Source organism: Sphingomonas baiyangensis, assembly GCF_005144715.1.
Lineage (GTDB): Bacteria > Pseudomonadota > Alphaproteobacteria > Sphingomonadales > Sphingomonadaceae > Sphingomonas > Sphingomonas baiyangensis.
In genome coordinates, this window is sequence record NZ_SWKR01000002.1 from 2,110,906 (window position 1) to 2,224,812 (window position 113,907).

98 protein-coding genes and 1 tRNA gene (1 of these 99 only partly in view) are annotated in these 113,907 nt (G+C 68.3%); 37 read left to right on the plus strand and 62 right to left on the minus strand.

All coding sequences use genetic code 11. From position 1 onward, the window contains the following. Positions 1-126: 126 nt before the first annotated feature. Positions 127-2,232 carry a TonB-dependent receptor gene (locus tag FBR43_RS13550; protein WP_136943603.1) on the plus strand — a complete coding sequence of 702 codons (2,106 nt, stop codon included), beginning with the start codon at positions 127-129 and terminating at the stop codon, positions 2,230-2,232. On the opposite strand, the gene FBR43_RS13555 is transcribed toward FBR43_RS13550, so the two are convergent. From FBR43_RS13555 to FBR43_RS13570, 4 genes are all read right to left on the minus strand, one after another. After that, positions 2,229-2,756: a PepSY domain-containing protein gene (locus FBR43_RS13555; RefSeq protein ID WP_136943604.1), complete on the minus strand. Its 528-nt coding sequence runs from the start codon at positions 2,754-2,756 to the stop codon at positions 2,229-2,231. The two genes, FBR43_RS13550 and FBR43_RS13555, sit on opposite strands and share 4 nt — an antisense overlap. A gap of 50 nt (positions 2,757-2,806) precedes the next feature. Further along, positions 2,807-4,183 carry an aminopeptidase P N-terminal domain-containing protein gene (locus tag FBR43_RS13560; RefSeq protein ID WP_169542615.1) on the minus strand — a complete coding sequence of 459 codons (1,377 nt, stop codon included), beginning with the start codon at positions 4,181-4,183 and terminating at the stop codon, positions 2,807-2,809. A gap of 100 nt (positions 4,184-4,283) precedes the next feature. Next, entirely contained in the window at positions 4,284-7,448 is a 3,165-nt protein-coding gene (locus FBR43_RS13565) for a glycosyl hydrolase (protein WP_136943606.1), read from the minus strand. A gap of 680 nt (positions 7,449-8,128) precedes the next feature. Then, on the minus strand, positions 8,129-11,152 hold the full coding sequence (locus FBR43_RS13570; RefSeq protein WP_169542616.1) for a TonB-dependent receptor domain-containing protein: 3,024 nt from the start codon (positions 11,150-11,152) through the stop codon (positions 8,129-8,131). A gap of 224 nt (positions 11,153-11,376) precedes the next feature. Between FBR43_RS13570 and FBR43_RS13575 the strand changes: the two genes are divergently transcribed. Then, the gene (locus tag FBR43_RS13575) at positions 11,377-11,904 is read left to right on the plus strand and encodes a hypothetical protein (protein WP_169542617.1); all 528 of its coding nucleotides are present in this window, start codon (positions 11,377-11,379) and stop codon (positions 11,902-11,904) included. Positions 11,905-11,947: 43 nt separating this feature from the next. Here FBR43_RS13575 and FBR43_RS13580 read toward each other — a convergent pair whose 3' ends face one another. From FBR43_RS13580 to FBR43_RS13590, 3 genes are all read right to left on the minus strand, one after another. Further along, positions 11,948-12,661 carry a 2OG-Fe(II) oxygenase gene (locus FBR43_RS13580; RefSeq protein WP_249276599.1) on the minus strand — a complete coding sequence of 238 codons (714 nt, stop codon included), beginning with the start codon at positions 12,659-12,661 and terminating at the stop codon, positions 11,948-11,950. 56 nt (positions 12,662-12,717) lie between these two features. Continuing rightward, positions 12,718-15,978 carry a glycosyl hydrolase gene (locus FBR43_RS13585; RefSeq protein ID WP_169542618.1) on the minus strand — a complete coding sequence of 1,087 codons (3,261 nt, stop codon included), beginning with the start codon at positions 15,976-15,978 and terminating at the stop codon, positions 12,718-12,720. A gap of 357 nt (positions 15,979-16,335) precedes the next feature. Next, the gene (locus tag FBR43_RS13590; RefSeq protein ID WP_136943610.1) at positions 16,336-18,207 is read right to left on the minus strand and encodes a gamma-glutamyltransferase family protein; all 1,872 of its coding nucleotides are present in this window, start codon (positions 18,205-18,207) and stop codon (positions 16,336-16,338) included. A gap of 235 nt (positions 18,208-18,442) precedes the next feature. On the opposite strand from FBR43_RS13590, the gene FBR43_RS13595 reads away from it, so the two are divergent. Next, a complete protein-coding gene (locus FBR43_RS13595) occupies positions 18,443-20,113 on the plus strand; it encodes a DUF885 family protein (protein ID WP_169542619.1) in 1,671 nt (556 codons plus the stop codon). Positions 20,114-20,246: 133 nt separating this feature from the next. Here the strand turns inward: FBR43_RS13595 and FBR43_RS13600 are convergent. Beyond that, positions 20,247-20,333 (minus strand) — tRNA-Leu (locus FBR43_RS13600). A 130-nt stretch (positions 20,334-20,463) separates the two neighbouring features. Here FBR43_RS13600 and FBR43_RS13605 point away from each other — a divergent pair. Beyond that, complete coding sequence (locus tag FBR43_RS13605) at positions 20,464-21,813, plus strand: MATE family efflux transporter (protein ID WP_249276600.1); 1,350 nt, start codon at positions 20,464-20,466, stop codon at positions 21,811-21,813. Here FBR43_RS13605 and FBR43_RS13610 read toward each other — a convergent pair. Next, positions 21,785-22,558: an MJ0042-type zinc finger domain-containing protein gene (locus FBR43_RS13610; protein WP_136943612.1), complete on the minus strand. Its 774-nt coding sequence runs from the start codon at positions 22,556-22,558 to the stop codon at positions 21,785-21,787. The two genes, FBR43_RS13605 and FBR43_RS13610, sit on opposite strands and share 29 nt — an antisense overlap. A 187-nt stretch (positions 22,559-22,745) precedes the next feature. Here FBR43_RS13610 and ftsE point away from each other — a divergent pair, with 187 nt between their 5' ends. Genes ftsE through FBR43_RS13630 form a run of 4 tightly spaced genes read left to right on the plus strand, consistent with a single transcriptional unit; the run spans position 22,746 to position 25,616 of the window. Next, positions 22,746-23,459 carry a cell division ATP-binding protein FtsE gene (gene ftsE, locus FBR43_RS13615; protein ID WP_136943613.1) on the plus strand — a complete coding sequence of 238 codons (714 nt, stop codon included), beginning with the start codon at positions 22,746-22,748 and terminating at the stop codon, positions 23,457-23,459. Beyond that, positions 23,456-24,340, plus strand: a complete 885-nt coding sequence (locus FBR43_RS13620) for a cell division protein FtsX (protein ID WP_136943614.1) — start codon at positions 23,456-23,458, stop codon at positions 24,338-24,340. Before ftsE ends, FBR43_RS13620 begins: the two co-directional genes overlap by 4 nt. Next, positions 24,337-24,873: a YdcF family protein gene (locus FBR43_RS13625; protein WP_249276601.1), complete on the plus strand. Its 537-nt coding sequence runs from the start codon at positions 24,337-24,339 to the stop codon at positions 24,871-24,873. Before FBR43_RS13620 ends, FBR43_RS13625 begins: the two co-directional genes overlap by 4 nt. Beyond that, a complete protein-coding gene (locus tag FBR43_RS13630) occupies positions 24,870-25,616 on the plus strand; it encodes a lysophospholipid acyltransferase family protein (protein ID WP_169542620.1) in 747 nt (248 codons plus the stop codon). Before FBR43_RS13625 ends, FBR43_RS13630 begins: the two co-directional genes overlap by 4 nt. Here the strand turns inward: FBR43_RS13630 and FBR43_RS13635 are convergent. The 3 genes from FBR43_RS13635 to FBR43_RS13645 are packed head-to-tail and all read right to left on the minus strand — an operon-like array spanning position 25,537 to position 29,272. Continuing rightward, positions 25,537-26,565 carry a glycosyltransferase family 4 protein gene (locus FBR43_RS13635; protein ID WP_136943616.1) on the minus strand — a complete coding sequence of 343 codons (1,029 nt, stop codon included), beginning with the start codon at positions 26,563-26,565 and terminating at the stop codon, positions 25,537-25,539. The genes FBR43_RS13630 and FBR43_RS13635 overlap by 80 nt on opposite strands. Then, entirely contained in the window at positions 26,562-28,136 is a 1,575-nt protein-coding gene (locus tag FBR43_RS13640; protein WP_136943617.1) for an alpha-amylase family glycosyl hydrolase, read from the minus strand. The genes FBR43_RS13635 and FBR43_RS13640 overlap by 4 nt, the downstream gene beginning before the upstream one ends. Then, positions 28,133-29,272 carry a glycoside hydrolase family 130 protein gene (locus FBR43_RS13645; protein WP_136943618.1) on the minus strand — a complete coding sequence of 380 codons (1,140 nt, stop codon included), beginning with the start codon at positions 29,270-29,272 and terminating at the stop codon, positions 28,133-28,135. The genes FBR43_RS13640 and FBR43_RS13645 overlap by 4 nt, the downstream gene beginning before the upstream one ends. 67 nt (positions 29,273-29,339) lie before the next feature. On the opposite strand from FBR43_RS13645, the gene FBR43_RS13650 reads away from it, so the two are divergent. Then, on the plus strand, positions 29,340-30,113 hold the full coding sequence (locus FBR43_RS13650) for an SDR family NAD(P)-dependent oxidoreductase (RefSeq protein WP_249276602.1): 774 nt from the start codon (positions 29,340-29,342) through the stop codon (positions 30,111-30,113). Between the two features lie 9 nt (positions 30,114-30,122). Here the strand turns inward: FBR43_RS13650 and FBR43_RS13655 are convergent, their stop codons facing one another. The 3 genes from FBR43_RS13655 to gpmA all read right to left on the minus strand — a co-directional run bounded on the left by FBR43_RS13655 (position 30,123) and on the right by gpmA (position 33,731). Then, complete coding sequence (locus tag FBR43_RS13655; RefSeq protein WP_136943620.1) at positions 30,123-31,223, minus strand: serine hydrolase; 1,101 nt, start codon at positions 31,221-31,223, stop codon at positions 30,123-30,125. Between the two features lie 192 nt (positions 31,224-31,415). Next, on the minus strand, positions 31,416-33,008 hold the full coding sequence (gene nadB, locus FBR43_RS13660) for an L-aspartate oxidase (RefSeq protein ID WP_136943621.1): 1,593 nt from the start codon (positions 33,006-33,008) through the stop codon (positions 31,416-31,418). A gap of 12 nt (positions 33,009-33,020) precedes the next feature. Next, the gene (gene gpmA / locus FBR43_RS13665; protein WP_136943622.1) at positions 33,021-33,731 is read right to left on the minus strand and encodes a 2,3-diphosphoglycerate-dependent phosphoglycerate mutase; all 711 of its coding nucleotides are present in this window, start codon (positions 33,729-33,731) and stop codon (positions 33,021-33,023) included. A gap of 124 nt (positions 33,732-33,855) precedes the next feature. Between gpmA and ruvB the strand changes: the two genes are divergently transcribed. From ruvB to pal, 7 genes are all read left to right on the plus strand, one after another. Continuing rightward, positions 33,856-34,848: a Holliday junction branch migration DNA helicase RuvB gene (ruvB, locus tag FBR43_RS13670; RefSeq protein ID WP_394344054.1), complete on the plus strand. Its 993-nt coding sequence runs from the start codon at positions 33,856-33,858 to the stop codon at positions 34,846-34,848. 183 nt (positions 34,849-35,031) lie between these two features. After that, positions 35,032-35,481 (plus strand): tol-pal system-associated acyl-CoA thioesterase, encoded by a 450-nt coding sequence (gene ybgC, locus FBR43_RS13675; protein ID WP_136943624.1) that lies wholly within the window; start codon positions 35,032-35,034, stop codon positions 35,479-35,481. 19 nt (positions 35,482-35,500) lie between these two features. Next, complete coding sequence (gene tolQ / locus FBR43_RS13680) at positions 35,501-36,190, plus strand: protein TolQ (RefSeq protein ID WP_136943625.1); 690 nt, start codon at positions 35,501-35,503, stop codon at positions 36,188-36,190. Next, positions 36,190-36,627, plus strand: coding sequence for a protein TolR (tolR, locus tag FBR43_RS13685; protein WP_136943626.1), 438 nt, complete (start codon positions 36,190-36,192; stop codon positions 36,625-36,627). The genes tolQ and tolR overlap by 1 nt, the downstream gene beginning before the upstream one ends. 4 nt (positions 36,628-36,631) lie before the next feature. After that, positions 36,632-37,582 carry a cell envelope biogenesis protein TolA gene (locus tag FBR43_RS13690; RefSeq protein WP_136943627.1) on the plus strand — a complete coding sequence of 317 codons (951 nt, stop codon included), beginning with the start codon at positions 36,632-36,634 and terminating at the stop codon, positions 37,580-37,582. Positions 37,583-37,611: 29 nt separating this feature from the next. After that, entirely contained in the window at positions 37,612-38,997 is a 1,386-nt protein-coding gene (gene tolB, locus FBR43_RS13695; RefSeq protein ID WP_136943628.1) for a Tol-Pal system beta propeller repeat protein TolB, read from the plus strand. An 86-nt stretch (positions 38,998-39,083) separates the two neighbouring features. After that, the gene (pal, locus tag FBR43_RS13700; RefSeq protein WP_136943629.1) at positions 39,084-39,605 is read left to right on the plus strand and encodes a peptidoglycan-associated lipoprotein Pal; all 522 of its coding nucleotides are present in this window, start codon (positions 39,084-39,086) and stop codon (positions 39,603-39,605) included. Between the two features lie 21 nt (positions 39,606-39,626). On the opposite strand, the gene FBR43_RS13705 is transcribed toward pal, so the two are convergent. The 9 genes from FBR43_RS13705 to map all read right to left on the minus strand — a co-directional run bounded on the left by FBR43_RS13705 (position 39,627) and on the right by map (position 48,438). Then, complete coding sequence (locus FBR43_RS13705; RefSeq protein ID WP_136943630.1) at positions 39,627-40,514, minus strand: S1/P1 nuclease; 888 nt, start codon at positions 40,512-40,514, stop codon at positions 39,627-39,629. Between the two features lie 118 nt (positions 40,515-40,632). Beyond that, positions 40,633-41,574 (minus strand): isoaspartyl peptidase/L-asparaginase family protein, encoded by a 942-nt coding sequence (locus tag FBR43_RS13710; RefSeq protein ID WP_136943631.1) that lies wholly within the window; start codon positions 41,572-41,574, stop codon positions 40,633-40,635. 23 nt (positions 41,575-41,597) lie between these two features. Next, the gene (locus FBR43_RS13715; protein WP_136944232.1) at positions 41,598-42,860 is read right to left on the minus strand and encodes a NupC/NupG family nucleoside CNT transporter; all 1,263 of its coding nucleotides are present in this window, start codon (positions 42,858-42,860) and stop codon (positions 41,598-41,600) included. 161 nt (positions 42,861-43,021) lie between these two features. Next, on the minus strand, positions 43,022-43,624 hold the full coding sequence (locus tag FBR43_RS13720) for a flavodoxin family protein (RefSeq protein WP_136943632.1): 603 nt from the start codon (positions 43,622-43,624) through the stop codon (positions 43,022-43,024). Positions 43,625-43,660: 36 nt separating this feature from the next. After that, a complete protein-coding gene (locus FBR43_RS13725; RefSeq protein ID WP_136943633.1) occupies positions 43,661-44,959 on the minus strand; it encodes a M20/M25/M40 family metallo-hydrolase in 1,299 nt (432 codons plus the stop codon). A gap of 53 nt (positions 44,960-45,012) precedes the next feature. Continuing rightward, on the minus strand, positions 45,013-45,474 hold the full coding sequence (locus tag FBR43_RS13730; protein WP_136943634.1) for a hypothetical protein: 462 nt from the start codon (positions 45,472-45,474) through the stop codon (positions 45,013-45,015). A gap of 128 nt (positions 45,475-45,602) precedes the next feature. Continuing rightward, the gene (gene glnA / locus FBR43_RS13735; RefSeq protein WP_136943635.1) at positions 45,603-47,015 is read right to left on the minus strand and encodes a type I glutamate--ammonia ligase; all 1,413 of its coding nucleotides are present in this window, start codon (positions 47,013-47,015) and stop codon (positions 45,603-45,605) included. A 95-nt stretch (positions 47,016-47,110) separates the two neighbouring features. Further along, the gene (locus FBR43_RS13740; RefSeq protein WP_136943636.1) at positions 47,111-47,449 is read right to left on the minus strand and encodes a P-II family nitrogen regulator; all 339 of its coding nucleotides are present in this window, start codon (positions 47,447-47,449) and stop codon (positions 47,111-47,113) included. Positions 47,450-47,610: 161 nt separating this feature from the next. Then, on the minus strand, positions 47,611-48,438 hold the full coding sequence (gene map, locus FBR43_RS13745; RefSeq protein ID WP_136943637.1) for a type I methionyl aminopeptidase: 828 nt from the start codon (positions 48,436-48,438) through the stop codon (positions 47,611-47,613). A 65-nt stretch (positions 48,439-48,503) separates the two neighbouring features. Between map and FBR43_RS13750 the strand changes: the two genes are divergently transcribed. Then, the gene (locus FBR43_RS13750) at positions 48,504-49,274 is read left to right on the plus strand and encodes a competence/damage-inducible protein A (protein WP_136943638.1); all 771 of its coding nucleotides are present in this window, start codon (positions 48,504-48,506) and stop codon (positions 49,272-49,274) included. Positions 49,275-49,284: 10 nt separating this feature from the next. On the opposite strand, the gene FBR43_RS13755 is transcribed toward FBR43_RS13750, so the two are convergent. Next, the gene (locus tag FBR43_RS13755) at positions 49,285-49,671 is read right to left on the minus strand and encodes an EVE domain-containing protein (RefSeq protein ID WP_136943639.1); all 387 of its coding nucleotides are present in this window, start codon (positions 49,669-49,671) and stop codon (positions 49,285-49,287) included. A 172-nt stretch (positions 49,672-49,843) separates the two neighbouring features. Between FBR43_RS13755 and FBR43_RS13760 the strand changes: the two genes are divergently transcribed. Continuing rightward, entirely contained in the window at positions 49,844-50,215 is a 372-nt protein-coding gene (locus tag FBR43_RS13760; RefSeq protein ID WP_136943640.1) for a hypothetical protein, read from the plus strand. An 87-nt stretch (positions 50,216-50,302) separates the two neighbouring features. Next, a complete protein-coding gene (locus FBR43_RS13765) occupies positions 50,303-50,599 on the plus strand; it encodes a DUF3297 family protein (RefSeq protein WP_136943641.1) in 297 nt (98 codons plus the stop codon). Between the two features lie 36 nt (positions 50,600-50,635). Here the strand turns inward: FBR43_RS13765 and FBR43_RS13770 are convergent, their stop codons facing one another. The 6 genes from FBR43_RS13770 to FBR43_RS13795 all read right to left on the minus strand — a co-directional run bounded on the left by FBR43_RS13770 (position 50,636) and on the right by FBR43_RS13795 (position 59,366). Continuing rightward, positions 50,636-51,439 carry a LytR/AlgR family response regulator transcription factor gene (locus FBR43_RS13770; protein WP_136943642.1) on the minus strand — a complete coding sequence of 268 codons (804 nt, stop codon included), beginning with the start codon at positions 51,437-51,439 and terminating at the stop codon, positions 50,636-50,638. Continuing rightward, positions 51,436-52,533: a sensor histidine kinase gene (locus tag FBR43_RS13775; RefSeq protein WP_136943643.1), complete on the minus strand. Its 1,098-nt coding sequence runs from the start codon at positions 52,531-52,533 to the stop codon at positions 51,436-51,438. The genes FBR43_RS13770 and FBR43_RS13775 overlap by 4 nt, the downstream gene beginning before the upstream one ends. Before the next feature lie 123 nt (positions 52,534-52,656). Continuing rightward, positions 52,657-55,968 carry a TonB-dependent receptor gene (locus FBR43_RS13780; RefSeq protein ID WP_136943644.1) on the minus strand — a complete coding sequence of 1,104 codons (3,312 nt, stop codon included), beginning with the start codon at positions 55,966-55,968 and terminating at the stop codon, positions 52,657-52,659. A gap of 208 nt (positions 55,969-56,176) precedes the next feature. Beyond that, positions 56,177-58,321 (minus strand): NAD-dependent DNA ligase LigA, encoded by a 2,145-nt coding sequence (gene ligA / locus FBR43_RS13785; RefSeq protein WP_136943645.1) that lies wholly within the window; start codon positions 58,319-58,321, stop codon positions 56,177-56,179. A gap of 53 nt (positions 58,322-58,374) precedes the next feature. Continuing rightward, complete coding sequence (locus FBR43_RS13790) at positions 58,375-58,746, minus strand: tRNA-binding protein (protein WP_136943646.1); 372 nt, start codon at positions 58,744-58,746, stop codon at positions 58,375-58,377. Next, a complete protein-coding gene (locus FBR43_RS13795) occupies positions 58,746-59,366 on the minus strand; it encodes a hypothetical protein (protein ID WP_136943647.1) in 621 nt (206 codons plus the stop codon). The genes FBR43_RS13790 and FBR43_RS13795 overlap by 1 nt, the downstream gene beginning before the upstream one ends. Positions 59,367-59,529: 163 nt before the next feature. Here FBR43_RS13795 and purE point away from each other — a divergent pair, with 163 nt between their 5' ends. Continuing rightward, a complete protein-coding gene (gene purE / locus FBR43_RS13800) occupies positions 59,530-60,012 on the plus strand; it encodes a 5-(carboxyamino)imidazole ribonucleotide mutase (protein ID WP_136943648.1) in 483 nt (160 codons plus the stop codon). Beyond that, entirely contained in the window at positions 60,009-61,076 is a 1,068-nt protein-coding gene (locus tag FBR43_RS13805; protein WP_136943649.1) for a 5-(carboxyamino)imidazole ribonucleotide synthase, read from the plus strand. The genes purE and FBR43_RS13805 overlap by 4 nt, the downstream gene beginning before the upstream one ends. Before the next feature lie 227 nt (positions 61,077-61,303). On the opposite strand, the gene FBR43_RS13810 is transcribed toward FBR43_RS13805, so the two are convergent. The 3 genes from FBR43_RS13810 to FBR43_RS13820 form a co-directional block, all read right to left on the minus strand. Next, positions 61,304-61,600, minus strand: a complete 297-nt coding sequence (locus FBR43_RS13810) for a hypothetical protein (protein WP_136943650.1) — start codon at positions 61,598-61,600, stop codon at positions 61,304-61,306. 16 nt (positions 61,601-61,616) lie between these two features. Then, positions 61,617-64,526, minus strand: a complete 2,910-nt coding sequence (locus tag FBR43_RS13815; RefSeq protein ID WP_136943651.1) for a M16 family metallopeptidase — start codon at positions 64,524-64,526, stop codon at positions 61,617-61,619. Between the two features lie 68 nt (positions 64,527-64,594). Further along, positions 64,595-66,730, minus strand: coding sequence for a penicillin acylase family protein (locus FBR43_RS13820; protein WP_169542621.1), 2,136 nt, complete (start codon positions 66,728-66,730; stop codon positions 64,595-64,597). A gap of 96 nt (positions 66,731-66,826) precedes the next feature. Here FBR43_RS13820 and FBR43_RS13825 point away from each other — a divergent pair, with 96 nt between their 5' ends. The 3 genes from FBR43_RS13825 (at position 66,827) to FBR43_RS13835 (ending at position 71,352) form a co-directional block, all read left to right on the plus strand. Then, positions 66,827-68,407, plus strand: coding sequence for a M20/M25/M40 family metallo-hydrolase (locus FBR43_RS13825; RefSeq protein WP_136943652.1), 1,581 nt, complete (start codon positions 66,827-66,829; stop codon positions 68,405-68,407). 132 nt (positions 68,408-68,539) lie between these two features. Beyond that, the gene (locus tag FBR43_RS13830; protein ID WP_136943653.1) at positions 68,540-69,919 is read left to right on the plus strand and encodes a metal-dependent hydrolase family protein; all 1,380 of its coding nucleotides are present in this window, start codon (positions 68,540-68,542) and stop codon (positions 69,917-69,919) included. Continuing rightward, on the plus strand, positions 69,916-71,352 hold the full coding sequence (locus FBR43_RS13835; RefSeq protein WP_136943654.1) for an amidohydrolase family protein: 1,437 nt from the start codon (positions 69,916-69,918) through the stop codon (positions 71,350-71,352). Before FBR43_RS13830 ends, FBR43_RS13835 begins: the two co-directional genes overlap by 4 nt. 109 nt (positions 71,353-71,461) lie before the next feature. On the opposite strand, the gene FBR43_RS13840 is transcribed toward FBR43_RS13835, so the two are convergent. The 13 genes from FBR43_RS13840 to rimP form a co-directional block, all read right to left on the minus strand. After that, positions 71,462-72,844 carry an amino acid permease gene (locus tag FBR43_RS13840; RefSeq protein WP_136943655.1) on the minus strand — a complete coding sequence of 461 codons (1,383 nt, stop codon included), beginning with the start codon at positions 72,842-72,844 and terminating at the stop codon, positions 71,462-71,464. 82 nt (positions 72,845-72,926) lie between these two features. After that, entirely contained in the window at positions 72,927-73,283 is a 357-nt protein-coding gene (locus tag FBR43_RS13845; RefSeq protein ID WP_136943656.1) for a DUF4440 domain-containing protein, read from the minus strand. A 78-nt stretch (positions 73,284-73,361) separates the two neighbouring features. Next, positions 73,362-74,348 (minus strand): sensor histidine kinase, encoded by a 987-nt coding sequence (locus tag FBR43_RS13850; RefSeq protein WP_249276603.1) that lies wholly within the window; start codon positions 74,346-74,348, stop codon positions 73,362-73,364. 171 nt (positions 74,349-74,519) lie between these two features. Further along, on the minus strand, positions 74,520-76,850 hold the full coding sequence (gene pnp / locus FBR43_RS13855; protein WP_136943658.1) for a polyribonucleotide nucleotidyltransferase: 2,331 nt from the start codon (positions 76,848-76,850) through the stop codon (positions 74,520-74,522). A 239-nt stretch (positions 76,851-77,089) separates the two neighbouring features. Next, entirely contained in the window at positions 77,090-77,359 is a 270-nt protein-coding gene (gene rpsO, locus FBR43_RS13860; RefSeq protein WP_136943659.1) for a 30S ribosomal protein S15, read from the minus strand. A gap of 14 nt (positions 77,360-77,373) precedes the next feature. Beyond that, entirely contained in the window at positions 77,374-78,357 is a 984-nt protein-coding gene (gene truB / locus FBR43_RS13865; protein WP_136944234.1) for a tRNA pseudouridine(55) synthase TruB, read from the minus strand. 2 nt (positions 78,358-78,359) lie between these two features. Then, positions 78,360-78,965, minus strand: a complete 606-nt coding sequence (locus FBR43_RS13870) for a thymidine kinase (RefSeq protein WP_136943660.1) — start codon at positions 78,963-78,965, stop codon at positions 78,360-78,362. Beyond that, positions 78,966-79,382 carry a 30S ribosome-binding factor RbfA gene (gene rbfA / locus FBR43_RS13875; RefSeq protein WP_136943661.1) on the minus strand — a complete coding sequence of 139 codons (417 nt, stop codon included), beginning with the start codon at positions 79,380-79,382 and terminating at the stop codon, positions 78,966-78,968. A 5-nt stretch (positions 79,383-79,387) separates the two neighbouring features. Beyond that, positions 79,388-79,981 carry a hypothetical protein gene (locus FBR43_RS13880; protein WP_136943662.1) on the minus strand — a complete coding sequence of 198 codons (594 nt, stop codon included), beginning with the start codon at positions 79,979-79,981 and terminating at the stop codon, positions 79,388-79,390. A 3-nt stretch (positions 79,982-79,984) separates the two neighbouring features. Further along, positions 79,985-82,696 (minus strand): translation initiation factor IF-2, encoded by a 2,712-nt coding sequence (gene infB, locus FBR43_RS13885; RefSeq protein WP_136943663.1) that lies wholly within the window; start codon positions 82,694-82,696, stop codon positions 79,985-79,987. Continuing rightward, positions 82,693-83,394 carry a DUF448 domain-containing protein gene (locus FBR43_RS13890; protein WP_249276675.1) on the minus strand — a complete coding sequence of 234 codons (702 nt, stop codon included), beginning with the start codon at positions 83,392-83,394 and terminating at the stop codon, positions 82,693-82,695. Before FBR43_RS13890 ends, infB begins: the two co-directional genes overlap by 4 nt. A gap of 64 nt (positions 83,395-83,458) precedes the next feature. Continuing rightward, positions 83,459-85,081: a transcription termination factor NusA gene (nusA, locus tag FBR43_RS13895; RefSeq protein ID WP_136943665.1), complete on the minus strand. Its 1,623-nt coding sequence runs from the start codon at positions 85,079-85,081 to the stop codon at positions 83,459-83,461. After that, positions 85,081-85,626, minus strand: coding sequence for a ribosome maturation protein RimP (gene rimP / locus FBR43_RS13900; protein WP_136943666.1), 546 nt, complete (start codon positions 85,624-85,626; stop codon positions 85,081-85,083). Before rimP ends, nusA begins: the two co-directional genes overlap by 1 nt. Before the next feature lie 181 nt (positions 85,627-85,807). On the opposite strand from rimP, the gene FBR43_RS13905 reads away from it, so the two are divergent. The 3 genes from FBR43_RS13905 (at position 85,808) to FBR43_RS13915 (ending at position 88,936) form a co-directional block, all read left to right on the plus strand. Continuing rightward, a complete protein-coding gene (locus tag FBR43_RS13905; protein WP_136943667.1) occupies positions 85,808-86,767 on the plus strand; it encodes a fatty acid desaturase family protein in 960 nt (319 codons plus the stop codon). After that, a complete protein-coding gene (locus tag FBR43_RS13910; protein WP_136943668.1) occupies positions 86,764-87,699 on the plus strand; it encodes a class I SAM-dependent methyltransferase in 936 nt (311 codons plus the stop codon). The genes FBR43_RS13905 and FBR43_RS13910 overlap by 4 nt, the downstream gene beginning before the upstream one ends. Before the next feature lie 61 nt (positions 87,700-87,760). Further along, the gene (locus tag FBR43_RS13915; RefSeq protein ID WP_136944235.1) at positions 87,761-88,936 is read left to right on the plus strand and encodes a PQQ-dependent sugar dehydrogenase; all 1,176 of its coding nucleotides are present in this window, start codon (positions 87,761-87,763) and stop codon (positions 88,934-88,936) included. A gap of 91 nt (positions 88,937-89,027) precedes the next feature. Here the strand turns inward: FBR43_RS13915 and rplL are convergent, their stop codons facing one another. Both rplL and rplJ read right to left on the minus strand, forming a co-directional pair. Next, on the minus strand, positions 89,028-89,405 hold the full coding sequence (gene rplL / locus FBR43_RS13920; RefSeq protein WP_136943669.1) for a 50S ribosomal protein L7/L12: 378 nt from the start codon (positions 89,403-89,405) through the stop codon (positions 89,028-89,030). 52 nt (positions 89,406-89,457) lie between these two features. After that, positions 89,458-89,973, minus strand: coding sequence for a 50S ribosomal protein L10 (rplJ, locus tag FBR43_RS13925; RefSeq protein WP_136943670.1), 516 nt, complete (start codon positions 89,971-89,973; stop codon positions 89,458-89,460). 439 nt (positions 89,974-90,412) lie between these two features. Between rplJ and FBR43_RS13930 the strand changes: the two genes are divergently transcribed. The 4 genes from FBR43_RS13930 to purC all read left to right on the plus strand — a co-directional run bounded on the left by FBR43_RS13930 (position 90,413) and on the right by purC (position 94,002). Continuing rightward, a complete protein-coding gene (locus tag FBR43_RS13930) occupies positions 90,413-91,009 on the plus strand; it encodes a L,D-transpeptidase family protein (protein WP_249276604.1) in 597 nt (198 codons plus the stop codon). A 33-nt stretch (positions 91,010-91,042) separates the two neighbouring features. Beyond that, positions 91,043-91,948 (plus strand): alpha/beta hydrolase, encoded by a 906-nt coding sequence (locus FBR43_RS13935; RefSeq protein WP_249276605.1) that lies wholly within the window; start codon positions 91,043-91,045, stop codon positions 91,946-91,948. Positions 91,949-91,950: 2 nt separating this feature from the next. Continuing rightward, positions 91,951-93,150, plus strand: a complete 1,200-nt coding sequence (kynU, locus tag FBR43_RS13940; protein ID WP_136944238.1) for a kynureninase — start codon at positions 91,951-91,953, stop codon at positions 93,148-93,150. 72 nt (positions 93,151-93,222) lie between these two features. Then, positions 93,223-94,002: a phosphoribosylaminoimidazolesuccinocarboxamide synthase gene (purC, locus tag FBR43_RS13945; RefSeq protein ID WP_136943671.1), complete on the plus strand. Its 780-nt coding sequence runs from the start codon at positions 93,223-93,225 to the stop codon at positions 94,000-94,002. A 170-nt stretch (positions 94,003-94,172) separates the two neighbouring features. Here purC and FBR43_RS13950 read toward each other — a convergent pair whose 3' ends face one another. The 4 genes from FBR43_RS13950 to hflK all read right to left on the minus strand — a co-directional run bounded on the left by FBR43_RS13950 (position 94,173) and on the right by hflK (position 99,501). Then, positions 94,173-95,807 carry a helicase HerA-like domain-containing protein gene (locus FBR43_RS13950; RefSeq protein ID WP_136943672.1) on the minus strand — a complete coding sequence of 545 codons (1,635 nt, stop codon included), beginning with the start codon at positions 95,805-95,807 and terminating at the stop codon, positions 94,173-94,175. A gap of 66 nt (positions 95,808-95,873) precedes the next feature. Further along, entirely contained in the window at positions 95,874-97,376 is a 1,503-nt protein-coding gene (locus FBR43_RS13955) for a Do family serine endopeptidase (protein WP_136943673.1), read from the minus strand. A gap of 80 nt (positions 97,377-97,456) precedes the next feature. Next, positions 97,457-98,335, minus strand: coding sequence for a protease modulator HflC (gene hflC, locus FBR43_RS13960; RefSeq protein ID WP_136943674.1), 879 nt, complete (start codon positions 98,333-98,335; stop codon positions 97,457-97,459). Continuing rightward, positions 98,335-99,501 (minus strand): protease modulator HflK, encoded by a 1,167-nt coding sequence (gene hflK / locus FBR43_RS13965; protein WP_136943675.1) that lies wholly within the window; start codon positions 99,499-99,501, stop codon positions 98,335-98,337. The genes hflC and hflK overlap by 1 nt, the downstream gene beginning before the upstream one ends. Positions 99,502-99,572: 71 nt before the next feature. On the opposite strand from hflK, the gene FBR43_RS13970 reads away from it, so the two are divergent. Both FBR43_RS13970 and FBR43_RS13975 read left to right on the plus strand, forming a co-directional pair. Further along, entirely contained in the window at positions 99,573-100,535 is a 963-nt protein-coding gene (locus FBR43_RS13970) for an Mrp/NBP35 family ATP-binding protein (protein WP_169542622.1), read from the plus strand. A gap of 4 nt (positions 100,536-100,539) precedes the next feature. Beyond that, complete coding sequence (locus FBR43_RS13975) at positions 100,540-100,968, plus strand: CoA-binding protein (RefSeq protein ID WP_136943676.1); 429 nt, start codon at positions 100,540-100,542, stop codon at positions 100,966-100,968. Between the two features lie 13 nt (positions 100,969-100,981). On the opposite strand, the gene dapD is transcribed toward FBR43_RS13975, so the two are convergent. Next, positions 100,982-101,809 carry a 2,3,4,5-tetrahydropyridine-2,6-dicarboxylate N-succinyltransferase gene (gene dapD / locus FBR43_RS13980; protein WP_136943677.1) on the minus strand — a complete coding sequence of 276 codons (828 nt, stop codon included), beginning with the start codon at positions 101,807-101,809 and terminating at the stop codon, positions 100,982-100,984. Next, entirely contained in the window at positions 101,806-102,471 is a 666-nt protein-coding gene (locus tag FBR43_RS13985; protein WP_136943678.1) for a pyrimidine 5'-nucleotidase, read from the minus strand. Before FBR43_RS13985 ends, dapD begins: the two co-directional genes overlap by 4 nt. Before the next feature lie 121 nt (positions 102,472-102,592). Here FBR43_RS13985 and FBR43_RS13990 point away from each other — a divergent pair, with 121 nt between their 5' ends. Further along, complete coding sequence (locus FBR43_RS13990) at positions 102,593-103,591, plus strand: LLM class flavin-dependent oxidoreductase (RefSeq protein WP_136943679.1); 999 nt, start codon at positions 102,593-102,595, stop codon at positions 103,589-103,591. Here FBR43_RS13990 and FBR43_RS13995 read toward each other — a convergent pair whose 3' ends face one another. The 6 genes from FBR43_RS13995 to FBR43_RS14020 all read right to left on the minus strand — a co-directional run bounded on the left by FBR43_RS13995 (position 103,592) and on the right by FBR43_RS14020 (position 112,448). Beyond that, complete coding sequence (locus FBR43_RS13995; protein ID WP_136944240.1) at positions 103,592-104,899, minus strand: sensor histidine kinase; 1,308 nt, start codon at positions 104,897-104,899, stop codon at positions 103,592-103,594. 81 nt (positions 104,900-104,980) lie between these two features. After that, on the minus strand, positions 104,981-105,658 hold the full coding sequence (locus FBR43_RS14000) for a response regulator transcription factor (RefSeq protein WP_136943680.1): 678 nt from the start codon (positions 105,656-105,658) through the stop codon (positions 104,981-104,983). A gap of 19 nt (positions 105,659-105,677) precedes the next feature. Further along, positions 105,678-105,995 (minus strand): PepSY domain-containing protein, encoded by a 318-nt coding sequence (locus FBR43_RS14005; RefSeq protein WP_136943681.1) that lies wholly within the window; start codon positions 105,993-105,995, stop codon positions 105,678-105,680. 74 nt (positions 105,996-106,069) lie between these two features. Further along, positions 106,070-110,221 carry a translocation/assembly module TamB domain-containing protein gene (locus FBR43_RS14010; protein WP_317128330.1) on the minus strand — a complete coding sequence of 1,384 codons (4,152 nt, stop codon included), beginning with the start codon at positions 110,219-110,221 and terminating at the stop codon, positions 106,070-106,072. Beyond that, on the minus strand, positions 110,218-112,188 hold the full coding sequence (locus FBR43_RS14015; protein ID WP_136943682.1) for an autotransporter assembly complex protein TamA: 1,971 nt from the start codon (positions 112,186-112,188) through the stop codon (positions 110,218-110,220). The genes FBR43_RS14010 and FBR43_RS14015 overlap by 4 nt, the downstream gene beginning before the upstream one ends. Positions 112,189-112,244: 56 nt before the next feature. Continuing rightward, on the minus strand, positions 112,245-112,448 hold the full coding sequence (locus tag FBR43_RS14020) for a hypothetical protein (RefSeq protein ID WP_136943683.1): 204 nt from the start codon (positions 112,446-112,448) through the stop codon (positions 112,245-112,247). Positions 112,449-112,614: 166 nt separating this feature from the next. Between FBR43_RS14020 and FBR43_RS14025 the strand changes: the two genes are divergently transcribed. Beyond that, entirely contained in the window at positions 112,615-112,797 is a 183-nt protein-coding gene (locus FBR43_RS14025) for a hypothetical protein (protein ID WP_136944242.1), read from the plus strand. A gap of 13 nt (positions 112,798-112,810) precedes the next feature. Here FBR43_RS14025 and FBR43_RS14030 read toward each other — a convergent pair whose 3' ends face one another. Next, positions 112,811-113,428 (minus strand): S24 family peptidase, encoded by a 618-nt coding sequence (locus FBR43_RS14030; protein WP_136943684.1) that lies wholly within the window; start codon positions 113,426-113,428, stop codon positions 112,811-112,813. Positions 113,429-113,518: 90 nt separating this feature from the next. Between FBR43_RS14030 and FBR43_RS14035 the strand changes: the two genes are divergently transcribed. Together FBR43_RS14035 and FBR43_RS14040 are read left to right on the plus strand one after the other, a co-directional pair. After that, positions 113,519-113,698, plus strand: a complete 180-nt coding sequence (locus tag FBR43_RS14035) for a hypothetical protein (protein WP_136943685.1) — start codon at positions 113,519-113,521, stop codon at positions 113,696-113,698. Then, positions 113,698-113,907 carry the 5' portion of a hypothetical protein gene (locus FBR43_RS14040; protein ID WP_249276606.1) on the plus strand. Its footprint extends 102 nt past the window's final position, so the window shows 210 of its 312 coding nt (coding positions 1-210); it begins with the start codon at positions 113,698-113,700; its stop codon lies beyond the right edge, outside the window. Before FBR43_RS14035 ends, FBR43_RS14040 begins: the two co-directional genes overlap by 1 nt.

Consider the following 113,907-nt stretch of genomic DNA (forward strand, 5'->3'; position numbering starts at 1 on the left):
CAGCGCGCCGGCGGCGGGGTGCGATGGACGATTGCAAACCGGCCAACGCGATCGGAATCGCTCCGGTTTCAAGCTTGAAACGCAACACCTTACCGGCATACCCCGACCGCGCACCGGGGGGGTGACATGATGAAGCGGTGCCATTTCCTGCATGCGTCAGCAGCCCTCGCGATGAGCGGCGCGTTTCCCGCCCTCGCCGCCGCGAACGGGCAGGATGCCGCGGTGGCCGCCGGGCTCGCGACCGCAACCGGTCAGCCGCTCGCGCCACCCTCTCCTGTCGAGCATGCCGCTCCCCCGGTCGATCGCACCCCCCCGCCGAGTCCACATGTCGTGCAACAGGTGGGAGCCGAGCGCGCGATCGAAGAGAAGTGGATCACCGTCACCGCGCCGGTGCAGGACGGCCGCATCGGCCCGCCCGCGCTCACCGTCGCCACCGATCTGCTCGTCGACCGGCAGCCGCGTAGCGCTGCTGACATCCTGCGCGGCCTGCCCGGCGTGGCGGTGCGCACCAACTCGCGCGGCGAGACGATCGCGCGCGTGCGCGGTGTCGAGGAGCGGCAGACGGGCGTGTTCCTCGACGGCGCACCGCTGGCAGTGCCGTGGGACGGGCGCGTCGATCTCGGCCTGCTGCCCGCCGGACTGCTCGGCGAGGCGCGCGTGACCAAGGGCGCGGCGCCCATCGAATATGGCGCGAACACCGTCGGCGGCGTCGTCGACTTTCGCACGCGCCGGGGGCCGGGGAAGCCGTTCGCATATCTCGAGGCGGGAAGCCTCGGATCGGGCAGCGGTTCGCTCGTCCTCACCGAGCGTTTGGGCGCGATCGACACGACGCTCGCGGTCGGCGGCATCACGCGCGACGCCGAGCCGCTGGCGGGGAGCCTCCCGTTCGGCCAGGTATCGAGCGAAGCGCGGACCAACACCGATCTCGACGCCACCAGCCTCTTCGCCGCGGTCGGAACCGATGTCCTGCCGGTCGCGCTGCGCGCCTCGCTTCTACACCTGGACGCATCGCGCGGCATCGCGCCCGAAGGCGACCGGCCGCCAAGCGCCGGCCCGCGCTACTGGCGCTATCCGCAGATCGACCTGACACAGGCGACGCTGGGGGCGTCCGCGACGCTCGCCGAGCAGACCGAGGTCCGGCTGGTCGGCTGGCATCAATGGTTCGCGCAGACGATCGATCAGTATCGCGACGTCACCTACACCGCGCGCCGCGCGCGTCAGCAGGACAGGGACCGGACGCTCGGCGGGCGATTGACGCTCACGCATCCGGCCGGCCCCGTAAACCTGCGCTGGGCCGCCACCGCCCAGTCGACCACGCATGTCGGGGTGGAAACCGCGCTGCCAACCGGCATCGCCGGACCGCGCCTGCGCTATCGGCAGAATCTCTACAGCTTCGGCGTCGAAGCCGACGCCCCCGTCGCCAGCGGCATCGCCGCCACCCTCGGTGCGGCGTACGACCGTGCCGAGACGCCGCTCACCGGCGACAAGCCCCGCCAGCCCGCGCTTGACGCATTCGCCGCGTCCGCCGCGCTCCGCTTCGACCTCAGCGATGCCGCCGTACTGACGCTCAGCGGCGGGCGCCGCACGCGCTTTCCCACCGCGCGCGAGCTGTTCGGCGAGGCGCTCGGGCGGTTTGCGATCAATCCCGATCTTCGTCCCGAACAGGCTTGGCTCGCCGATGCCGAGCTTCGCTGGACGCATCGCGGGCTGAGGCTGACGATCAATCCTTTCCTCGCGCGCTTGCAGGACACGCTCGCACAGCGCGTGCTGCCCGACGGACGGCGGCAGCGCTTCAATCTCAGCGGCGCCACCAGCTTCGGCATCGACGCGCTGCTGACGCAGGCGCTCACGTCCAACCTTCGTATCGAGCTCGCCGGCAGCGTGCTCGAGGCGCGCGCCGATCGCGGCAGCGCTGCCGTGCGACGGCTGCCGCAACGCCCCTCCTACGAGGCCTTCGTCGCGCTCGACTGGAACCTGCCCGATCGCTTCGATATCCGCGCCGAAGTGCAGCAGATCGGCGACGCGATCGACCTCGACGCGCGCGGCGAGGTGGTGCGCCTCGCCCCCGGCACGCTGATCGCCCTGCGCGCGGCGGTTCCGGTCGCCAGGGCAGGCAGCGGGCGGCTATCGCTCACCGGCGCGGTCGACAACGCCGCCGATGCGTCGGTCTTCCCCCAGGCGGGGCTGCCGCTGCCGGGGCGGGTGTGGCGCATCGGGCTGCGGCTCGACTAGCGCGTTCCCGCCGCCACGCGCGCGCGGCGCTTGCGTCGGCGCACGAGCATCGGCTGGAGGAACAGATAGGCCCCCGTTCCCCACAGCACGAGCAGCGCCAGGCCGGTGGGCAGCGCCAGCAGATACAATCCCCAGCCGCCCAGGATGCTGAAGTCGTGTATCGTCTCGATCAGGTCGGACGTGCGATAGCCCGTCTGCAGCAGCTGCGCGGTGTGCAGATCGACCTGATATTCGGTACGGTCCTCGAGGATCACCTTGGCGAGCCCGTCGCGCGGCCGGATGTCGATCCGATCGATGTCGCGCCAGCCAAGCTCGCCGCGTCCCGGAACGTCGCGCACGGCGACGAGCAATCGGTCGAGCCGAACCGGGGGAAGACCGGGCGCCGCCGCCGTTGCCGCGGGCGGCTGCAACACCGCGAAATCCTTGCGCAGCGTCAGCAGCACGCCGCTCACCGCCACCACCGCGACCGTCAGCAGCGTGAACGCCGTCAGCCAGTAATGGATCTTCCGTAAGGTTCGTCCCATCGGCCAGGCTTAGGCGATGCCATGCCGCGGCGGAAGCGGTGCCGGCGCGCTCACCGCGGCGGTGCGAGGAACGCTTCGGGCCGGAGCGTCGCCGGCTGGCGCCGCAGTGCTTCCACCTCGTCGATCTCGATCGGGATGAACCGCGTCAGCCACTCGTGCCCCTTGTCGGTCACCAGCACGTCGTCCTCGAAGGCGACACGCGTGCCGTTGACGACGGCGCCCTGCTCGATCGCGATGACCATGCCGGGCTTGAGCGGCCCGACATAATCGCCGTGCTCATGCACCTCCATGCCGATGAAATGGCCGATGCCGTAGGTGTAGCTCTCGTCCCACCCGCCCTTCTTGCGCAGCTCGCGCTCGGCGATCTCCTGAAGCTGCGCCCAGGTGACGCCGGGTCGTACCGCCGCGATCACCGCCTTCTGCACGTCGAGCACGCCCTGATAGATACGGCGCTGTTCGGGGGTGAAAGTGCCATCGGCGGGCACGGTGCGCTGGATGTCGGCCGAATAATGGTTCATCGCCGCGCCGGTATCGAAATGGACGAGGCTGCCGGGCATGATGCGCGCGTCGCCCTTGCGCGCGGCCTCCTCGGCGGCGGCGCTCTCCCAGGCGATCTTCTCGTTCACCTGGCTTGCGGGCGACACGCCAGTAATGAAGCCGAGCGTCGCCCCGTTGAGGCGATAGACGTAATCGACCGATTGCATCACCTGCAACGTCGTCAGGCCCGGCCTGGCGATGCGCATTCCTTCCTGAAGGCCGCGCCCGGTAATCGCGATCGCTTCATCGAGGTTCTTGCGCGCGAAGCGGTCGATAATCATCCGCATCGGATCGAGAATGTCCGACGCATCGCGCACCTGCACCTCGCTCGTCGAGGCGCGGATGCGGTCGACGAAGGCGAGGCGCTCGGGCGGCGCCTCGTTCAGATTATCGAAGCGCGGATAGTTGACGTAGAGCGGCTTTTCCTTGTTGCCCCAGCCGTACGACAGGTCGGACGCGACTTCCTTGAATCGCAGCTGCGTGATGCGCAGGTTCCGGTAATCGGTCAGCGCGCTGCTCATATGCTCGAGAAAGCGGTCGCGCGGAAAGACGTGGACGATGCCCGAAAGGCGCGTCGCCTCCTTCGGGTCCATGTCGGTGTAGAGGATTTCCTTGTAGGTCTTGCCGCCCGGATTCAGCACCAGCACATGTCCGGGCGGATGCGCGTCATAGATGCCCGTCAGGAACACGAAATCCTTGTTCTCGGTTTCGTCGGTGAAGGACTCATAGCGATTGGCCTGCGATCGGTCGGCGCTGGTGATGACCGCCAGCCCGCCCTGCATCCGCTTGGCGAAGTCGGCGCGACGTTCGATCGCCGCTTCGCGATGCCCCTCGCGCAGCTCGAGCGCCTGTAGCGAAAGATGGGGGCCGCCGTCCGCCATGGCGTGCATGGGCGCGCAGGTTGCCGCGATGGCGAGAAGCAGAGCGCCCCCGCCGGAAAGCGAGCGCCGCGTCGCCTCGATCAAGGGCTGTCGCATGATGGGATCCTCGTCAGATTTGCTGTGCGATGGGGACGCCGCTCGGCAGCGTCGGAAGCGTTTGCGCGGGCCATTCGACGCCGGCTTCCTGCGCCGAGCGCTGCAACGCAGGCAGCCTTTCGGTCACGAGCGCGCGAAGATCGCGATCGAGCCGCTCGACGTCGGATTGCGCGAGCGCCGTCAATCGGAGCTGCGCCTCGCCCGGCCGCGCGGTATAGCCTTCGGTGCTGACATAGAGGTTGCGCGTGAGCTCGCCGAGCGGCAGCACCGTCTCCTGCTGCGCGACGCCTGAATCCTCGCCGTTCAGCATCAGCTTGAGCCGGTTGGCCTCCTGCATCGCGGCCCGCGCCTCGGCGATCAGCGCGCGCCTTGCTTTCGCCTCTTCGAGCTTCTTGAGCAGTGCCGTCGTTTGCTCGACGCTGGCCTTGATCGCCTTGTCGGCATGATGCGTCGCCGTGACGAGCGCTGCCTGACGTGCCAGCGTCTGCTGCAAGAGCGCGCTGTCCGCAGCCGAAATCTGAACTTCGGGATCGAGGCGAACCTCGAGCGGCCGGTCGTGCACCGCATCGCCCACGGACAACCTCACCTGATAGGTGCCCGGCGTGACGAAGCGGCCGCGCAGCTTGCGATACGCATTGCCGTCGCTCGGCGGCGCCGCGTAGCGCAGGTCCCAGATGGCGCGCCGCGCGCCGCGCTCGGCCGCCGGCTGCTCGATCGTGCGGATCACGGCGCCGCCCGCGTCGAGCACGTCGATTCTGACCGGCTGGCCCGCCGCCTGCGATCCCAGCCAGTAATCGATCATCGCGCCACGAGCCGGGTTCTTGGTCGTGTAATAGGTGTGCCCCGAATTTGCGCGACCGCGTGCCACGTCGCGAATCTGCGTCCCACGCCGCGGCGGCGCCAGGAAGCTGTGCGACTGCACCACCTCGGGCGTCAGCGCCTCGACGAGGTTGAGCTGGTCGAGCACCCAGAAGCCGCGTCCGTGCGTGCCGATCACCAGGTCGTTCTCGCGCGGATGGACGAGGATGCCCTGCACCGAATTTGTCGGCAGGCCCGAGCGCAACGGCAGCCAGTTCCCGCCGCCATCGCGCGAGAAATAGACGCCGAAATCGGTACCGACGAACAGCAGCTCGCCATTGCGCGGGTGCGCGGCGATGCTCTTGGTGGGGCCGAACGCCGGCAGGTTCGACGTGATGCTGCGCCAGGTCGCGCCATAATCGTCGCTGCGCACGCCGTGCGGACGGAAATCATTGTCCTTGTGGCCGTCGAACACCGCGAAGATCGTGCCCTCGCGCGTCGGCGACCAGGTCAGCATCGCGACCTTCATCTGGTCGGGCACGCCCGGAAAACGCGCCGATTTCGACCACGTCCGGCCATCGTCGCGACTGACCTGTATCAGCCCGTCGTCGGTGCCCGCGGCGATCAATCCGTTGCGCAGCGGCGAAACCGACAGCGAGTGGATGTTGCCGTACAGCGCGGTGCTCGCGTGCAGGTCGATCGCGTTCGCCGGCTGCACCTTGCCCTGCAAGGGCAGCTTGTCGCGGCTGAGCTGCCGCGTCAGATCGGGGCTGATCCGCTCCCAGCTGTCACCACGGTCGCGGCTGCGGAACACGACGTTCGCGCCGAAATACAGCGTCTTCGGATCGTGCGGCGAGATTACCAGCGGCGCGCTCCAGTTCCAGCGATAGGGCGGGAACTCGCCCTGCTGCGGCTGCCAGGGCTGGATGCGCTTCTGCTCCATGCTCTTGCGGTTGGTGCGCAGCAGCGAGCCGTATTGCGATTGCGAGTAGACGATGTTCGCGTCGGTAGGGTCGGCCACGGCGTAGAAGCCGTCGCCGCCCGAGAGGAACGACCAGTCCTCGTTGGCGATGCCGTCTTCATACCGGGTGCCGATGGGGCCGCCCCACGATCCATTGTCCTGCGTGCCGCCATAGACGTGGTAGAAGGGCTCCTGCATGTCCGCCGCCACGGTGTACAGCTGCATGACGGGCAGGTTCGATTGCCACTCCCACCGCTTGCCCGCGTCGCGCGAGATGTAGATGCCGCCGTCGTTACCGACCATCAGATGGTCGGGATCCTTCGGGTTGATCCACAGCGTGTGATGATCGGCATGGACCTGGCTTTCGGCGATGTTGGCAAAGGTCTTGCCGCCATCCTCCGAGCGCAGCAGCGGCGTCATCGGCGCATAGACGCGCTCGGTATTGGCGGGGTCGCAGAACAGCTCGCCATAATACCAGTGGCTCTGCATCGTCGCGTTGCGGCGCTCCCACGACGCGCCGCCATCGGCCGAGCGGAACGTGCCGCCGTCCGGGCCTACGGCCGTTGCGTACATGATGTCGGGATTGCTGGGGCAGAACGTCACGCCGACTCGGCCGACCGGCGTGGTGGGAAAGCCGTTACCCACCCGCTCCCAGCGATCGCCGCCATCGGTGCTGCGCCACAGGCCGCCCTCCGCGCCGCCGCCGATCATGCTCCAGTTGCGCCTCTCGCGCTGGAAGGTGGCGGCGTAGAGGATATCGGGATTTGTGGGATGCATGGCGACTTCGACCACGCCGGTATATTTGCTCGGCCGGAGCAGGCGGGTCCATGTCCTGCCGCCGTCCTTGCTGCGGTAGAGCCCGCGCTCTTCGCTCGGACCCCACAGCGATCCGAGCGCGGCGACGTAGATCGTGTTCGAATCCCTGGGGTCGACGATGATCCGGCCGATATGGCGGCTGTCCCTGAGCCCCATATGCTCCCAGGTCTCGCCGCCATTGGTCGAGCGGTAGACGCCGTCGCCATATTGCGAGCTGCGGACGTTGTTCTGCTCACCGGTGCCGACCCAGATCGTCTCCGGATTGTTGGGGTCGATCGTCACGACGCCCATCGAGACCGTCGATTGCTTCTCGAAGATCGGCTTCCAGCTCGTGCCGCCGTTCACCGTCTTCCACAGGCCGCCCGAGGCGCTCGCCGCATAGATGATCCGCTGGTCGGTCGGATGGACCGCAAAGCGCGTGATCCGCCCGCTCGGCGCGGCGGTGCCGACCTCGCGCCATTCGAGCGCAGCAAGGTCGTCCGCATTCAGCGCATCCTGCGCCAGCGCGGGCGATGTCGAAGCGAGAAGCAGCGCCGCCCAGACCGCGAGGCGATTCCGTGACGATCGGCCCGACCCCGATGGTCGGCTGACGAAAATGGACATCGGAGCACTCCCCCACATGCTGAATCGATTTTGTGCCGCCCGCGTGCGACGAGCCAGGCCGGCCCGACCCACTCGCGCTTGTTCAACTAAGCAAGAACGAAGCAGCCGGTGGCTTGTGATTGCGCCGCACGGTCAGCGGCAAGACGAGAAATAGTATCGCTAAAACGGGTCGCGGAGCGATTTACACAACGCCGCAATAGCCCGTTCATCGAGCAACCCCCTCCGCTCACCGTACCCCGCCGAAGACCGCCTAGAATCACAGGGTGGTCGCACGCATTACTACGGAACCACCGCCACAATTTCTCAGGCAATTTCCGCAATCTGTCGGTAGCCCTGCCCTGGTGTCAAGGGAGCAACCGCGGGCTGGCACGCCACGCGATCCGCACGGCGCTGCGACGAAGCGGACCCGCCACAACCGAACGCCCCGGCTTTCACGTGACGTGAAATCTTAAGCCTCTGCTTTTGTTATATTAATCCGCGGACCAGACAGGATACGCGCACTTCCGACGGCCTCCGTCGCACGGCAAACCGCTCGCTCGCGACCGCCCGCGCGCCCGACAACGCAATCTATTGCGCGTTCAACGCAAGTCTTTCCGCCCGCGTGCCGGGGCATCGCCCGGCAACAAAAAAGGGGAGCGGTCTCGCGACCGCTCCCCCCTCTTTGCCAATCGTCTTCGGGATCAGAAGCGCACGCGCGTGCTGACGAAGAACGACCGGCCGATCACGTCGTACACCGACGGGAAGGTGTTGTTCTGCTCGCCCGAACCACCCGACTGGCTGCCCGGCAGCAGCGGCGGCTGCTTGTCGGTCAGGTTGGCGACGCCGAAGTTGAGGTCGAACGTCTCGGTCGGCGAGAAGCCGAAGGTGAGGTCGAAATAGTTCATCTCGGGCAGCCGCTCGACGGCATAGATCACCGCATCCTGGCTGTCGCGCACCGAGCCGAGATAACGCCACTGCAGCGAGGCACGGGCCATTTCGCTGCCGAGCGAAAGCCGCGCGTTGTGGCGCCACTTCGGCAGCGGCACACCGGCGACGTTGCCGGCGCTGGCGGGGGTGCAGAACAGACCGTAGCGGCCGGCGCACTCACGCACGATGTCGAGGCCGAGCACCGGCGTGTAATCGTACGACAGCAGGCGCGAGCCCTGGAAGCTGAAGCCGATCGAGCCGCCCTCGATCCCGAACAGACTTTCGGGCCGGTGGGTGTAGTTGACCCCAACGTCGATGCCGGTCGTCTTCAACCCGCCCGAGTTCGCGTTGAGATCGTTGATGCGCTCGAGCTGTCCGAGCGAGTTGCGCGTGAGCAGCGAACAGAAGTTCTGGAGCTGCTGCTCGAAGCAGGCGGCGCCGATGTTCGCGGTGCCGATGCGCGAGATATAGTCCTCGATCTCGATGTTGTAATAGTCGACCGTCGCTGTGAAGCCGCGCAGGAAGGTCGGCGCGAACACGCCGCCCACCGTCCAGGTCGTTGCCGTCTCCTCGCGCAGGTTCGGGTTGCCGCCGAGGAACGTCGTCGGCGCGGTGATGACGGGGTTGCTGAGCGCTTCGCGCGCCACCGGGTCGGCAAGCACCGCCGCCGGCACGCCCTGCGCGATACAGAACGCGTTGAGCGAACCGCCCGGCGCTGCGGAGGCGGCGCCGCAGCCGTCGATGTTGACCGCTGCCGAGACGGTGTTGCCGAGGAACAGCTCGTTCACGCTCGGACCGCGAATTGCGCGGCTGTACTGGCCACGCAGCGTCAGGTCGCGCACCGGCGCGAAGATGCCGTTGATCGCGTAGGTGTACACCGTGCCCGGCGCGTTCGAATAATCGGATACGCGGCCGGCGAGGTTCAACTCGGCCAGGTGGACGAACGTGTTGTTCGCCAGCGGGATGTTGACCTCGGCGAACGCCTCCTTGACGGTGTACGCACCGGCGGTCGGCTGGCCGGGGTTGAAGCCCGCGACATTGCCCGATGCCAGGAACGTGTCCGGTGTGACGCTGCCCGCCTCGCGGCGCCACTCGCCGCCGATCGCGAGCCCGACCGGACCCGTGCCGAAGTCGAGCAGGCGTGGGTTGGTCAGCGCGATGATCGCGTGCTCGGTCGTGTATTCCTGCAGATTGGTCGCGCCGATCCCCAGATACTCGATCGCCTCGGGCGAGATGTTGTTCAGGCCGAAGATGTTCGCCGGAACGCACCCGGCAGCCCGTGCGGCCGGATCGGTACAGACCAGCACGCCGCCGTTCGGGACGTCGGCGAACGGAAACGGCGAGATAGCGCCGGTCGTGGGGTTCTGGAACGAATTGTTGGTCGCGGCCAGGAAGTTGGAGAGCGCAACGTTGCCGCTCTGCCGCTGCGCGTTCTTGGTGCGGGCGTACATGTACGAGCCGTCATAGCTCCAGCCGCCGCCCAGGTCGCCGCGCAGACCCGCCATGATGCGGTAGGCGTTGCGGTCGTCTTCACCGCGACGCGGCCCGAGCGCGAGCGTGCGCGAAGAGAAGCTCGGCACGGTGATATAGCCGTTGTTGCGGGTCGCCGCGTTGGTTTCCGCCGCGTCGAGCGCCTGGAAGGCCGCGCGGACCGACGGCGCCAGGAACGGCGAATTGGTCTGGACGGTGAGCCCACCGAGAACGCCGTTCGCCGACTGGCCGAACGCGACGGTGTTGCCGATCGGCGTGGGGGCGAGCTCCTGCGTCACGCGGTTGTTGATGAACTGTGCCGAGATGTACGGCACGATCGCCTCGGTAACCTCGTAATGCGCCTGCGCCGAAACGAGGAAGCGCTCCTGCGGCACCTGAAGGTAGTTGATCGGCTGGAAGTTGTAGGCGTCGGTCGGCACGTACGGGCCAAGGCTGCCGTCGGGGTTGAAATCGAGCGAATCGGTCCCAAACCCGAGCAGGGCACCGAGTCCCGGCTGGACCACGCGCGTCTGCGGCACGAAGCCCGAGCCGCCGTTGATGATCGTCGGCGGATTGCCGCCGAGGTTGGTCAGCGCGTTGATGCCGAAGTCACGCGCCCCGGCGAAAGTACCCGAACGCTTGAGGTAGCCGACATGCACCGTCGCGTTGCCGCGGCCGTCTTCCACATTGGCGCCGATCGTCGCGTTGACGTCCCAGATCTGCGCGTCGCCGCGCTCGCTGACATTGTACTGGGACTGCAGGTCGATGCCCTGGAAATCCTTCTTGAGGATGAAGTTGACGACGCCCGCGATCGCGTCCGAACCGTAGACCGCCGAACGGCCGCCCGTCACCACGTCGACGCGCTCGACCAGCGCCGCCGGAATCGTGTTGAGGTCGACCTGCTGCGTCACGTCGTAAGAGACGTAGCGCTTGCCGTCGACCAGCGTCAGCGTGCGCGACGCACCCAGTGCGCGAAGGTTCACCGTGGCCACGCCGCCGCCCGGATTGTTCGACGTCGATGACGTGGTGGCAGTGACCTGCGGCAGATCGTTCAGCACGTTCTCGATGTTCGCCGAACCCGATTGCAGCGCGATTTCCTCGGCGCCGACCACGGCGACCGGTGCGGCCGACTCGATATCGGGGCGCGCGAGGCGCGAACCGGTGACCACGATCTCCGAGCTGGTCTGCGATTCGGTCGCGTCATCCTGCGCGATCGACACGTCGTCGGCGCTGCCCGACACGGTCTGCGCAGCCGCCGGCGCGGCGAATGCAGCGCACGAAATCAAGAGCGTCGAAGCGAGCAGTCGCCCGCGGTAAACTGGCTTCATCATTTAATCCCCCTGGTTACGCGACCGTTCTTGCGGATCGCCCCTGGACCTCTCGGCTTTGCGCCGATGCGGCCACTCTTGCGTTGATCGGCGCACGTCGCAACGCTAGATGTCGTCTGTTGTTTTGAGCGCCTCAAAGATGTCGCCAGAAGCAACAGAGCCGCATTGACCTGCGACTTCACGGCGGCGACCGGGAAGCCTGCCTATAGGGAAAGGGGATTGGGGTGCGGATCGGTTCTGGATTGTTCGTAGCGGCAGGATTGATGGCACTGCCGGGCACCGTTAGCGCACAGGATCGCGAAAGCTCCTCTCCGCTTATTGAAGCGCTATCACAATGTCTTGCGGTTACTGCCGATGCCGAGCGGCTCGCCTGCCTCGACGCCGGCGCGCGGCGGCTGGTCGATGCGAGCCGACGTCGCGAGGTGGTCGTCGTCGACGAGGCCGAGGTCAAGAAGACGCGGCGCTCGCTGTTCGGTTTCTCGCTTCCGCGGATCAAGCTGTTCGGCAGCGAAGGGCCTGACAGCGCCGAGGAGGTCGACGAGATCGAGGTCGCGATCAAGAGCGCGGCGCTGCTGGGCAATGGCTATATGAGCTTCACCCTCGCCGATGGCGCGCGCTGGACCACTACCGAGCCATGGGCGGCACGCACCCCCAAGGCGGGCGAGACGCTGACGATCAAGAAGGCGTCGATGGGAGGGTATTTCGTCAAGATCGCCCACGCTCGGGCCGTTCGCGCGCAACGCACGGGCTGAGGCCGCTATTCACTCGCCAGTGGTGCGGCGCTCACCGCAGTAACTACCCGCGCAACCACCCGGTGATGGCGTAGCGCGGGCCCGGCGCCGCGCGGGTGACTTCCGACACGCTGTGCGATTGCGGCACCCGGAACAGGTTGAGCGTGTTGAGCGCCGGCACGAAGCCGTCATGCACCCGCCTATCGTCGTGAAAGAGCAGCAGCCCGCCCCATTCGGGGCGCCATAGCGGCGTGAGGCCGAACACATAGGCCGCGTGACGCGCCTTGCCCGTCACCGCGTCATCATGTGCGGTCAGAAAGTCGCCCGGATGATAGGCAGTCGCCTGCGCATCGGCGAAACGTATCGCGCCTGCGCCGGTGATCTTGTGCAACACCGCCTGTACCGGCCCTTCCGACATGAACGTCGCGAAAGCGGCGAGCGGATCGGTGCTCGTCGCGCGGCGCTCGGGATCATCGGGAACGCGGATCGAACAGAAGCGATACTGAAAGCCCGCGCGCGCGCCGGCATAGACCCCCGCCTCGAGCTGCGCCGAAGCCTCGGGTGTCAGCGCCGCCTGCGCCGCCCGGCCGAGTTCGTACACGGTGTCGCCGGCGTTGATGACGCGCAGCCAGTCGTCGCGCGCTGCCAGATGTGCATGCCAGGCCTCCGCGATTCCGGGCGCCAGGAACTCGGCGATCTGCACGCGCCCCGCCGACGCGAAACGCGCCGCGAGCGCAGCCACGTCCAGCGAGGGATTGAGCATCAGCCGTGGCAGCATCGCTTCATATCCCTCCGTCCCAATCGCAAGCGGCTGTGTCGTGCGAAGGCCAGCGACTAGACCGAGGACAGGTTTAGCTCGGCGGCGCCGCGTTGCCGCGCTTCGGCGTTGTAACGCTCGAGCTCCTCGTCGGCGAGTGCCTCCAGCCGCGCCCGCACCGCCTTCCACTGCTTGTCGAGGTCGGCCTTGCGCTGGTAGCGGCTCGCGGTCGGGCGACCCTCGGCACTTCCGCTGCCGTACCCGCCATCGGTCACGAGCGTGCTGTAGAGCGTGTCATACTGCGCGTTCAGGCCGGCGGGCACGCCGCGTTCGCCGGCTGCGGGCACCGGCACGATCGCCGCCTCGACCGCGAACAGCGCGGCGTCGAGCGCAGCAGCCGCAGGGCTGAGAGCGGCCGTCGGCGCGGCAGGGGTAGCCGGCGGAGCCGCCACGGCCCTGCGCAGCGTGCGTATTTCGGCCAGCACGCGGTTCATCTCGGTAATGGTGTCGCGCACCGCCGTCGCCATCGCATATTGCGCGTCATAATCGGCCTGCGAGATATCGGGCGCGCGCGGATTGCCGGTGACGATCAGCGGACGCGTCTCCACCACCGACCCGGCGTTGAGCCGAACAGTATAGCGTCCCGGCGCAACCTTAACGCCCTGCCCGCCTGGTGCGATCTTGCCGTCCTTGCCCAGCACCATCGGGCCGTCGCCACGCAGGTCCCATACGATGCGGTGGAACCCGGGTGTCGTGCCTGGAGAATTGTCCTTCGCGCCGTCCTTTGCGTCGGCCTCCGCCGGCGCCGTCGCCCCGGCTGCCGCATCCGCGCGGCTGAAGCGGCGCACGACGGCACCGCGCGCATCGAGAATCTCGACCGTCGCATCCGGGACTTCGCTGGCGAGCACATAATGGATCAGCGCTCCGTGCGGCAGGTCGTCGGGCAGCACCAGGTCGACTTCGCGAAGCGGCAGGCCTCCCACGCCGCGCGCGGCAGGACGCGGCGCATAGAGCCGCGCTTCACGGCGCGAAGCGTCGACAGCCAGTTCGCGCAGCGGCCCCAGATCATCGAGGACCCAGAACGAGCGCCCCTGCGTGGCTACCGCCAGATCACCGCGATGCACCTTGAGGTCCATCACGGGCGTCGCCGGAAGGTTGAGCTGGAGCGGCTGCCACCGCGCGCCGTCGTCGAACGACACGAACAGTCCGAACTCGGTGCCCGCATACAGCAGCCCGCGCCGTGCATCGTCCTCGCGCACCACACGGACCGGGTGGTTGGCGGGGATGCCGTTGCTGCCATCGGCGATCCGCGTCCACGTCACGCCATAATCGTCGGTGCGGAAGATGAACGGGGTAAAATCGTCGAGGCGGTAGCGGTGCGCGGCCACATAGGCTCGGCCGGGCGCATGCGGCGACACCTCGATGCGATTGACGGTCGTCAGCGGCGGCAACGCTGGCGGCGTGATGTCGGTCCAGCGCTTGCCGTCGTCGCGCGTGATCTGCACACGGCCGTCGTCGGTGCCCACCCAGATCGTGCGCGCGTCGTGCGGTGACGGCGTCACCGCAAGGATCGTGGTGAAGGTCTCCGCCCCGTTGGGGTTGTCGGCGGTGATCGGCTCGCCAGGCCACGCCTGGTAGCGCTTGTCGTTCGTCGTCAGGTCGGGCGAGATGCGCGTCCAGCTCTCGCCGCGGTCGCGGCTGCGATACAGATACTGGCTGGCCTGATACACGGTGGCCGGGTCGTGCGGGCTTACCACGATTGGCGCCAGCCACTGCCACCGGTTAATCTTGTCGCGCGGCGCGAGTGCCATCGCTTCCGGATAAACGGTAACGCTCACCCGCGTATCGTTGCGCAGGTCCAGCCGGTTGATCTCGCCGCCGTAACAGCCGCCGAACACGATGTCGGGATGGTCGGGGTGCAGCGCTACGGGTCCCGTTTCGCAGCCGGCGGCATAGCCCCATTCCTGCTGCGGCCGCAGCGAATTGTGCAGGCGCCGATGCGGCACGCTGATGCTCGAATTGTCCTGCTGCGATCCGTACAGCCGGTACGGCACCTGATTGTCGACCTGCACGTCGTACAGCTCGGCAGTGGGCTGGTTGTATACCGACGAGAAGGTGCGACCGTTGTTGACCGTCACCACCGTACCGCCGTCGTTCGACACGCCGAAGATTTCTGGATCGCGCGGGTTGATCCAGATGTCGTGCACGTCGCCATGCGGCAACGGTATGTCCTTGAACGTCTTTCCGCCGTCGGTCGAGCGCAGCAGCGGCACGTTCATCACGTACACGATGTCGGGATTGACCGGGTCGGCGCGCACGTGCCCATAGTACCAGGGCCGCCCGCGCACCTTCGTTTCGGTGTTGACCAGCGTCCAGGTCGCGCCGCGATCGTCCGAGCGGTAGAGCCCGCCGCCCGGCTCCGCTTCCACCAGCGCCCATATGCGCTTCGGATCGGCCGGCGACACCGTCACCCCCACCTTGCCGACGAGCCCCGTCGGAAGACCGCCGGCAAGCTTGCTCCACGACGTTCCGCCGTTGGTGCTCCGGTACACCCCGCCCTCGGGGCTGCCGGAGATCATCGTCCACGGCTTGCGCTCGATGCGCGACATGCCGGCGTAGATCTCGTCGGGGTTGTCAGGGCTCATCGAGAGCGTCACCGCGCCGGTGCCGTCGTTGAGGAACAGCACATGCTCCCACGTCGCGCCGCCGTCGCGCGTGCGATAGACGCCGCGTTCGCGGTTCCGGCCGAAGGGGTGGCCCAGCGCGGCGACATAGACCACGTCCGGGTTGGTGGGATGCACCAGCAGCTTGCCGATGGCACCCGATTCCGGAAGCCCGAGGTAGCGCCACGTCGCGCCCCCGTCGGTGGACTTCCACACGCCGCGCCCGATCGAGCTGTTGCCGCGGATCGAGGCTGAGCCGGTGCCGACATAGATGATGTTCGGGTCGCTGTCGGCCACGTCGATCGCGCCGATGTTGCCGATGTCGAGGAAACCGTCGGTGACGTTGGTCCAGTGGCCGCCGGCGTCGTCGGTCTTCCACACACCGCCGCCGGTGGTGCCCATGAAGAAGGTGTTGGGCTGCTCGGCGATACCGGCCACGGCGGTCGAGCGACCGCCGCGGAACGGTCCCACCATGCGGTATGACAGGCCGTCGTAGAGCGCGGGATCGACGGCAGGCGCGACGGCAGGCGCGGGTGCGGGCGTCGGAGCCGGAGCGGGCGCGGGCGGCGTCTGGGCGTGGACTCCGGCGACCGGCGCCAGGACGAGGAGCGCCAGCCCCGCGCCGCAAAGCATCGCGGTGGCCGACCGGGCGGAGAAGCGATTCGACTGGAGCATGCTGGCTTTCGCGGAGGTAAGGAAAAGAGGCGCGGTCACGTTCGCTGTGCGACTATATGTTCGCAATGTTGCCTCGTAAACCTGACGTGGCAATCTGCATTTCGCGTCGTCGGGAAGGATCGCCCAGCACTTCGGGTATTGATTGGCGCTGCGCCGTCGGCGGGTGACAGGCAGAACGCTCTGCGCGACGCATTACCGAGCCGGTCCAGACCAGCGCCGAATGAGAGCGCTTGCGATTCGCCGTGAGCTTCAATTGGCAAACGAGATATCGCGCCAGCGCCGGGCCATGGCTGTACGCGTACGTAATTTGCGTTCGGAAGGACGATTGCGTGCACCCGCCGCAACGCGATGCGCGACCTAATAGGCCAGCGCGCAGCCGTCGGCGCGCATTTCGCTGGCCGCCGCCCACACCGTCGCCGCGCCGTCCTTCCGCCGCTCGACCGCTTGATAGCGTCCGAAGCTGCCGTCGGGCTCGCCGATCGTCCAGCCCATGCTCGCAAGCGCCGCGCGGGTGGCGTCGGGGACTCCGCTTTCCAGGCGCAACAGCCCCGTTGGCGGCAGGTCCGGCCCGTCCTCGCCCATCGATTGCGAGGACCCCTCATGGTGCCAGCGGGGGCTGTCGCCCGCCGACTGCACGTCGAGGCCGTAGTCGACGCGGTTGACGATGATCTGCGCCTGGCCCTGCGGCTGCATGTCGCCGCCGATCACGCCGAAGCTCATCCAGGGCTCGCCGTCGCGCGTGGCGAAGCCCGGAATGATCGTCTGGAAGGGCCGCTTTCCGGGCGCATAGATGTTGGGATGGCCGTCCTGCAGCGTGAACAGCTGGCCGCGGTCCTGGAACATGAAGCCCAGCCCGTCGGCGACCAGCCCCGATCCCATGCCGCGGAAGTTGGACTGGATCATCGACACCATCATCCCGTCACGGTCGGCGGTCGCGAGATAAGTGGTGTCGCCCCTTGCCGGCGCCCGGCCCGGCGTCACGCGCGGATTGATTCGGTCGGGCCGGATCAGCCGGGCACGTTCGGCGGCATAGTCCTTGGACACGAGCCAGTCGGCAGGCACACGCGCGAAGTTGGGATCGGCATAATAGCGGGCGCGATCCTCGTAGGCGAGCCGCTTGGCCTCGGCCTGAAGATGGATCGACCGCGCCGACTGGAAGCCCGCGCCGCGAAGGTCGAACCGCTCGAGCATGTTGAGCATCTGCAACGTCGCCAGACCCTGCGTGTTCGCGCCAAGCGCATGCACGGTGACGCCGCGATAGTCGGTGGCATAGGGCTTGACCCATTCCGACCGGTGGCGCGCAAGGTCGTCGGCACGCAGCCAGCCGCCGATCCGCCGGAAATACCGGTCGATGCGCTCGGCGATCTCGCCGCGGTAGAAGGCGTCGCGTCCACCACGCGCGATCAGGCGGTAGGTCTGCGCCAGATCGGGGTTGCGGAACACCTGACCGAAGCCCGGCGCCTCGCCGTTCGGCGCAAAGGTGCTGAGCGCGTTGGCGACTTCCTCGATGCCCGAGTCCGATCGCCGGAACGCGGCAATGCTGCGCTGCATGTAATAGCTGACGATATCGGGCACCGGCGCGCCGCCCTCGGCATAGGCGATGGCGGGTTCGAACAGCGCCGCCCAGGGTAGCTTGCCGTACCGGCGATGGAGTTCCCACCAGCAGTCGACCGTGCCGGGCACCGATACCGTCACTGCGCCGAGTGGCGGCAGCACGCCACCTTTCGCGCGCGCGCGAACCGTTTCCAGACTCAGGCCTCGCGGCGATGCGCCCGACCCGGCGATGCCCATGACTTCACGCGCGCGCGGATCCCACAGCATGACGTAGCAGTCGCCGCCGATGCCGCACGAGGTCGGCTCGAGGAATCCCAGGCACGCGTTGATCGCGATCGCCGCATCCACCGCCGAGCCGCCGCGCCGCAGGATGTCGATCCCCGCCTGCGTCGCCAGCGGATGCGCCGTGCCTGCCGCGCCCGACATGCCGTACACCGCGGTGCGCGACGCGAAGCTCGCGCCGACCGGGCGATCGCCGGCGCGCACATCGGGCCGCACGAACCGCGCTTCCCCTTCTACCCAGCGACCCGGCAGGCGTTGGTCCGCCGGCGCCGGCGCGCCGCCCTGACCGGGCGCAGGTATCGCCGGTTCGGGGCTCGGCCGACCCTGCTGCGCCGACAACGGAGCGGCGACGGCAGCGGCAGGCAGCGTGGCGATAAAGGTGCGGCGATCCATGGGACAAGCTCCTCGATGACCACCTTAGTGTCTTGCGACGGCGGCTAACGCAATGCGGTGGAGGGCAAAGCCCGGCTGAGGGAACGATCGCGACGATCCAGCGCAAGTTGCGTGATCGCATAAGCCCCTGACCGGCGTGCGCGGTCGCGCATTGACATCCACTGCCCCGGCAATAGCCTCATGCGCTCGCGAGCCGTGCAACATGCCTCGCGTGCCCGGGGGGATCTCACAGCCGATGTTCCGATTGCTCTTTTGCCTCGCCCTGCTCTGCGTCCTCAATCTCGCGCCATTGCCCGCCAGCGCACAGGGCTCGCCGAACGCGTCGACGCTTGCAGCCGTGATCGAGGAGGCGCTGGCGATCGGCGAAGGCGAACCGGGAACGCCGCAACACGAAGCGGCGGCTGCCGCGTACCGGGCCGTGCTCGACAAGGCGAAGGCGATCGACCGCGATCGGCTGAGCCTCGACGATCAGGTCGACCACGAACTCCTCGTCGCGCATGTGCGGACGCGCTTGTTCGAGATCGAGACGCTGCGTCTGCACGAAGTGAACCCCGCCTCGGTGTTCGCGCTCGAGCAGACCAACCGGCTGTTTCTGCGTCCCGGCGCGCTGCCCGACAGCGCGGTCGAGAAGGCCGTCGGCGAATTGCGGCGGCTGCCGGCAGTGTTGTCGCGCGCGCGGCAGAACCTCAGGAACCCGGCGCGCACCTGGACCGAGAACGCGATCTACCAGGCTTATTACGCCCGGCTTCTGCTGCGAGACGAGGTTCCGAACGCAATCGTCGACAGCCCCGATCTGAAGCGCGAGCTTGTGGCGGCGGCAGGCGAGGCGCTTGCGGCAGTCGACGGTTTCGAGCGCTGGCTCAAGAACGACCTGCTGCCGCGCTCGACGCGCTCTCCGGCCTGGAAGCCCGAGGAGATCGAATTCTACCAGTTGGTTCAGGAGCAGCTCGACGAATACAAGGTAGACGACATGCTGCGCATCGCCGAGGAGGAGGAGCGGATCCTTCTGGGCGAGATGCGCGAACTGGCGCGCCAGATCCATCCGAGCGGAGACCTGCGCACCGCCTGGGAAGTGATGAAGAGCGAGGCGCCGCCATGGGAGCATGTGATCCCGATGGCGCAGCGCTATGTCGACATGATGAGCGCGTGGCTGAGGGGACCGGGCGCGCACATCGTCACCATCCCCGACTATATCGATTACGGCGCACGGCTCTCGCCGCCGATGTCGCGGCGGATCCTGTCGTTCGGCGGCGCCACGGGCGGCCCCACCATCGCGGGGCGGCAATCGGGCTATTACATCCTGACCCCGCTCGAAGACATCCTCACGCCCGCCGAGCGCGCGAGCCGCATCAAGGCGTATAACCCCTATTGGACGCACGTGATCTCGTATCACGAATGGCTCGGCCACAATGTGCAGATCGCCGCCCGGAACGAGCATGCCACCCGGCCGATGCGGCGCGCCTTCCGCAGCGCCTATTTCAGCCAGGCCTGGTCCTTCTACCTCGAACGGCTGATGGAGGAGGAAGGCTATTACAAGACGCTGCCCTATATGGAGGAGTTGAAGACGCTGATGGCGCGGCGGCAGATGCGCATGTGGCGGGTACAGCGCATCCTCACCAAGCTGCGCATGGCCAAGGGGGAAATGACGTTCGACGAGGCGGTCACCGCCTATGTCGAGAAGATCGGCATGGAGCCGACCAATGCCCTCATCGAGGTTCAGCGCGATTCACAGACGCCGGCATCGCCCGGGCGCGAGATCATCGGCGAGCGCGCGATTGTGAAGCTGCGTGACGAATATAAGCGCCGCATGGGCGAGCATTATTCGATGAAGCGATTTCACGACACGCTGCTGACCTATGGCGACCTTCCCTTCAAACAGATCCGCCGGCTGATGTTCGAGGATTAGGCCGTCGGCCAACCCGTAACAGCGAAGCGCCAGGCAGCCAGGATTCCGGGTCGCCGGAGCGGGCGAACGCCCGTTCAATGCTGCGCGGGGCGCGGCGCCCGAAGGCGAGGATTGTCAGATTCATCAGACTGTGTGGTGCGGTCGAGAAGACTCGAACTTCCACGGGCTTTCGCCCACAACGACCTCAACGTTGCGCGTCTACCAGTTCCGCCACGACCGCACATGATGTCCGAAAGGATATGAACCCCCGGCCGGTAGGCGGGTGCCCCTAGCAGCCGAATCGCAGCCGTGCAACCGGCGTTTCGCGGGCGCTATCGGGCGGCGCGCCGAGCCGCTAGAGCCGCGCGGCCATGACCGCCGCCCGCGCTTCCGCAACCCAGGAGATTCGCCGCCTGATGGCGCTCGCCTGGCCGGTGATGCTCACCAGCCTCAACTGGACGATCCTGCATATCACCGACGTGGTGGTGGTGGGGCTGACGGGCGTCGACGAAGTGGCCGCGCTCGCCGCCAGCCGCGCGATCACCTATATCGGCATCGTCGTCGTGCTTGGCTGGCTTTCGGGCGTGCTCGTGTTCGTGTCGCGCGCCGATGGCGCCGGCGACCTGCGCGAGACCGGCCGCGTGCTGCATGAGGGGCTGGCGCTGGGGCTGGTGCTGGGCTTCCTGAGCGGCGGCGTGCTGTTCGCCTTCGCGCAGCCCATGCTGCTCGGTGTCGGCGTCGATCCGGCCATCGCGCCGGCGGCGGCGCGCGTGGTGCAGGCGATGGCGCTCGCCTATCCCGCACAACTCGCGAGCATCGCCGCCAGTTTCTTCCTCGAAGGTGTCAGCCGGCCGCGTCGCGTGATGGTGGTGCAGCTTTCGGTGCTGCCACTCAACGCGTTGCTCGCCTGGGCATGGTCGGGCGGGCATCTGGGCTTTCCTGCCTGGGGCGCGGTGGGGGCGGCCGCCGCCACCGCCACGGCTTCGTGGGCCGGCGCCGCGGCGATGCTCTATGCCGCCTTCACGCTTCCGCGCGCGCGCGAGCGCGGGGTGCGCACGCTTGCCGGCCTGCGCCCGATGGGCGTGCTGCGCCTCGCGCGCTTCGGGCTGGTGCCTGCCATCGCCTCGGGCCTCGAGCTTGCCGGCTTCTCGATCCTCATCGCCTTGTCGACGCAGCTCGGCACTGCCACCGCGCATGCCTTCCAGATCGTGTTCTCGGTCCACAACGTCACCTTCGGGATCGCGCTCGGGCTGGGGTCGGCCGCCGGCGTGCGCGTCGGCAATGCGGTGGGCGAAGGGCTGCCCGGCGAAGCGGCGGGGCGCGCATGGCTGGCGGCGGCGCTGGCGGCAGTGCTCACCGGCGTGCTCGCAATTGGCATCCTCGCCGCCGCTCCCGCTATCGTCGCGGCCTTCCCCTCGATCGATGCCGTCGAGGCGATCGGCGTCGCGATGCTCGTCGCCTGGGCGCCGTTCATCCTGTTCGATGGCGTGCAGGTGGTGTTCGTCTACGCGCTGCGCTCGCTCGGCGATCAGGTGGCGGCCGGGATCAACGGCATCCTAGCCTTCTTCCTGCTCACCGGCTTGTCCGGCTGGTGGCTGGTGCGCGCGGGCCATGGCCCGCTTGCGCTTGTCTGGGCGTCGGCGGCGGGGATGGTGGCGGCGGCACTGCTCGGCGGGCTACGCCTGTGGTGGATCAGCCGCCCGCATCGCCTGCGAAGCTGAGCTCGAGCCGCTTCGAATTGGCCGGCACGTCGAGCTTGCCGCTCGAAAAGTCGATGCTCGCATTGGGCGCGAGCGAGCGTGCCTTGGGCGTGATCGTCCAGCTGTAGACAATGCGGCCCTGCGGGTCGCGCAGCTCGGCGCGGATGTCGGGCACGCGCTGCATTGTGCCGCTCGGATTGGCGACGCGGCCCGAGACGACGAACAACTCGGCGCCGCTCTGCAGGAACTCGCGCGCGATCGACTGTTCGGCGAAGCGCAGCGGCGTCTGCGCCTCGCCCAGCGGCAGGCCCAGCTGTGCTGCGATGCCCGGCGCACCCGAATACAGGATCGCACCGATGCCGAGCAGCATCGATACGCCCGCCACCATCGCTGCCGCGGTCCAGCGGCGCGCGGGGTTGCGCCGTGGCTGGAACGGCGGGCGATGCGCAAAGGCGTCGAAACGCGGCTTGTCGATATCGGGATCGACATAGCTGAACACGCGCTCGGGCGGCGGCGCAGCCGGTGCCGGCGCGGCGCTCGAAACCGGCGGCGCGGCGGGAGCGGCGACGGGCGGGGCTTCCGCGGGAACCTCCTGCGGCGAGGCAGGCACTGCCGGCGCGGCATCGGGCACCGGCTGATGCACCAGCGCCGGCGGCTGGAACCAGCTATGCTTGCACTTGGCGCAGCGCACCGTGCGCCCGTCGGCGCCGATCGAGGAATCGGGCACGACATAGCGCGTACGGCATTGGGTGCATTCGAGGATCATCGGCGCAACTTCAAATGGGCTACTCGACCCGGATCGGCCGGTACGAATCTAAACATCACGCAAGGCTTGCTGGCAAGGGGCTTGGCGACATTGCCCGGCCGGCACCGCCCCGGCTTGAGCGCACGCACCGGACGTGCGATGGCACGGCTCCTGTTCCTGTCGAAAAGCCCGCCGGCCGCTCCCGAAAATGGCAAATATCGTCCAGTTCGAGAATGTGGGCCTGCGCTACGGCACCAACCCCGAAACGCTGTCCGACGTGTCGTTCACGTTGCAGGCGGGCAGCTTCTACTTCCTCACCGGCACATCGGGCGCGGGCAAGACGTCGCTGCTCAAGCTGCTCTATCTGTCGCAGCGCCCCAGCCGCGGCGTCATCCGGCTGTTCGGCGAGGATGCCGTCACGCTGCCGCGCAGCCGCCTGCCGGGCTTTCGCCGCCGCATCGGCGTGGTGTTCCAGGATTTCCGCCTCGTCCCGCATCTCTCGGCCTATGACAATATCGCGCTCCCCTTGCGCGTCGCGGGCATGCCCGAGGACGAGGTCGACGAGCCGGTGCGCGAGATGCTCGCCTGGGTAGGCCTCAACGAGCGCGCCGGCGCGCGGCCGCCCACGCTGTCGGGCGGCGAACAGCAGCGCATCGCCATCGCGCGCGCGGTCATCACCCGGCCCGAGATACTGGTGGCCGACGAGCCCACGGGCAATGTCGATCCCGACATGGCCGAACGCCTGCTGCACCTGTTCGCCAGCCTCAACAGCCTCGGCACCACCGTCGTCGTCGCCACGCACGACCTGCACCTGCTCAGCCGCATTCCCGCCGCGCGGATGATGCGCATCGATCGCGGCCGCCTGCTTGATCCCACCGGCGCGCTGCGTTTCCCGCCGCCCGGCGAAACGCCCGCGCCATGATCGCGCGCCGCCCTCCCGCACCCGAACGCCAGCTGCTCGACGAGCGGCGCAACGCCCGCGCCATGTCGTGGATCATGGCGATCATGCTGTTCCTGACGGTGCTTGCCGCCGCGCTCGGCCTGTCGACCTGGTCGGCCGCGCGCAGCCTCGACAGCGAGCTCGCCGGCCGGCTGACGGTGCAACTCGTCGAGGGCGACGCCGCCACGCGCGATCGCGCCGTCGCCGCCGTGCTCCGCATCGCGCGCCGCGATGCGCGCGTCACCCGCGCGGTCGAGGTCGATCGCGCGCGCCTCGTCGAACTGCTCGAACCCTGGCTCGGCGAGGCGGGGCTCGATGCCGATCTGCCGATGCCCGCGATGATCGACATCGATGTGCGCGATCCCGCCGCGACCGCCGCGGTCGAGGCCGCGATCCGCGCTGCCGTACCCACCGCGCGCGTCGATCGCCATGCGCAGTGGCTGGCGCCGGTGCGCGGCCTCGTCGCGACGCTCGCCTGGCTGGCGGCGGGCGTCGTGCTGCTGGTGGCGGGCGCCACCACCTTCGTCGTGCTGCTTGCCGCGCGCACCGGGCTCGACACGCATCGCGACACCATCGAGGTGCTGCACATGCTCGGCTCGACCGACTTCCAGGTCGCGCGCCTGTTCCAGCGCCGCATCGCGATCGACACGCTGACCGGCGGCGTCATCGGCGCGACGGCGGCGCTTGCCTTCCTGTTCTTTCTCGGCCGCCAGCTCGATGCCGTCGGCGCCGAGATCGTCGGCGGCGTCGCGCTCAGCCCCGGCGACTGGGCAGTGCTCGCGGTGCTGCCGCTCGTCTTCACGCTGATGGCGACGCTCGCCGCGCGGCTCACCGTGCTCAAGGCACTCGGCAAGCGGCTGTGATGATCCGCGCGCTCGCCTTCGTCCTGCTCGCCTATGCGCTGGGCTTCGTCGCGTTCCTGCTTGCGCTCGGCGCCCCGCTAGAAGGCACGCGCACCGATGCCATCGTCGTGCCCACCGGCGGGCCGGGCCGCATCGATCGCGGCATCGCCATTCTCGAAGCAGGCGGCGCCGAGCGGATGCTCGTCACCGGCGTCGATCCGCGCGTGCGCCCCATCGAGCTCGCGCTCACTTATCGCACTTCGCCCCGCCTGTTCGCCTGCTGCATCGATCTTGGGCAGGAAGCCGTCGACACGCGCTCGAACGGCGACGAGACCGCGCGCTGGGTTCGCGACCGCGGCTATGCTAGCGTCCGGCTGGTGACGGCCGACTGGCACATGCCGCGCGCGCGGCTCGAACTCGCCAACGCGCTGGGCGACGATGTGACGATCATCGGCGATCCGGTGCGCACCAATGCCGGCTTCGCGGTGCTGTTCAGCGAATATAACAAGCTGGTCATCCGCCGCATCGCGCTGCTCGTGGGGTATCGCGGATGATCGGCCGGCTGCGCTCGCTGCTATTCGATGCCGCCTTCTACGGCGGATCGGTGCCGATCGTCTGCGCCGCGCCGCTCGCCGCGCTCGTCGGCACCGGCCCGCTCAATGCCGTGGTGCGCACTTGGCTGCGCTGGCACCGCTTCTGCGCACGCCACATCATGGGCATCCATACCCGCATCGAAGGCCGGCAGCTTGCCGGACCCGCGCTCTACGTCGCCAAGCACCAGTCGTTCTTCGAGACGTTCGAGCTTACGCTGCTGCTCGACCATCCCGTCGTGGTGATGAAGCGCGAGCTTGCCGACGTGCCCGTCTGGGGTCGCGCCGCGCAGGCCTATGGCCTCATCGTGGTCGATCGCGAGGCTTCGGGCGCGGCACTCAAGCGCCTGATCCGCGAGGCACGCCTCGCGCGCGCCGCCGGCCGGCCCGTGCTGATCTTCGCCGAGGGAACGCGCGTCGCGCCGGGCGAAGCGCCGCCACTGCGCGCGGGCTTTGCCGGGCTCTACAAGGCGCTCGATCTGCCTGCAGTGCCAATCGCGCTCGACAGTGCGCGCGTGTGGCCGCGCCATGGCCCCAAGCGGCCGGGCACCGTCACCATCCGCTTCGCCGATCCCATCGCTCCCGGCCGTCCGCGCGCCGAGGCCGAGGCGCTGGCGTATGCTGGCATCAACGCGCTCGAGCCCGCGGCGCTGCCAGGATCCGCCGATACAGCGCCTCGTAGTTCGCCGCCATCGTCTGAACGCTGAACCGCTCCGCCACCACGGCGCGGCACGCCGCGCGATCGATCTCGGCCGCGCGCTCGATCGCCTCGACCGCCTCGTCGTGGCTGTCGACCAGAAAGCCCGTGACGCCATGCTCGATCAGTTCGGGCATCGATCCGCGCCGCATCGCGATCACCGGCGTGCCGCACGCCATCGCTTCGATCACCGAAAGGCCGAAGGGCTCGTCGAAATTGATGAGGTGCAGCAGCGCGCGCGCCTGCCCGAGCGCGGTGATCCGCTCGGACCCACCCACCGCGCCCGGATAGCGCACCGCCTCGCCGTCGACATGCGGGGCCACTTCGCGCGCGAAATAGCCTTCGTCCTGCACGATGCCGTACATGGCAAGCCGCCGGCCGGCGGCGCGGGCTGCCGCGATCGCCTCGGCCGGCCCCTTGTCGGGATGCATCCGCCCGAAGAACAGCAGGTCGTCGCTGCCGCGTGCGTCGAAGGCGAAGTCGTCGATCGGGATGCCGTGATGGATCGTCGCGGCGTAGCGCAGCGCCGGGTGTCGGTCGGCGTCCGAGATCGCGACATAGTGCACGCGGTCCTGATAGGGCAGGTACATCGGCAGGATGCGGTCTGACGAGAAGCCGTGGATCGTCGTCACTATCGGCGTGGCGACCAGATTGGCAAAGGCGTGCGCGGGGAAATCGGCCTGGTTATGGATCAGGTCGAACTCGCCCGCGCGCTCGAACACCTGCGCCAGATGGCGATGCTCCCACACCTTGGCATCGACCGACGGGTCCTCGCTATAGGGCGCCGGCACCACCGCCTCGAGCCGCGCCGACGTGACCGAATCCTGCGTCGCGAACAGCGTCACGTCGACCCCGCGCGCCACCAGCGCCTCGGTCAAAAGGCTAGTCACATATTCCCAGGGTCCATAATGCCGCGGCGGCGTCCGCCAGGCGATCGGCGCGATCATCGCGATCTTCATGTCAGGATCATGCCTTCGTTGGGCGCCAGCAGGCGCGGATCGGGGTCGCCCGCGACCGTCGAAAGCGCCACGCGCAATGCCCGCGCCCAGTCGGGCAGCGCGAAGGGCGCATAGGCGGTGCCGAGGTTGAGCGCCACCAGCACGCGCGCATCGCCGAGGCGCCGTTCATAGGCGAGCACGTCACCCTCGCTCGCGACCGGCAGCCAGTCGCCCAGAGCCAGCGCGGGCGTCCGTCGCCGGAGCGACAGCAGGTCGCGGTGCAGGCGCCACATCGACGCCGCATCGTTGCGCTGCGCGCTCACGTTGCGCGTCGGCCAGTCGTCGTGCAGCGGCAGCCACGGCGCACCGGTCGAGAAACCGGCCGCAGGCGACGCGTCCCACGCCATCGGCGTCCGCACCCTATCACGCCCCAGCCCCTTGCCCGGATCGCGCAACTCGCGCGGATCGGCCACCATGTCGGTCGGAATCGCGACGTCTCCCATGCCGATCTCGTCGCCATAGTAGATCGTCGGTGTCCCGCGGAGCGTCAGCAGCAGCATCGCCGCCACCCGCGCCTGCGGCTCGCCGAAGCGTGTCGCGGCACGCGGGCGATCGTGATTGCCGAGCACCCAGTTGGGCCAGCCGCCTTCGGGCAGGGCGCGTTCATACCCCTCGATCAGCCGCGCCAGCGCGCGCGCGTTCCAGGGCGCGTCGATCAGCTGGAAATTGAAGGGCAGGTGCACGCCGGGCGCATCGGGCGCGCCATAATAGGCCATCAGCCGCTCGACCGGCAGGTAGATCTCGCCGATCAAAAGGCGTTCGCCATATGCGTCCGCAAGCGCGCGCAACTCGGCCGCGATGGCGTGCACCTCGGGCTGGTCGGTCGAGTGCGTTTGCAGCACCCGCCACATCTCGCCGAGCCCCTCGTGGAAATCGGGATTGGCCGGATTGTCGGGAAACTCGGCGTGCTTCACCATGTGCCACAGCACATCGATGCGAAAGCCATCGACGCCGCGGTCGAACCAGAAGCGCATCGCATCGATCATCGCCGCCCTAAGCGCCGGGTTGCGCCAGTTGAGGTCGGGCTGCTCCTTCAAAAACGCATGGCTGTAATATTGCGAGGTCGCCGCGTCATATTCCCATGCCGGCCCGCCGAAATCGCTGATCCAGTTGTTGGGCGCTCCGCCACCGGGCGACGGATCGCGCCAGATATACCAGTCGCGCTTCGGGTTCTCGCGCGACGAACGGCTGGCGACGAACCAGGGGTGCTGGTCCGATGAGTGGTTGGGCACGAAGTCGAGCAGCACGCGCAGGCCCAGCGCATGCGCACGCGCCAGCAGCGCATCGAAATCTGCAAGGCTGCCGAAGCGCGGATCGACATCGCAATAATCGGCGACGTCATAGCCGAAATCGGCCATCGGGGAGGGATAGATCGGCGATATCCAGATCGCGTCGACACCAAGCTCTACGAAATAGCCGAGCCGCGCGGTGATCCCCGCCAGGTCGCCGATTCCGTCGCCATTGGCGTCGGCGAACGAGCGCGGATAGACCTGATACAGCACCGCACCATGCCACCAAGGCCGCTCGCTCACGCGAAGCGCGCCTTGTCGATACGCGTCAGCCGGCACGCCAGATCGGCCTCGCCGCTCGCCACCAGATACTGGTCGCCCAGATCGACGATGCCCGTCGTGAACACCACGCTGTCGAGATATTTCTGGTGCGCGATATGCGCGGTCAGATGCGGTGCCGGCTCGATCAGCGCGTCATGCTCGGTACGTATCACGCGGCTCGGATCGTCGCGGTCGAGCAGCGTCCAGTAGGTGCGGTAGATCCCCACCTCGCCGCCCGGCTCGACGCCGTGCCACAGGCTCAGCCAGCCGTCGTCGGTCAGCATCGGCGGTGCGCCGCCGCCCATCCGCGCGGTCGATACCGTCGCCGCGTGCGGGCGCAGCCCCGGTGCCTCGTGCGGCTTCCAGTGCAGAAGATCGGGCGAGGTCGCGAGGTTGATCGCCGGCCCCGCACGCCAATCGCTGCCCGGCGGATAGGCGAACCAGGTTTCGCCCAAGGGCCGCGTCTGCGCCCAATAGCGCCAGTCGATCCGCCCCTCGAACAGCAGCATGTCCTTGTTCTGGTGATCGAGCACCAGCCCCTCGAGCCGCCAGTCGCGCGCATCGTCGCTTGAATAAAGCGATGTGCCCAGTCGTTCGGGACTGACCGAACAGCACGTCATCCACCAGCGCCCGTCGATCCGGCTGATCCGCGCATCCTCGATGCCATAGGCCTGATAGGGCGCCGCCGGCACGATCGCGCGGTCGTAATGCACCGCCACCACCGCCTCGCCATCGGGCGTAAGCTCCACGGGCAGCAGCCACGAGATCGATGTCAGCGCCAGCGGCGTCCACGGCTCGTCGGTGAGCTTGATGATGCGTGGATCGCTCGTATCGACGCGCGCGGCGGGCCACGCGTCCACCACATAGCGCTCCGCATCCCAGCGCAGCGATCGCGCTTGCGGATCGACCAGCGCCTCGGCCACGCGCACCATCAGCAGCAGATTGCCCGACGCAAGCCGCGTCATCCCCGGATTGAACGCGCCGAGCACATAGGTCTCGGCCTCGCACCGCCCGCGCAGTGGCGATCGCGCCAGATCGACCTCGTCGGGCGTGAAGATCAGGTAATCGTCGCGCATGTCATGCCGTCCCTTGCCGCCGAGCGACAGACGTTCGGCCATCAGCCCGGTTCCGCAACCGCCGCGCGGCAGCGGCGTTCGAGGCGTGGAAGAACCGAAAGGATCGAGCGTGGCACGCATCGCAATCGTCACCGGCGGCGCGCAGGGCATCGGCAAGGGCGTGGTCGAGCATCTGCTTGCCGAAGGATGGCGCGTCGTGGCGCTCGATCGCGACCGCGAGGCGGTGCAGGCGCTGCGACGCGAGCATCCCGGCCGCATAGTGCTGGCACTCGTCGCCGATGTCGCGCGCGAGGCCGCCGTCACGCGCGCCTTCGCCCGCCTCACCAAATGGTGCGCCGAGGCAGGCGAGGCGCCGGGCATCGACCTGCTCGTCTCGAACGCCGGCCTTGCCGATCCCGTCATCGGGCCGATCGAGGACGCCAGCCTCGCCGACTGGCGGCGCTGGCAGGACAGCCACGTCACCGGCGCCTTCCTCATGGTACGCGCCGCCGTGCCGCTGCTGCGCCAGCGCCATGGATCGATCGCGCTGATGGCGTCGACACGCGCGCTGCAATCCGAACCGGAATGCGAAGGCTATGCCGCCGCCAAGGGCGCGCTGTGCGCGATGGCGCACGCGCTCGCCGTCAGCCTGGGGCCCGAGATTCGCGTCAATGCCGTGCTCCCCGGCTGGATCGAGACCGGCCCGTGGCAGAAACCGTCGAAGCGGCAGGCGCCCGAGCACCGCGCGATCGACCGTGAGCAGCATCCCGTCGGCCGTGTCGGCGAACCGCGCGACATCGCCGCCACCATCACCTTTCTCGCCAGCGAAGGCGCGGGCTTCATCACCGGCCAGCAGATCGTCGTCGACGGCGGCATGACGCGGCGGATGCGCTACGCCGAATAGCAGCGCCCGTTATCGGTGGTTGGCCACCACGCTTGCGACCACGGCCTGCATAAGCTCCTGCCGCGCCGGCACCGGCCGGCTGGTGTCGCCGATGAGCACTGCGATCGCATAGGATTTGCCGTCGGGCGCGGTCAGGATGCCGACGTCGTTGAAGCCCGCCGTGCGCCCCGACAGGTCCTGCCCGGTGCCCGTCTTGTGGCCCAGCCGCCATCCCGCCGGCACCGTCGCGCGCAACCGCGCACGGCCGGTACGCGACGATTCCATCGTCGCTATCAGATGCGCCGTCGACGCGCGCGATAACAGTTCGCCGCGCTTCAGCCGCGTCAGCGCATTGGCGATCGCGCCCGCACTCGCACCGTCGATCGGGTCGGCGACATAGGCGTTGAACGCCGCGCGGCGCACGCCCGGCGGCAGCGCCGCGCGCGCCTGCTGGAAGGCGCGGCCCATCGCCATGTCCTGCTTCCAGTCGAGCCCGGCGGTGCGGCTCTGCAACAACCGCTCGCCGGGGCCGAACTTGATGCTGCCCAGATTGTGCTTTTCGATATAGGCATTCACCGCCGCCGGCCCGCCGACATGGCGCAGCAGGCGATCATTGGCGGTATTGTCGCTCATCGTCATCGCGCGGCGCATCAGATCGCCGACGGTCGTTTCATAGACGCCGTTCTTGAGCAGGCTGGCGACGGGCTGGTGGAACAGCGTCAGGTCGGCGCGCGTCACGGTGATCGGATCGCTGAGGCGCACCCGCCCCTGATCGACCTGGTCGAGCAGCGTCATCGTCACCCACAGCTTGCTCACGCTTTGCTGCGGCATCGGATCGTCGCCGTTCTTGGCGACCATCCAGCCATGATCGATGCTCTTGATCGCCACGCCCACCTTGCCGCCGAACTCGCGCACCATCGCGTCGATGCCCGTCACCAGCGGCGTCGGCGCGAGCACTTCGGGCGGCGGTGGCGGGGGCGGCGGCACCGGTGCGGCGACGCGATAGGTGGGCGCCGGCAGCGACGCAGCAAGCTCGGGTTGCCCCGATCCCACGCAACCGATCAGCGCCAGCGGCGCCAGGCCACACAGCGTCAGCGCCCGCTCGAGGGCCGTGAATGGTTCGATACTCATGCCGATGATATGCGCCCCTTGTCCCTCCAACCATGGATCGGCGCGCGCGCCGGCGACAAGACCGGCGAGTCGCGCTTGCGACGAAAGCCATGATCCTGACGATGAACGGTGAACAACGCCCGAACGAACAGACACTTGGCACGTTCTGGGCGCCCGCGATACCCACGGGAACGGCACCGGCCCGCTCCCCCACTAGGGAATAAGCACCGTGTCCTGCGGCGGGTCGATCGTGTCGGGGTGATCGCGCGTGTAATGCAGCCCGCGGCTTTCCTTGCGGTGCAGCGCCGATCGCACGATCAGCTCGGCCGATTGCAGCAGGTTGCGCAGCTCGATCAGGTCGGGCGTCACGCGGAAATGGCCGTAATAGTCGGCGACTTCCTCCTGCAGCATCTTGATGCGGTGCGCAGCGCGCTCGAGCCGCTTGGTGGTGCGCACGATGCCGACATAGTTCCACATGAACCGGCGGATCTCGGTCCAGTTCTGCTTGATGACGACTTCCTCGTCGCTGTCGGTGACGCGGCTTTCGTCCCATGCGCGGATAGCCGGCGGCGGCGGCAGCGTATCCCAATGGGCGGCGATGTGGCGCGCCGCCGCCTCGCCGAACACGAAGCATTCGAGCAGCGAGTTCGAGGCAAGCCGGTTGGCGCCGTGCAGCCCCGACTGGCTCACTTCGCCCGCCGCATACAGCCCCGGCAGATCGGTGCGTCCGTCGCGATCCACCACCACGCCGCCGCAGGTATAATGCTGCGCCGGCACCACGGGAATCGGCTCGCGCGTCATGTCGATGCCGAGGTCGAGCAGGCGGGCATGAATCGTCGGGAAATGCGCGCGCACGAAGTCGGCGCCGCGATGGCTGATGTCTAGATGTACGTAATCGAGGCCGAAGCGCTTGATCTCGGCATCGATCGCGCGCGCCACCACGTCGCGCGGCGCCAGCTCGAGCCGTTCGGCATCGTAATAGGCCATGAAGCGCTTGCCCGTGGTGGGGTTCACCAGCCGCCCGCCCTCGCCGCGCACCGCCTCGGTCACGAGGAAGTTTTTGACCTCGAGATGGAACAGGCACGTCGGGTGGAACTGCATGAATTCCATGTTCGACACGCGACAGCCCGCGCGCCATGCCATCGCGATACCATCGCCGGTGGCGCCGCGCGGCGCGGTCGAAAACTGGTAGGTGCGCCCCGCCCCGCCCGTCGCCAGGATCGTCGCCCGCGCGGTGTGGAGCTCCACCTCGCCCGTGGCGCGATTGACGGCGTAGACGCCCCACACATTGCCCGCGCCCGAATAGCGCAACTCGTGCCGGCTCGTCGCCAGATCGATGGCGATACGATCGGGCACCAGCGTGATGTTGGGGTGCGCCGCCGCCGCGCGGAGCAGCGCGTCCTGCACTGCCCAGCCCGTCGCATCGTCGACATGCACGATGCGGCGATGCGAATGGCCGCCCTCGCGCGTCAGGTGCCACCCCTCGCCGCCGTCCTCGGCGACGTTGAACGGCACGCCCAGTTGCGCCAGCCGCGCGATCGCCGCCGGCGCGCGTTCGACCACCATCTCCACCGTCGCGCGGTCGTTGAGGCCGGCACCGGCGACCATCGTGTCGTCGATATGATGCTCGAAGGTGTCGCCGGGCTCGAGCACCGCGGCGATGCCGCCCTGCGCCCATGCCGTCGATCCCTCGTCGAGCCCGCCCTTGGCGAGCACCGTCACGCGGAAACGATCGGCGAGGTTGAGCGCCGCGGTCAGCCCCGCCGCGCCCGATCCGATGACGAGGACGTCGCTCGACTGGCTCATGCCCGCGCTTCGTCAGTCGGCGGTCGCGGCAGCGGGTGCGCGATCACGCAGGTAATAGCGGTCGATCGCCGCCAGATCGTCGCCCAGCTCGTAGACCATCGGCTGGCCCGTCGGGATTTCGAGCCCCGCGATCTCGGCATCCGAAATGCCCGACAGGTGCTTCACCAGCGCGCGCAGCGAATTGCCGTGCGCCGAGATCAGCACGCGCTTGCCCGCGCGCAGCTCGGGCGCGATGCGCGACTCCCAATAGGGCAGCACACGCGCGATCGTATCCTTGAGGCTTTCGGTCTGCGGGATCGGCACGCCCTTGTAGCGCGCGTCCTGCGCCAGATCCCACGGGCTGCCTTCCTCGGGCAGCGGCGGCGGAATATCGAAGCTGCGGCGCCAGATGTGCACCTGCTCCTCACCGTGCCGCGCCGCGGTCTCGGCCTTGTCGAGCCCCGTCAGCCCGCCATAATGGCGTTCGTTGAGCCGCCAGTCCTTCTCGGTCGGCAGCCACAGCCGCCCCATCGCCTCCAGCGCCAGATTGAGCGTCTTGATCGCGCGGCTCTGGAAGCTCGTGAACGTCATGTCGAAGTCGAGTCCGCGCGCGCGCATCAGCTCGCCCGCCGCCCAAGCCTCGGCCACGCCCTGTTCGGTCAGGTCGACGTCCCACCAGCCGGTGAAGCGGTTCTCGAGGTTCCAGGCCGACTGGCCGTGGCGGATCAGGACGAGCGTGGGCATTTGCATCTCCTCTGGTCGCCCGCTTTAGGGTGCCGAAGGCCGCGACGGCAACTGTTCGCGTGACGTTCGCGCGCGCTCGCGCTAACCCGCCGCGGTGACCGACGCCGACCGCATCATCGCCCCCATGCGCAAGCCCGAGGATGTCGACGCTGCGCTGCGCCCGAAGATGCTCGACGATTTCGTCGGCCAGCGCGCCGCGCGCGACAATCTGCGCGTGTTCATCGAGGCGGCGCGCGGGCGCGGCGACGTGCTCGACCATGTGCTGTTCTTCGGCCCGCCGGGGCTCGGCAAGACGACGCTCGCGCAGATCGTCGCGCGCGAGATGGGCGTGGGGTTTCGCGCCACGTCGGGGCCGGTGATCGCCAAGTCGGGCGATCTCGCTGCGCTGCTTACCAATCTCGAGGACGGCGACGTCCTGTTCATCGACGAGATCCACCGCCTCGCGCCCGCGGTCGAGGAAGTGCTGTACCCTGCGATGGAGGACCGCGCGCTCGATCTGATGATCGGCGAGGGTCCGTCGGCGCGTAGCGTGCGCATCGATCTGCCGCGCTTCACGCTCGTTGGCGCCACCACGCGCCAGGGCCTGCTGACGACGCCGCTGCGCGACCGCTTCGGCATTCCCGTGCGGCTGCAATTCTATACGGTAGACGAGCTCGAGCGCGTGGTGACGCGTGCCGCCGGTCTGCTGGGCCTGGTCATCGCTCCCGACGGCGCGCGCGAAGTCGCCCGGCGCGCACGCGGCACTCCGCGCATTGCGGGGCGGCTGCTGCGCCGGGTGCGCGATTTCGCCAATGTCGCGCGCGCGCCGCTCGTCGACGCTGCCGTCGCCGACGCCGCGCTCAACCGCCTCGAGGTCGATGCGCTCGGGCTCGATGCGATGGACCGCCGCTATCTCACGATGATCGCCGACATCTATCGCGGCGGGCCGGTGGGCGTCGAGACGCTCGCCGCCGGCCTCTCCGAGCCGCGCGACACCGTCGAGGAGGTGATCGAGCCCTATCTCATCCAGATCGGCATGATCGCCCGCACCGCACGCGGCCGCTGCCTCAACGGCGCGGCGTGGAAGCATCTCGGCATCGAGCCGCCGCAGGGCGCGCAGGACGGGCTGTTCGACTGAGCACGGGTGCAGACTCACGCACATTTCCGTCACCCCGGACTTGTTCCGGGGTCTACCGTGGACTCAGAGCAACAAGCGCGGCTCTTGCGGCGCAGTAGACCCCGGAACAAGTCCGGGGTGACGATCTTAGAAGCCCCGAACACCCCCTTTGACCCCGGACTCGCCACTGGTTAATGCCCGCGCATGACGCCGGACGCGCCTTCGGACACTCCCCATACCGGCCGCTTCGTCGGTCGCGAGCACCGCTTCGCGCTGCGCGTCTATTTCGAGGACACCGATCTGTCGGGCGTCGTCTATCACGCCAATTACCTGCGCTTCATGGAGCGCGCGCGGTCGGACATGCTGCGCGCAGCCGGCGTCGATCAGCGCAGCGCGTTCGAGGCGGGCGGCGGCGTCTATGCCGTGCGCGATCTCGCGATCCGCTACCATGCGCCCGCCCGGCTCGACGACGCGCTGGTGATCGCCAGCACCGTCGAGACGATCCGCCCCGCCGCCACCGTCATTCATCAACGAGTCATGCGCGACGCCGACCTATTGGCCGAAGCGCGCGTCGAGGCGGCGTTCGTCGCGCCGTCGGGAAGGCCGAGACGCCAGCCGGCCGATTGGCTAGAGGCGTTCCGGCGCCTCGTCTGAAAAAGGGAAGCAAGCCCGCATGGAAGCGTTCGTGAATACCGATGCCGCCACCCTGTCGCCGCTTGGCCTGTTCATGCAGGCCGACTGGGTGGTGAAGGCGGTGATGCTGGGGCTGCTCGCCGCAAGCATCTGGACCTGGGCGCTGATCGTCAGCTTCCGCGCCAAGATTTCGCGCGCGCGCAACGCGATCGACCGGTTCGAGGGCGAATATCGCCGCGCCGACGATGTCGATGCCTTTCACCGCACCCATGCCGAAAGCGATCTGGCGATCGCGCGCGTGTTCACCGCCGGCGTCGCCGAATGGCGCCGCTCGACCGCAGGCAAGGTGATCGACCGTGACGGCACGCGTGAGCGCCTCGCCACCGCGATGGGCGCCGCCGTTGCCGCCGAGATCGATCGCATGTCCGATCGCCTAAACGTGCTTGCCACCGTCGGGTCGGTCGCGCCGTTCGTCGGCCTGTTCGGCACCGTCTGGGGCATCATGCGCAGCTTCTCGGCGATCGCGCAGGCGCAAAATTCGTCGCTGGCGGTGGTCGCGCCGGGCATTGCCGAGGCGCTGTTCGCCACCGCCATCGGCCTGTTCGCCGCGATCCCCGCGGTCATCGCCTACAATCGCTTCAGCCACGGGATCAACCGCATCGAAGCGCGGCTGATGCGCTTCGCCGACGGCTTCCACGCCACGCTCAGCCGCCAGCTCGAACTCGGCTGATGGCGATGAACCTCCCCTCGGGCCGCGGCAAGGGGCGGCGCGCGCCGATGGCCGACATCAACGTGACGCCGCTGGTCGACGTGATGCTGGTGCTGCTCATCATCTTCATGGTGACGGCGCCGCTGCTCACCGCCGGCGTGCCGGTGAACCTGCCCGACAGTCGCGCCAAGGCGCTCGATCAGGAACAGGAGCCCGTGCAGGTCAGCCTCGACGATCAGGGCCGCATCTTCGTCGGCGAGAACGAGGTGGCCGAGGCGATCCTGCCCGACGTTCTGGCCGAGATCGCCGCGGGCAGCGATGCCGCCGCGCCGCGCCAGATCTTCCTGCGCGCCGATCGCAGCATCGATTACGGCGCAGTGATGCGCGTGATGGGCGAACTCAATCGCGCCGGCCTCAATCGCGTGTCGCTCGTCACCGTCGCGTCGGACGCACGCTGAGCCGATGATGGATCGCGCCGAAAAGCTGGGCCTTGCCGCCGCGCTGATCGGCCATGCGGTGCTGTTCGGTCTGCTTTCGGTAGGCTTCCTTGCCACACCCGATCCGCAGGCGCTGCAACCCACGCCGATCGAGGTGAGCCTCGTCGAGGAAGTCGGGCTCGAGGCGCAGGCACCCGCCTCGATCGAGCCGCCCGCCCCCTCGATCGCGCCCGAGACCGGGCCGCCCGAGGATGCAGCCCCCCCCGCGCCCGAAGCCGCCCCGCCCGAGCCGGCTCCCGAGCCCGAGCCAGCCCCGCCCGCCCCCGCGCCCGAACCGGCGCCCGCCGCGCGCCCAGCGCCCAAGGCACGGCCGCGCCCCGAACGCCCCAAGCCCGCCGAACGCCCGCCCGAGAAGAAGGCCGCCGAACGTCCCGCCCCAAAGGCGCCACCCAAGGCCGCACCCAAGCGCGATACGCCGCCTGCCAAGAAGGCACCGCCCAAGGCCGCCGCCGCCAAGGGATCGGGCAACGACAGCGCGTCGACCAAGGCGCGCCCGCGCGGCAGCCGGCTCGGCGACGATTTCCTCAAAGGGCTGAGCGACACGCCGAGCGAGAGCAAGGCCGTGACGCCGCCCAGCGCCGCGCGCGTCGACGCACGCGCGCTCGCCGGCATTCGCGATGCGATCCGCCGCCAGATCCAGCCCTGCGCCGACAAGCAGGTCAATCCCGGACCCGGCGCCAACGCGATCGTGACGGTGCTCAATCTTCGCCTCAACCGTGACGGCACGCTGGCGGGCAATCCGCGCCAGGTGCGCCAGACCGGCGTCACGGGCGAGAACGAGCGCTACGCCCAGCGCGTCACCGATCTCGGCATCGCCGCATTTCGGGCGTGTTCGCCGCTCAAACTGCCGGCCGAATATTATTCGACTGCCAATGGCGGCTGGAGCAACATCAACTACAACTGGCAGTTGCGCTAGCGGCTGCGCGCGTTTTCGGAGTGGTGAGGATGGCGAAGTTCGGATCGGGTCTCTTGGGCTTGCTGTGCCTGATGCTCGGCACACCGCTGGCGGCGCAGGGCGTGGCCCCGCCGCCCGTCGCGGCGCCGGCGGGCGATGCGCAGGACGGCGCGCCGCCGCCGCTCGAGGTCGATGTGACGGGCGGCATCTCGGCGCCGATGCCCATCGCCGTGCCCTATCTGCCGACCCCGGCGGTGCAGTCGACGCCGGCAGGCTCGACCGATGCTCTGGGCCGCCAGCTCGCCGAGATCATCACCAACGATCTGCGCAATTCGGGGCTGTTCACGCCGCTCCAGCCTGCGCAGCTTCGCGCCGTGGTGTTCCCCGAGGTGACGGCCCCCGCGTTCGACTATTGGGGCGGCACCGGTGCGCAGGCGCTGGTGCAGGGCTTCGTGCGCGCCAATGGCGACGGCACGCTCACCGTCGGCTGCTACCTCTACGACGTGTTCTCGCGGATCGAACTCGCGCGCCAGGGCTTCGTCGTCACCCCCGCCGACTGGCGCCGCGCCGCGCACAAATGCGCTGACACCGTCTATACGCGGCTGACGGGCGAAGGCCCCTATTTCGACAGCCGCGTCGTCTATGTCTCTGAAACCGGCCCCAAGAACCGCCGCATCAAGCGCCTCGCGATCATGGATCAGGACGGCGCCAATCACCGCTTCCTCACCAACGGCCAGTCGATCGTGCTGACGCCGCGCTTCGCGCCCAACCAGCAGTCGATCGTCTATATGAGCTATGTCGGCGATCAGCCGGCGATCTACGTGTATGATCTGGGCAGCGGCCGCCAGCGCCGCGTGGTGTCGGGCGCCAGCCTTACCTTCGCGCCGCGCTTCTCGCCCGATGGCCGCTACATCCTGTTCTCGATGGCGCAGAACGGCAACACCGATCTCTATCGCGTGTCGGCCTCGGGCGGGCAGCCGCAGCGGCTGACCAATTCGCCCGGCATCGACACCGGCGGCAGCTATTCGCCCGACGGCAGGCGCATCGTGTTCGAAAGCGATCGCGGCGGCACGCAGCAGCTCTACGTCATGAACGCCGACGGCTCGGGCCAGCAGCGCATCAGCTTCGGCGGCGGGCGCTATGCGACGCCGGTGTGGAGCCCGCGCGGCGACCTCATCGCCTTCACCAAGATTTCGGGCGGCTTCAAGATTGGCGTGATGAGCCCCTCGGGCAGTGGCGAGCGCGTGCTGACCGACGCCTGGGGCGACGAGGGGCCGAGCTGGGCGCCCAATGGCCGCGTCATCACCTATCTGCGCTCGGCGCAGGGTTCGGGAGGGGCACAGGTCTGGTCGGTCGATCTGACCGGCGTCAATGCGCGCCGTATCCCCACGCCGCTCGGCGGCTCCGATCCCAGCTGGGGACCAATTCGGCCCTGAGGGCGTTGACAAGCCACTGAAGATCATCCCACGCCCGAAACGATTTGCCGCAGGGCGAGATAACCGAAGTCGAGGAGAACGATCCGATGGCCAGCAAGACTACGATCCTGATGCTCGGCGCCGCTCTGGTGGTTGCCGGCTGCGCGAAGAAGCGGCCCGAAGTGCTGCCGCCCGCTCCGGGCGAGACCGCACCGCCCGCCGGGACCGGCACCGGCATCAACGACGGCAGCGTCGGCACCGGCGTCGTCCCCGGCTCGGCCGAAGACTTCCGCCGCTCGGTCCAGTCGGACACCGTCAACTTCGCGCTCGACAGCTACGATATCGACCCCACCGCGCGCGCCATCCTCGACGGGCAGGCGACGTGGCTGGCGCAATATCCCAATGTCCGCGTCACGATCGAGGGCCATGCCGACGAACGCGGCACGCGCGAATACAATCTCGCGCTCGGCGATCGCCGCGCCAATTCGGCCAAGAACTATCTGGCGGCGCGCGGCGTCGATGCCGGCCGCATCACCACGATCAGCTACGGCAAGGAACGCCCGCTGGGCGGTTCGGGCGAAGCCGCCTGGGCGGCCGATCGCCGCGCCGTGACCGTCGTTATCAACTGATCCGCTCGCGCGGCCGGCAGCTCAGCGCCGGCCGCGCGGCTCGGGCGTGAAAGCGCGCGCGGGGTCAAACGCCTCGTCGAGCAGCCGCGCCAGCCGCAGGCCCGCGCGTTGCACCTGCAACCGCTGCGGCGCCACCGCTTTCTCGATCGCATCGTCGGTATAGACGACCGGCCCGTCGGGCTTGGGCGCGCACGGGTCGCCGCCCAGCGCCAGCGCATAGGCGAAATCGCGGCTGACTTCCCATCCCTCGCGGCTCCAGTCGGCGGTCGTCCCGCCGTTCAGCGCCGCCCGCTCCGCAGGCAAATAGGTGCGGATAATCTCGGGCGGCGTCGTCACCGCGCGCTCGGCGAGCGGCGAATCCCAGATCGAATGGAGATTGAGCCAGCGCGCGGTGAACAGGCCGTAGCTCGCCTTCACGTCGTTGCCCCCGCGATCGCCGCGGTCGCCGGCATGCGGCGGCGTGTGCATGTCGCCGACGAAATGGATGAGGAACGCCAGCGCCGCCACCTTCTCGCGCAGCGGCACGCTCTTGTTCTGCAACAGCTTCACCTGCCGGTCGACCTGCGCCGACACGCAATTGCCGTTGGCGCACGCCGCCTCGAGATCGAACGGCTTGCAGATATCGACATTCTGGTAATGCCAGGGCGCGCTGTAGCTGAAGCGATCGCCCAGCCCGCGAATGCAATCGGGCCAGGTCGATGCCCCCTCGGGCGTGGCTGCGCCGCACCCGGGCGTCTGCAGCAGATCGGCGCGCCCGAGCATCGTACGCACCGCGCGTGCCGTAGCGGGTCGCACGTTGAGCATCGCGATGCGCGCGATCGCCTCGTGCGTGAAGAAGCCATAGGCCTGCGCCGGCGCATGGATGAGCAGCGACAGCACGGCGACGAACAGGGCGAGGGTGCGGATCATGGCCGCGCTGGTAGCCGGGCTTCGTGACAGACGGAAGTGGCGCCGCGCGCCGCCGCACCCCTCCAGCCCCGCCCTGCGGGCGGCGGTCTCCCTCCCGTACCGGGAAGGCATCGACAGCCTAGTCCTCGTCGCCGTAAATGCCTACCGAGCGCGCGCCTTCCGCGCTCGCTCGGCCGCGATACATGCCGGGCGTGGTGAAGCTGTAGACCGTCTCGCCGTCCGGCCCCGTCACGATCACGCCACCGCGCCCGCCCAGTTCCCGCGTCTCGGCCATCACCGCGTCGGCGGCTTCGCGCAGCGGCGCGCCCGCAAGCCGTACGCGTGCACAGATCTCGTGCGCCACGCCCTCGCGGATGAAATATTCGCCCGCACCGGTGGCCGAGACCGCCGCCGCGCGATCGTCGGCATAGGTGCCAGCTCCGATCAGAGGCGCGTCGCCGATCCGCCCCCAGCGCTTGCCGGTCAGCCCGCCGGTCGAGGTAGCGGCGGCGACATGCCCCGCTGCATCGCGGGCGACTGCACCCACGGTGCCGTATTTGAGGTCGACGTCGAACGATCCGGTCTTGCGCGCCTTCATGTCGTCGAGCTGGCGGCGGCGCTCGGGCGTCGCGAACCAGGCGGGATCGATCTGCTCGATACCCTGCTCGGCCGAAAACGCGTCGGCGCCCTTGCCGGCCAGCAACACGTGCGGGCTGTCGACCATCACGTGCCGCGCCAGCGTCACCGGATTGCGCGTGCGCGTGACCGCCGCGACCGCGCCGGCATCGCGTGTCGCGCCGTCCATGATCGCGGCGTCAAGCTCGATATGTCCTTCATGCGTGAACACCGCGCCGCGCCCGGCATTGAAGGCGGGATCGTCCTCGAGCACGCGCACCGCCGCCTCCACCGCATCCACCGCGCTGCCACCACCTGCCAGCACTGCCGATCCGGCATCGAGCGCGGCGTTCAGCCCTGCCCGCGCGGCAGCATCCTGCGCGGCATCGATCGTATCGCGCGTCATGCTCCCCGCGCCGCCGTGGACGAGCAGCGTCCAGTCCGAGGATCGCGATTGATCGGTCATGTCGGTCTCCGGCGTGTTTCGGCTCAGGGCAGGATGAGGCCGGCAAGCGCCGCCGACATGAGGTTGGCGAGGCTGCCTGCCAGCAGCGCGCGCACGCCCAGCCGTGCGATCATCGGCCGCTGGTTGGGCGCCAGGCTGCCCGTCGCGGCCATCTGGATCGCGATCGAGCTGAAATTTGCGAAGCCGCACAGCGCAAAGGTGACGATCGCAATCGTGCGCGGGCTTAGTTCGGCCCCCAGTCGCCCGAGCTCGATAAACGCGACGAATTCGTTGAGCACCAGCTTGGTGCCGAACAGCCCGCCCGCGACCCCCGCCTCGTCCCAGGGGATGTTGAGCAGGTACATGATCGGCTGGAACACGCTGCCGATCACCGCCTGGAAGCTGAGCGCCGGATAGCCGAACCAGCCGCCGATCACGCCGAGCAGCCCGTTCGCCATTGCCACCAGCGCGACGAACGCCAGCACCATCGCGCCCACTGCGACGGCGATCTTCACGCCGGTCTGCGCGCCCATCGCGGCGGCCATGATGAGGTTGGCGGCGCGTTCGTCCTCGGGATCGGGATCGGCGACCGCCAGCACTGCCGCCTCCTGATGCTCGCCCTGCTGCAACACCGGCTCGGGCGCGGTATCGGGCATGATGATCTTGGCCATCAGGATGCCGCCGGGCGCGGCCATGAAGCTCGCCGCCAGCAGATAGGGCAGCGATTCGGGGCCGAGAAACGAGGCATAGGCAGCAAGGATCGTTCCGGCCACGCCCGCCATGCCCACCGACATCACCGTGAACAGCTGGCTCGGCGTGAGGCTCGCCAGATAAGGGCGGATGACCAGCGGCGATTCGCTCTGACCGACGAAGATGTTCGCCGCCGCGCACAGCGATTCGACCTTCGACACGCCGATCACGCGCTCGATACCGCCGCCCACCCAACGAATGATGAACTGCATGATCCTGAGGTGGTAGAGCACCGCCACCAGACTGGCGAAGAAGATGATGACGGGCAGTGCCGAGATGGCGAAGCTCTGCCCGCCCATCTCGGGGCTGGCGAGCGGCCCGAAGATGAAGTTGCTGCCCGCCGCGGCATAGCCGAGCAGCGCCGAAACGCCATCGGCCATGGTGCGGATCGCCGCCTGCCCGGCAGGTACGTACAGCACCAGAAACGCGATGCCCGCCTGCAACGCGAACGCGCTGCCCACCACGCGCAGCCGGATCGCGCGGCGATTGGTGGAAAGTAGCACGGCGAGGCCGAGAATGACGGCGATACCGGCAAGGCCGATCAGGAACCGGGCGATCACGGAGGCGGACTGTCCTGGAACAAGGGCTGAAACGAAGCGCGGGGGTGGCACAGCCGGCGCCGCGATGCCAGCAGCTTGTTACGGCTTCCTGTGGGCGCGCTGGCCCTATGGGCGCCGGCGCGTCACCCGACTATCGCGTTTCTGGCCCATCACCGGCGTCAGCCGGGATAGGGCTTGGCCTTGAGCAGCCCGGCCAGGTGCGCCGCGTTGGCCGCCACCATGCCGGCCGTCTCCTCGACCTTGTCAGGCGTCTTGTCGAAATCCTTGAAGTCCTTCGATCCCATTGCCTCGCCGACCCAATAGCAGGCCGCGACGGCGGGGATGGTGAAGCCCACATCGTTCAGCGACTGGAAGATTTGCGAGGACGACCAGTGCGCGCCATCCTCGTTGCCGACGATCGCCGCTACCGCGACCTTCGAATAGCTCGGCATCCGCCCGGCATCGTCGGTTTCGGAGAGGAAGGCGTCCATCCGCTCGAGCACGCGCTTTGCGACGCTCGATATCTGGCCCATCCAGATCGGCGTGCCGAGGATCAGGATGTCGGCGGCGAGTATCTTTTCGCGGATCGCGGGCCATGCATCGCCCTCACCCTCGTCCGAGGTGACGCCGGGCTTCACGTCGTGTGCGGCAATGCGCACCGTCTCGCTGATCGTCACCTCATGGCCGGCGAACGCCTTTTCGAGCACCGCGATCATCGCATCGGTTGACGATTCGCCCGTGGCCTTGAGCGTGCAGTTGAGTGCGAGTGCGGTGAGCGCCATGATTGTCTCCGAAAAAGCCGAGACAGCTCAAAGCCTTCAGCGCGGGCGTGGTTCCCTCGCGAGGCGGGTCAACAAGGCGGCGTTGCGCAGCGACTGGCGCGGCAGCGAGGCAAGGTCGATCCACTCCCCCTCGGCATGCGCGCCGCCGCCCGATGCGCCCAGCCCGGCAAGCGTGGGCACATCGGCAGCCACCCAGCCCGAATCGGCGGCGCCACGTTTGGCCGGATCATATTCAGGCATCGCCGGCAGCTTGAGGTCGCGATTGACCGCGTTGAGCGTGGCGAGCAGCGCGCGATTGCCCTCGCTCGGTGCCATCGGCGGCATCGCGTCGAAGAAGGTCAGCGTGGCGCCGGTCTGCGGCAGGTGCTGCGCGACGATCGCCTCCATCTTCGCACGCACGCGCGTATCCTGTTCGGGCGTCAGCGTGCGCAGATCGCCGCGCGCCACCGCTGCCTCGGCGACGATGTTGGTCTTGCCGCTTCCCGTCGCCGTAACGCCCGCGGCATCGATCGCCGCCGGCGTGCCGCCCGCGAGCACGCCGACATTGTAGGTGAGATTGGGCTCGGGCAACTCGCGGCGGAACGCGTCGAGGATGCGCGTCATCTCGTAGATCGCGCCATAGCCAAGGCTCGGCCCGAACACCCCGCTCGAGTGCCCCGTCTTGCCCGTCGTGCGCAGCTCCCAGCTCGTCGAGCTGCGCCGTGCGACGGTGCCATATTCGGTGCCCTGCTCGACCGCCATATTCTCATATTCGAGCGCGGCGTCGGCGGCCTTGCCGGCAGCCACCAGATGCGCGCGCGCGGTGGGCGCGGGACTGCCCGTGCGCTCCTCGTCGCCCGTCAGCACCACGGTGATGTCGGCCGCCTTCAGCGTGCCCGCCGCCTGCATCGCGCGCAGCGCGCCGACGATCACCACCAGCCCGCCCTTGTCGTCGCCCACGCCGGGGCCGATCGCGCGGCCGCCTTCGGTGCGATAGGTCTGAAACGACGACGAGGGCTCGAACACCGTATCGAGATGCCCGATCAGCAGCAGCCGCTTGCCCCGCCCGTCGCCTTTCTTGCGCGCGATGAGATGCCCGGCGCGGCCGACCGCGTTCTGGTCGACCCATTCGACCTCGAAGCCGAGCTGGCGCAGTTCGTCGCGCATCATGTCGCCTACGCGGCGCACGCCGGCGAGGTTGAGCGTGCCCGAATTCACCTCGACCAGCCGCTTGAGCAGCGCCTCGTTGCGCTCGGTATCGGCGGTCACCGCCGCGCGCATCCGCGCGATCTCGGGAGCGGTCTGCGCCGCGGCGGGAGCGGTGATCAGGGCGGCGGCAAGAAGCAGGCGGTGCATGGCGCCGACGCTAGGATCGCGAGCCAGCGCTGGCAATGCCCGCGCGATGCCCCTTAGTCGCGCCGTTCGCGCGTCAGACGCTCGGCGACCACCGCCGTTACCACGGCTTGCAATACATGCAGTGCCCAGCGCTCGCTTGCCTTGCGCGGCCCTGCTTCGATCTCGCCCTCGGTGATGCCTAGCAGCGGCGCGATGCCGGCGATGTTCACGCCGTACAGCCCGGTGCCGTACAAGGTGCCGAGCGCGATCGGCGACATGGCGGGCGCGCGCTCGCGCAATTCGGCATAGGCGGCGCCGAACGCGGCCGACGCCGCCAGATGGTTGCCGAACTCGACCAGGCTTGTGCCCGTATCGCCGATGACCGCGCGCGCGCCGGTGTTCTTGTCGATCCAGTCGACCGAATCACGATCGAGCGTCTTGCCGAGCACGCCGCTTTTGCGCCCCGCCCACATCGCCGCCGTCGTGACGATACCCGCGACGACGCCGCCGATCATCGCTGCCTTGCGCGCTTCCATCACCATCTCCCGATACCTCGGCGCTAGACGCCGCCGCGGCGATACGAGTTCCCTCGCACGCGCACCGGACGCAAAAAGGGGCGCCCGGCCATCGCCAGACGCCCCCTGTCGGTTGGCTGTGTCGTCGCTTACGAGCTGTAATACATGTCGTATTCGACCGGGCTCGGCGTCGTCTCGAAGCGGATGACGTCCTCCCATTTCAGCTCGGCATAGGCGTCGATCTGGTCCTTGGTGAAGACGTCGCCGCGCAGCAGGAACTCATGGTCCTCCTGCAACGCGATCAGCGCCTCGCGCAGCGATCCGCAGACGGTGGGAACGTTGACCAGCTCGGCGGGCGGCAGATCGTAGAGATTCTTGTCCATCGCCTCGCCCGGATGGATCTTGTTCTGGATGCCGTCGAGCCCCGCCATCAGCAGCGCGGCGTAGCACAGATACGGGTTGGCGAGCGCGTCGGGGAAGCGGAACTCGACGCGCTTCGACTTGGCGCCCGTGCCATAGGGGATGCGGCACGATGCCGACCGGTTGCGGCTCGAATAGGCGAGCAGCACCGGCGCCTCGAAGCCCGGCACCAACCGCTTGTAGCTGTTGGTGGTGGGATTGGTGAAGGCATTCAGCGCGCGCGCATGCTTGATGACGCCGCCAATGAAATAGAGGCACATGTCGCTGAGGCCGGCATAGCCGTCTCCCGCGAACAGCGGCGTCTTGCCGTCCCAGATCGAGAAATGCGTGTGCATGCCCGATCCGTTGTCGTCCTTGATGGGCTTGGGCATGAAAGTGGCCGACTTGCCATAGGCGTGCGCGACCTGGTGCACGACGTACTTGTAGATCTGCATCCGGTCCGCCGTGGTCACCAGCGTGCCGAAGGTCAGGCCCAGTTCGTGCTGCGCGGCGGCGACCTCGTGATGGTGCTTGTCGCATGGCAGGCCCATCTCGATCATCGTCGAGACCATCTCGCCGCGGATGTCGACCGCCGAGTCGACCGGGGCGACGGGAAAATATCCGCCCTTGGCGCGCGGGCGGTGGCCCATGTTGCCGGCTTCGTATTTGGTGCCCGAATTGGTCGGCAGCTCGACATCGTCGATCGCGTAATAGCTGGTATTGTAGCCATTCTCGAAGCGCACGTCGTCGAACATGAAGAACTCGGCCTCGGGGCCGACATAGACCGTGTCGCCGATACCGGTGTTCTGGAGATAGGCCTCGGCGCGCTTGGCGGTCGAGCGCGGGTCACGCGAATAGAGCTCGCCGGTCGAAGGCTCGACCACGTCGCAGAAGACGATCAGCATCGGCGTCGCCGAGAAGGGATCGACATAGACGGCGTCGAGATCAGGCTTGAGCACCATGTCGCTCTCGTTGATCGCCTTCCAGCCGGCGATCGAGCTGCCGTCAAACATCAAGCCGTCGGTCAGCTCGTCCTCGCCGATCAGCCCGGCGACCATCGTCAGGTGCTGCCACTTGCCCTTGGGATCGGTGAAGCGCAGGTCGACCCACTCGATCTCCTCGTCCTTGATGCGCTTCAGGATAGTGCCGGCATCGGTCGCCATGTATCGGGCCCTTTCAGATAGGATCGTCGAACGCGCGAATCGCGCAAGGAAATGTCGGGGTACGCCGGTCGTGTCTCACATCATGCTGCGCTGCGTCAAATCGCGTCGTCGTCACGTTCGCCGGTGCGGATGCGCAGCGCGGTCTCGACATGGCTGACGAAGATCTTGCCGTCGCCGATGCGGCCGGTCTGCGCGGCCGCCGCCACGGCTTCGACCACGCGCGTGGCCAGATTGTCCTCGACCACTACCTCGAGCTTCACCTTGGGCAGGAAGTCGACGACATATTCGGCACCGCGATACAGCTCGGTATGCCCCTTCTGCCGCCCGAAACCCTTGGCCTCGGTCACGGTGATGCCGCTCACACCCACGTCGTGCAGCGCCTCCTTCACCTCATCGAGCTTGAAGGGCTTGATGATGGCCTCGATCTTCTTCACGCGACTGTCCCCGCTCGGTTGGCGATGCCCCTTCATCCCCTGCCCGACGGTTTGCATCAAGTGTGCCAGTGCGAAAGAGCGCCGATTTGCGCGCTAAAGTCTCATTGCGCACCGCGCGCGCTGCCCGCTTTTCGGGCAGCCGCGGGGGCGCTGCCCACCGATCAGGCGTAAGGCGGGCTGTGCAGGCCGGCGGGGCTAGTCGTGAAAATCTCGCAGCCATCGTCGGTTATCATGATCGAATGCTCGAACTGCGCCGAAAGGCTGCGGTCGCGCGTCACAGCCGTCCAGCCATCGTCGAGCAGCTTCACGTCGGGCCGGCCGATATTGATCATCGGCTCGACGGTGAAGATCATGCCGGGGCGCAGCTCGGGCCCGGTGCCGGGGCGGCCGACATGCACGACCTCGGGCGCGTCATGGAACAGCCGGCCGACGCCGTGGCCGCAGAAATCGCGCACCACGCCATAGCGGTGCCGCTCGGCATGGCTCTGCACGGCATGCGCGATATCGCCCAGGAAGTTTCCGGGCCGGGCCTGTTCAAGTCCCAGCATCAGGCATTCATAGGTGACGTCGACCAGCCGCCGCGCCTTGAGCGACACGTCGCCCACCAAGTACATGCGGCTAGTGTCGCCATGCCAGCCATCGAGCAGCGGCGTCACGTCGACATTCACGATATCGCCGTCCTTGAGCGCCCGCTCCGAAGGGATGCCATGGCACACGACATGATTGATCGAGATGCACGAGCTGTGCGTGTAGCCGCGATAGCCGAGCGTCGCGGGCACCGCGCCTTCGCGCAGCATGTGCCGGCGGATGGCATCGTCGATGTCGCGCGTCTCGGTGCCCGGCACCATCATCGGCACGATCGCGTCGAGAATTTCGGCCGCCAGCCGGCCCGCGCGGCGCATGCCGGTCGCGGCATCCTCGCCATAGAGATGGATCGCGCCGTTGCGCGTGAGCGGCGCACCGGCCGGAACGGTCACATATTCGGTCATCGCCCGACAATAGCGACGACGCGCCGTCTTTGCGAGAGGCAGGCCTTGCGGTAAGCGCCGTCGCCATGAACGATCGCATCTGGACCGCCGGCCTCGTCGTCATCGGCGACGAGATCCTCTCGGGGCGCACGCAGGACCGGAACGTCGCGCAGCTCGCGTCGTGGCTCAACGTGCAGGGCATCCGGCTCGCCGAAGTACGCGTGGTGAGCGACCGTACCGACGCCATCGTCGAGGCGGTGAACGCGCTGCGTACCCGCAACGACTATTGCTTCACCACCGGCGGCATCGGCCCCACGCATGACGACATCACCGTCGATGCGGTGGCCGCAGCACTCGGCGTGCCTGTGGTCGTGCACCCGGAGGCGCGTGCGATGCTCGAGCGCCATTACGAAACGCGCGGCGGGCTGACCGAGGCGCGGCTGCGCATGGCGCGCGTGCCGGAGGGCGCCGGCCTCATCCCCAACCGCATGTCGGGCGCGCCGGGCATCCGCATCGACAACCTGTTCATCCTGGCGGGCGTACCGCACATCACCGCCGGCATGCTCGATGCGCTGACCGGCAGCCTCGAAGGCGGCCGCCCGGTGCTCGCGCGCACGCTCGGCTGCTGGGTGCCCGAAAGCGAAATCGCCGACATCCTGCGCGCCGTCGAGCGCGATCATTCGGGCGAGGGCGCCGACGCGGTGTCGATCGGCAGCTATCCCTTCTTTCGCGAAGGCAAGGTCGGCGCCAATTTCGTCGTGCGCGCGACCGACCAGGCAAGGCTCGATGCCTGCGCCGACGATCTCGCCGCGCGCGTCGCCGCGACGGGTCGTACCATCGTCGAAGGCGGCATCTGAAGGCCAAGCGTCAGCCGCGCGCCATTTCGAGTACCATGTCCCATTCGTCGGGCGACACGCGGCCTACCGAAAGGCGCGAATATTTCACCAACTCCATCTCGGCCAGCCGCGGCTCGGCCTTGACCTGCTTGAGCGTGACGGGGCGCGGCAGCGGCTCGACGGGCTGCATCTCGACCGACACCCAGTTCCCCTCCTCGCCATCCTTCTTCGCCGTCCGCGACACTTCCATGATGCCGACGATCTCGAGCCCGATATTGCTGTGGTAGAAGAACGCCCGGTCGCCCACCGCCATCTCGCGCAGATTGCGCGCGGCGGTGTGATTGCGCACGCCGTCCCATTCGGTGCTGCCATCGCGCACCAGATCGTCCCACGAGAAGACGTCGGGTTCGGATTTCATCAGCCACAGCGCCACGCCAGCAATCCCCCGGTCCTGTTCATCTACCTAAACCGCGGCTGAACGCGCGGTTCCGCACGCGTTCAACCGCCCCGCGCTATGCGCGAAACCTCGTCGTCCTTGTGCGCGTTGTTACGCCCATAGCGCCTTGGCACCTAGTTTGAGGAGGCTGGACATGAACATTCTGACGAAAGCAACCATCGGCGTCGTCGCTGGCGCGACCGCGCTGACCGCCGCCGCGCCCGCCGAAGCCCAGTATCGCCGCTATCACCGCGATCGCGGTGGCGATGTCGTGGCCGGCGCGATCATCGGGGGCGTCGCCGGGCTGGCGCTCGGCTCGGCGCTCGCACAGCCGCGTCGCGGCTGGTACGATCCGCGCTGGGATGGCGGCTATTACGGCCCGCCAGTCTATCGCGGCGGCTGGAATCGCGGCTGGGACCGCGGGTTCAACAATCGACGCTGGAACCGCCGCGCCTATCGCGCGCAGTGCGTGCGGCGCGTGTTCGATCCCTATACCGGCCGGCGCGTCCGCGTGCGCTATTGCTGATCGACCTATCGATCGGATGAGTGAGGGGCGGCACCGCAGCGTGCCGCCCCTTTCGTTTGCCTCGAACCCGCGATAAGGCCGCTCGCCATGACCGACAGCGCACCCTCCAAAACACCGCCCGCGGACACACCGCCCGATCGCCTCGCGATCAACCCGCGCAGCCCGCATTTCGACCAGGCGGCGCTCGAGCGCGGCATCGGCATCCGATTCAAGGGCGCCGAGCGCCGCGACGTCGAGGAATATTCGATCTCCGAAGGCTGGATCAAAGTGGCGCTGGGCAAGAAGAACGATCGCCACGGCCAGCCGCTCACGATCAAGCTGACCGGCCCCGTCGAGGCGTGGTTCCAGGATATCGCCGAAGCCCCGACGGCCGCCGAAGATTGAGGGCAGCAGCGGAGCATCCATGCCCCGCCCCGCCGCTCAGTGGACGAAGCGCGCCACCACGTCGCGATAGCTGCGGCTCACCTTCACCTGCGCGCCTGAATCGAGCACCAGGAAACACTCGCCATTGGTGTGCGGCTTGACCTGCTTGACCAGATCGAGGTTGACGATCGTCGAGCGGTGCACGCGCTGGAAGCGTCGCGGGTCGAGACGCTTCTCCAGATCCTTCATCGTCTCGCGCAGGATGAGCGTGTTGTCGCCGGTATAGATACACATGTAATCGCCCGCCGCGTCGATCCGCTCGATCGTGTCGACGTCGACGCGGAAGATCTGCCCGCGATCCTTGATGTTGATGAGTTTCTCGAAGCGGTTGGCCGCCACTTCGCCCGCCGGTTCACCCGCCATCTGGTCGACGGCCTCGGGCGCGACTTCGGCCAGCACTTCCTTCAGCTTCTCGATCTCGGCCGAGCCGCGCTTCTCGGTCAGCCGCTGGCGCACGCGATCGAGAGTGTCGGCAAGCCGCGCTTCCTCGACCGGCTTCATCAGATAATCGACCGCCTGCGCCTCGAACGCGCGGATCGCATGGTCCGAATAGGCGGTGACGAACACGAACAGCGGCGGTTCGACCTCCATCAACCCCTGCACCACCGAAAATCCGTCGAAGCCCGGCATCTGGATGTCGAGGAATACCAGATCGGGCTTGTTGGTCTTGATCGAACGGATCGCCTCGCGGCCGTTCATGCACTTGTCGATGATCTCGACATCCTCATGCGCGGCAAGGCGCAGTTCGAGGCCCTGGATCGCCAGCGGCTCGTCGTCGACAAGGATGGTACGAATGGTCATGCTGCCTCGCGGTTCGGTTCCTCGACCTGGAACGGGATTTCGATTTCAACGCGGAAACCACCGTCCGGGTTCGCACCGGGCTCGAAACGATGGTCGGCTCCAAAGGATTGCGCCAGTCTTTCACGGATGTTGGCCAGCCCCACACCCGTCGACAGGCTGGGTCTGGACTTGCCCTGCATTAAACCCGGCCCCGTATCTGTCACGGCGATGTGCACCCGATCCCCGGCGAGCCGTGCCGAAATCGCGATCTCGGCCCCCTCCTCCTGCGGCGTGACGGCATATTTGATCGCGTTCTCGACCAGCGGTTGCAGCAGCAGCGAGGGCAGCCGCGCACGCTCGACGCGCACGTCGATGTCGAATCGCGTGCGCAGCCGCTCGTCGAAGCGCATCTTCTCGATCTCGAGATACAGCTTCAGCGTGTCGACTTCCTGCGCCAGCGTCACATGCGCGGTGGGTTCGTTGGCCAGCGTGTAGCGCAGGAACGACGACAGCCGGCTGAGCATCGCGTTTGCGCGCTCGGTCTGCTTGAGCAGCACCAGCGTCGAGATCGAGTTGAGCGTGTTGAACAGGAAGTGCGGATTGAGCTGGTAGCGCAGCATCGCAAGCTGTGCCGAGCTCGCCTGCGTTTCGAGCGCCTGCATCTGGTCGATCTGCCGCTCGACGATCAGATACCAGTTGATGCCGAAATAGAGCGCGGTCCACCCCGCCAGCACGGTGAAGTTGAGGAACACCGTGCCCAGCACGCGCGTGAGCGTGACGCCGGGCTCACCCGACGAGACGAAGCTGAAGTTGAATGCATCGAGCACCGCATAGATGATCGTCGCCGCGATCAGCGTCAGCAGCACCGCGACGATGCCGGTGATGCGCGGCAGCCGGCGATACTGGCCGTACAGCGTCGAAAGCAGCAGCGTCAGGCAATAGCCGATGATCGATTCGATGATGATCGGGATGACGTTCTCGAGCCGCGGATTGTTCGAGATGCCCGATACGGTGCGCAGGATCAGATAGCCCGACCAGCCGGCGGCCTGGAGCAGCCAGAAGGCGCGGCTCTTCTCCTCGAAGAACGGGCGGGAGAGGATCGCGGGTCGGGCCATGCACTCGTTCGCTGTTGCGGCGTGCGGCCTCATATCGCCTGGCGGCCGAGAGGGCAAAGCCCCCAAACGCAAACCGCCGCCCCCTTGCAGGGACGGCGGCTGCGTTTTCAGGTGCTACGCGGATCAGAAGGTGAAGCGCGCGCCCAGACGGATGAGGTAAAGCGAACGGCGCAGTTCGAGCACGTCCTCGGCCGGTTCGGCATAGGACGAATAGCGATACTGCGCGCATGCCTGCGACGAGTTCGCCGCGATCTGCGCCGAAGTCGGCGCCGTACCCGTCGCGACCGGCGTGGTCAGGCACTGCACCTGCACCACATCGTCGAGATACGGGAAGGTCGACTGGCGGAAGCCGCCCCAATCGCGGTTGAGCAGATTGGGCAGGTTCTCGATGTCGGCGAACACCGAGATGCGCGAACGACCGATGAAGGTCGGGATTTCCTGCTCGAGATGGAGATCGATACGCGTCGTCGCACGGGCACGGGCGATGTTGCGCGGCGCGATCTGGCCGCGGAAGCCTTTGAGCTTGGAGTTCTCGATCAACGTGTCGAGCTGCTGCTGCGTCTCGGCCGAGTCGTAGCTGACGATGGCATCGGTGCCCGACTGCGGCACATAGAGCAGATAGCGGTCGTCGCGCCCGGTAAGGCCGAACACCGCGCTGCGCGGCGTCGAGCCGGCATCGCCCATCGTGAAGCTGTACGGGCGACCGGCAAAGGTCTCGCCGAACAGCTGGAAGATGGTGCGATAGTCGCCGAAGAACGCGCGGTCGAAGCCGACGCCGTACTTGAACGACCATGCTACCTGCTCGTTCGCGGTGCCATAGGCAGCGCGATCGCCGAGGAACGCACCATTGCCGTAATTCGAACCCGCCGTCGACGACGTCGCCGGCTGCTCGTCCTTCACGTCCTGCAGCGAATAGGCGAAGTCGAGGTTGAGGCCCCAGTCGAACTGCTTGTTGACGCGCACCACACCGATATGGCTGCGGCCGTTGCTGCCGTTGGTCAGGATGATGTCGGTATTGGTGTTGGTGCCGACGAGCGGACCATAGCGCGTGCGGCCATCGGGCAGCGTGCCGATCGGCACCGAACGCAGATCGGTGAACACCACCGAATTGTTGGTGCGGCTGTAGTAATAGTCCGCACCGAAGGTCCAGCCGCCGCCGAGGAAGTCACGCGGCGTCCAGTCGGCCGACAGCGTAAACTTCGATACCGACGGAATGTCGAAATCGCGATCGAGCGCATTGATGTTGGCAAGGCCGTTGGGTCCGGTATTCGCAATCGTACCCTGCAAGGCGGCGGGGATGTTGTCGCCATCGACATTGTTCAGGATCGCCTGGCCGATCGCCGAATCGAGCGGCGCGCCATTGATCGTGAAGCTCTCGACACCCGCAGCGCTGGTCACGCGCTGGATGTTCACCGAGTTGATGCCGACGCCACCGATGCCCGCACCTGCGTTCGAATAGCTGTTCGACAGATAGACGTCGGGGGCGCCGCCGGCGAAGATGCCGTAGCCACCGCGAATCTTCAGGTCGTCGATCGGCTCGTAATCGAAGCTGATGCGCGGGCTGAACACGCCCAGACCCTTGAACGTTTCCGTATTTGAAAAGCCGTAGCGTTGCGTGAAGCCGGGGTTGAGCGGTACCGGCGAACGCGAACCATAGAGGTCGTAGCGCGCGCCGAACGACAGGCTCAGGCGATCGGTGACGCGCCAATCGTCCTGGATGCCGAAGGTCCATGCGCTGTACTTGAAGTCAGCGGCTGCGTCGTTGGGATCGCCCGATGCCGGACGCTGGAAGATCACCGAGTTGGCACGGCGGTTCTGGAAGTCGGCGAGCGAATCGAAATAATAGTTGCCGTCGGTGTTCTGCAGGAACAGGTTGAAGATGCGCGTCTCGTTATACTCGGCGAGAATGCGCAGATCATGGTCGTTCATGTTCACGCGTGCCAGGATCGATCCGGCATAGGTATCGGTGAAGAACTCGTTCGACTGACGCGAGCTGTCGGGGCCGAGGAAAACGCGCGCCGAACCGGGGTTGCCGCCCGAAGCGTTCGAGCACTGGTTGGCCGCGCCGACGCTCGTGGGGTCGGTGCAGACGCCGAACTGCGCGAAACCGGTGCCCAGCAGCGAATTCTGGCCGCGCTCATAGCTCTTGTAGAGGAAGCGTGCCTCGGTCGAGAAGACGTCGGTCCACTCGGAGTTGAGCTGCGCGATGCCCGAGCGCAGCAGTTCGGTCAGCGCATAGCCGTTCGAGGCGAGGCCGATCGACGGCTGGTTGTTGTTCGTGCTGACGTTCTGCTGGAAGCTCGTCTCGTCATAAGCGTTGATGTAGCTCAGCGACAGGCGGTGGCCGTCGGTGATGTTCCAGTCGATCTTGCCGACGATTTTCTCGTCCTTGTCGTTCGAGATCGTCAGGTTGTCGCCGGCCTCGTAGCCATAGACGCTTGAGGCGATGCCCTGCACCGCGCTCACTTCATCGCGCGTCAGGCCGGGAATCTGCTCGAAGATCGGCGACAGCGGATTACCTTCGGTGTTGCGCTCGCCCGAGATCATGAAGAACAGCTTGTCGCGGATGATCGGGCCGGCGATGGTCGCGCCATAGGTTTCGCTCTTGAAGTCCAGATCGACGGTGGTGCTGCCGATGCGGTCGCTCGTCAGCCCGCTGGTGTTCTGCGAATAGAAGCCCGTGCCGGTGAAGGTGTTGGTACCCGACAGCAGCACCGAATCGACCGCGCCGCCGGTGAAGTTGCCCTGGCGGATGTCATAGGGCGCGACCGAGACCGAGAACTGGCTGATCGCGTCGATCGGCACCGGGCCGCGGCGCGTGGGGTTGGCGTCGGGGTTGAGGCCGAAATTGTCCGACACCGTCACACCGTCGACCGAGAAGCGGTTGAAGCGCGGATTGACGCCGGCGAACGAAACGGCGCGACCGCCGCCTGCCGTGTCCTCGAGCCGCGCGAACGGGTCGCGACGCATCAGGTCGCGCACGTCGCGGTTGACGGTGGCGACGCGCGAAATCTCCTCGCGCGTGAGCACGGTCTGCGGACCATCCGACAGCGTGCCCGCGCCCGCGATCGAGCCGGCGGTCACAACGATCTCCTCGTCACCCACGGCGGCGAGCTCGACCGGCAGCGTATAGGGCTGGCCGACGACGGTATAGATGTCGGTGATCGACGAATTGCCCGCTGCGCTCGTCACCTCGACGCTGTACGGGCCGCCCGGCTGAAGACCGCCCAGCGTGAAGTTGCCGTTCTCGCCCGACGTGCCGCTCACCGTTGCGCCGGTGGCAACGTTGGTGGCGGTGACGGTGGCGCCGGCGACGGGCACGCCGTCCTGCGTGACGGTGCCGCGGATGCTCGACGTGGTCTGCTGGGCGTGCGCGCCGCTGGCAGGAATCACGAAAGCGGCAACCGCCGCCCCGATAAGCAGGTGAGTTCGCATGAATTTCCCCTTGGAGGAGGCTTAAGCCAAAAGCGGCGTCGTTCGCCGTCGACCGGCCCCATGCGACTCCATTATTTCCGGTTTGTTACAAAGCCCCCCCCAAGCGCCCGCACGCGATGTTGCGTTGCAAAAAAGCATCACCACCAAAAGGCCATGCGGCTTGGGTTCCCTGCCCGCACGCCCCGCCCCGGGCGTCCTTGCCGTAGCGTCAGCCGCTCGCTGCGACGATCTTCTGCCACGCCGCTTCGTCGATCACGCGCACGCCAAGGTCCGCTGCCTTCTTCGCCTTCGATCCCGCGCCGGCTCCCGCCACGAGCAGGTCGGTGCGTGCCGAAACCGATCCCGATACCTTGGCACCGAGCGACTCGGCTTGCGCCTTGGCTTCGTCGCGCGACAGCGTCTCGAGCGTACCGGTGAACACCACGGTCTTGCCCGACACCTCGGAAGTGCGCGCGGCCACGATGTAAGGCGGCGGCGCGACCACGGTCAGCAGATCGCGCCACACCGCGCGATTGTGATCCTCGTGGAAGAAGTCGGCAAGCGCTCGGCCGACCGCGGCGCCGACCTGATTGACGCCGATCCGCTCGGCGATCGCCTTGTCGAGCCGCGCGCGATGCTTGGCTGCATCCTCGCCGAGCGCGGGCGGCGTGGCTTCGCGCAACGCGATCAGCTCGTCGGCAAGCGCCTCGATCGCGGCGAGCGTGGTATAGTGCTTCAAGAGGTCGCGCGCGGTCACCGCGCCGATATGTCGGATGCCGAGGCCGAAGAGCAGCCGCGCGGCGTCCGGCGTGCGCCGCGCCTCGATCCCGGCAAGGAGATTGTCGACCGACTTTTCCTTCCAGCCTTCGAGCGCGAGCATCGCCTCGCGATGCTCGGCGAGCCGGAAGATGTCGGCCGGCTCGGCGATCCAGCCCAGCCCGACAAACTGCTCGATGGTCTTCTCGCCGAGCCCGTCGATATCGAGCGCGGCGCGGCTCACGAAATGCTTCAGCCGCTCGATGCGCTGCGCCGGGCATACGAGCCCGCCGGTGCAGCGGATATCGACCTCGCCCTCCTCGCGCACCGCCTCCGATCCGCATTCGGGACAATGTGTCGGAAAGTGCCATGCCGGGCGGTCGGCATCGCGCGTGAGGTTATCGACGATCTGCGGAATGACGTCGCCCGCGCGCTGGAGAATCACGCGGTCGCCGGGGCGCACGCCCAGCCGCGCGATCTCGTCGGCATTGTGCAGCGTCGCGTTAGTGACGACGACGCCGCCCACCGTCACGGGCTCGAGCCGCGCCACCGGCGTCAGCTTGCCCGTGCGGCCTACCTGGATATCGATCGCATCGAGCGTCGTCTGCGCACGCTCGGCGGGGAATTTGTGCGCCAGCGCCCAGCGCGGCGCGCGGCCGACAAAGCCCAACCGCGCCTGCCAGTCGAGCCGGTCGACCTTGTAGACCACGCCGTCGATGTCGAAGGCCATGTCGGCACGCCGCGCCTCGATCGCGCGATAGCGCTCGAGCGCCGCCTCGGTGCCGTCGAAGCGGTCGAAATCCTCGGCGATGGGGAAGCCCCATGCGGCGAGCGCCGCGACCACGCCGGTCTGCGTGTCGGCGGGGAGCGTCGCCGCCTCGCCCCAGCCATGCGCCAGGAAGCGCAAGGGGCGCGCGGCGGTAACGGCGGCGTCCTTCTGACGCAGCGATCCGGCGGCGGCATTGCGCGGATTGGCGAAGCGGCGCGCCCTGCTGGCATCGCCCGCCGCTTCTGCCTCGGCGAGCAGGCGCGCGTTGAGCGCGGCGAACGCGCCCTTTTCCATATAGACCTCGCCGCGCACCTCGAAGACCTCGGGCGCGTCGGCAGGCAGCGCCTGCGGTATGTCGGCGATGGTCAGGACATTGGCGGTCACGTCCTCGCCTACCTGCCCGTCGCCGCGCGTCAGCGCGCGCACCAGCCGCCGCCCCTCATAGCGCAGCGAGCAGGACAGCCCGTCGATCTTGGGCTCGGCGGTCAGCGCAATCGGCTCGTCGGCGGCGAGGCTAAGGAAGCGGCGAATGCGCTGGACGAACTCGGCCACCTCCTCGTCCGAAAAGGCGTTGTCGAGGCTCAGCATCGGCCGTGCATGCGCGACCTTGGCCAGATGCTGTGCCGGCGCGGCGCCCACGCGCACCGAAGGCGAATCGGCACGCGCGATATGCGGGAAGGCCGCCTCGACCGCACGGTTGCGCGCTACCAGCGCATCATAATCGGCATCGCTGATCTCGGGCGCGTCCTCGCCGTGATACAGCGCATCGTGGCGCGCGATCTCGGCCGCCAGCCGCGCCAGTTCGGCGGCGGCTTCATCGTCGGTCTGCGGCAGGCGGGTGTCGGGCATCGCGGGTTCATGCCGTGGCGCGCCGCGCGGCTCAAGCGCGAAGCGGCGCTAGGTCAGAACAGCCGCCCCCCGTCAGGAACGAGCTGCGACGGCGATACCAGCACGACCCGTCCCTCGGCATCGGGAAAGCCCAGCGTCAGCACTTCCGAACGCATCGGCCCGATCTGGCGCGGCGGAAAGTTCACCACCGCCGCCACCTGACGTCCCACCAGTTCGGCGAGCGAATAATGCTCGGTGATCTGCGCTGACGATCGCCTGCGGCCGATGACGGGGCCGAAATCGATCGTGAGGATATAGGCGGGCTTGCGCGCCTGCGGAAACGCCTCGGCGGCGACAATCGTGCCCACGCGGATATCGATGCGCAGGAAATCGTCGAAGCTTATTTCGGGTGCCGCCGGTGCGGAAAGGTCGCTCGGGTGATGCATCAGCGGAAATTGCAGCTGACGCCGGCATAGATTTCGCGCACGCGCGCATCGTCTCCGGTGCCGTCGAGAAAGCCGAAGATGTCGCCTGCCGCGAATTCGGCGCCGAGCGTATCCTCGCTGAACGTCACCACGCTGCCCGATTCGGTGAGCGCGGCGCGCGTCATGCCGGGCATGATGCCGTTCATCGTGCTGTGCGTACCGGCCTCGCTCGTCCGTGCGCGCCAGCCGGCAAAGGCACCTTCCTGAAACCACAGCGTCAGGCCATCGCTCCATTCGAGATAGTCGAGCGGTCCCGCGCCGCATTCGGCATTGCTGCCCGCCTCGCCCGGCCCGCGCGATGAAAGCGCGCGCTCGATCGTCGCGCGCGGCGTGCCGAAAGCGAGCGGCGTCGCACGACCGCTCGTCGCATCGACCAGCCGCAGCCCCTCGCCGTCGAGCGCGATGCCGGGGCCGTCGACCGGCGCGGGATCGACCGGGTCGGCGCCTACGCCCGGGTCCACGGCATCGGCGACAGGCGTGGCTGCTACGCCGTTTTCGGGCGCCGGAGCAGGCGGCATCGCTTCGTCGCCGCAACCGGCAAGCACGAGAGCGCCGAACAGCAAAACAGCAAAGCGGGACATCGATCATTCTCCAGCCAGACGCTGCCGACGCTACCCGATCCCGCGCGCGAAGCCAGCCCGATCGGTCCCGCGCGGCGTGTGCGACACCAAATCGAGCGAGCGCGTTGCCCCGGCGCCGCGCGAACGCTAGGAACCGGCTCCCTTTTCGCATGCGGGAAGCAGCATGACCTCTCCGCTCGTCGGCATCATCATGGGCAGCACTTCGGACTGGGAAACGATGTCCCACGCCGCCGCGATCCTCGATCGGCTCGGCGTCGCGCACGAGACGCGCGTCGTCTCGGCGCATCGCACGCCGCAACGGCTCTACGATTATGCCACCGGCGCGGCGGCGCGCGGCCTCAAGGTCATCGTCGCGGGGGCGGGCGGCGCGGCGCATCTGCCCGGCATGGCGGCGGCGATGACGCGGCTGCCGGTGCTCGGCGTGCCCGTCGAATCGAAGGCGCTGAACGGCATCGACAGCCTGTTGTCGATCGCGCAGATGCCCGGCGGCGTGCCCGTGGGTACACTCGCGATCGGCAGGCCCGGTGCGATCAACGCCGGCCTGCTCGCCGCCGCGATCCTTGCCACCACCGACGATGCGCTCGCCGCGCGGCTCGAGGCATGGCGCGCCGAGCAGACCGCCGCTGTCGCCGAGACGCCCGAATGATCGTCCCGCCCGGCGCCACCATCGGTATCATCGGATCGGGGCAACTCGGCCGGATGATCGGCATGGCGGCGGCACAGCTCGGCTACCGCATCCATGTCTATGCGCCCGAAAGCGGCCCCGCCAACGACGTCGCCTTCACGCACACGCGCGGCGCCTATGACGATGCCGCCGCGCTTGCCGCCTTCGCCGCGCAGGTCGATGTGGTCACCTACGAGTTCGAGAATGTCGCCGCCGAGCCGATCGCGGGCCTCGGCGCCAAGGTGCGCCCGTCGACGCGCTCGCTCGAGGTCGCGCAGGATCGCCTGGCCGAAAAGGCGTTCGTCGAGGCGCTGGGTGGCCGCCCCGCGCGCTGGGCGCCGGTGCCCGATCGTGCCGCGCTCGACGCCGCGATCGAGGCCGTCGGCTGCCCGGCGGTCCTCAAGACCACGCGGTTCGGCTATGACGGCAAGGGACAGGCGCGGTTGGCCAGCACCGCTGATGCCTATGCCGCCTGGTCCGCGATCGGCGGCGCGCCCGCGGTGCTCGAGGCGTTCGTGCCGTTCGAGCATGAATTCTCGATCCTCGTCGTGCGCGGCGGCGATGGCGCATCGCTGAGCTATCCCCCCGTGCACAACGTCCACCGCGACGGCATACTCGACGTGTCGCGCATCCCCGCCCCCGCGCCGGTCGCGGCACAATGGACCGAAGCCGCCGCGCTCGCCGGCCGCGTCGCCGATGCGCTCGGCCATGTCGGCGTGCTGTGCCTCGAATTCTTCTGCGGTGCCGAGGGGCCGGTGTTCAACGAGATGGCGCCGCGCGTGCACAACTCGGGGCACTGGACGATCGAGGGCGCCGTCACCTCGCAGTTCGAGAACCATGTCCGCGCGATCTGCGGCCTGCCGCTGGGGCCGACCGCGGCCACCGGACAGTCGATCGCGATGACCAACCTGATCGGCGACGATGTGGGGGAATGGCCGGCGCTGTTCGGCGAGCCCGGCGCGCATGTGCATCTGTACGGCAAGCACGAGGCGCGTCCCGGCCGCAAGATGGGCCATGTGACGCGGGTGGAGCCGTTCGCGACCTAGGCAGGCGCGGGGCGCGGGATGCGCTTGCCCTTGGTGCGCCTGGTAAGGTGAAACCGCGCGCAGCGATCACAGCGATACGAGCGTAGCGGCAGGTCGCCTGCCGCCAGCAGCGCATCCGCGACACTATCGAACCGCCGCTTGGCTCGGCAGCGCAACCGGGTGCGCATCAGCGCGGCCTGGTCACGCGACGAACCGGGCGACCCGCAGACGCGGGCCGCCCGTTCGCATCAGGCGCGCGTGCCTTCCAGCGGGAAGCTGCCGAACGCGCCCGCCGTTACCTTGCCCGACAGCGTGTCGCCATCGACCGTTGCTTCGCAATCGAGCGTCATCGGCATCGGCACGGTGATGTCCATCTTCCACTTGAGCGTGTCGCCGTCGACGCTGCCCGTCACGTCCGACGTGCCCATGCCGCCGGCGAAATTGCCGGTGAAGCTGTCACCGTTCGATTGCACGTTGAGCGTCGCCTTCTGGTCGCCCATCGGCGACTTGACCACGGTATCCCAGTTGCCGTCGACATTGGCCATCTTGTCTCTCCCGATCTCAGTTCGCTCGCGGTGCGGCGCTGCCGCCCACCGCGCTTGCCGGCACCACCTCGACCGGCAGGCCTAGGCTGTCAAGCTGCCCCCGGACCTGCGAGGCGTCGCCCACGACGACCCATACCCACTTCGCCGGATCGATCGTCCCGCGTGCCGCAGCGTCAAGCTGCTGCGGCGTGAGCGCGCGATATTTTTGCGTGATCGTGTCGTAATAATTGTCGGGGCGGCCATAGAGGTCGTTCGCCTGCATCCCCGCCAGCACCGCGCCGCTCGTCTCGAAATTGCCGGCCAGTTCGCGCGTCTCGCCGTTGATCGTGCGCTCGAACTCGGCGGGGGTGACGCCGCTGGTCGACAGGAACCCGCTCACCTGCTCGCGCAGCGAAGCGAGCGCCGGGCCGGTCTTGTCGGCTTGTACCGGCGCGTTGACGATATAGGGCACGGCATGCTCCATCCGGTTGAAGCCACCGCGCGCGCCGTAGGACCAGCCCTTCTCCTCGCGCAGGTCCATGTTGATGCGGCTGAGAAAGCCCGAACCGAGCACCTCGTTGGCGGTGAATTCGGGCAGCAGCTCGCCCTTGGGGTCGAGGCCGGTGATCTGCCCGCCCGCGATCAGCGACTGCGGCGAATCGGGTCGGTCGATCAGCACGATGCGCGGGCTCGCCTGCGTCGGCCGCGCGGTGAAGCTCTTGGCGCCCGCCGCACCGTTTGCGCGCCAGTTGCCGAACTGCCGCTCGAACGCCGCCTGCACCTCGGCCAGCGGCCGGTCGCTGACCACGAAGATCTTGGCCTTGTCGGGCCTCAGCCACGCTTGGTGGAAAGCCGCGAGATCGGCGCGCGTCAGCCCCTTCACCGCCGCCGGATCGCCGGTGCCGGCTGCCAGCTTGGCATAGGGCGCGCTGTCGCCATAGAGCAGGCCGGGCAGCCGCCGTGCCGCGAGCGCGCCCGGATTGGTCAGCTCGGCGGCGATGCGCGCCAGCGTCTGGCCGCGCAGCCGCTCGATCTCGCTGTCGGCAAAGGCCGGGTTGCGAACGATGTCGCCGAGCAGCGCCACCGATCCGTCGAGATTGGGGCTGGGCGTGAACAGCGACACGAAGCTGCGATCGGCATCATTGCCCGTCGAGATCCGCGCGCCGAGCCGCTCCTGCGCCTCGGCCAGCGCGTTGACGTCGCGCGTCGTGGTGCCCTCGTCGATCGCGGCGAGCGTGAAGTTGGCGAGCCCCAGCTTGCCTGCCGGATCGGCGACCTGACCGGCATCGAAGCTGACGATCGCCTGCGTCGTCGGCACCGCCTGCTGGCGTGCGTAGACAAGCTCGATGCCGTTCGACAGGCGCGCGCGCTGCACATCGGGGAAGTCGATGTCGCGAATGTCGGCTACGGGCGGCAGCGCGCCGCGCGTGCCCTGCGCCGGTCCATCGGCCGCTGCGGGCGTCGGCGCGGCATTGGCCTGCGCGGTGTTGGTCGCCTGCGCCGCCGCCGTGGGCGCGGCAGGCGTGGTGCCCGGCTCGACATAGGCCTCGCGCTCGCCCGGCTGCACTGTCAGCGCATAGACGGGGCGCGTCAGCCACTTGGCGGCGGCGGCGCGCACCGATTGCGGCGTGGCAGCCGCGATCGCCGCCAGCTCCTTCTTGTAGTGCGCGGGGTCGTCGGCGAACAGCGCGCCGCTCGCCAGCGTCGCTGCCTTGCCGCCGAAGCCGCCCACCTGCTCGAGCCCGCCCAGTCTGCGCGCGACAGTGGTGGTTGCGACGCGCTGAATCTCGTCCTCGGTCGGGCCGTTCTTGATGAAATCGGCGATCAGCGCATCGAGCGCGCGGCCCGCTTCGGCGGCGTCGACGCCGGGGCGCACGTCCATCTGCACCATGAAGATGCCGACCTGCGCGAAGCTCTGGTTATACGATGCCGCACTCACCGCCAGCTGGCGCCCACGCACCAGTTCGCGATCGAGCCGCGAGCTCGCCAGCCCGCCCAGCACGCCTGCCGCGACGGTCAGGTTGTGCGCGTCGGTTTCGCGCAGACCGGGAACGGCCCACATGCGATAGAGCCGCGTGTTCGCCACGCGATCGTTCATCGTCTCGGCGACCGGCGCGGGCAGCGTCGGCACCGGGGCGGGCGGCAGCTTGGTCTCGGGGCCACGCGGGATCGCGCCGAAATATTTCTCCATCAGCGGCCGCGCGGTCGCGACGTCGATATCGCCCGCCAGCGCGATGATCGCGTTGTTGGGGCCGTAATAGCTGCGGAACCACGTCTTCACGTCCTCGAGGCTGGCGGCCTGGAGATCGGCCATCGAGCCGATGGTCGAGTGGTGATAGGGGTGGCCGACGGGGAACAGCCCCTCGCTCATCTTGTAGCGCACGAGGCCATAGGGCTGGTTGTCGCCTTGCCGCTTCTCGTTCTGCACCACGCCGATCTGGTTATCGAGATTGCGCTGCGTGACGGCGCCGAGCAGATAGCCCATGCGGTCGCTCTCGAGGAACAGGATGCGGTCGAGCGCGGCCCTGGGCACCGTCTGGAAATAATTGGTGCGATCGAAGCTGGTGGTGCCGTTGAGGTCGGTCGCGCCGATCGCGCGCAGCGGCTCGAAATAGTCGCCCGGCGCATTCTCGGTGCCGTTGAACATGAGATGCTCGAACAGGTGCGCGAAGCCCGTCTTGCCCTTGGGCTCGTGCTTCGATCCGACGTCGTACCATACCGACACGCCGACGATCGGCGCCTTGCGATCGGTATGCACCAGCACCGTCAGGCCGTTGTCGAGCGTGAAGCTCTCATAGGGGATGTCGACCTGCGCGATGAGGTCGGCGACGGGGGCGGCCGCGGGCAGCGCGGCGGCGGCCTGCTGGCGCTGCGCCTGTGCGTGCACCGTGGGCACGGCGATCGCCATCATCGCGACGCCCGACAGGGCACGGAACATCGAACGCATAATTATCTCCGGTAGTTACGCTTGTTACGATAGCGCGGTGTAGCGCGCATGCAATACGCTCGTTGGTATCAGGGGCGATAGGCGCGCACGATGTTGGGCCGCAGTTCGGCGGGGTCGAACCAGGTCGGCTTGAAACGCTTGGCGACGAACAGCGGCGCCTGATCGACATGATGCGGCGACTGCGGCCGCGTCGTCGCCGCGCCGAACGGGTTGATCGACTTCGATCGCACGCGCCCGTCGCGCGTCCATTCGACGAACTGGATGAAGCTGTCGCCGTGGCGCACCGCGAGCCGGCCGTCCTCGTCGACGTCCCACAGCGCCATCGCGCGCAACACGTCGGGGCCACCGTCAAGCGGCAGGTCGACTTTCCCCTGCCGCAGCCGAAGCAATTGCCCCAGCGGCACGTCGAGCCGGCCGAAATGCTCCATCAGATGCTCGGCCGAGCTGCGCAGCGCATCGCGCGGATCGGCGCGGTCCTTGCGCGGATAATGCCAGCGATTGCCCTCGCGCAGCACCAGCGTGGCCAGCGCATCGGCGGGTCCCTTCCCGTCGTAATTCCAGTCCCAGCGCCTGAGTACGTCCTGTGCGGCCTTCACCGTGGCGTCGCCCTTCGGATCGAGCGCCAGCATCGCCTCGAACCACTTGCCCGCCCAGCTCGCGCGGCTGACGGCGCTGTCGAACTTGATCGCCTCGAGCTCGGCCTGGCTGATCGCGGTATCGGCTTCCATCAGCTCGATCGATCGCACACCGCGATTGGTCATGTCCTCCTCGATGCCGAGCAGCGGCGAATAGTCGCCGCGGCGCATCTCGCTCGAAGGGCCGGCCGCCACGAACGGCGTGTGGTTGGCGTTGATGATGTAGCCCGACGCCGGGTTCACGTTCTTCGGCACGCCGCGCCACGGCACCATGCCCGTCCACAGCGCGCGGCTGGTGTCGCCGGGCAACACGCCTGCATAGTCGAAGCCCGGTCGGCGCACGGGAAAGCCGGCATTGTAGAACAGGCCGATATTGCCCGTGCGATCGGCGTAGATGAAGTTGGTGCCGGGGATGCCCTGCATCGCCATCGCGCGCTGCCACTGGTCGAAGTCCTGCGCCTTGGTCAGCCGGTAATATTGCTCGACCATGCGCAGCTGGTCGGCGCCGCCATAGCGAAAGGCGAACGTGCCGGCATCGTTTCGCATCGCCGGGCCATGCACCGATCGGTACACCATGCGCGGCACCGGCAGCACGAACGGCCCTACGCGCACGCGCAGCCACACCCGCCGGGCCTCGAGTGGCCGCCACTGCCCGTCGAGCCGATAGCGTTCGCCGCCATCGTCCATCGCCAGCTTGTAGACGTCGATCACGTCGGGGCGGTTGACGGTGTTCGTCCACCCCAGATTGCGGTTGTGGCCGAGCAGCGGATAGGGCGCGCCGGGAAAGGTCGCGCCGGTAAAGTCCCAGCCCTCGCGCGAATGGACGCTCAGCTCGTACCACGCGACGCCCCCGCGCCACGGCTGGTGGGAGTTGGAAACCAGCCGCGTCGCGCCATCGGTGCTGCGGCGGGGCGCCACCGCCCAGGCGTTCGACCCACCCTCGATCGCGCGCGGGCCGGCGGGGGTGACGTTTGGCGCATCGAGGGGGGCGTCGGGCAGCGCCATCTCGCGCGGCAGATCGTCGCCATTGGCAAGCGCGCCGAGCACATTTTCGAGGCCGACGAAGAAGGGCGATCGCAGCACGAAGCCCGTCGCCACGTCCTCGCCGTTGACGGGGAACAGCCGGCGCAGCTTCACCTGATCGGGGTGGCGCTCGGCATAGAGGTTGAGGCCGGCGGCATAGCCGTCGAGCAGCGCGCGCACATCGGCGGGCTGGCTGGCATAGTCGCGCGCCACAGTGTCGCGCGCGCCGAGCAGATGCAGCACATAATCGGTCGCCGCCCCCGTCTCGCCGGTGATCGCGCCCAGCCGCCCGCGCGTCATCGCCAGCACTTCCTGCAGCGTCGCGAAATCATCCTCGGCATGGGCATAGCCGATGCCGTGCGCGACGTCGGCATCGGTGGTGCCGAAGATATGCGGCACGCCGAAGCGGTCGCGCGCGATCGCCACGTCATACTGGCGTGGCGGCGGCGGCGGCGACGCCTCGGCAGTCAGCGGCTCCCAGATCGCAAGACCGAGCGCGACGATCAGCACGACCGCCAGCAATCCGATACCCAACCGCTTCAGCATCCACGCGCCCCTCGCTCGGCGGGTTCTTCGCCCGCGGTTGCAACGGCTTGCCGTTCGATTAGACCATGCGCAACCGCCCTCTTGCGAAAGTCACCGATGCGCCGCCTGCTTTTCTCCGCGCTGCTGCTCGCCACCGCCCCCATCGCCTATGCGCAGCAGGCGCCCGTCACCATCACGCCGCAGGCGGTGCGCGGGCATGTCGAGTTCCTCGCCGACGACCTGTTGCAGGGCCGCGAGGCCGGGACGCCCGGCTACGACATCGCCGCGCGCTATGTCGCGACGCGCTTTGCGATGCTCGGGCTCGAGCCTGCCAATGGCGACAGCTGGTATCAGCAGGTGCCGCTCGAAGCGACGCAGGCGCCCGATCGCAATGTCTCCTACGTCACGATCGGCGGCCGGCGCTTCGCGGCGGGCGAGGACGTGGTGATGCTCGGCGGCGACGGTACGCCCGCGGCGATCAAGGGCGACGTGGTGTTCGTCGGCCACGGGCTCGAAAGCGCCGAGCATGGCCTTGACGACTATGCCGGGCTCGATGTGCGCGGCAAGGTGGTGGCGATGCTGGCGGGCGCGCCGAAATCGGTGCCCGGCGAAGCCGCCGCGCAACTGAGCGAAGGCAAGACCGCGCTGGCGCGCGCCAAGGGCGCGACCGCGATCCTCACCATCTACGGCCGCGAGTTGTTCAAGCAATATTCGTGGGACACCATCGCCCATTCGACCGGTGCGCAAACGGCGCTCGCAGGCAATGCCGCGCCTGCCGACGAGCCGGTGCGCGCGATCCTCAGCCCCAAGGCGATCGATGCGCTGTTCGCGCGCGCGCCGCGCAGCTACGCGCAGGTCGATACCGGCGCCGCCGTGCGCGGCTTCGCGCTCGCGCAGCCCGTCGCCATCGCGCATGCGAATACCAGCCGCCGCTTCGAGAGCCCCAACGTCATCGGCGTCATTCCCGGCAGCGATCCCGCGCTCAAGAACGAGGTGGTGTTGCTGATGGCGCATCTCGACCATGTCGGCGTCGGCCGCGCGGTGAAGGGCGATGCGATCTACAATGGCGCGATGGACAATGCCGCCGGCACTGCCGCGATGCTCGAGGTCGCGCGCGCCTTTGCCGAGGGCGGCGCGCGGCCGAAGCGCACCGTGATGTTCGCCGCCGTCACTGCCGAGGAGAAGGGCTTGCTCGGCTCTGAATGGCTGGCGAAGCACCCGATCGGCGCGGGCAAGGTGGTCGCGGTCGTCAATCTCGACATGCCGCTGCTCACCTACGACTTCACCGATGTCGTCGCGTTCGGTGCCGAGCATTCGACGATGGGGCCGCTGGTCGCCGCCGCCGCCGCGAAGGACGGCGTCACGCTCTCGCCCGATCCGATGCCCGAGGAAAATCTGTTCATGCGCTCGGATCACTACAGCTTCGTGCAGCAGGGCGTGCCTTCGGTGTTCCTCGTCACCGGCCATGCCAATGGCGGCGGCAAGGCGTTTCGCGACTTCCTGGCGACGCATTACCACAAGCCGAGCGACGACCTGTCGCTGCCGTTCAACTGGAACGCCGCCGCCAAGTTCGCACGCGTCAACCACGCCATCGCCGCCTCGCTCGCCGATGCCGCTCAAGCGCCGCGCTGGTATGCCGACAGCGTCTATGGTCGCAAGTTCGCGCCCGATGCCCCCAAGGCGACGCGCGCGGACTGACCTGCCTTCGTCCTCGGCCGATTTTTCCCGCGCAGCTCCGCCGGGGGTGGACACGATGCGGCCTGCATGTTTACTTTATACCTATAGCAATTTTGCGTCGCTGAAGGCGCGAGTCGCGAAAGGAGATAAGGCATGCGTGCTATCCCCCTGTTCGCCGCCGGGCTCGCGCTCGGCATCGCGGCGCCCGCGACTGCGCAGCGATCGGTCGAGCCGGGCCAACCGCCGCATGCCAGCCCGCGTGTGGCCGCACCGACGATCGTCCATGCCGGCAGGCTGATGACCGCGCCGGGCGAGCGTGTGCTCACCGAGGCGACGATCGTCACCGAAGGCGGCCGTATCCGCAGCGTCGAGCAGGGCTATCGCGACGCCGCCGCGCTCGGCCTGGCCGCCGGCACACCCGCTGTCGATCTTCGCGACAAATATGTGCTGCCGGGCTTCATGGACCTGCACGTCCACATCACCAGCAACGGCATCGCCGGTCGCCTGCCGGGCACGCGGATGCGGCAGGAGGATGCGTTCTTCGCGCTCAACGGCGCCACCAACGCCAAGGCTACGCTGCTGGCGGGCTTCACCACGATCCGCGATCTGGGGGCCGCGAATGACGCGATCTTCTCGCTGCGCGACGCCATCCGCATGGGCGTGGTGCCCGGCCCCAAGATCGTCGCCGCCGGCCGCGGCATCAGCCCCACCAACGGCCATGGCGACGCGCACGACATGAAGCGCGCCTTCCTCGACGCCGAACCGCGCGACAGCGTGTGCGACGGGCCCGACGACTGCCGCCGCGCCACGCGCGCCGCGATCAAATACGGCGCCGACGTCATCAAGGTGCATGTGACGGGCGGCGTGCTCGATCCGTCGGACGCCGGCACCGAGCAGCAGTTCACCGACGCCGAACTGACCGCCATCGCCGAGGCCGCGCATTCGATGGGCCGCAAGGTGACGACGCATGCGCACGGCAAGGGCGGCATCGATGCCGCGACGCGCGCGGGCTATGATTCGATCGAGCACGGCATGTGGGCCGACGAGGAGAGCCTCAGGCTGATGAAGCAGCACGGCACCTGGCTCATCCCCACCGTCTGGCCGATCACCTATGTCGGCGACACGCCCGAAAAGGTGATGCGCGGGCCGATGGCGGGCATCAATCCCAACTCGCTCGCCAAGCTCCTGAAACTCGGCGACCAGCCCAAGAAGCTCGTGCGCATGGCGGTGAAGATCGGCACGCCGGTGGCATTGGGCACCGACAGCGGCATCTCGCCACACGGCACCAATGCGCAGGAAATGGTCGAATATGTCGATGCCGGCATGACCCCGGTCGAGGCGCTCAAGACCGGCACCGTCAACGCCGCCGCCGCCGCGGGCCTTGCAGATCGCGGCCGCATCCAGCCGGGCCTCGCCGCCGACATCATCGCGCTCGACGGCGATCCCGTCGCCGACATCAACCAGGTGATGAACGTCGATTTCGTCATGCGCGACGGCATCGTGTTCAAGCAGGCCGGGAAGGAAGTGCAGTGATCCGCAGCGACATCATGCGCCGCCTGCTCGTCGGCGTCGCCGGCCTCGCCATCGCCGCCTTCGCGCCGCCGGCGTTCGCCGAGGATTATGTGATCGAGAACGTCACGCTGGTCGACGGCACCGGCCAGCCCGCGCAGCCGAACATGTCGGTGGGCGTCGAGGGCGATCGCATCACCTTCGTCACCCCGACAGCGGTGGCGCCCAGGGTTTCGGGCACGCGGATCGACGGGCGCGGGCGCTTCCTGATGCCCGGCCTGATGGACGTGCACATCCACCTGAAGGGCGCGCGCGGCGGCGACGGACGGCGGATGGTGGGCACCGACCCCAAGAACCCCGCCGGCCCGCCGCCGATGCAGGTCGCCGCCGATGCGCGCATCGCCCGCGCCGCCGGGCTCGAGGCGCTCGCCAGCTATCTCTATTCGGGCGTCACCACCGTCTACGACGCGGGCAACGTGCCCGAACATATCCTCGGCCTGCGCGCCGAGGAGCGTGCGGGCAAGATCCTGTCGCCACGCATCTTCGCCACCGGCAACATCGTCACCTATCCCGGCAGCCATGGCGACAGCATGGCGCTGCGCATCGAGGACTGGGCGCGCGACAAGCCCAAGCTGCTCGAGTATCTGGCGACGCAGAAGCCCGATGTGGTCAAGCTGACGCTCGACGAACATGGCTGGGGCACGCGCCCGCTCATCTCGCTGCTGCCGCTCGATCTGATGCAGGACATCATCCTCGAGGCCAATCGCCACGGCATCCGCACGACCGCGCATACCTCGAGCGAGTTGCGCGCGACCGAAGCGATCTTCGCGGGCATCGACAGTCTGGCGCACCCCGTCATCCAGGGGCCGATCACGCCCGAATTCGCGAAGCTGATGGGCGCCAAGAAGACGCCGATGGCCACCACGCTGACGATCGGCGAGGGCTACAGCCGCTTGGTCGAGCAGCCGCAATATCTCGACCAGCCGCTTTATCAGGCGTCGTACAGCGCCGCCGAGATCGCGACGCTGCGCAACGAGACGCTGCCCGCGTGGAAGGAACGCGGCTGGACGTGGTGGATGAAGCTGATGACGCCGGTAGCGCAGGAAAACATGCGGATGATCGACGCGGCGGGCGGCATCATCGCCATCGCCACCGACCAGACGCTGGGGCCGGCGGTACACCGCGAGATGGAGCTGCTCGCGGCGGCAGGCGTGTCGCCCGCGCGCATCGTCACCATCGCCACGCTAAACGGCGCGCGCCATCTGGGCATGGAGGACCGGCTCGGCTCGGTCGAACCCGGCAAGCTCGCCGATCTGCTGCTGCTCGACGCCGATCCGACGGCCGACGTGAACAACATGAAGCGCATCGTCATGGTGATGAAGGGCGGACAGCCCGTCGACGAGAGCAAGCTGCCGCTGGCCGGCGGCCAGCGTCCGAGGCGGATGGCGGCACGCTAGGGCGATCGAAGAACAACGGTGCTTCGACAAGCTCAGCACGAACGGGTTTAGCGTATCCCCCCGTTCGCCCTGAGCCTGTCGAAGGGCCGTCCTTCTCTCACGCCAGCGATCAGGCAGTCGCCGCGCCCGCCATCCGCCGCTTCCAGATCTGGTACGCCACCGCCAGCAGCACCAGCCACGGCACGCCCACGATCCACGCGATGTTCCAGAATGCGGTGTCGAACGCCATCGTGACGAGGATCGCCGCCAGCAGCACCAGCCCGGCGATCTGCATATAGGGGAAGAATGGCATCCGCACCGGCAGGTCCTCGGCGCGGTGGCGCTGGCGGAAGCGCAGATGGCTGACGAGGATCGTCATCCACACCAGCATCGCACCGAAGATCGCGATGCCGAACAGGTAATTGTACGCAAGCGGGGTCAGCTTCGAGAGGCCGGCGGCCAGCAGGATGCACACGCCCGATATCAGGATCGCCGCCACCGGCGTGCCATTGGGGCTCAATTTGCCCAGAAACGCCGGCGCGTACCGCCCGCGTGCGAGCGAGAACAGCATCCGCGAGCCGAGATAGATGTTGGTGTTCATGCTCGACAGCGCCGCCGAGATGACGACGAAGTTCATGATTCCCGCCGCATAAGGCACGCCGGTATAGGCGAGCACGCGCACGAACGGGCTCTGCTCGACGACTTCGGCGCCCGACTCGGTCCACGGGACGAAGCTGACGACGATGGTGAGCGCCAGCAGGTAGAACAGGATCAGCCGCACCGCCATCGTGCGCAGCGCGGCGGGAATCGCCTTTTGCGGCTCGGCCATCTCGCCCGAGGTGACGGCGACCACCTCGATCCCCACGAACGAGAAGATGCCGATCAGCACGCCCATCCACACGCCCGAGAAACCATTAGGCATGAACCCGCCGGGCAGGCCGGTCAGATTGTCGAAGCCAACGGGCTCGGTGCCTAGCCCCAGGATCGTCGACAGGCCAAGGATGATGAACAATACGATCGCGACCACCTTGATGAGCGCGAACCAGTATTCGAAACTGCCGAAATCGCCGACCGAGCGCGAGTTGATGTAGAGCAGCGTGGCGGCGAAGCCGAGCGACCACATCCAGACAGGCACCTCGGGCAGCCAGAAGCTCATATACACGCCCGACGCCACCGCCTCGCCGCCGATCGCGACGACCTGCGACATCCAGTAGGTGTAGCGCACCATGAAGCCCGCACCCGGCGAGATATAGGTTTCGGCATAGGTGCCGAACGAGCCGGCAGAGGGGTGCACCACCGCCATCTCGGAAAGGCTGAACACCATCACCACCGCGGCGAAGCCCGCGATGATATAGCTCAGGATCACCGCCGGGCCGGCATAGTTGATCGCGATGCCGCTGCCCATGAACAGGCCGGTGCCGATCGCGCCGCCCAGCCCGATCATCACCACCTGCGCTTTCGACAGCGTCTTGGCGAGGCCCTGTTCGCGTTCGATGATCGTCTCAGCGCGCATGCCAGCCCCCGTTCGGCATCATGGTGGATGCCGTGGGGCTAGCACGTCAACGGCGAACCGCCAATTGCTTAAAGCCTAAAGCTTATGCCGTGATCGGCGGCGTCTGCTGATGCTGGACGACGCGCCAGACCTCGTGCTCGAGCCGGCGGTAGGTCGAGGTGCAATGCGCCGTATAGGCCTCGCCATCGTCCTTGCTCGCTTCGGCGGTGTAGCCGATGACGATCAGGCCCTCCTGCGGCCGCATGATCTGGCGGTCGCTAAAGCGCACCCGCGTCCAGCGCGGCGTATCGGCCACGGCATCGGCCGCTTGCATCCCCGTCATCACATAGGGCGGCATCGGCACCACCATCACGCATTCGTCGTCGATGCACTCGCGATAATGCTCGGCATCGCCCGTCCACAGGCTTTCCTCGAACGCCCAGACGCGATCGTCGTCCATATCGGATCTCCCTTGATTGGAAGGGGATAGCGGGTGGCGCGCGGCGAGGTTCCGCCACCGGCCAAAGCCGGTAGCCGGTCAGGCGGGCAGCACCAGCCGCGCAGTGGCACCCGTTCCGCCCACCAGATCGAAGCTGCCGCGCAATTGCTCGGCAAGCATCCGCGCGATGCGCAGACCAAGGCTGCCCGATGCCTCGATGTCGAAGCCTTCGGGCAGGCCGTGCCCGTCATCGCGCACCTCGATGGCGATGCGCTGCTCGCCATCGCGCGTCAGCGTCACCTCGATCACCCCGGTCTCGCGGCCGGCGAAGCCATGTTCGATGGCGTTGGCCATCGCCTCGGCGACGATCAGCGCGAGCGGGATGGCGCTGTCGGGCGCCAGCAGCGCGTCGCCGTCGACGCGCACGTCGCAGCGGATGCCCGCGCGACCGCTCGCCTCGATCACGTCGTGGCACAAGGGCTCGAGAAACTCGCGCATCCGCCGGGTGCTGCCAGCGGCATCATAGAGCTGACGACTGATGCGGCCGATCAAGGCCAGCCGGCGCGACGCCTCGTCGAGCGCGGCGCGCGCCTGCGGATCGGCGATCTGCCGCTTCTGAAGCGAGACCAGCCCGGCGACGACCTGCAGATTGTTCGACACGCGATGCTGCAATTCGCTGAACAGCAGCTCGCGCGTCTCGGCCAGTGCGCGGCTCAACTCGCGCTCGCGCGCCAGCTTGGCGTTGGCGCGCTGCATCCAGTGGATGATCGCCAGATCGGTGCCGACGACGAGCGTGTAGAACGCCATCGCCACCACGCCGCCCCAGTCGAGCGCGAAGCTGTTGCGCTCGCCGACGAAGATGAACCAGGCGAGCAGACCGCAAGCCAGCCCGGCAAGCGCGCCCATGCGCAGCCCGAACAGCGCCGAGGCGAGGATCACCGCGGGAAAGAAGGTGACGAAGGGGAAGCCCGGCGGCAACGCGGGATCGGCGATGATGCGCAGCACCAGTGCCGCGGCGATCATCGCAGCCGTCACGCCCGTCGCCAGCCAGGGGCGGTCGGTCGCCAGCGGCAACCGCTCGATCAAGGGCGCCCGTTGGCGCAAATCGTTCCCCTGCATACGCTACGCCACCGTAACAACAGTTTTTGCGCTCGCGGTCGCTAACCTGGAGCAAGTCGCACCGCCTAAAGCCCGATTGCGGCACGAAAAAGGGGGACCGCAACGCGGCCCCCCTTGTCGTCCGTAATCGGAGGACGATCAGCTCTCGGTGATGAACGAAGGCAGGCCGATATCCTCGCCGCCCTCGTCCTTCGCTTCGGACCGCTCGCGACGCGGGCCACGATCGCCACCGCGATCGCCGCGGTCACGCCGCGGGCCACGGTCACGGTCGCCGCCACGACCACCGCGCCCGCCGTCACGGTCGCCACGCGGGCCACGGTCGCCGCGATCGCCACGCGGTTCGCGTGCCGGGCGCGTGTCCTCGAGCTCGGCGCCGGTCTCCTGGTCGACGACGCGCATCGACAGGCGAACCTTGCCGCGCGGATCGACCTCGAGCACCTTGACCTTGACTTCCTGGCCTTCGCTCAGGACGTCGGCAACCTTCTCGACGCGCTCGTTGCGGATCTCGGAGACGTGCACCAGCCCGTCCTTGCCGCCCATGAAGTTCACGAACGCACCGAAATCGACGAGGTTGACGACCTTGCCGTTGTAGATCTTGCCGACCTCCGCTTCCTCGACGATGCCCTTGATCCAGTTCATCGCCGCCTCGATCTGGCTGACGTCGGACGAGCTGACCTTGATGATGCCCTCGTCGTCGATGTCGACCTTGGCGCCAGTGGTCGCCACGATCTCGCGGATCACCTTGCCGCCGGTGCCGATCACGTCGCGGATCTTCGACTTGTCGATCTGCATCGTCTCGATGCGCGGCGCGTGTGCCGAAAGCTCGGTCCGCGTCGAATCGAGCGCCTTGGCCATTTCACCCAGAATGTGCGCGCGGCCTTCCTTGGCCTGCGTCAGCGCCGCGGTGAAGATCTCCTCGGTGATGCCGGCGATCTTGATGTCCATCTGCATCGTGGTGATGCCTTCGGACGTGCCCGCCACCTTGAAGTCCATGTCACCCAGATGATCCTCGTCGCCGAGGATGTCCGAGAGCACCGCGAAGCGGTCGCCTTCGAGGATCAGGCCCATCGCGATGCCGCTCACCGGCCGCTTGATCGGCACGCCCGCGTCCATCAGCGCCAGGCTGCCGCCGCACACGCTCGCCATCGACGACGAGCCGTTCGACTCGGTGATGTCGCTGGTCAGGCGGATCGTGTAGGGGAACTCGTCCTTGGTCGGCAGCACCGGATGCAGCGCGCGCCAGGCGAGCTTGCCATGCCCCACTTCACGACGGCCCGGCGCGCCGAAGCGGCCGACCTCGCCCACCGAATAGGGCGGGAAGTTATAGTGCAGCATGAAATGCTGGTAGCTGAGGCCGCCCAGACCATCGATCATCTGCTCGGCGTCCTTGGTGCCGAGCGTGCAGGTGGCGATCGTCTGCGTCTCGCCGCGCGTGAACAACGCCGAGCCGTGTGCGCGGGGCAGGAAATGCGCCTCGGCGACGATCGGGCGCACGGTACGCGTGTCGCGGCCGTCGATGCGGATGCCGTCGTCGAGGATCGCGTTGCGCACGATCTCGGCCTCGAGCTTCTTCACCAGCTTTAGGCTGGCGAGATAGGCCTGCGGATCGGTTTCCTTGAGGTCCGCCATCTCCTCGCGCGCCTTGGTGCGCGCTTCGTTGATCGCGGTCTGGCGGGCCTGCTTGTCGGTCAGCTTGTAGGCGGCCTTCAGATCGTCGCCGATCACCGCCTTCAGCCGCTGCTTTACCGCGACGGCATCGTCCTGGACCTTGAGCTCCCAAGGCTCCTTGGCGGCCTGCTCGGCCAGCTTGATGATCGCGCCGGTGACTTCGCGGCACGCCTTGTGCGCGAACAGCACGGCGCCGAGCATCACCTCTTCCGAAAGCTCCTTGGCTTCGGATTCGACCATCATCACCGCGTCCTGCGTGGCGGCGACCACGAGGTCGAGCTCGCCCGCCGCGACATCGGCGTCGGTGGGGTTGAGCAGATACTCGCCGTCCTTGTAGCCGACGCGCGCCGCGCCGATCGGCCCCATGAAGGGCACGCCCGACAGCGTCATCGCCGCCGACGCCGCGACCATCGCCAGGATGTCGGGCTCGTTCTCGCCGTCATAGGACAGCACCTGCGCGATGCAGTTGATCTCGTTGTAGAAGCCCTCGGGGAACAAGGGGCGCAGCGGGCGGTCGATGAGACGCGAGACGAGCGTCTCCTTCTCGGTCGCACCACGCTCGCGCTTGAAGAAGCCGCCCGGAATACGGCCGGCGGCCGAGAACTTCTCCTGATAGTGCACGGTGAGCGGGAAGAAGTCCTGCCCTTCCTTCACCGACTTGGCAGCCGTGACGGCGCACAGCACCACCGTTTCGCCGAGCGTCGCGATCACCGCGCCATCGGCCTGGCGGGCGACCTTGCCCGTTTCGAGCGTGAGGGTCTTTCCGCCCCACTGGATTTCCACTTTCTTGTGATCGAACATTCTGTTTCCTTTGTCCGGCAGCCCTATGCCGCCGGGGCCTGTGTCGAGCCGATAGTGGCTCGTTTCGGTGCCTCCCCAACCCGTTCGGGCTGAGCTTGTCGAAGCCCCGTTCCTTTCCGCTTCGGGAAGTGCAGCCCTTCGACAAGCTCGGGGCGAACGGGAGAGGCTTTGCTCGGGCTTCGGCCGGATTGCCAAGGCCCGGATACGAAACGGCCCCGCAAGTGCGGGGCCGCCCGGAATTACTTGCGAAGGCCGAGCTTCGCGATCAGCGCCGTATAGCGGTCGGCATCCTTCTTCTTCAGATAGTCGAGAAGGCTGCGGCGCTTGTTGACCAGCATCAAGAGGCCGCGGCGCGAATGATTGTCCTTGGCGTGCGACTTGAAGTGCTCGGTCAGGTTGACGATGCGCTCGGTAAGGATCGCGATCTGCACTTCGGGGCTGCCGGTGTCGCCCGAATTGCGGGCGTTATCCTGGATGAGCGCTTCCTTGCGCTCGGGCGTGATCGACATCGTGTTCCTTTCGACTAGAGGTTGAAGCCGCGCACGACGCGGACGTTCCCGTCCTGAACCTCCACAAGCGCGACCGGCACATCGTCGGTCATCGCGAAACAGGGGCCGTCGGGGGCAGCGATCCCGGCCAATGCCCGCCCCTGTCGGAGCAGTCCTGCCTGGTCGGGGGAGAGGGATAGAGCCGGGATGTCGTCCAGCCCCGCCCTCAAGGGCAGGAGATAGTCTTCAAGCGCGCGGGCCTTACCAGCCTGGCCCAGAATGTCCAGCGAAATAGCGTGTTCGAGCCCGAACGGACCCGCCTTCAGCCGCCGCAGCGTCGTCACGCTGCCCACGGTGCCGAGCGCCAGCGCGATGTCGCGTGCCAGGCTGCGGATGTAAGTGCCCTTGGAGACATGGGCGACGAGCGTGACGCTATCCAGAACCTCCCCGGCACGGGGAGGGGGACCGCCAGCCGGAGGCTGGTGGTGGAGGGGTTCGGCCGCAGGCGCTGCGCTCGACGACAGCCCCCCTCCCCCTCCCTGCTCGGTAGAGATGCCGAGCGAGAACACCGTCACCGCGCGCGATGCCAGCGCCACCGTCTCGCCCGCGCGCGCCAGATCATAGGCGCGCTGCCCGCCGACCTTGAGCGCCGAATAGGCAGGCGGCATCTGCTCGATCGCGCCGGTGAACGCCGGCAGCACCGCTTCCACCTGCGCGGCAGTCGGCCGCATCTCGCTGGTGGCGATCACCGCGCCCTCGGCGTCGAGCGTGTCGGTCTGCCCGCCGAAGCCGATCGTGAAGGCATAGGTCTTCGAGGCATCGAGCATCCGGCCCGCCAGCTTGGTCGCCTCGCCGAGCGCGATCGGCAGCACGCCCGTCGCCAGCGGATCGAGCGTGCCGCCATGCCCCACCTTCACCCGCGCATAGCCGCCGTCGCGCAGCGCGCGCTTGACCGCGCTCACGCCCTGCGTCGAGCCGAGGCCCAGCGGCTTGTCGAGGATGATCCAGCCGTGCGGCATCGTCACGCCGTCGCCGCATGCGGCAGCGGGCCGCCTTCCATCGCTTCGGTAAAATGGCGACGGCACAGCGCGACATAGCGGTCGTTGCCGCCGATTTCGGTCTGCGCGCCTTCGCGCACGGCCTGCCCCGCGGCGTCGACACGCAGGTTCATCGTCGCCTTGCGACCGCACGGGCAGATCGATTTGAGCTCGGTCAGCGAATCGGCGATCGCGAGCAGCCGCGCCGCGCCCTCGAACAGGGCGCCGCGGAAATCGGTGCGCAGGCCATAGGCGAGCACCGGGATGTTCGCCTTGTCGGCAAGCGCGGCAAGCTGGTCGACCTGCGCGGCCGACAGGAACTGTGCTTCGTCGACGAGCGTGCAGCCCACCGTCCGCCGCGCATGTTCGGCCATCACCACCGCGAACAGGTCGGTCGTCGGCTCGAAGGCGATCGCCTCGGCGCCGAGCCCGATCCGCGAGCCGATCCGCCCCGCACCCGCGCGATCGTCGAGCGCCGCGGTGAACAGCATCGTATGCAGCCCACGCTCACGATAGTTGAAATCGGCCTGGAGCAGCGTCGTCGACTTGCCGGCATTCATGCTGGCATAATAGAAATAGAGCTTGGCCATTTAGCCTTCGCCGGCATCGGCGCCCGGTTCGTCGCCCAGGTCCCGCGCCACCTTGGGGTCGCGCAGCAGCGCGTCGATGCGGCTTCCTTCGTCGAAGCTCTCGTCGGGCAGGAACTTGAGGCGCGCGGCGTATTTCAGGCGCACGCGCGCGGCCACCTCGCGCTGGAGATAGGCGGTGTTGGTGCGCAGCGCCTTGAGCACCGCCTCCTCGTCATGCCCCAGTAGCGGCTTCACGAACACCGTCGCGTGGCGCAGATCGGGCGACATGCGCACTTCGGTAATGCTCACCATGTGCGCGGCCAGCGTCGCATCGTGCACGTCGCCGCGCATCAGGATGTCGGAGAGGATGTGGCGTACCTGCTCGCCCACGCGCAGCACGCGGACCGAACGGGTTTCGGGGGTGTCGGTATGCTTCATGGACCTCAATCGAAATGGCAGTGAAACCACGCGCCGTCCAGCCGCTGGCACCATTGCGTCTCGCTGCCGAACAGCCGGCGGATGTCACGCGGCACGCGCCTACCGCCCCAACCCTTCGCTGCGCGCAGCCGCCCGCTCGGATCGTGCACGATCGCCCGCCACGCGCCGAGCATACCGTTATGCAACAGAAATGCCGATCGCGAACCTTCGCGCGCGACGCTTGCGATGCCGCCGGGCAGCGGACCACCCTGCAAAGCGGCTTCATACGCCGGACGTTCGCGTTGCAGCCGGACCCATGACGGCACGACGTGCGACCAGTAGAACACCGGGCCGATCGCCAGCCACATCAACACCGCCGCCGCGAGCATCGGCGCGACGAGCGAAGTAGCGGCCATCCCGCGCGCACGCGCACGCCAAGCCCATCCGCCCGCATCGCCGGCAAGCGCGATCCCGATGATAGCCACCGTCGCGACCGCCAGCAGGCTGACCAGCCCGAGCAGCGCGTTGGCGATGCCGATCGAAAGCACGCCCACGCCAAACCACAGCGCCGCGCGGCGCGACTGCGCCCGAAAGGCGGCGAGGATGTCCCCGCCGCCCATCGGTTACAGCGTGCGTTCGCGCATCTCGACCTCGAAGGTCTCCAGATAGTCGCCGGCCTTGATGTCGGTGAAGTTCTGGCTGAACGTCACGCCGCATTCCAGACCCGCACGCACTTCGGCGACATCGTCCTTGAAGCGGCGCAGCGACGCGATCTCGCCCTGGTAGATGATGACGTCGTCGCGCGTGATGCGCGCCTTGAGCGCCTTGCGGATGACGCCTTCGGTGACGAGCAGACCCGCGGCCTTGCCATGCTTGCCCGCCGAGAAGACCTCGCGGATCTCGGCGCGGCCGACGACCGTCTCGAACGCCTCGGGGCCGAGCTCGCCCGCCATGCCGGCGCGGATCTCGTCGGTAAGCGTGTAGATGACGTCGTAATATTTGAACGCCACCTTGTTGCGCTCGGCGATCTCGCGCGCCTTGGCATTGGGCCGCACGTTGAAGCCGATGATCGGCGCCCCCGATGCCGCCGCCAGCGTCACGTCGCTCTCGGTGATGCCGCCGACGCCCGAATGCAACACGCGCGCACGGATCTCGTCGGTCGAGATCTTGTTGATCGACGCGACGATCGCCTCGACCGATCCTTGCGTGTCGGCCTTCACCACCAACGGGTACTCGATCGCTTGCTTGTCCTTGAGCGCCGAGAACATCGTCTCGAGGCTGGCGGGCGCCGTCGTCGTGCGCTTCTGGTTGAGCACGCCCTGGCGATATTCGGCGACTTCGCGCGCACGCGCCTCGCTCTCCACCACCTGGAGCGGATCGCCCGCCATCGGCACGCCCGACAGGCCCAGCACCTCGACCGGCGCCGACGGCCCGGCCTGCTTCACCTGCCGGCCCTTGTCGTCGATCAGCGCGCGCACCTTGCCGCTCTCGGCGCCGACGACGAACACGTCGCCCACCTTGAGCGTGCCGCGGCTGACCAGGATCGTCGCCACCGGGCCGCGACCCTTGTCGAGCTTGGCCTCGATCACCGTGCCCTCGGCGGGGCGATCGGGATTGGCGCGCAGTTCGAGCAGTTCGGCCTGAAGCTGGATCTTCTCGACCAGATCGTCGAGCCCCTGCTTCTTGAGCGCCGACACCTCGACGTCCTGCGTCTCGCCGCCCATAGCCTCGACCTGCACGTCATGCTCGAGCAGCCGCTCGCGCACGCGCTGCGGGTTGGCCTCGTGCTTGTCGACCTTGTTGATCGCCACGATCATCGGCACGCCGGCCGCCTTGGTGTGATTGATCGCCTCGATCGTCTGCGGCATCAGCCCGTCGTCGGCGGCGACCACCAGGATCACGATGTCGGTCACGTTGGCGCCGCGCTGGCGCATCTCGGTGAACGCCTCGTGGCCCGGCGTGTCGAGGAAGGTGATCTGCGACTTGTCCTTCTGCGTCACCTGATAGGCGCCGATATGCTGGGTGATGCCCCCGGCCTCGCCCGCCACCACGTCGGTGCCGCGCAGCGCGTCGAGCAGGCTCGTCTTGCCGTGATCGACATGACCCATGATGGTCACCACCGGCGCGCGCGGCGCCAGCGTGTCCTCGGCATCCTCGGTCGTGTCGATCTGAAGATCGATATCGCTCGCCGAGACGCGCACGATGTTGTGGCCGAACTCGGTCACCAGCAGCTCGGCGGTATCCTGGTCGATCGTCTGCGTCATCGTGACGGGCATGCCCATCTTGAACAGCGTCTTGACCAGATCGGCGCCCTTCTCGGCCATGCGGTTGGCGAGTTCCTGGACGGTGATCGTCTCGGGTACCTTGACGTCGCGAACCTGCTTGACCTGCGGCTCGCGCGGGCCGCCATGACCGCGGCGTTCCTTCTCGCGCGCACGCTTCAATGCCGCGAGACTGCGCGCACGCGCGCCGCCATCGTCGTTGAGCGCGCGATTGACCGTGAGCTTGCCCGACTGGCGCCGGTCGTCGCCGGGACGGCCGCTGCGCGAGGGGCGTGCGGGCGGCTCGGGGCGCTTGGGCGCCGCCGTGCCCGCAGGCTGCGGACGCGCGGGTGCGGCACCCGCCGCACGCGCAGGCGCGGACTCGGCGGGCTGCTCGGCAGCGGGCTGCGGCTTGGGCTGCGGGCGCGGAATCTCGGGCCGCGGCACCGGGCTGAACCGCCGCGGTGCCGGCAGGCTGGGATCGAGCGACAGGCCAACGGGCTGCGGCGGCGGCGGCGGCGAAGCTTCGGCAGCGGGCGCGCGTGCCGGCTGCTCGGGAGCGGCCGGAGCGACTTCGGGCGTGGCTGCGCTCGAAGCGTCGACATCGCTGGACGCAGGCGCCGGCGTGGGCGGCGGCGGGGGCGCAGCGGCCGCCTCGGCCTCGGCACGTGCCTTTTCCTCGGCGCGGCGGCGTTCGTCTTCCTGCGCTTCCTGGCGCAGCCGCTCGTCGCGACGGCGCGCATCCTCGAGCGCGGCCATGCGCGCTTCCTCGGCCTCGCGAAGCAGCTTGGCCTGCATCTCCTGGCGCGAGAGCAGGCTGCTCGGCGGCGGCGGGGGAGGCGGCGGCGGCGCGGCCTGCGCGGGCGCGGCAACGGGCTCGGGCGCGGCGGGCGGCGGTGCGGCCTGCTCCTCGCCCGGCCGGCCGAGCACGCGCCGACGCTTCACCTCGACCACGACGGTGTTCGAGCGGCCATGGCTGAAGCTCTGCTTCACCTTGCCCGTCTCGACCGTGCGCTTCAGGCCCAGCGGCGCACGCGCGCCCAGCTTCGGCTTCTCGTTGTCGGTGTCGCTCATCCGGTTACTTCAAATCCTTCGTTCGTGCCGGCGGGTCCGCGCGCATCGTCGTTAAACGCCGATGCGCCCTGCGAGCCGGTTTCGCAAGGCATGGGAGCGGAGTCGGGTCCGATAAAGCGCAGCCAGCGGACGAGCGCATCGCTCACCCGCTTCGCCGCTCGGGCGTCGATCAGCCCGGCATGTACCACATTTTCGCGGCCAAGCGCCAACGACAATATGGTGCGCTGCACGGGCAATGTCATCCCCTTGAGATCGCTGCCTTCGCGATCGCTGCCCACGCGCCACGCCTGGGCGAGCTTGCGGCTGCCGTCGTCGCCGGCGTCGGCGGCGTGCAGCAGCAGATGCAGCCGGCCCGCGCGCGCCGCCTCGGCGATCTTGTCGCTGCCCGTCAGCAGGTGGCCGGCCTTGGCCTCGAGCCCCAGCCGGTCGAGCGCGGCGCGGCGCAATTGATCCTCAATGCGCTGGGGCAGATCGTCGGGCAGCGTGAACTCGCCGGTGCGGAAGGCACGCGCCAGCCCGCCGCGCAGCCGCCCCTTGGCGATCGCGGCTTCGAGCGTGGCGCGATCGACGCCGATCCACCCGCCGCGTCCCGGCGCCTTGGCGCGCACATCGGGATGCACGCTGCCATCGGGCGCCAGCGCCAGGCGGATCAGCCCTGCGCGCGGCGCCTCCTCGCGCGAGAGCACGCAGGTGCGGATCGGCTCGGCCGTCGCAGGGCCCCGCCGCTCGGGGCGGGGCTGCTCGGCGGTTACGTCCGCGCGATCATTGTCCTGGTTCCGCAACCGCGTCCTCCTCGCTGGAGGCGGCGACCGGCTCGTCCTCGAACCAGTGCGCGCGCGCGGCCATGATGATCTCGTTGCCCTGCTCGTCGCTCAGACCATAGTCGGAAAGGATGCCGCCCTTGGGCTCGGGCCGCTTGGGTGCATCCTCGTTGCGGCGGCGCGGTTCGACGCGCTTCTTCTCGACCAGTTCGTCGGTCGCCAGATCGGCGAGGTCGTCGAGCGTCTTGATGCCCGCCTTGCCCAGCGTCACCAGCATCGCCTCGGTCAGATAGGGCATCGTCGCCAGATCGTCCTCGACGCCCAGCGCGCGACGCTCCTCGCGATTCGCCTCCTCGCGGCGATCGAGCGCCTCGGCGGCGCGGTTCTGCAGCTCGGCGGCAAGGTCCTCGTCGAAGCCCTCGATGCTCGCCAGCTCGTCGAGCTCGACATAGGCGACTTCTTCCAGCGCGCCGAAGCCCTCGGCCACCAGCAGCTGCGCCAGCGTCTCGTCGACGTCGAGCTCGTTCTGGAACATCTCGCTGTTCTGCACGAACTCGCGCTGGCGCTTCTCGCTCGCGTCGGCCTCGGTCAGGATGTCGATCGCCTTGCCCGTCAGCTGGCTGGCGAGGCGCACATTCTGGCCGCGACGACCGATGGCGAGGCTCAGCTGATCGTCGGGGACCACCACTTCGATGCGGTCGTCCTCCTCGTCGATCACCACGCGCGCGACATTGGCGGGCTGGAGCGCGTTGACCACGAAGGTCGCGGTATCGGGCGACCAGGGGATGATGTCGATCTTCTCGCCCTGCATCTCCTGCACCACCGCCTGCACGCGGCTACCCTTCATGCCGACGCACGCGCCGACCGGATCGATCGACGAATCATGGCTGATGACGCCAATCTTGGCGCGGCTGCCGGGGTCGCGCGCCGCCGCCTTGATCTCGATGATGCCGTCGTAGATTTCGGGGACTTCCTGCGCGAACAGCTTCTTCATGAAGTCGGGATGCGCGCGGCTGAGGAAGATCTGCGGCCCGCGATTCTCACGCCGCACGTTCAGGATGAGCGAGCGGATGCGGTCGTTGACGCGCACCACTTCGCGCGGAATCTGCGCGTCGCGGCGGATGACGCCCTCGGCACGGCCCAGATCGACCACGACATGGCCGAACTCGACGCGCTTGACGACACCGGTGATGATCTCGCCGACGCGGTCCTTGAACTCCTCGAACTGCCGCTCGCGCTCGGCGTCGCGCACCTTCTGGAAGATGATCTGCTTCGAGGCCTGCGCCTGGATGCGGCCGAACTCGATCGGCGGCAGCGGATCGACGATGAAGTCGCCGACGACGGCACCCTTCTGAAGCTTCTGCGCCTGCGCGACATCGACCTGCTTGAAGAAGTCGTCGACCGCCTCGACCACCTCGACCACACGCCACAGGCGAAGATCGCCGGTATTGGGATCAAGCTTGGCGCGGATGTCGTTCTCGGCGCCGTAGCGGTTCTTGGCCGCGCGCTGGATCGCGTCCTCCATCGCCTCGATGACAATGGCCTTGTCGATCAGCTTTTCCTTGGCGACCGAATCGGCGATCGCGATCAGCTCGGTACGATTGGCGGTAATGGCGGTGGCCATCAGTCCTGTTCCTCTGTTTCGAATTCGTCGGCGCCCGTCGCCGAAAGGGGTTGGGTGGCGGCGATCAGCCGGTCGGTCATGGTGAGCTTGGCATCCTCGACCGCGGCGAAGGGCAGCGCGTGCGTCACGCCCTGCGCGTCGATGATCCGCACCGTCTCGCCCTCGACGCCGGCCAGGTCGCCCTTGAACTGCTTGCGCCCGTCGCGCTTCTCGGCAAGCGTGATGCGCGCCTCATGGCCCGCCCAGTCGGCATAGTCCTGCATGCGCGTGAGCGGCCGGTCGATGCCCGGCGACGACACCTCGAGCCGATAGGCATGGTCGATCGGGTCGCGCCCCTCGGCCTCGGCCTCGTCGAGCCGTTCGGAAATGCGGCGCGAGAGATCGGCGCAATCGTCGATCGTCAGCTGCCGGGTATCGGGCCGCTCGGCCATCACCTGGAGCGTCGGGTCCGATTCGCCGCCGAACATCTTGACGCGCACGAGCGCGAAGCCGAGCGCCTGCGCTTCGGGTTCGATCAGCTGCGTCAGTCGGGCGATATCGGCCATTCGAAAGCAATCCATCGGTTGCGCGCCTCCGGCTGCCGAACCCCCTCGGGGCCGGCCTCGGCAGCGTCTGGCGATGTCGAGAAGGCAAGCGCGATATAGCGCGGGTGCGCCCACCGGGCAAGCCTGCGCCGCAAGCAGCGCGCGAACCTTTCGTTAACCATGCGCTTCTAGCGTGGCCCGCATGTTCGAACGCCCCATCGTCGCCGCCGATGCGCCGCCCTTCACGCCTGCCGCGTTCCGGCAGCGCATGTTCGCCGAAACCGGCGGCGACTATGCACAATATCGCCGCCTGCTGACGCCGCGCTACGGCCGTGCATGGCTCGACATCGCGCTCGGCTATGCCGCGCTTTGCGGCTGGCTGGTGCTGGTGGCACAGGCCGGGGGCCTCGTCGCCGGGCTGGCCGCGGCAAGCATCGGCGCGATCGGCGTGGGCTTCCTCGTCGCCTATCTGCAATTGTTCATCCACGAAGCCGCGCATTTCAATCTCGCCGCGTCGAAGCGCGTCAACGATCGCATCGCCGACTGGGCGATCTGCTGGCAGATCGGCACCACCATCGCCGCCTATCGCGCGACGCATGGCGAGCATCACCGCCATCTGGGCCGAGAGCGCGATACCGAGATTTCGTATCGCCACGCGCTGACGCGGCGCTTCGTCATCGAGATGCTCACCGGCGTCCACGCGCTGCGCGTGTTCCTCTCGCGTCGCGGCGAAGCACGCAGCACCGCCGGCGGATCGCGCGTGCCGCTGCTGCGCGGTATCGCCATCCACGCCGTACTGCTCGTTGCGATGCTGGCGCTCGGCGCATGGCCCGCCGCGCTCGCCTGGGTCGGCGGCATCGCCGTTGCCTTCCCGTTCTTCGCGACCGTCCGCCAGCTGCTCGAACATCGCGCGCTGCCCGGCATGGCCGACGAGGGCGATGCGGTGACGCGCCTGTTCGACGATGGCGTGTTCGCGCGCATCTTCGGCGGCGCCGGCTTCAACCGCCATTTGCTGCACCATCTGGAACCGCAGATTTCCTATACCCGGCTCGCCGATCTGGAGGCGTTCATCATGCAGACCACCATGCGCGCCGATCTTGCCGCGCGCCGCACCACCTACGCGCGCACCTTCGCCGAACTGCTGCGCGAGGGCGCGCGATGAACGCGCCCGCCGCCGGCCTGCCCGTCTGCCTCGCCTGCGGCACGACGCGGATGACGCATTGGGCGAGCGCCCGCGACGTCGAATATGCGACGACGCCCGAGAGCTTCGACTATTGGCGCTGCGCCGCGTGCGACGCGCTGTCGATCGCGCCGGTGCCGCGCGGCCGCCTCGGCGAGATCTATCCCGATACCTATTACAGCTTCGCCGAAAGCGATCCCTCGCTTGCCGAACGCGTCAAGCAGGCGCTCGACCGGCGCATGTTCGCGCGGCTGTTCGGCGGCATCGCGGGCGATCGGCTCGCCGCGCTCGACGTTGGCGGCGGCGCGGGTTGGCTGCTCGGCCAGGCCAAGGCAGTCGAGCCGCGCCTCGTGCATACGCAGGTCGTCGATATCGACGGATCGGCCAAGGCCGCCGCCGAAGCCGCGGGCCACGCCTTCTTCCTCGGCCGAATTGAGGAATATGAAACCGACGCGCGCTTCGACGTGATCCTGCTGCTCAACCTCATCGAGCATGTCGACGATCCCGTCGCGGTGCTTGCCAAGGTGCGCGGGCTGCTCAAGCCCGGCGGGCGCATTTTGGTCAAGACGCCCAATCACGACAGTCTCGATGCGCGGCTGTTCCGGCACAACAGCTGGGGTGGCCTCCATGCGCCGCGCCACTGGGTGGTGTTCACGCCCGAGAGCTTCCGCACCGCCGCCACGCGCGCGGGGCTCGGCATCGAGCGGCTGACGCTGACGCAGGGCGCGCCGTTCTGGGCGGTGTCGGCGCTCGAATGGCTGGCGCGCCGGCGGCTGGTACGCGTCACGCGGCAACGCCCGATGGCGGCACATCCGCTGTTCGGCCCGCTGCTCGCGGCGTTCGGCGCGATCGACATGCTGCGCCGGCCGTTCGCGCGTACCTCGCAGATGTTCGTCGTGCTAAAAGGTACGTAGGCGAAACCATCGCCCGGCGACGGCGTTCATCCGCGAGCAACCCTCCCGGAGATGATCGTTGATGCGCCTCGCACCGCTTGCCCTAGCCACCGCCACGCTGATCGCCTGCTCAGATGCAGGGCCGATCGCGGCGCAGAACGCAACCCCCACCAACGCCGCCGAGAACAGCACCGACGCGGCGGGCGTTCCCTTCACCGTCACGCCCGTCGCCGATTTCGATGCGCCCTGGGCGATGACCTTCCTGCCCGACGGGCGCATGCTCGTCACCGAGAAGGCGGGGCAGCTGATGCTGGTCAGCGCTGATGGCCAGACCAAGACGAGCGTATCGGGCATTCCCGCCGTCGACAGCGCCGGCCAGGGTGGCCTGATGGATGTGGTGCTGCACCCGCAGTTCGCGCAGAACCGCATGGTCTATTTCAGCTTTTCCGAAACCGGCCCCGGCGGCAAGGGCGTGGCGCTGGCGCGCGGCGTGATGCAGGAGGGCGAGGCGCCCGCGCTCCAGAACGTGCAGGTGCTTTTCCGCGCCACCCCCTATGTCGAGGGCAACGGCCATTATTCGGGCCGCATCGCCTTCGCGCCCGATGGGCAGCACCTGTTCTTCACCAATGGCGAGCGCCAGAAGTTCACGCCCGCGCAGGACCCCAAGGCAACGCTCGGCAAGGTGCTGCGCCTGACGCTCGACGGGCAGCCTGCCGGCGATCCGGGCCTGCGGGAGAAGGGCTTCCATCCCGCCGTCTGGTCATATGGCCACCGCAATCTGCTCGGCATCGCCTTCGACGGCGCGGGCAATCTGTGGGAGCAGGAAATGGGTCCGAAGGGCGGCGACGAGGTCAACCTCATCCTGCCCGGCCGCAATTACGGCTACCCCCTGGTGTCCGACGGCGATCATTACGACAACGAGCCCGTCGCCGACAAGAACATCCCCAATCACGACACGCGGCCCGACCTCGAGAAATACAAGGTCAACTGGACGCCCGTGATCTCGCCGGCCGGCCTCATCGTCTATTCGGGCAGCGCTTTCCCGCAATGGAAGGGCGACATCTTCATCGGTGGGCTGTCGAGCCAGGCGCTCATCCGTGTCGACGTCAACGGCACCAAGGCCACCAAGGGCGACCAGTGGCCAATGGGCGCACGCATCCGCGAGGTCGAGCAGGCGCCCGACGGGACGCTGATGCTGCTCGAGGATGGCGGCCGCGGATCGCAGGGCCGCATGTTGCGGCTTACGCCCGCGCGGTAAATCGCCGGAAACCGCAAAAAGAAAGGGCGGCCCCGCAAGGAGCCGCCCTTCCTGTATCGCAGCGGCGCGAACGCCGCGTCGACATGCGAGATTACTTGATCTCGACGGTCGCGCCGGCGCCTTCGAGCTGCGCCTTGAGCTTCTCGGCCTCGTCCTTCGACACGCCTTCCTTGACGGCCTTGGGCGCGCCTTCGACCAGCGCCTTGGCTTCGGTCAGGCCGAGCGAGGTGATCGCACGGACTTCCTTGATGACGTTGATCTTCTTGCCGCCGTCGCCGGTCAGGATGACGTCGAATTCGGTCTGCTCCTCGGCAGCCGGGGCACCGGCGCCACCGCCGGCGGCGGGCGCGGCCGCAACCGCAGCGGCGGCCGAAACGCCCCACTTCTCTTCGAGCATCTTCGAAAGCTCGGCGGCTTCGAGGACGGTCAGTTCGCTCAGCTGGTCAACCAGCGCGTTCAGGTCTGCCATGATGTTCTCCAGTTCGTATCGGGTTCAGTGAATAGCCTTGGGACGCGCCGGCTCAGGCGGCGTCCTTCTCCGCATATGCAGCAAGTACGCGCGCGATCTGCGCGGCCGGCGCCTGCGTGATGGTCGCGAGCTTGGTCGCGGGTGCCTGTACGAGGCCCACGATCTTCGCACGCAGCTCATCGAGCGACGGCAGCGAGGCGAGTGCCTTGATGCCTTCGGCGTCGAGCACCTGCTTGCCCATCGCGCCGCCAACGATCTCGAGCTTGTCGTTGGTCTTGGCGAAGTCGATCGCCACCTTGGCCGCGGCCACGGGGTCGGTCGAGGTGGCAAGCGCGGTCGGGCCGGTCAGCAGGTCCGAAATGCCTGCGTAATCGGTGCCCTCGAGCGCGATCTTGGCAAGGCGGTTCTTGCTGACCTTATAGCTGGCGCCCGCGTCGCGCATCTTGTTGCGGAGGTCCGTCGACTGCTTGACGGTCATCCCGAGATTGCGGGTGACGACCACCACGGCAACCTCGTTGAAGGTGCGGTTCAGCGCGGCGACGGCGTCGGTCTTCTGCGAACGATCCATGCCGGTCTCCTCAAAAATGGGTCACCGAAACGATGACCCGGTTACGTCGGAAACCGGGCGGGCGCCCGGCTCCCTCGTCCGAGGGGCATGATCGTCTAGCGCCGGCATTGCGGCGACTGGACCCGATGCTGGGCATCGGTGAAACTCATTCCCCGTCTCGGCGGGAGATTAAGGACCGGCAGATCCGGCCCACCCGCTGTCTCGGACGGACGCACGCCGCCGGACGGGCCGGTGGCGGGCGAAGCGGGGCCATTAGCCGATGCGCTGCCGAAGTCAAGCTGCGTGCCGCACTGCCGCGTTAACCGCGATTGCTTCACCGGGCGGCGCTCCGTCCTGCATCGGGACGGCGCGAATCACCTACTGGAACGCAATGCGCGCCCGACCGATACAGCGTTTGGAAGACCCGATTCGGACGGCGGAGACTGAAATGCGCGCACGGATGCTGGCAGCAGCCCTGGCAACGATGATGACGGTGGCGATGCCCGCCGCCGCCCAGGCCAAGGGTCCCGAAGTGCGCACCGCGCTCACGTCCGAAACGCCGCTCGTCCACGGCGAGTATCTCTGGGACGACAGCGCCACCGCGACCGGTCCGACGCGCATCGTCGTCGATCTCGCGACCGAACAGCTCCACGTCTATCGCGGCGGCGTCGAGGTGGGGCGCGCCTTCATCCTCTACGGCGCCGATCACAAGCCGACGCCGACCGGCACCTTCCCCATCCTGCAGCGCAAGCGCGACCACATCTCGAACCTCTACGGCGCGCCGATGCCGTTCATGCTGCGCCTCACCTGGACGGGCATCGCGATCCACGGCAGCGAGGTCGAAACCAACGCCGCGACGCATGGCTGTGTCGGCGTGCCCGACGAGTTCGCCGCGCGGCTGTTCGAGATCGCCAAGGTCGGCGATGTCGTGACGGTCACGCGCAACTGGCGCCCCGAGCTCTATGGCGAGGATGCCGCGCCCAGCCCCCAGCCTGCTCCTCCGCCCGCCGAGGCAGCCGCGCCGATGTTGCCCGAGCCTGACCTCAGCGCGCTGTAGGCAGCCACGCGCGCGCCGGCTAAGGCGGGCGGCATGATCCGTCCGCTCGTCTTCCTCCTCGCCGCCGCGCTCGCGGGCTGTGCCGCCGGCACGCCGCCACCGCTGGCCGCGTCGTTCACGCCGATGCGCTGGCTCGCGCTCACCGATCGCCCACGCCCCGCCCCCGACCAAATGATCGCCTATGGGGCAGACGAGTATCAGAAGGTCGATATCTGGCTTCCAGAGGGTGCGGGGCCGCACCCCGTGGTGGTCATGGTGCATGGTGGCTGCTGGACGACGAGCATCGCCGATCGCAGCCTGATGAACTGGATTTCCGCCGATCTGCGCGATCGCGGCGTCGCCGTCTGGAATATCGACTATCGCGGCGTCGATCGCGCGGGCGGAGGCTATCCGGGTACGTTCGCCGACGCTGCCGCTGCCGCTGATGCGCTCCGCGATCATGCCACGCGGCTGAAGCTCGATACCCGCCGTGTCGTCGCGGTCGGCCATTCGGCGGGCGGGCATCTGGCTTTGTGGCTGGCGGGACGCCCGCGCCTGCCCGCCGGCAGCCCGCTCGCGGCGCGCGATCCGCTGCCGATCGCGCATGTGGTGAGCCTCGGTGGCCTGCCCGATCTCGAAGCCACCGCCACGGCGAGCGACAATGGCTGCGGCACCGAGGTCGTCGGCCGGCTGGTAGGCACCGGGCGTGCCGACCCCTATGCCGACACCTCGGTCGCGCGGCTGCTGCCGCTCGGCGTACCGCATACGCAGATCGTCGGGCTCGAGGATCGCATCATCCCCATCCGCCTGCCGCGCGCCTTCGATGCCGCTGCCCGCGCCGCCGGCGACGACGCGACGCTCACCGTCGTGCCCGCCACCGGCCATGTCGAGCTCGTGGCCCCCGAAACCCCCGCCTGGGCCGCCGCCCGCACGGCGATCGAGAAGGCGCTCGGCCGATGACGATGACAATCGAGCAAGCCCGCGCACGCGACGCCGCCGATCCGCTGCGCCATCTGCGCGATCGCTTCGTGCTGCCCGAAGGCGTGATCTATCTCGACGGCAATTCGCTCGGCGCGCTGCCGCGCGCGACGATCGATGCGGGACGAGACATGATCGAGCACCAATGGGGCGAACGGCTGATCCGCAGCTGGACCGAGGGCTGGATGGCAAGCCCGGCGCGGATCGGCGGCAAGATCGCGCGCTGGATCGGCGCCGCGCCCGAGGAAGTGATCGCCGCCGATTCGGTTTCGGTCAACCTGTTCAAGTTCATCGTCGCGGCGCTGCGCCATGATCCGGCGCGCCGCGTGGTGCTGAGCGAGGCGGGCAATTTCCCCACCGATCTGCACATCGCCGAGGGTGCGGTGGCATGCGTGCCCGGCGCGTCGCTTCGCGTCGTCGAGCGCGATGCACTGGGCGATGCGCTCGATGGAGATGTGGCGCTGCTGCTGCTCAGCCATGTTCACTACAAAACCGCCGAGCGCTTCGACATGGGGGCGTGGACGCGCCGCGCGCATTACGCCGGCGCACTCGTCTGCTGGGACCTGAGCCACAGCGTCGGCGCGATCCCCGTCGATCTGGCGGCCGCCGGCGCCGATTGCGCGGTGGGTTGCGGCTACAAGTTCCTGAACGGCGGCCCCGGTGCGCCCGCCTTCCTTTACGTCGCGCATCGTCATCAGGCGGCATGGGGCAACCCGCTGTCGGGCTGGATGGGCCATGCCGAGCCGTTCGCCTTCGCCGATGCCTATGCGCCGGGCGCCGGCATGGAACGCTGGCGCAGCGGTACGCCGTCGATGCTGGCGATGGGCGCGCTCGAAGCCGCGCTCGATGCGATGGCCGATGTCGATCCTGCCGCGCTCGAGGCGAAGTCGGCCGCACTGTTCGACATGTTCGCCGAGGCCGGCGACGCGCTTGGCCTCGAGTGCATCGTGCCGCGCAAGGCCGATGCGCGCGGCAGCCATATCGCGTTCCGTCACCCCCAGGCCGAGGCGGTGATGCGACAGCTCATCGCGCAGGGCGTGATCGGCGATTTCCGCACGCCCGACGTCCTGCGTTTCGGTCTCACGCCCGCCTATACGGGCTTCGAGGATATCGCACGCGCGACACAGATGCTGGGTGCGCTGCTCGCCCCCGCCGATTGCACCGCCGGGCCGGCTTCGGTATAGGCGCGCTGTCCAAGCCCCGGCGCGCGCTACCCGTGCTGCCGGGGCGAACCGTTTCTTGAAGGTAACGCCGCCATGGCACGCCGCCGCCAGATCTACGAGGGCAAGGCCAAGATCCTCTACGAAGGCCCTGAACCCGGCACGCTAATCCAGTATTTCAAGGATGACGCGACCGCCTTCAATGCCCAGAAAAAGGGCACGATCAGCGGCAAGGGCGTGCTCAACAACCGCATTTCCGAGCATGTGTTCACGCTGCTCGGTAATATCGGCGTGCCGACGCATTTCCTGCGCCGCCTCAATATGCGCGAGCAGCTGATCCGCCAGGTCGAGATCGTGCCGATTGAGGTGATCGTGCGCAACGTCGCTGCGGGTTCGATGTCGAAGCGGCTGGGGATCGAGGAAGGCACGCAGCTGCCGCGCACGATCATCGAATATTGCCTCAAGGACGATGCGCTGGGCGATCCGCTCGTTACCGACGAGCATATCCTGTGCTTCGGCTGGGCGGCGCAGGAGGAACTGCACGACATCGCCGATTTGGCGATCCGCGTGAACGATTTCCTGTCCGGCCTGTTCGCCGGCGTCGGCATCAAGCTGGTCGACTTCAAGCTCGAATTCGGTCGCATCTGGGACAACGACTTCTCGCGCATCATCCTCGCCGACGAGATCAGCCCCGACAATTGCCGGCTATGGGACATGGCTTCGGGCGAAAAGCTCGACAAGGACCGCTTCCGCCGCGATCTGGGCGGCGAGGTAGAGGCCTATCAGGAAGTAGCGCGCCGGCTCGGCCTGCTCCCTGAAGGCGCCGATTCGGCCGTGCTCGACCTCGAGGTGCATCGCAAGCGCCGGGGGAAATAGGCGCAACCGGTGCGTTGGTGGGATTTGCGCGGCTACCCATCCCGTTCGCACTGAGCCTGTCGAAGTGCCGTTCTTCGAAACGGGTAGGAAGGGCCGTGCTTCGACAGGGATCTCCTAAGCTCGTCGAAGGCTCAGCACGAACGGCAATAGGCGTCTCACGCCACCGCGCCCTACCCCCGGAACAGCCCCCCCAGCACGCCGCGCAGGATTTTCGCGCCCAGCCCGCCCGATCCGCGCTTCGAGCCGAGTACCGCCTTGGTCACTTCGTTGGCGACGCTGCGTCCCACCGCCGATGACGCCGATCGCGTCGCCGACGTCACCGCCTTGTTCCAGGGCGACGATGCCGCCGCGCGCTCCTCGGCCTTGCGCTGGCGCTCGGCATCGCGCTCGGCGGCGAGGCGCGCACGCTCGGCTTCCTTCGCGATGCGTGCATCCTCCTTCGCCTTGAGCGCCGCGGCCTTGTCCGCTTCGGCATCGGCGGCGACCTCGCGCGCGGCGGCTTCGGCTTCGGCCGCCTTGGCGGTGAGCAGCTCGTGCGCCGATTCGCGGTTCACCGCCGCGTCGTATCTGGCGCCAACTGCATCGGTCTCGACAAGGATACGCCGCTCGACCTCGCTCAACGGCCCGGCGCGGCTGCGTGGCGGGCGGATCAGCGCGCGCTCCACCGGGCTGGGCGCGCCATCGGGTTGGAGCAGCGACACCAGCGCCTCGCCCACCTTCAATTCGGTGATCGCGGTGGCGACGTCGATATCGGGATTGGCGCGAAACGTCTCGGCCGCCGATCGCACCGCCTTCTGGTCGCGCGGCGTGAACGCGCGCAGCGCATGCTGCACGCGGTTGCCCAACTGCCCCGCCACGCCTTCGGGAATGTCGATGGGGTTCTGCGTGACGAAATAGACGCCCACGCCCTTCGAACGGATCAGCCGAACCACCTGCTCGACCTTTTCGATCAGCGCGGGCGGCGCCTCGTCGAACAGCAGGTGCGCCTCGTCGAAGAAGAAGACGAGCTTCGGCTTGTCGGGGTCGCCGACTTCGGGGAGCGTCTCGAACAGTTCGGACAGCAGCCACAACAGGAAACTGGCATAGAGGCGCGGGCTGGCCATCAGCTTGTCAGCGGCGAGGATGTTGACGATGCCGCGCCCGTCCTCGGCACAAGTCATCAGATCGGCAATGTCGAGTGCCGGCTCGCCGAAGAAGCGATCGCCGCCTTGGCTGCGCAGTTGCAGCAGCTGGCGCTGGATCGCGCCCACGCTGGCGCGCGAGACATTACCGTAGCGCGTGGCGATCTCGGCGGCGCGATCGGCGCATTCGGCGAGCATCGCCTGTAGATCGTCGAGGTCGAGGAGCAGCAGCCCCTCGTCGTCGGCGATGTGGAAGGCGATCGAGAGCACGCCTTCCTGCGTTTCGTTGAGCCCCATCAGCCGCGCCAGTAGCAGCGGACCCATCTCCGATACGGTCGCGCGTATGGGATGCCCCTGCTCGCCGAACAAATCCCACAACTGAACGGGACATTCGCGATACGCCCAGTCGGCATCGCCGATCTCGGCGGCACGCGAGGCGAATGCGGCATGTGGCTTGGCGGTGGGCGATCCGGCCATGCCCATGCCCGCCAGATCGCCCTTCACATCGGCGACGAACACCGGCACGCCGGCGGCGGAGAAGCCCTCGGCCAGTCCCTGCAACGTCACCGTCTTGCCGGTGCCCGTCGCGCCGGCGATCAGCCCGTGGCGGTTGGCACGCCTGAGTACGAGCGCCTGCCGCGCGCCTTGTGCCGTCGCACCGATGAATAGCTCGCTGTCCGCCATCTGCCCCGCTCCCCGGCTGTCAGGGAGCGGAGCATAATGGCGAAAGCCGGCTGCGTCAGCGTACGATTACTCGCCCAGTTCGACCGCGACGAAGCGGCCGACGTTGCGCAGCATCACGTACAGCAGCACCTGCCCGCGATTGGCGCGCCGCGCTTCGTTGACCAGCCGCTCGAGATCGGCGGGCGTCGCGACTTCGGTGCGATTGACCGACTGGATCACCACGCCGCGGCGCAAGCCCTTGGCATAGGCGTCGCTCGACGGATCGACGGCGGTGATGACGACGCCGCGCGTCGAGGGATCGACGCCGATCGAGCGCGCGATCGTCGGCGTGAGCGCCTGCACCGCGACCCCGAGCGAAGCGTCGCCCTGTGGCATTGCCGGCGACTGGCTTTCGCTTTCCTCGTCCATCGAGAAGCCGGCGAGTTCCTCCTCGCTGGGCCGCGTGCCCACGGTGGCGGTCAGCGTCACGCGGCGGCCGTCGCGCAGCACCTCGATGGGGATGCGCGTGCCCGGCCGCACATTGGCCACCAGATAGCTGAGCGTCGTGTCGGGCGTCACCGCCTGATTGTTGACGCGCAGCACCACGTCGCCGCGGCGGATGCCCGCGCGCTCGGCCGCCTGCCCCGGCTCGACGCGGTTGATGAGCTCGCCCTGGTTGCGCTCGATGCCGAGCGACTGCGCGATGCCCTCGTCGATCGGCTGGATGCCGACGCCCAGATAGCCACGCTGCGGCGTCTGGCCCTTCTTGAGCGTCTCGACGATCGGCTGCGCCTGTTCAGCGGGAATGGCGAGGCCGATGCCGACATTGCCGCCGGTGGGCGAAAGGATCTGCGAGTTGATGCCGATGACGTTGCCCTGCATGTCGAACAGCGGACCGCCCGAATTGCCGCGATTGATCGAAGCATCGGTCTGGATGAAGCGGTCATAGGCGCCGAGCTGGCCCGTCACACGGTTGACCGACGAGATGATGCCCGCCGTCACCGAGCCGCCGAGGCCGAACGGATTGCCGATCGCCACCACCCAGTCGCCGACGCGCGCCTGGTTCGAATCACCAAAGCGCACAAAGGGGAAGCGCTCGCCCTCGATCTTGAGCACCGCCAGATCAGAGGCCGGATCGCGCCCGACCACGCGGGCAGTGAACTCGCGCCGGTCGCTGAGCGTGACGGTCACCGATTCGACGGTAGCGTTGTTGGCAGGCGCGATGACGTGGTTGTTGGTGACGACATAGCCATCGGCCGAGACGATGAAGCCCGAGCCGAGCGACTGACCCTCGCGCGTCGTCGGGCGACCGCCGCCCTGCTGGCCGAAGAAGCGCTCGAACGGCGTGCCTGCGAACGGATTGCTCTGCACCTGCACGCGCTGCGTGGTCGAGATGTTGACCACCGCGGGCTGGAGCCGCGCGACCATGTCGGCGAAGCTCATCGGCGCACCCGCGCGCGGCGCGGCGGCGGCGATCGCGCCGGGCTCGTTCTGCGCGGTCTGCGCCGAGGTCACATTGGGCTGGAGCGCAACAGTCGCGGCGGTGCCGCCCAGCAGCAGGGCCGCGGTAATCCCATAGGCGTAACGCACTCGGTATTTCCTCTCTAGTTCGGACTTGGCATCCATCTTGCCTCGCCCTTGCTGAACTATGATTGAATATGAACGATCCGTCAGTTGCGGCCCTCGAACTCGCGCAGATAGTCGTTGGTGCGCGGTGACAGGATGATCGAGGTGCCGCCCCGCCCGTCCTCGCCGCCATCGGCGCCGAAACTGTAGCGGTACGACTGCATCGCACGGTAGAAATCGTAGAAGTCGGCATCCTTGCCGAAGCTCTCGGCATAGATGCGCGCGGCCTGTGCGTCGGCATCGGCGCGGATGATCTGCGCCTGCTTCTGGCCCTGCGCCTCGATGGTCAGCGCTTCCTGCCGCCGCGCGGTGCCCATGCGGCGCAGCGCCGATTCGAGCGGGCTGCCGGTCGGCAGATCGGCGTGGCGGATGCGCACGTCGACGATCTCGACGCCATACTGCCGTGCGACGCGGTCGAGCCCGGCCTGGATATTGTCCATCACCTGCCCGCGTTCGGGGCTGAGCAGTGCAGCGAACTGGCGCTTGCCAAGCTCGTTGCGCAGCGCCGATCCCAGGATCGGACGCAGCTGATCGGCCACGCGCTGTTCGGTATTCGACGTGAAACCGGTGGAGATCGCCGCCAGCAGCGGATTGACGACGCGGAAGCGCGCGAACGCGTCGACCTCGAGCCGCAGCTGGTCGGTCGAGAGCACGGGCTGGTTGTCGAGCTCGATGTCGAGCACGCGCTTGTCGATCCAGATGATCCGGTCGGCGAACGGCACGCGCAGCACCATGCCGGCACCCGTGCGGCCGAACGCCTCGCCTTCGCGGTAACGGTTCACCGTACCGATCGGCTGCTGGAAGCGCAAAATCACGGCCTGCTTCGTCTCGGGGACGATCGCCACCATGTTGGCGAGCAGGACCAAGAGCGCGAGCAGCGCGATGCCGATGACGACGGGGCTGCGCCAGTTGAGCGTGTTCATCACTGCGCTCCCGTCGGGGTCTGGGGCTCGGCCTGCGGCACCACCTGCGCCGGCGTGGCACGGCGCCCCGCTGCTTCGGGCAGCGGCAGATAAGGCGTGACGCCCGGCGCCTCGACGATCGTCTTGTTCGATTTGGCCAGCACGGCCTCCATCGTCTCATAATACAGACGGCGCCGCGTGACTTCGGGAGCCTGGCGATACTGCTCGTAGATCTTGTCGAACTGCGCGGCCTCGCCCTGCGAACGCGCGATCACCTGCTGCGCATAGGCGCGCGACTGGTTGATATTGGCCTGTGCCTGCTGCTGGGCTGCCGACACCGCCTTGAAGTCCTCGTCCACCGCCTGCGGGGCGACGGCCTGCTTCACCGCGACGCCCTGCACGCGCACACCCGACCCATATTCGTCGAGAATTTCCTGCATCCGGTTGGCGACTTCGCCCTCGAGCGCGGTGCGACCGGCGCCGATCGCCTGGTCGAGCGTGGTACCCGCCACCGCCGCGCGCATCGCGCTTTCGGCAACGGCGCGCACGGTCTCGCGCGGATTGGCCAGCTCGAAGATGAAATCCTCGGCGTTCTTGATGTCCCAGCGTACCGAATAAGCCAGATCGATGATGTTCTGGTCGCCCGTCAGCATCAGGTTCTCGGTCGCGCCCTGCGGAAAGTCGTCGGTGCGGATTTCCTGCACGTCGACCACCTGCACGCTCGCGATCGGCGCTGGCAGCGTGAACTGGATGCCGGGCATCAGCGTGGTCGAGTAGCGGCCGAACAGCGAGACGACGCCGCGCTCCTGCGGGCCGATCGGATGGATCGAGGTGAAGGCGATCCACACCAGCGCCAGCACGCCCGCCGCGATCCACCACAGCCGCTGGCCGCCGGGCAGCTGGAAATCGCCGTTGCCGCCAAAGCCGCCGCCCCCACCGCCGCCGCGCTTGGCACGCTTCAGGAACTCGTCAAGCGACGTCGCGGTGCCGGGCTTGCCCGGCCGCCGGCCTTCGGGCGGGAACGCCCAGGGGTTGCGCGGTCCTCCGCCATTTCCCCCATTGCCGCTGCCGCCGCCACCATTGCCGTTGCCGCCCGAGCCGCCGCCCGCACCGCCGCCCCATGGGCCTTTTGGATTTTCATTACGGAGCGCGCCAGCGCGCGCGATCCACCCCGATAGGTTCACCATGACAGTCTTTATAGGGGGCTGTCCGCCGATTTACAGTGGCACCGGCCAAAAGCCCGCCTACATCGCGCGGCATGTCGATCCAGCACCAGCTCGAAGCGCTGCTCGCGCCGATCGCCGCGGGGCGCGCGAGCGTCCGCGTCGATGGCGCACGCGCCAGCATCATTCTCGACGTGACCGGCCTGCCCCCGGCCGCGCGCGATGCACTCGCCACCGAAGTTGAAGCCGCCGCCGGGAGCGTGGCGGGTATCGAGAGCGTGCGCGTCGCGCAGACCAGCACGCGCACCGAGCGCCGCTCGATCGCGGTCGCGAGCGGCAAGGGGGGCGTGGGCAAGTCGACCGTCTCGGCCAATCTGGCGGTGGCGCTGGCGGCGCGCGGGCGGCGCACGGGGTTGATCGACGCCGATATCTACGGCCCCTCGCAGCCGCGCCTGCTGGGCGTCGAAGGCATCAAGCCCGAAGCGCGCGACAAGAAGCTGGTGCCCGTGGCAACCGCGTTCGGCGTACCGCTCCTTTCGGTCGGACAGCTCGTGGCGCCCGAAAAGGCGCTGGCGTGGCGTGGGCCGATGGCCACCAACGCGCTGGGGCAACTGGTCGATGGTGATTGGGGCGATGCCGACACGCTGATCGTCGACATGCCGCCGGGCACCGGCGACGTACAGCTCACCATGCTGCAAAAGCACCGCCCGGCGGGCGCGATCATCGTGTCGACGCCGCAGGATCTCGCCTGGATCGACGCGCGCCGCGCGATCGACCTGTTCGCACAGATGCAGGTTCCGATCATCGGCCTCGTCGAGAACATGGCCGGCTATGCCTGCCCCGCGTGCGGCGAAATCTCCGATCCGTTCGGCAATGGCGGCGCGGCGGCGGCGGCCGAGGCGCTCGATATCCCGCTGCTGGCGCGCATCCCGCTCGCCATCGGCATCCGCACCGCCAGCGACGCGGGCGCCCCGCCGGCGGCGGGGAACGGCGCCGAAGCCGCCGCGTTCCTCGATCTGGCCGCGCAAGTGGAAGCGTGGCTCGACCGGAAGGGATGAAGCGATGCCGCTGACCAGCGACGAGGATATCAAGGCGCTGCTCGAAGGCGCGCGCACGATCGCGATGGTGGGGGCTTCAGACCGCCCCGACCGTGCCTCGAACGGCGTGATGGCGGCGCTGCAACGCCACGGCTACCGCGTGATCCCGGTCAACCCGCAAATCACCGGCACGCATATCCACGGCGAATTCGTGTTCCGCGACCTCGCGCAGCTGGGCGACCCGATCGACATCGTCGACATCTTTCGCAATTCCGAAGCCGCCGGCGAAGCGGTGGACGAAGCGATCGCTATCGGTGCCAAGGCAGTGTGGATGCAGCTCGGCGTCGTCAACGAAGCCGCTGCCCAACGCGCCGAGGCGGCGGGGCTCAAGGTCGTGATGGACCGCTGCCCCAAGATCGAGATCGCGCGACTGGGAGTGGCGGCAGTCAGCTAGTCGCGCACCCCACTTAATCGCGCAGCAGCTCGTTGATGCTCGTCTTGCTGCGCGTCTGCGCATCGACGCGCTTGACGATCACCGCGCAATACAGCCCCGGCTTGCCGTCGCCGCCGCCCATCGTGCCGGGCACCACTACCGAATAGGCCGGCACTTCGCCGCGGAACACTTCGCCGCTCGCGCGGTCGACGATCTTGGTCGAGGCGCCCAGATATACGCCCATCGACAGTACGGCACCCTGGCGTACGATCACACCTTCGGCGACTTCGGCGCGCGCGCCGATGAAGCAATCGTCCTCGATGACTACCGGATTGGCCTGGAGCGGCTCGAGCACGCCGCCGATACCCGCGCCGCCCGAGAGATGCACGTTGCGGCCGATCTGCGCGCAGCTGCCGACCGTAGCCCAGGTGTCGACCATCGCGCCTTCGCCCACATAGGCGCCGATATTGACGAAGCTCGGCATCAGCACCGCGCCCTTGCCGACGAACGCCCCGCGCCGCACCACGCTGCCCGGCACCGCGCGGAAGCCCGCCGCGCGAAACTCGGCCTCGCTCCAGCCGCTGAACTTCGAGGGCACCTTGTCCCACCAGTGGCCGGCGCCGGGGCCGTTGTCGATCAGTGCATTGTCGTTGAGGCGGAAGCTCAGCAGCACCGCTTTCTTGAGCCACTGATTCACCTGCCAGCCGCCTTCGCCATCGGGCTCGGCGACACGCGCGGTGCCCGCATCGAGCATCGCGAGCGCACGTTCGACGGCAAGGCGCGTGTCACCCATCGTGCCGAAGCCCAGCTCGGCGCGGTTTTCCCAGGCGGCGTCGATCGTGGCGGCAAGGTCGTGCGTCATCGGTCCTCCAGCGCCGCGCTCAGCCACGCGGCGAGATCATGAGTGGTGTAGTCGACATAAGCGCGGTCGCCGCAGCCATGTTGTTCGGAGCCGTTGTCGACCCAGAGCGTCGCCATGCCGATCGCCTTGGCAGGCGCGAGGTTGCGCGCCATGTCCTCGGCGAACAGCGCGCGCGTAGGGTCGATGCCGTAGGCGTCGCACAGCCCGTCATAGGCGCTGGCGTGCGGCTTGGGACGATAGCGCGTCTTGTGGATGTCGTGCACCGCTTCGAACGTATCCGACAGGCCGAGCCGGTCGAGCACACGGCGCGCGTAGGGCTCGTCGCCGTTGGTAAACACCAGCTTGCGACCCGGCAGCCGCGCGATCGCCGCGCCCAGCTCGGGCGCGGGCGACAATACGCTCATGTCGATATCGTGGACGAAATCGAGGAAGTGGTGCGGATCGATATCGCGCTCGACCATCAACCCTGAGAGCGTGGTGCCGTGCGCATGAAAGTGGCGCTTCTGGATCGTCCACGCCGCCTCGCGATCGCAACCCTCGATATCGCAGATATACTGCGTCATCCGCGCCTCGATCTGCCCGAACAGCGCCGTACCCGCAGGATAAAGCGTATTGTCGAGATCGAAGATCCAGGCATCGATATGGGCAAGGCGCGCATCCATGTGGCGCGCGATAGGCGGGCCGCAAGTGTGGGGCAAGCGGTGGCGCGCGGCAACGCACGTTTGATCGCGCCGAGATAAAGCTATGCTGGCGAAATGCCCGGTCGATCGCCATCTCACTGCGATGACCCGCTATGCCATGCTCGATCTCGTCCCCGTCCGTCAGGGCGGCGATGTCGCCCAGGCGCTGGCCGAAGCCGCAAGGCTCGCCGCGCATGCCGAACGCCACGGCTATGCCCGTTACTGGGTGGCCGAGCATCACGGCATGGAAGGGATCGCGGGCGGCGCCACCGCGGTCGTGCTCGCGCATGTCGGCGCCGCCACCTCGACCATCCGCATCGGTGCGGGCGGGATCATGCTGCCCAACCATGCGCCGCTGGTGATCGCCGAGCAGTTCGGCACGCTCGATGCGCTCTATCCCGGTCGCATCGATCTGGGGCTGGGGCGTGCGCCCGGATCGGACCAGCGCGTCGCCGCCGCGCTGCGCCGTACGCTCGACAGCGACCCCAATGGCTTCCCGCGCGACGTGCTCGAGCTGCAAAGCTATTTCGCCGATGACGGCCAGACGGGCATCCGCGCCACCCCCGGCGCGGGCGCACAGCCCGAGATGTGGATATTGGGCTCGAGCCTGTTCGGCGCGCAACTCGCGGCGATGCTCGGCCTTCCCTATGCCTTCGCGTCGCATTTCGCGCCCGACGCGCTCGATCAGGCGCTGGCGATCTATCGCCGCGACTTCCGCCCCTCGGCAGTGCTCGACCGACCCTATGCGATGGCAGGCTTCAACATCTTCGCCGCCGATACCGACGACGAGGCGCGCTATCTCGCGAGCTCGATGGAACAGTCGTTCGTTGCGCTACGCACGGGCAATCCGGGCAAGCTTCCGCCGCCGGTGCGCGACTATCGCGCCGGGCTGGGCGGCCAGGGCGCCGCGATCCTCGACCATGTGCTGCAATGCTCGGCGATCGGTTCGCCGGCGACGGTCGCGCGCGAGGTGGCGGCGTTCGTCGAGCGCACCGGCGTCGACGAACTGATGGTGACGGGCGCCACCTTCGATCCCGACGCGCGACTGCACAGCGCAGCGCTTGCCGCCGAGGTGATCGACGGACTGCGCGTGCCCGCCTGATTACCCCGCCATCGGCAGCCTCAGGCGCACCAGCAGCCCGCCCAGGTCCTCGCTCTCCTCGAGGCTGACGGTGCCTTCGTAGATTTCGGCGACGTCGCGCACGATCGCGAGGCCGAGCCCCGTGCCCGGCTTGCCGCTGTCGAGCCGGACGCCGCGGTCGAAGATGCGGATGCGATCGGCTTCGGGAATACCGGCACCGTCGTCCTCGACGAGAATCTCGACGAAACCGCTTTCGGCGCGCACCGTGATGAACACGCTGCCGCCGCCATATTTGGCGGCGTTTTCGACCAGATTGCCCAACAGGTCGTCGAGGTCCTGCCGCTCGATATGCGCGACCAGATCCTTCTGGCCGTCGATGTCGATGCGCACATGGCGATAGAGCCGCGCGACCGCACGCTCGACCGCCTCGATCGACGGCCACACTTCGGCACGGCTGTGCGCGCTGCCACGCCGGCCGACGGCGCGCGCGCGCGCGAGATGATGGTCGACCTGCCGGCGCATCGTCCGCGCCTCGCGCACGACGGTGGCGGGCAGATCGTCGCTTTCGGCGGTGGCGGCGTTCATGATGACGGTGAGCGGCGTCTTGAGCGCGTGCGCGAGATTGCCGGCATGGCGCCGCGCTTCCTCGGCCTGGCGTTCGTTATGCGCGATGAGGCCGTTCAGTTCCTCGACCATCGGCGCCACCTCGGCGGGCATCGGCCCGTCGATGCGCGGCGCGTTGCCGCCGCGCATCCGCGCCAGCTCGCGTTGCAGCTTCTTGAGCGGCAGCAGCCCGTACCATGTCTGCAACGCGGCCATCACGATGAGGCCGACGCCTAGCAGCAGGAAGCTGCGCACCAGCGTCTGCCGGAGTGCGGCGATCTGCGCGTCGAGCATCTCGCGGCTCTGCGCGATCTGGAAGCGCCACCAGATGTTCGAATTGGGCAGCCGCACGTCGCGCTCGGCGATGCGCAGCCGCTCCTCGGGAAATTCGCGACTGTCATAGGTCCGCGCCTCGCCATCGGGCTCGGAGGGGCGCACGCGAAGCCGCCGGTCCCATAACGAGCGCGACGGAAAGGCATCGTAACCGCGCCCGCTCACCTGCCAGTAGAGCCCCGAATAGGGCTCGAAAAAGCGCTGGTCGGCGAGCTCGCGGTTGAACGCCACCTCGCCCTCGGGACCGATTTCGGCCGAAACGATCATCGACGTCAGCAGATAGTCGAGTTGATCGTCGAAATTGCGCGTAATCGCGCTCGACAACACGCTGTCGAGCGCCAGTCCTCCGCCCGCCAGCAGGACCATGATCCACCCGCTGGCGATAAGAATCATCCGCCGGCTGAGCGAGCCGGTCACGCGGACATAGGGGCGCGGCCGCTCGGCAGGTGCAGTGTCGATCGACACGTCGCGCGATCAGGCGGCGGGCGGCGCGTCGGGCTCGTCGAGGCTGTAGCCGAGACCGCGGATCGTGGTGATGACGTCGGCGCCGAGCTTTTTGCGGATGCGCGTGACGAACACCTCGATCGTGTTCGAATCACGATCGAAATCCTGGTCATAGATATGCTCGATCAGCTCGGTGCGGCTCACCACCTTGCCCTTGTGATGGAGCAGGTAGCTGAGCAGCTTGTATTCCTGCGCGGTGAGCTTCACCGGATCGCCCGCCTTGGTGACCTTGCCCGAGCGCGTGTCGAGCCGGATGTCGCCTGCCGTGAGCTCGGCCGAGGCATTGCCGCTGGCACGCCGGATCAGCGCGCGCAGCCGCGCGATCAGTTCCTCGGTCTGGAAGGGCTTGGCAACATAATCGTCGGCGCCAGCGTCGAGGCCGGCGACCTTGTCGGACCAGCTGTCGCGCGCGGTGAGCACCAGCACCGGCGTCGCCTTGCCTTCGCGGCGCCAGCGATCGAGCACCGTCAGCCCGTCGACTTCGGGCAGGCCGAGATCGAGGATGATCGCGTCATACTGCTCGGTCGAGCCGAGGAAATGGCCCTCCTCGCCGTCCGAAGCCAGATCGACGGCATAGCCCGCACCTTCGAGCGTGTTCGACAATTGCTGCCGCAGATTGGGCTCGTCCTCGACGATCAGTACTCGCATGTGCCTGCCTCCCCTTTATTCAGCGATCGCCCGAGCGGCCGAGAATTTGCCCCGATCGCCCGTCGACCTCGATCCAGATGACGTTGCCGTCGCGCAGGAACTTCAGCGTGTAGACCGCGGTTCCCGAATCGAAATCGAAGCCGATGTAGCGGGCGCCCTTCGCCTTGGGCACCACGCGCCGCTCGATCTCGCGCAGTGGCAGGATGCGTCCCTGCATCCGCGCCTCGTGCGCGGCGCGGTGATCGCCCTTGCGCTGCGGCGCGTCCGTCGTGCGGGCAGTCGCCGGCAACGGCGGCGCCAGCAGGCCGGCGGCCAGCAGAATGGACAACGGACGCATCACCATCCGCATCGCATAGGGCCGATGGCTTGAATAGCCTATGAATGGCCGCTGGCCAGGTGCTTGCTCGCGCATCAATAGTCGCGCGACACCCGCACGTTGGCGCTTTGTCGCCCGATCGTCGAGATGGAGGAGAGTAGCGAAAGCCAGCGTGTGATCTGGAACTCGACGCGCGTCGCCGAATAGCCCTGCCCGTCGGAGATGATCTCGACATAGGTGCGCCGCGTCACGAACTTGCCCGCCGCGATCGCGGTGCCCTGCCCGGTCTGCGGATCGGCGGCGATGATGCGCAGCCGATCGAGACCCGCCGCACGGCGCACCGCGTTGATGGGATTGAGCCCGTCGCCGCCATCCTGCAACGCCGCCACCGCCGCGGCCAGCTGCAAAGCCTCTGGCGCCGACAGATTGGTGATCGAGGTGCCGAACAGCAGCCGCGACAAGAGCTCGTCCTCGGGTAAGGCGGGCACGCTCGAGAAGGTGATCTCGGGCCGCAGCGCATTGCCGCCGACACGGATCGTCGCGTTCAGCCCCTGCGTGTCGGCATTGGCGACGATGTCGAGCGCTGGATTGGCGGGCACCGATCCGTCGAACTGGATGCTGCCGCGATCGAGATCGAAATCGCGCCCCGCAAACTCGTAGTCGCCGCGGACGAGATCGAGCCGGCCGCGGATCTGCGGATTGGTCGGCTCGCCGCCGATACGCAGATTGGCCGCCCATTCGCTGTCGAGGCCGAGCCCGGTCACGATCATGCCGCCGGGTGCCCGCGCGCGCAGATCGAGCCGCCACGGCGTCGCCACCGCCGCCTCGACATCATCGCCTTCGGGCCGGTTGATCTCGGTGACGGCGAGGCGTGGCAGCGGCGTGGCGGCAACCGCGCGGCCGAGCTGGTAGCGGCTGGCATCGAGCGTCACCTCGCCCCCGATCGTGCCACCGGCGCCGTCCGAACGGATCGTGATTGGCCCAGTGACCGTCGCGCCAAAATCGTCGCGGTCGATCAGCAGCGCGCGACGTGCCTCGATCGCCAGGTCGATGCCGAAGCCGCGCGCCGCCGACAGATCGAAGCTGCCCGATCCCGACACCGTACCGTCGCCCCGGTCGCGCGCCTGGAAGCGATCGACGACGAGGCGCGAGCCGTCGAACCGCCCCGACGCCGCGACATTGCGCAGCACCGTGCCCGTCACCGCGCTCTCGATGCGCGCATCGGTCGTACGGACCGCGCCGCGAATGCGCGGATCGGCTAGACGGCCGGTCACGTCGGCACCGATCGCGACGGGGCCCGAAAGGTCGAACAACTCGATACCCGTGAGCCGCCAGAGCGAATCGGCCGGGCCATTGTAGCGCAGCTGGCCGAACAGCGCGGCGTTGGCGAGCCGGTCGGCCAGGCTGCCCTGCCCGAGCGGCGCAAGCCGCATCTGCGCGCGGCCGATGGTACGCCCGCCGCTTGCCATCACCGCGCGTAGTCCCGCGCGGGCAGGAGACAGGTTCGCGCGGACGCCGAGGTCGATGGGCCGCGACGACAGGACAAGCCCGGCACGCGCGAGCCCGCGCACCGTCATGTCGATCGACCCCGTCGGCGCGCCGCTCGCGTCGCTCGCGTAGCGCACGCTGCCCGATGCGGTGCCGCCAAGCCCCAGGCCCGGAAAGCCGATGTCGAGCACGGTGAGCGGCATGGCGCGCACGCTGGCGTCGATCGCGGTCGCGTCGCCGCCGAACCGCCCCGCGAGCGTGCCCTCGCCCCCTGCGAAGGTCAGCCGTGTCGAGCCGAGCTGCCAGCCATCGTCGTCGCGTGTCAGAACCGCCGGCGCGACGAGCTTGAGCGGCCGCCCGTCGACGCTGCCGCCGCCCGTCACGGTGTAGCGGTCATCGGCAATCGCGATATCGGCATCGATTGCGAATCCGCGCCCGCGCGACCCCGCGAGGGTCACCTTCGCGCTGCCGCTGCCACCGCGCAGCCGGCCGCTGGCATCGAGCCGCGCGAGACTGAGCGCGCCACGCCGCAGCCCGCGAGCCGTCAGCCTCGCCTCGATGCTCGCGCCTTCGGGGTCGAGCAGGCTCGAAAAGGTCAGTCGCCCGCTGCGGATCGCGAGGTCGCCGGCGATCGTCGCACCTTGCGCGGTCACATCGCCGGTGATGCCCTGCACGCCCCCCTGCGGCACGAATTGCAGATTGCCGGCGAGCCCGCCGCCGGTGAAATCGATGCGCCCGTCGAAGCCGCCGGCGACGATCACCAGCGCACCCTTGCCGCGCGTGCCGGCCACGTCGATGCGTGCGACCTCGATGCGCGGGGTGCCGCCCGACGGCAGCACGATCGTGCCGTCGCTCTCGAACGGCCCGAGCCGCGATCCGCCCGCGGCGGTGAAGCGATAGCCTTCGGCAACCGGATCGAGCCGCGCCTGCACATCGGCCAGCCCCAGCGTGTCATTGGGCGAAGCGAGGCGCAGCTCGACACGCGGGCGGGCGATGTTGCCGTCGAGCTTGAGCGTGACGGGTCCGTAGGTCGCGTGGCGCCCACTCCCTTCGAAATAGAAGCTGCCGTCGACGCGGCGCAGCCCGTTGCCGCGCACGTCGAGTAGCGGCGAATTGAGCACCAGACCGCGGAAATAGAGCACACGATCAGGGCCGCGTTCGAGCCCCGTCGCGATCCGTGGCAGCCCACCGAACAAGGTGGCGAAGAAACTGTTGTCGAGCCGCAGCACGCGCGCGGTACCGCGTCCGACGATGCGCGTACCGCCGCTGGCGCCGGGCACTACCGTCAGCCGCGAATCGACCTCGACCAGCCCGAGGCCGGGGATAAGATAGCGCTGGAGTCCGCCCGCCAGCCCTACCTCGTAGCGGCCGGTGGCGAGATCGAGGAACAGCATGATCCGGCCCGAAAGCTGGTCCGAGCGCAGTTCGAGCCGGTCGCTGGTGACGCTTTGCGCCGTCACCGCGAGCGGCCCGGTCACCACCAGGTTGCGCAATATGCCCCCCGCTACCTCGCCCACGCCCGTCACGCGCGCGGCGGTAAGGCGCACGGGCACGATCACCGGCGCGCGCGAAAGCCGCCCGCTGCCGCTCACACGCACCGTCTCGAACCCCGTCTGGTCGAAGGCGACGCGCGTCGCCGACAGGCGATAGTCGAAGCGCGCGGTGGCGAACGCACCGTCCAGCACCGCGCGCAGCGCGATGTCGCGGCCGGTCATGTTGGGGAACAGTGCCGGCGGGCGATCGAGCAGGGCGGCGATGCGCAGGTCGCGCCAGCGCGATTCGGCAAGATCGACGCCGCCCGATGCCTCGATCAGCAGCGCCGGCGAGCGCACCGACAGCGTACCTTCGAGCCGGCGATTGGCAAGCGTCGCGGCGCCGTTCACTCGCACGACGGGCGCGGTCAGGCGCTGGAGGCGGCCGCGCAGCATCAGCGAGGGCGCGACGGTGCCGCCAAGCGTATAGCGACCATCCTCGACGCCGAGCCGCAGGTCGGCGAGCGACGCATCGCCGAGGCTCGCGGCGGCGCGCCCCTGCCAGCGCCGCCACCGCCCGTCGCCGGCAACTTCGAATGCGATCGGTTGGGCGACCCCCAGCATCCGCGCGAGCACGCCGTCGCCCCGTCCGCGCCCGCGCGCGGCCAGATCGAAGCGATCGCGGTCGGGCGCGGCGTCGAGATCGACGCGCACGAAATCGCTGCCCGCGACGAGTGCCGCCAGATCGATGAGCGCGCGCCGGTTGCGGATATCTGCGCGGCCGACGATACGCCCCACACGCGCCGGTCCCGCCACGCCCTCGGCGAGTTCGAGCCGGTCGACCGCAAGCCAGCCGATCGCAATGTCGAAACCCGGCAGGATCGGCCCCTGCCGCCCGGTGGGGCGTGGCTCGGGCACGCGCAGCAACGTGGCGCGCGGAATGACGAGGCGGCGGATGTCGAGGCGGTTGGCGCTCCACGCGAGCGGCCGCCAGTCGAGCTCGGCGCATGGTGCCGCGAACACCAGTCCGCGCGGATCATAGACGCGCACGTCGACGAGCGTCGCCTCGCCGTAGAGCGATCCGTCGATACGGCCGATCCGGTAGCGCAGGCCGTTGGCGGGTTCGAGCGCGGCGACACGATCGACCACCCAGCGCCGCCCCGCCTGCGTATCGAGCAGCATCGCCGCGCCGGCGACCAGCCCCAGCAGCAGCGCGACCGCGCCGAGCACGCGGCGCGGCCAGCGCCAGCCGCTGCGGCGCGGCGCGGGCTTCGCGTCGTCGCTCAAAACGCCTGCCCCAGCGAGACGTAGACGGCGATGCGCGAATCGCCCGGCTGCGGGTTGATCGGCGTGCCGACATCGACGCGGATCGGGCCGAAATTGGAATAATAGCGCACGCCGACACCGGCACCGTAGCGCATATTGTCGAACTGCGGCACCGCCGCTGTCGAGATCGTGCCGGCATCGAAGAATGGCACGACGCCGAAATTGCCGAACGCGCGCACGCGTGCTTCGATCGAGAATTCGGTCAGGCTGCGCCCGCCTATCGGATCGTTGTTCAGATCGCGCGGGCCGATCGCCTGGAATCCGTATCCGCGCACCGATGCGCCGCCGCCCGCATAGAAGCGGCGTGAGGGAGCGACAGCATCGCGCGGGGCGCCAAGGATCGTGCCCAGCCGCACGCGCCCCGCCACGACCACGCGCTCGTTCATGGGGTGATAGACGCTCGCGTCGACCTGCGTGCGCGCGTAGCCGAAGATGTCGCCCTCGAACGACAATTCGGGCGAAAGCCGCCCTGCCAGGCGAAAGCCGCGCTTGGGATCGAGCAAATCGTCCGATCCGTCATAGGCGAGGCTGGTAGGCAGCGCGCCGATGAAGAAGGTGCGCACGCGCTCGGCGCCTGTCGCGAGGATCACGTCCTGCTCGCGGCTGGCGAGCAGCTCGGCACCGAGCGACCAGGTCCAGGTCTTCTGGAAGAAGATGTTGGTCTGCCGCTCGAGACTGCCCGAGAGCTGGAAGGTATCGGCGACGAAGGCGTCGCGTTCCAGATGCGCGGCGGCAACCTGCAACGTCAGCACGCGGTCGCGCCCGTGGAAATTGTTGCGGCGGAACACCACGCTGCCCAGCTGCTCGCGCGTGCCGAGCACGCCGCGCAGCGTGAGCCCACCCTCGGGGGGGAACAGGTTGCGATGCGTCCAGCTCACCTCGGCGCGCGCGCCTTCGCCCGTGCCATAGCCGAGCTCGCCCGCGATCGTGCGTGGCGGCCCGGGAATCATGCCCACTTCAAGATCGACCGTGCCCGGCGTCCGGCCCGGCACTTCCTCGATCCGCACCGCCGAGACGAGGCCGGTCTGCACGATCGCGCGGCGCAGATCGTCGACCGAGTTCGAATCATAGAGATCGCCGGGCACGAAGCGCGCGATGTCGAGAACGTGCTCGGCATCGAACACGCGGTCGTTGCGCGTGCGCACGGTGCCGAAGCGCAACGCCTCGCCTGGATCGACGGCGATGTCGAGGCTGGCGGTCCGCGCGGCGCGATCGACTGTGAGGCGCGGCTCGCCGACCTCGGCGAACGCGAAGCCGGTGCGGCCGATGCGCGTGCGCAGCGCCTCCTCGCCCGCCGCGATCGCGTCGGCGTCGGCGGCATCGCCTGCCTCGACGGCGAAGCTCTCGCGCAACAGCGGCGCCTTGTCGCCCGCCGCCTCGACACCGGCGATGGTTACTCGATCGAGCCGATAGACCGCGCCGGGCACGGCATCGAGCGTCACCAGCAAGCGGTCGCCCTCACGCGTGACGACGGGCTCGACGACGGCATCGTAATGGCCCGCCGCGCGGAGCAGCGTGCGCAGCAATTCGGCATCCTCGCGCGCGCGCAGGTCGATCTGCGCGGCGTTCGACGGCTCGTCGTCATGCGCCTCGAGCGTCGATGCCTCGTCGAAGCGCTGGCGCATGAGGTCGGTCCACACGCCGTCCATGCCGTCCACGCGGTAGCCGTAGCGGATCGTTCCGTCGGTCGGGGCGGTAGCGACGTCGGTCGTTGTCACCGCCGGGTCGGCGGGCGCCGCATCGAGATCGGGCCAGTCGACGCCCACATCGTCTAGCGGCGCAAGCGGCGCATCGGGATCGAGCAGCGCGTCCTCGCCGCCGGTCTGCACCGCCACGCCGGCCTGCTGCGCATGGGCCGGTGCCCACAGGCTCAGGGTCAGGCCGGCAGCGGCAAGGCGCCAGCGCTGCCGGCGGAACGAACGGGACATGGCGCTGCGTTAGCCGGGATCGCGGCGGCGCGCCATCCGGTGCGGCGTCGCAGCGGTTAGTGGCGAGTGCCCAGCGCGCGGTCCTGCGCGAGCAAGAGGATCAGCCGCTCGATCTGGCGCCAGCGGCAGAAATGCAGATGGTTGCCAAGGTTGCGGCTGGCATCGGCACGCGCGGCGGCTTCAATGCCGGCGTCGTCGCCGAACAGCTCAATGAGTTCGGCGGCGTCGCGCACGTCGGCGCTGTCGGTCAAATAGGGCATCTGCATCGCGAGGCGCGCTTACAAGCAGCGTGCCAGCTTGGCGAGTAGCCAGCGCGCCCGCGTTTCACGAAGGTAAATGACGTCGGCGTCTCCGTGCCGCTGCGAGACGGGCGTGCCGAAAGCGGACGGCTGGCGTCCCGTCGCGGGACGTGGCAAGGCGCGCGCCATGCAGGACGCTCCCCCCTCGCGCACCCCGATGGCCGGCGGCGCGCTGCTCGCCGTCTCGATGCTCGTCGGAACGGGCATTGGCGTCGCGCTGCGCCAGCCGTCGCTCGGCTTTCTCGCGGGGCTTGGCGTCGGCATCGCGCTCAGCGTGGCGATCTGGCTGCTCGACCGCCGACGCGGCTGAACGCGACGCGCCGCTAGAGCGCGCGGCCTACCCAGACGACGCGACCGATCACGCGCACGCGCGCGCGCGCGACGATGCCGGGATCGGGCGCGTCGGGATTGTCGCTCGATACGTGCAGCCCCCCGGGCGCGGGTGCCACGCGCTTGACCATCACCACGCCATCGAGCCGCAGCACGAACACGCCGCCGCCCGCCGACACGTCGCGGCGCGCTGAATCGACGAGAATGTCGTCGCCGTCGAGCAGTGTCGGTGCCATCGAAGCGCCCGCGACGCGGATCATCGAGGCTGCATCGCCCGCTACGCCCAGCATCGCGAGCATCGCCGGATCGACCAGACGCGGATGCTCGGGCACGTCGATCTCTGCCACGCCGCCTGGCCCCGCCGACGCGGCGACGTCGAATCGTGCCACGGCACGCAGTCCCGGCGGACCGCCCAGCACCTCGTCCTCGATACCCAGATAATCGGCGATCAGCCGCCGCTCGCGCTCGGGCAGGACGCGCGGCGATCCACGCGCGACATATTGCTGCACATAGGCGTCGTTGCGCCCGATCACGCGTGACAGCCGCATGAGGCTGACGCCTTGCGCAGCGGCAGCGGCGGCAAGCGCGGTGCGGGGATCGGGTGGCAACATGCTCGATCCATAAGCCGAGGAAATATCCTAGACAAGTTGGAAATGTGAGAACAGAGAAGGAACATATCTAGCGCGAAGGAGTCGGGATGCATGGATTTGGTGGTTCGGATCGAGCGGCACCTGCGCCGGTCAGGGATGAAGCGGACGGCGTTCGGGCGATCGGTCGCCAACGATCCGCGGCTGGTCGACGACCTGCGCAACGGACGCGAGCCGCGGGCTCGCATGCGGGGGCGGATCGAAGCCTATCTGGCACGAGTCGAGCGCGGCTGATGCGCGGCCCCGACGCGATGGCGCTGCTGCAACGCGCGCTGCAAGGCTCAGCCGATGCCGCCGGCCTGATACTCGCGATCGGCGAAGCGACGAGTATCGACTGGGCAAGCGCGACCTTCACCGGGGCGCGGCACCTGTTGCGCGTCACGCTCCCCGATGAGCCTGCGTCGCACGCCTGGCTTGCAGGGCTGGCCGACGCCGAGCTGTTC

What these genes read in the sequence shown, in the direction of transcription:
- FBR43_RS13935 (WP_249276605.1), top strand. Translation starts at nt 91,043, where the DNA reads ATGATCCGTCCGCTCGTCTTCCTCCTCGCCGCCGCGCTCGCGGGCTGT.
- ybgC (WP_136943624.1), top strand. Translation starts at nt 35,032, where the DNA reads ATGACGCCGGACGCGCCTTCGGACACTCCCCATACCGGCCGCTTCGTC.
- rplL (WP_136943669.1), bottom strand. Translation starts at nt 89,405, where the DNA reads ATGGCAGACCTGAACGCGCTGGTTGACCAGCTGAGCGAACTGACCGTC.
- tolB (WP_136943628.1), top strand. Translation starts at nt 37,612, where the DNA reads ATGGCGAAGTTCGGATCGGGTCTCTTGGGCTTGCTGTGCCTGATGCTC.
- purC (WP_136943671.1), top strand. Translation starts at nt 93,223, where the DNA reads ATGGCACGCCGCCGCCAGATCTACGAGGGCAAGGCCAAGATCCTCTAC.
- FBR43_RS13795 (WP_136943647.1), bottom strand. Translation starts at nt 59,366, where the DNA reads ATGTCCCGCTTTGCTGTTTTGCTGTTCGGCGCTCTCGTGCTTGCCGGT.
- FBR43_RS13995 (WP_136944240.1), bottom strand. Translation starts at nt 104,899, where the DNA reads ATGATTCTTATCGCCAGCGGGTGGATCATGGTCCTGCTGGCGGGCGGA.
- FBR43_RS13710 (WP_136943631.1), bottom strand. Translation starts at nt 41,574, where the DNA reads ATGACCGATCAATCGCGATCCTCGGACTGGACGCTGCTCGTCCACGGC.
- FBR43_RS13790 (WP_136943646.1), bottom strand. Translation starts at nt 58,746, where the DNA reads ATGCATCACCCGAGCGACCTTTCCGCACCGGCGGCACCCGAAATAAGC.
- FBR43_RS13655 (WP_136943620.1), bottom strand. Translation starts at nt 31,223, where the DNA reads ATGAGTATCGAACCATTCACGGCCCTCGAGCGGGCGCTGACGCTGTGT.
- FBR43_RS14035 (WP_136943685.1), top strand. Translation starts at nt 113,519, where the DNA reads ATGGATTTGGTGGTTCGGATCGAGCGGCACCTGCGCCGGTCAGGGATG.
- FBR43_RS13560 (WP_169542615.1), bottom strand. Translation starts at nt 4,183, where the DNA reads ATGCACGCCATGGCGGACGGCGGCCCCCATCTTTCGCTACAGGCGCTC.
- rimP (WP_136943666.1), bottom strand. Translation starts at nt 85,626, where the DNA reads ATGGCCGATATCGCCCGACTGACGCAGCTGATCGAACCCGAAGCGCAG.
- FBR43_RS13840 (WP_136943655.1), bottom strand. Translation starts at nt 72,844, where the DNA reads ATGCGCGCTGAGACGATCATCGAACGCGAACAGGGCCTCGCCAAGACG.
- FBR43_RS13975 (WP_136943676.1), top strand. Translation starts at nt 100,540, where the DNA reads ATGCCGCTGACCAGCGACGAGGATATCAAGGCGCTGCTCGAAGGCGCG.
- map (WP_136943637.1), bottom strand. Translation starts at nt 48,438, where the DNA reads ATGACCGAATATGTGACCGTTCCGGCCGGTGCGCCGCTCACGCGCAAC.
- FBR43_RS13810 (WP_136943650.1), bottom strand. Translation starts at nt 61,600, where the DNA reads ATGGCCAATGTCGACGGCAACTGGGATACCGTGGTCAAGTCGCCGATG.
- FBR43_RS13610 (WP_136943612.1), bottom strand. Translation starts at nt 22,558, where the DNA reads ATGATCCTCGAATGCACCCAATGCCGTACGCGCTATGTCGTGCCCGAT.
- tolR (WP_136943626.1), top strand. Translation starts at nt 36,190, where the DNA reads ATGGCGATGAACCTCCCCTCGGGCCGCGGCAAGGGGCGGCGCGCGCCG.
- FBR43_RS13630 (WP_169542620.1), top strand. Translation starts at nt 24,870, where the DNA reads ATGATCGGCCGGCTGCGCTCGCTGCTATTCGATGCCGCCTTCTACGGC.
- FBR43_RS13905 (WP_136943667.1), top strand. Translation starts at nt 85,808, where the DNA reads ATGTTCGAACGCCCCATCGTCGCCGCCGATGCGCCGCCCTTCACGCCT.
- ligA (WP_136943645.1), bottom strand. Translation starts at nt 58,321, where the DNA reads ATGCCCGACACCCGCCTGCCGCAGACCGACGATGAAGCCGCCGCCGAA.
- FBR43_RS13580 (WP_249276599.1), bottom strand. Translation starts at nt 12,661, where the DNA reads ATGCTGCCACGGCTGATGCTCAATCCCTCGCTGGACGTGGCTGCGCTC.
- FBR43_RS13805 (WP_136943649.1), top strand. Translation starts at nt 60,009, where the DNA reads ATGATCGTCCCGCCCGGCGCCACCATCGGTATCATCGGATCGGGGCAA.
- FBR43_RS13555 (WP_136943604.1), bottom strand. Translation starts at nt 2,756, where the DNA reads ATGGGACGAACCTTACGGAAGATCCATTACTGGCTGACGGCGTTCACG.
- FBR43_RS13910 (WP_136943668.1), top strand. Translation starts at nt 86,764, where the DNA reads ATGAACGCGCCCGCCGCCGGCCTGCCCGTCTGCCTCGCCTGCGGCACG.
- rbfA (WP_136943661.1), bottom strand. Translation starts at nt 79,382, where the DNA reads ATGAAGCATACCGACACCCCCGAAACCCGTTCGGTCCGCGTGCTGCGC.
- FBR43_RS13550 (WP_136943603.1), top strand. Translation starts at nt 127, where the DNA reads ATGATGAAGCGGTGCCATTTCCTGCATGCGTCAGCAGCCCTCGCGATG.
- FBR43_RS13830 (WP_136943653.1), top strand. Translation starts at nt 68,540, where the DNA reads ATGCGTGCTATCCCCCTGTTCGCCGCCGGGCTCGCGCTCGGCATCGCG.
- FBR43_RS13635 (WP_136943616.1), bottom strand. Translation starts at nt 26,565, where the DNA reads ATGAAGATCGCGATGATCGCGCCGATCGCCTGGCGGACGCCGCCGCGG.
- kynU (WP_136944238.1), top strand. Translation starts at nt 91,951, where the DNA reads ATGACAATCGAGCAAGCCCGCGCACGCGACGCCGCCGATCCGCTGCGC.
- FBR43_RS13845 (WP_136943656.1), bottom strand. Translation starts at nt 73,283, where the DNA reads ATGGACGACGATCGCGTCTGGGCGTTCGAGGAAAGCCTGTGGACGGGC.
- FBR43_RS13590 (WP_136943610.1), bottom strand. Translation starts at nt 18,207, where the DNA reads ATGGATCGCCGCACCTTTATCGCCACGCTGCCTGCCGCTGCCGTCGCC.
- FBR43_RS14020 (WP_136943683.1), bottom strand. Translation starts at nt 112,448, where the DNA reads ATGCCCTATTTGACCGACAGCGCCGACGTGCGCGACGCCGCCGAACTC.
- rplJ (WP_136943670.1), bottom strand. Translation starts at nt 89,973, where the DNA reads ATGGATCGTTCGCAGAAGACCGACGCCGTCGCCGCGCTGAACCGCACC.
- FBR43_RS14015 (WP_136943682.1), bottom strand. Translation starts at nt 112,188, where the DNA reads ATGTCCCGTTCGTTCCGCCGGCAGCGCTGGCGCCTTGCCGCTGCCGGC.
- FBR43_RS13720 (WP_136943632.1), bottom strand. Translation starts at nt 43,624, where the DNA reads ATGGCGCTCACCGCACTCGCACTCAACTGCACGCTCAAGGCCACGGGC.
- FBR43_RS13880 (WP_136943662.1), bottom strand. Translation starts at nt 79,981, where the DNA reads ATGGGCGGCGGGGACATCCTCGCCGCCTTTCGGGCGCAGTCGCGCCGC.
- FBR43_RS13765 (WP_136943641.1), top strand. Translation starts at nt 50,303, where the DNA reads ATGACCGACAGCGCACCCTCCAAAACACCGCCCGCGGACACACCGCCC.
- FBR43_RS13690 (WP_136943627.1), top strand. Translation starts at nt 36,632, where the DNA reads ATGATGGATCGCGCCGAAAAGCTGGGCCTTGCCGCCGCGCTGATCGGC.
- hflC (WP_136943674.1), bottom strand. Translation starts at nt 98,335, where the DNA reads ATGAACACGCTCAACTGGCGCAGCCCCGTCGTCATCGGCATCGCGCTG.
- FBR43_RS13705 (WP_136943630.1), bottom strand. Translation starts at nt 40,514, where the DNA reads ATGATCCGCACCCTCGCCCTGTTCGTCGCCGTGCTGTCGCTGCTCATC.
- FBR43_RS13770 (WP_136943642.1), bottom strand. Translation starts at nt 51,439, where the DNA reads ATGACCATTCGTACCATCCTTGTCGACGACGAGCCGCTGGCGATCCAG.
- pnp (WP_136943658.1), bottom strand. Translation starts at nt 76,850, where the DNA reads ATGTTCGATCACAAGAAAGTGGAAATCCAGTGGGGCGGAAAGACCCTC.
- pal (WP_136943629.1), top strand. Translation starts at nt 39,084, where the DNA reads ATGGCCAGCAAGACTACGATCCTGATGCTCGGCGCCGCTCTGGTGGTT.
- FBR43_RS13815 (WP_136943651.1), bottom strand. Translation starts at nt 64,526, where the DNA reads ATGCGTTCGATGTTCCGTGCCCTGTCGGGCGTCGCGATGATGGCGATC.
- truB (WP_136944234.1), bottom strand. Translation starts at nt 78,357, where the DNA reads ATGCCGCACGGCTGGATCATCCTCGACAAGCCGCTGGGCCTCGGCTCG.
- FBR43_RS13570 (WP_169542616.1), bottom strand. Translation starts at nt 11,152, where the DNA reads ATGAAGCCAGTTTACCGCGGGCGACTGCTCGCTTCGACGCTCTTGATT.
- FBR43_RS13750 (WP_136943638.1), top strand. Translation starts at nt 48,504, where the DNA reads ATGAACGATCGCATCTGGACCGCCGGCCTCGTCGTCATCGGCGACGAG.
- FBR43_RS14000 (WP_136943680.1), bottom strand. Translation starts at nt 105,658, where the DNA reads ATGCGAGTACTGATCGTCGAGGACGAGCCCAATCTGCGGCAGCAATTG.
- FBR43_RS13950 (WP_136943672.1), bottom strand. Translation starts at nt 95,807, where the DNA reads ATGGCGGACAGCGAGCTATTCATCGGTGCGACGGCACAAGGCGCGCGG.
- FBR43_RS13780 (WP_136943644.1), bottom strand. Translation starts at nt 55,968, where the DNA reads ATGCGAACTCACCTGCTTATCGGGGCGGCGGTTGCCGCTTTCGTGATT.
- ruvB (WP_394344054.1), top strand. Translation starts at nt 33,856, where the DNA reads ATGCGCAAGCCCGAGGATGTCGACGCTGCGCTGCGCCCGAAGATGCTC.
- FBR43_RS13775 (WP_136943643.1), bottom strand. Translation starts at nt 52,533, where the DNA reads ATGGCCCGACCCGCGATCCTCTCCCGCCCGTTCTTCGAGGAGAAGAGC.
- FBR43_RS13870 (WP_136943660.1), bottom strand. Translation starts at nt 78,965, where the DNA reads ATGGCCAAGCTCTATTTCTATTATGCCAGCATGAATGCCGGCAAGTCG.
- FBR43_RS13595 (WP_169542619.1), top strand. Translation starts at nt 18,443, where the DNA reads ATGTTCCGATTGCTCTTTTGCCTCGCCCTGCTCTGCGTCCTCAATCTC.
- FBR43_RS13930 (WP_249276604.1), top strand. Translation starts at nt 90,413, where the DNA reads ATGCTGGCAGCAGCCCTGGCAACGATGATGACGGTGGCGATGCCCGCC.
- ftsE (WP_136943613.1), top strand. Translation starts at nt 22,746, where the DNA reads ATGGCAAATATCGTCCAGTTCGAGAATGTGGGCCTGCGCTACGGCACC.
- FBR43_RS13970 (WP_169542622.1), top strand. Translation starts at nt 99,573, where the DNA reads ATGTCGATCCAGCACCAGCTCGAAGCGCTGCTCGCGCCGATCGCCGCG.
- FBR43_RS13645 (WP_136943618.1), bottom strand. Translation starts at nt 29,272, where the DNA reads ATGGCCGAACGTCTGTCGCTCGGCGGCAAGGGACGGCATGACATGCGC.
- FBR43_RS13825 (WP_136943652.1), top strand. Translation starts at nt 66,827, where the DNA reads ATGCGCCGCCTGCTTTTCTCCGCGCTGCTGCTCGCCACCGCCCCCATC.
- FBR43_RS14025 (WP_136944242.1), top strand. Translation starts at nt 112,615, where the DNA reads ATGCAGGACGCTCCCCCCTCGCGCACCCCGATGGCCGGCGGCGCGCTG.
- purE (WP_136943648.1), top strand. Translation starts at nt 59,530, where the DNA reads ATGACCTCTCCGCTCGTCGGCATCATCATGGGCAGCACTTCGGACTGG.
- tolQ (WP_136943625.1), top strand. Translation starts at nt 35,501, where the DNA reads ATGGAAGCGTTCGTGAATACCGATGCCGCCACCCTGTCGCCGCTTGGC.
- FBR43_RS13725 (WP_136943633.1), bottom strand. Translation starts at nt 44,959, where the DNA reads ATGCACCGCCTGCTTCTTGCCGCCGCCCTGATCACCGCTCCCGCCGCG.
- hflK (WP_136943675.1), bottom strand. Translation starts at nt 99,501, where the DNA reads ATGGTGAACCTATCGGGGTGGATCGCGCGCGCTGGCGCGCTCCGTAAT.
- FBR43_RS13985 (WP_136943678.1), bottom strand. Translation starts at nt 102,471, where the DNA reads ATGGATGCGCGCCTTGCCCATATCGATGCCTGGATCTTCGATCTCGAC.
- FBR43_RS13605 (WP_249276600.1), top strand. Translation starts at nt 20,464, where the DNA reads ATGACCGCCGCCCGCGCTTCCGCAACCCAGGAGATTCGCCGCCTGATG.
- nusA (WP_136943665.1), bottom strand. Translation starts at nt 85,081, where the DNA reads ATGGCCACCGCCATTACCGCCAATCGTACCGAGCTGATCGCGATCGCC.
- FBR43_RS13760 (WP_136943640.1), top strand. Translation starts at nt 49,844, where the DNA reads ATGAACATTCTGACGAAAGCAACCATCGGCGTCGTCGCTGGCGCGACC.
- FBR43_RS14030 (WP_136943684.1), bottom strand. Translation starts at nt 113,428, where the DNA reads ATGTTGCCACCCGATCCCCGCACCGCGCTTGCCGCCGCTGCCGCTGCG.
- FBR43_RS13820 (WP_169542621.1), bottom strand. Translation starts at nt 66,730, where the DNA reads ATGCTGAAGCGGTTGGGTATCGGATTGCTGGCGGTCGTGCTGATCGTC.
- FBR43_RS13755 (WP_136943639.1), bottom strand. Translation starts at nt 49,671, where the DNA reads ATGAAATCCGAACCCGACGTCTTCTCGTGGGACGATCTGGTGCGCGAT.
- gpmA (WP_136943622.1), bottom strand. Translation starts at nt 33,731, where the DNA reads ATGCCCACGCTCGTCCTGATCCGCCACGGCCAGTCGGCCTGGAACCTC.
- glnA (WP_136943635.1), bottom strand. Translation starts at nt 47,015, where the DNA reads ATGGCGACCGATGCCGGCACTATCCTGAAGCGCATCAAGGACGAGGAG.
- dapD (WP_136943677.1), bottom strand. Translation starts at nt 101,809, where the DNA reads ATGACGCACGACCTTGCCGCCACGATCGACGCCGCCTGGGAAAACCGC.
- nadB (WP_136943621.1), bottom strand. Translation starts at nt 33,008, where the DNA reads ATGAGCCAGTCGAGCGACGTCCTCGTCATCGGATCGGGCGCGGCGGGG.
- FBR43_RS13620 (WP_136943614.1), top strand. Translation starts at nt 23,456, where the DNA reads ATGATCGCGCGCCGCCCTCCCGCACCCGAACGCCAGCTGCTCGACGAG.
- FBR43_RS13585 (WP_169542618.1), bottom strand. Translation starts at nt 15,978, where the DNA reads ATGCTCCAGTCGAATCGCTTCTCCGCCCGGTCGGCCACCGCGATGCTT.
- FBR43_RS13730 (WP_136943634.1), bottom strand. Translation starts at nt 45,474, where the DNA reads ATGGAAGCGCGCAAGGCAGCGATGATCGGCGGCGTCGTCGCGGGTATC.
- FBR43_RS14005 (WP_136943681.1), bottom strand. Translation starts at nt 105,995, where the DNA reads ATGCGTCCGTTGTCCATTCTGCTGGCCGCCGGCCTGCTGGCGCCGCCG.
- FBR43_RS13990 (WP_136943679.1), top strand. Translation starts at nt 102,593, where the DNA reads ATGACCCGCTATGCCATGCTCGATCTCGTCCCCGTCCGTCAGGGCGGC.
- rpsO (WP_136943659.1), bottom strand. Translation starts at nt 77,359, where the DNA reads ATGTCGATCACGCCCGAGCGCAAGGAAGCGCTCATCCAGGATAACGCC.
- infB (WP_136943663.1), bottom strand. Translation starts at nt 82,696, where the DNA reads ATGAGCGACACCGACAACGAGAAGCCGAAGCTGGGCGCGCGTGCGCCG.
- FBR43_RS13565 (WP_136943606.1), bottom strand. Translation starts at nt 7,448, where the DNA reads ATGTCCATTTTCGTCAGCCGACCATCGGGGTCGGGCCGATCGTCACGG.
- FBR43_RS13915 (WP_136944235.1), top strand. Translation starts at nt 87,761, where the DNA reads ATGCGCCTCGCACCGCTTGCCCTAGCCACCGCCACGCTGATCGCCTGC.